Annotated in this window: 79 protein-coding genes (1 of these 79 cut by a window edge); 37 read left to right on the top strand and 42 right to left on the bottom strand. The window is 61.5% G+C overall.

Annotated elements, in window-relative coordinates; all coding sequences use genetic code 11:
* Positions 1-679 precede the first annotated feature (679 nt).
* From ACE3SE_RS08255 to ACE3SE_RS08210, 10 genes are all read left to right on the top strand, one after another.
* Positions 680-1,138, top strand: a complete 459-nt coding sequence (locus ACE3SE_RS08255; protein ID WP_062790105.1) for a helix-turn-helix domain-containing protein — start codon at positions 680-682, stop codon at positions 1,136-1,138.
* Between the two features lies 1 nt (position 1,139).
* Positions 1,140-1,709 (top strand): PIN domain-containing protein, encoded by a 570-nt coding sequence (locus tag ACE3SE_RS08250; protein ID WP_374554580.1) that lies wholly within the window; start codon positions 1,140-1,142, stop codon positions 1,707-1,709.
* Positions 1,710-1,974: 265 nt separating this feature from the next.
* The gene (locus ACE3SE_RS08245) at positions 1,975-2,379 is read left to right on the top strand and encodes a hypothetical protein (protein WP_374554578.1); all 405 of its coding nucleotides are present in this window, start codon (positions 1,975-1,977) and stop codon (positions 2,377-2,379) included.
* Between the two features lie 195 nt (positions 2,380-2,574).
* Entirely contained in the window at positions 2,575-4,164 is a 1,590-nt protein-coding gene (locus ACE3SE_RS08240) for a sensor domain-containing phosphodiesterase (protein ID WP_374554576.1), read from the top strand.
* Between the two features lie 412 nt (positions 4,165-4,576).
* On the top strand, positions 4,577-5,398 hold the full coding sequence (locus tag ACE3SE_RS08235) for a hypothetical protein (RefSeq protein WP_131358942.1): 822 nt from the start codon (positions 4,577-4,579) through the stop codon (positions 5,396-5,398).
* A 264-nt stretch (positions 5,399-5,662) separates the two neighbouring features.
* Positions 5,663-7,351, top strand: coding sequence for a sensor histidine kinase (locus ACE3SE_RS08230; protein WP_374554574.1), 1,689 nt, complete (start codon positions 5,663-5,665; stop codon positions 7,349-7,351).
* Positions 7,348-7,716, top strand: a complete 369-nt coding sequence (locus tag ACE3SE_RS08225; RefSeq protein WP_062790120.1) for a response regulator — start codon at positions 7,348-7,350, stop codon at positions 7,714-7,716. The genes ACE3SE_RS08230 and ACE3SE_RS08225 overlap by 4 nt, the downstream gene beginning before the upstream one ends.
* 75 nt (positions 7,717-7,791) lie before the next feature.
* A complete protein-coding gene (locus ACE3SE_RS08220) occupies positions 7,792-10,566 on the top strand; it encodes an ATP-binding protein (protein WP_374554571.1) in 2,775 nt (924 codons plus the stop codon).
* Positions 10,566-11,651 (top strand): HD domain-containing phosphohydrolase, encoded by a 1,086-nt coding sequence (locus tag ACE3SE_RS08215; RefSeq protein ID WP_374554569.1) that lies wholly within the window; start codon positions 10,566-10,568, stop codon positions 11,649-11,651. The genes ACE3SE_RS08220 and ACE3SE_RS08215 overlap by 1 nt, the downstream gene beginning before the upstream one ends.
* Positions 11,644-13,545 (top strand): diguanylate cyclase, encoded by a 1,902-nt coding sequence (locus ACE3SE_RS08210; protein ID WP_374554567.1) that lies wholly within the window; start codon positions 11,644-11,646, stop codon positions 13,543-13,545. Before ACE3SE_RS08215 ends, ACE3SE_RS08210 begins: the two co-directional genes overlap by 8 nt.
* Positions 13,546-13,627: 82 nt before the next feature.
* Here the strand turns inward: ACE3SE_RS08210 and phhA are convergent, their stop codons facing one another.
* Entirely contained in the window at positions 13,628-14,521 is an 894-nt protein-coding gene (gene phhA, locus ACE3SE_RS08205; RefSeq protein WP_045846267.1) for a phenylalanine 4-monooxygenase, read from the bottom strand.
* Positions 14,522-14,659: 138 nt separating this feature from the next.
* Here phhA and ACE3SE_RS08200 point away from each other — a divergent pair, with 138 nt between their 5' ends.
* Positions 14,660-15,133, top strand: coding sequence for an Lrp/AsnC family transcriptional regulator (locus ACE3SE_RS08200; RefSeq protein WP_045846266.1), 474 nt, complete (start codon positions 14,660-14,662; stop codon positions 15,131-15,133).
* 1 nt (position 15,134) lies between these two features.
* Here ACE3SE_RS08200 and ACE3SE_RS08195 read toward each other — a convergent pair whose 3' ends face one another.
* Both ACE3SE_RS08195 and ACE3SE_RS08190 read right to left on the bottom strand, forming a co-directional pair.
* On the bottom strand, positions 15,135-16,058 hold the full coding sequence (locus ACE3SE_RS08195; protein WP_374554565.1) for a DUF808 domain-containing protein: 924 nt from the start codon (positions 16,056-16,058) through the stop codon (positions 15,135-15,137).
* A 126-nt stretch (positions 16,059-16,184) separates the two neighbouring features.
* On the bottom strand, positions 16,185-17,093 hold the full coding sequence (locus tag ACE3SE_RS08190; RefSeq protein WP_374554563.1) for an ion channel: 909 nt from the start codon (positions 17,091-17,093) through the stop codon (positions 16,185-16,187).
* A 99-nt stretch (positions 17,094-17,192) separates the two neighbouring features.
* Here ACE3SE_RS08190 and cls point away from each other — a divergent pair, with 99 nt between their 5' ends.
* Positions 17,193-18,653: a cardiolipin synthase gene (gene cls, locus ACE3SE_RS08185; RefSeq protein WP_374554561.1), complete on the top strand. Its 1,461-nt coding sequence runs from the start codon at positions 17,193-17,195 to the stop codon at positions 18,651-18,653.
* 9 nt (positions 18,654-18,662) lie between these two features.
* Here cls and ACE3SE_RS08180 read toward each other — a convergent pair whose 3' ends face one another.
* The 7 genes from ACE3SE_RS08180 to ACE3SE_RS08150 all read right to left on the bottom strand — a co-directional run bounded on the left by ACE3SE_RS08180 (position 18,663) and on the right by ACE3SE_RS08150 (position 28,580).
* Positions 18,663-19,364 (bottom strand): methylated-DNA--[protein]-cysteine S-methyltransferase, encoded by a 702-nt coding sequence (locus tag ACE3SE_RS08180; RefSeq protein ID WP_374554559.1) that lies wholly within the window; start codon positions 19,362-19,364, stop codon positions 18,663-18,665.
* Positions 19,361-20,269, bottom strand: a complete 909-nt coding sequence (locus tag ACE3SE_RS08175) for a DNA-3-methyladenine glycosylase family protein (RefSeq protein WP_374554557.1) — start codon at positions 20,267-20,269, stop codon at positions 19,361-19,363. The genes ACE3SE_RS08180 and ACE3SE_RS08175 overlap by 4 nt, the downstream gene beginning before the upstream one ends.
* Before the next feature lie 109 nt (positions 20,270-20,378).
* Positions 20,379-21,443 (bottom strand): GGDEF domain-containing protein, encoded by a 1,065-nt coding sequence (locus ACE3SE_RS08170; RefSeq protein ID WP_374554555.1) that lies wholly within the window; start codon positions 21,441-21,443, stop codon positions 20,379-20,381.
* 505 nt (positions 21,444-21,948) lie between these two features.
* Complete coding sequence (narI, locus tag ACE3SE_RS08165; RefSeq protein WP_045846262.1) at positions 21,949-22,635, bottom strand: respiratory nitrate reductase subunit gamma; 687 nt, start codon at positions 22,633-22,635, stop codon at positions 21,949-21,951.
* 57 nt (positions 22,636-22,692) lie between these two features.
* Complete coding sequence (gene narJ / locus ACE3SE_RS08160) at positions 22,693-23,340, bottom strand: nitrate reductase molybdenum cofactor assembly chaperone (protein WP_045846261.1); 648 nt, start codon at positions 23,338-23,340, stop codon at positions 22,693-22,695.
* Between the two features lie 3 nt (positions 23,341-23,343).
* Positions 23,344-24,894 carry a nitrate reductase subunit beta gene (gene narH, locus ACE3SE_RS08155; RefSeq protein WP_374554552.1) on the bottom strand — a complete coding sequence of 517 codons (1,551 nt, stop codon included), beginning with the start codon at positions 24,892-24,894 and terminating at the stop codon, positions 23,344-23,346.
* Positions 24,891-28,580 (bottom strand): nitrate reductase subunit alpha, encoded by a 3,690-nt coding sequence (locus ACE3SE_RS08150; RefSeq protein WP_374554550.1) that lies wholly within the window; start codon positions 28,578-28,580, stop codon positions 24,891-24,893. Before ACE3SE_RS08150 ends, narH begins: the two co-directional genes overlap by 4 nt.
* Positions 28,581-29,015: 435 nt before the next feature.
* Between ACE3SE_RS08150 and ACE3SE_RS08145 the strand changes: the two genes are divergently transcribed.
* Complete coding sequence (locus tag ACE3SE_RS08145; RefSeq protein ID WP_374554548.1) at positions 29,016-29,504, top strand: fimbrial protein; 489 nt, start codon at positions 29,016-29,018, stop codon at positions 29,502-29,504.
* A gap of 93 nt (positions 29,505-29,597) precedes the next feature.
* Here the strand turns inward: ACE3SE_RS08145 and ACE3SE_RS08140 are convergent, their stop codons facing one another.
* From ACE3SE_RS08140 to ACE3SE_RS08130, 3 genes are all read right to left on the bottom strand, one after another.
* Complete coding sequence (locus ACE3SE_RS08140) at positions 29,598-31,574, bottom strand: methyl-accepting chemotaxis protein (protein WP_374554546.1); 1,977 nt, start codon at positions 31,572-31,574, stop codon at positions 29,598-29,600.
* Between the two features lie 159 nt (positions 31,575-31,733).
* Positions 31,734-33,113 carry a NarK family nitrate/nitrite MFS transporter gene (locus ACE3SE_RS08135; RefSeq protein ID WP_374554544.1) on the bottom strand — a complete coding sequence of 460 codons (1,380 nt, stop codon included), beginning with the start codon at positions 33,111-33,113 and terminating at the stop codon, positions 31,734-31,736.
* A 53-nt stretch (positions 33,114-33,166) separates the two neighbouring features.
* On the bottom strand, positions 33,167-34,417 hold the full coding sequence (locus ACE3SE_RS08130; protein ID WP_374554542.1) for an MFS transporter: 1,251 nt from the start codon (positions 34,415-34,417) through the stop codon (positions 33,167-33,169).
* Positions 34,418-34,731: 314 nt separating this feature from the next.
* Between ACE3SE_RS08130 and ACE3SE_RS08125 the strand changes: the two genes are divergently transcribed.
* The 4 genes from ACE3SE_RS08125 to moaA all read left to right on the top strand — a co-directional run bounded on the left by ACE3SE_RS08125 (position 34,732) and on the right by moaA (position 39,699).
* Positions 34,732-36,639, top strand: a complete 1,908-nt coding sequence (locus ACE3SE_RS08125) for a type IV pili methyl-accepting chemotaxis transducer N-terminal domain-containing protein (protein ID WP_374554540.1) — start codon at positions 34,732-34,734, stop codon at positions 36,637-36,639.
* Positions 36,636-37,292, top strand: a complete 657-nt coding sequence (locus ACE3SE_RS08120) for a response regulator (protein WP_045846256.1) — start codon at positions 36,636-36,638, stop codon at positions 37,290-37,292. The genes ACE3SE_RS08125 and ACE3SE_RS08120 overlap by 4 nt, the downstream gene beginning before the upstream one ends.
* 98 nt (positions 37,293-37,390) lie before the next feature.
* Positions 37,391-38,617, top strand: coding sequence for a GGDEF domain-containing protein (locus tag ACE3SE_RS08115; protein WP_374554538.1), 1,227 nt, complete (start codon positions 37,391-37,393; stop codon positions 38,615-38,617).
* 107 nt (positions 38,618-38,724) lie between these two features.
* Complete coding sequence (moaA, locus tag ACE3SE_RS08110; protein ID WP_374554536.1) at positions 38,725-39,699, top strand: GTP 3',8-cyclase MoaA; 975 nt, start codon at positions 38,725-38,727, stop codon at positions 39,697-39,699.
* Here the strand turns inward: moaA and ACE3SE_RS08105 are convergent.
* The 8 genes from ACE3SE_RS08105 to ACE3SE_RS08070 form a co-directional block, all read right to left on the bottom strand.
* Positions 39,677-40,627: an iron-siderophore ABC transporter substrate-binding protein gene (locus ACE3SE_RS08105; protein ID WP_374554534.1), complete on the bottom strand. Its 951-nt coding sequence runs from the start codon at positions 40,625-40,627 to the stop codon at positions 39,677-39,679. The two genes, moaA and ACE3SE_RS08105, sit on opposite strands and share 23 nt — an antisense overlap.
* Positions 40,624-42,624, bottom strand: coding sequence for a Fe(3+)-hydroxamate ABC transporter permease FhuB (gene fhuB / locus ACE3SE_RS08100; protein ID WP_374554532.1), 2,001 nt, complete (start codon positions 42,622-42,624; stop codon positions 40,624-40,626). Before fhuB ends, ACE3SE_RS08105 begins: the two co-directional genes overlap by 4 nt.
* Position 42,625: 1 nt before the next feature.
* Positions 42,626-43,393, bottom strand: coding sequence for an ABC transporter ATP-binding protein (locus ACE3SE_RS08095; RefSeq protein ID WP_374554530.1), 768 nt, complete (start codon positions 43,391-43,393; stop codon positions 42,626-42,628).
* Complete coding sequence (locus tag ACE3SE_RS08090; RefSeq protein WP_374554528.1) at positions 43,377-44,162, bottom strand: siderophore ferric iron reductase; 786 nt, start codon at positions 44,160-44,162, stop codon at positions 43,377-43,379. The genes ACE3SE_RS08095 and ACE3SE_RS08090 overlap by 17 nt, the downstream gene beginning before the upstream one ends.
* Positions 44,149-45,960, bottom strand: a complete 1,812-nt coding sequence (locus ACE3SE_RS08085; protein ID WP_374554526.1) for an IucA/IucC family protein — start codon at positions 45,958-45,960, stop codon at positions 44,149-44,151. The genes ACE3SE_RS08090 and ACE3SE_RS08085 overlap by 14 nt, the downstream gene beginning before the upstream one ends.
* Positions 45,961-46,021: 61 nt before the next feature.
* Positions 46,022-46,618, bottom strand: coding sequence for a GNAT family N-acetyltransferase (locus ACE3SE_RS08080; protein ID WP_374554524.1), 597 nt, complete (start codon positions 46,616-46,618; stop codon positions 46,022-46,024).
* Positions 46,615-47,778, bottom strand: a complete 1,164-nt coding sequence (locus ACE3SE_RS08075; protein WP_374554522.1) for an MFS transporter — start codon at positions 47,776-47,778, stop codon at positions 46,615-46,617. Before ACE3SE_RS08075 ends, ACE3SE_RS08080 begins: the two co-directional genes overlap by 4 nt.
* An 8-nt stretch (positions 47,779-47,786) precedes the next feature.
* Positions 47,787-49,106 carry a lysine N(6)-hydroxylase/L-ornithine N(5)-oxygenase family protein gene (locus tag ACE3SE_RS08070; protein ID WP_374554520.1) on the bottom strand — a complete coding sequence of 440 codons (1,320 nt, stop codon included), beginning with the start codon at positions 49,104-49,106 and terminating at the stop codon, positions 47,787-47,789.
* A 417-nt stretch (positions 49,107-49,523) separates the two neighbouring features.
* Here ACE3SE_RS08070 and ACE3SE_RS08065 point away from each other — a divergent pair, with 417 nt between their 5' ends.
* The gene (locus ACE3SE_RS08065) at positions 49,524-51,680 is read left to right on the top strand and encodes a TonB-dependent siderophore receptor (RefSeq protein ID WP_374554518.1); all 2,157 of its coding nucleotides are present in this window, start codon (positions 49,524-49,526) and stop codon (positions 51,678-51,680) included.
* A gap of 69 nt (positions 51,681-51,749) precedes the next feature.
* Here ACE3SE_RS08065 and ACE3SE_RS08060 read toward each other — a convergent pair whose 3' ends face one another.
* The 16 genes from ACE3SE_RS08060 to ACE3SE_RS07985 all read right to left on the bottom strand — a co-directional run bounded on the left by ACE3SE_RS08060 (position 51,750) and on the right by ACE3SE_RS07985 (position 67,135).
* On the bottom strand, positions 51,750-52,427 hold the full coding sequence (locus ACE3SE_RS08060) for a Crp/Fnr family transcriptional regulator (protein WP_374554516.1): 678 nt from the start codon (positions 52,425-52,427) through the stop codon (positions 51,750-51,752).
* Positions 52,428-52,594: 167 nt separating this feature from the next.
* Entirely contained in the window at positions 52,595-54,157 is a 1,563-nt protein-coding gene (locus ACE3SE_RS08055; protein ID WP_374554514.1) for a cytochrome D1 domain-containing protein, read from the bottom strand.
* The gene (gene nirJ / locus ACE3SE_RS08050; protein WP_374554512.1) at positions 54,154-55,350 is read right to left on the bottom strand and encodes a heme d1 biosynthesis radical SAM protein NirJ; all 1,197 of its coding nucleotides are present in this window, start codon (positions 55,348-55,350) and stop codon (positions 54,154-54,156) included. Before nirJ ends, ACE3SE_RS08055 begins: the two co-directional genes overlap by 4 nt.
* A gap of 88 nt (positions 55,351-55,438) precedes the next feature.
* Entirely contained in the window at positions 55,439-56,446 is a 1,008-nt protein-coding gene (ahbB, locus tag ACE3SE_RS08045; protein ID WP_374554511.1) for a siroheme decarboxylase subunit beta, read from the bottom strand.
* Positions 56,430-57,434 carry a siroheme decarboxylase subunit beta gene (gene ahbB, locus ACE3SE_RS08040; protein WP_374554509.1) on the bottom strand — a complete coding sequence of 335 codons (1,005 nt, stop codon included), beginning with the start codon at positions 57,432-57,434 and terminating at the stop codon, positions 56,430-56,432. The genes ahbB (ACE3SE_RS08045) and ahbB (ACE3SE_RS08040) overlap by 17 nt, the downstream gene beginning before the upstream one ends.
* Positions 57,434-58,642 carry a cytochrome D1 domain-containing protein gene (locus tag ACE3SE_RS08035; protein WP_374554507.1) on the bottom strand — a complete coding sequence of 403 codons (1,209 nt, stop codon included), beginning with the start codon at positions 58,640-58,642 and terminating at the stop codon, positions 57,434-57,436. Before ACE3SE_RS08035 ends, ahbB (ACE3SE_RS08040) begins: the two co-directional genes overlap by 1 nt.
* Positions 58,603-58,941, bottom strand: a complete 339-nt coding sequence (locus ACE3SE_RS08030; protein WP_131358849.1) for a c-type cytochrome — start codon at positions 58,939-58,941, stop codon at positions 58,603-58,605. Before ACE3SE_RS08030 ends, ACE3SE_RS08035 begins: the two co-directional genes overlap by 40 nt.
* A complete protein-coding gene (locus ACE3SE_RS08025) occupies positions 58,923-59,231 on the bottom strand; it encodes a c-type cytochrome (protein ID WP_045846240.1) in 309 nt (102 codons plus the stop codon). The genes ACE3SE_RS08030 and ACE3SE_RS08025 overlap by 19 nt, the downstream gene beginning before the upstream one ends.
* 79 nt (positions 59,232-59,310) lie before the next feature.
* Entirely contained in the window at positions 59,311-61,038 is a 1,728-nt protein-coding gene (locus tag ACE3SE_RS08020) for a cytochrome D1 domain-containing protein (protein ID WP_374554504.1), read from the bottom strand.
* Between the two features lie 188 nt (positions 61,039-61,226).
* The gene (locus ACE3SE_RS08015; protein ID WP_045846238.1) at positions 61,227-61,442 is read right to left on the bottom strand and encodes a DUF3079 domain-containing protein; all 216 of its coding nucleotides are present in this window, start codon (positions 61,440-61,442) and stop codon (positions 61,227-61,229) included.
* A 167-nt stretch (positions 61,443-61,609) separates the two neighbouring features.
* A complete protein-coding gene (locus tag ACE3SE_RS08010) occupies positions 61,610-63,442 on the bottom strand; it encodes a nitric oxide reductase activation protein NorD (RefSeq protein WP_374554502.1) in 1,833 nt (610 codons plus the stop codon).
* Between the two features lie 12 nt (positions 63,443-63,454).
* A complete protein-coding gene (locus ACE3SE_RS08005) occupies positions 63,455-64,258 on the bottom strand; it encodes a CbbQ/NirQ/NorQ/GpvN family protein (RefSeq protein ID WP_374554500.1) in 804 nt (267 codons plus the stop codon).
* A 9-nt stretch (positions 64,259-64,267) separates the two neighbouring features.
* Entirely contained in the window at positions 64,268-64,528 is a 261-nt protein-coding gene (locus ACE3SE_RS08000; RefSeq protein ID WP_062791532.1) for a cytochrome C oxidase subunit IV family protein, read from the bottom strand.
* Positions 64,529-64,600: 72 nt separating this feature from the next.
* A complete protein-coding gene (locus ACE3SE_RS07995; protein ID WP_045846235.1) occupies positions 64,601-65,194 on the bottom strand; it encodes a cytochrome c oxidase subunit 3 in 594 nt (197 codons plus the stop codon).
* A gap of 55 nt (positions 65,195-65,249) precedes the next feature.
* Positions 65,250-66,677: a cbb3-type cytochrome c oxidase subunit I gene (locus ACE3SE_RS07990; protein ID WP_045846234.1), complete on the bottom strand. Its 1,428-nt coding sequence runs from the start codon at positions 66,675-66,677 to the stop codon at positions 65,250-65,252.
* Positions 66,678-66,709: 32 nt separating this feature from the next.
* Positions 66,710-67,135: a c-type cytochrome gene (locus ACE3SE_RS07985; protein WP_045846233.1), complete on the bottom strand. Its 426-nt coding sequence runs from the start codon at positions 67,133-67,135 to the stop codon at positions 66,710-66,712.
* Between the two features lie 162 nt (positions 67,136-67,297).
* On the opposite strand from ACE3SE_RS07985, the gene cobA reads away from it, so the two are divergent.
* The 10 genes from cobA to ACE3SE_RS07935 all read left to right on the top strand — a co-directional run bounded on the left by cobA (position 67,298) and on the right by ACE3SE_RS07935 (position 74,780).
* A complete protein-coding gene (gene cobA / locus ACE3SE_RS07980; RefSeq protein ID WP_374554497.1) occupies positions 67,298-68,134 on the top strand; it encodes a uroporphyrinogen-III C-methyltransferase in 837 nt (278 codons plus the stop codon).
* A gap of 72 nt (positions 68,135-68,206) precedes the next feature.
* Positions 68,207-68,635 carry a hemerythrin domain-containing protein gene (locus ACE3SE_RS07975; protein WP_374554495.1) on the top strand — a complete coding sequence of 143 codons (429 nt, stop codon included), beginning with the start codon at positions 68,207-68,209 and terminating at the stop codon, positions 68,633-68,635.
* Complete coding sequence (locus ACE3SE_RS07970) at positions 68,632-68,844, top strand: DUF2249 domain-containing protein (RefSeq protein ID WP_045846230.1); 213 nt, start codon at positions 68,632-68,634, stop codon at positions 68,842-68,844. Before ACE3SE_RS07975 ends, ACE3SE_RS07970 begins: the two co-directional genes overlap by 4 nt.
* Entirely contained in the window at positions 68,841-70,139 is a 1,299-nt protein-coding gene (locus ACE3SE_RS07965) for a hypothetical protein (RefSeq protein WP_374554493.1), read from the top strand. The genes ACE3SE_RS07970 and ACE3SE_RS07965 overlap by 4 nt, the downstream gene beginning before the upstream one ends.
* Before the next feature lie 161 nt (positions 70,140-70,300).
* A complete protein-coding gene (locus ACE3SE_RS07960; protein ID WP_045846228.1) occupies positions 70,301-70,864 on the top strand; it encodes a YIP1 family protein in 564 nt (187 codons plus the stop codon).
* A 15-nt stretch (positions 70,865-70,879) separates the two neighbouring features.
* Positions 70,880-71,293 carry a DUF488 family protein, N3 subclade gene (locus ACE3SE_RS07955; RefSeq protein ID WP_374554491.1) on the top strand — a complete coding sequence of 138 codons (414 nt, stop codon included), beginning with the start codon at positions 70,880-70,882 and terminating at the stop codon, positions 71,291-71,293.
* A gap of 42 nt (positions 71,294-71,335) precedes the next feature.
* Entirely contained in the window at positions 71,336-71,773 is a 438-nt protein-coding gene (locus tag ACE3SE_RS07950; protein WP_045846226.1) for a MarR family winged helix-turn-helix transcriptional regulator, read from the top strand.
* A gap of 84 nt (positions 71,774-71,857) precedes the next feature.
* Positions 71,858-72,976, top strand: a complete 1,119-nt coding sequence (locus ACE3SE_RS07945) for an HPP family protein (RefSeq protein ID WP_045846225.1) — start codon at positions 71,858-71,860, stop codon at positions 72,974-72,976.
* 190 nt (positions 72,977-73,166) lie between these two features.
* On the top strand, positions 73,167-74,363 hold the full coding sequence (locus ACE3SE_RS07940; protein WP_374554488.1) for an NnrS family protein: 1,197 nt from the start codon (positions 73,167-73,169) through the stop codon (positions 74,361-74,363).
* A gap of 75 nt (positions 74,364-74,438) precedes the next feature.
* Positions 74,439-74,780: an FKBP-type peptidyl-prolyl cis-trans isomerase gene (locus ACE3SE_RS07935; protein WP_045846224.1), complete on the top strand. Its 342-nt coding sequence runs from the start codon at positions 74,439-74,441 to the stop codon at positions 74,778-74,780.
* A gap of 6 nt (positions 74,781-74,786) precedes the next feature.
* On the opposite strand, the gene ACE3SE_RS07930 is transcribed toward ACE3SE_RS07935, so the two are convergent.
* The 4 genes from ACE3SE_RS07930 to ACE3SE_RS07915 form a co-directional block, all read right to left on the bottom strand.
* A complete protein-coding gene (locus tag ACE3SE_RS07930) occupies positions 74,787-76,262 on the bottom strand; it encodes a tetratricopeptide repeat protein (RefSeq protein ID WP_374554486.1) in 1,476 nt (491 codons plus the stop codon).
* An 89-nt stretch (positions 76,263-76,351) separates the two neighbouring features.
* A complete protein-coding gene (locus ACE3SE_RS07925) occupies positions 76,352-78,214 on the bottom strand; it encodes a DUF1302 domain-containing protein (RefSeq protein WP_374554484.1) in 1,863 nt (620 codons plus the stop codon).
* 200 nt (positions 78,215-78,414) lie between these two features.
* Positions 78,415-79,647, bottom strand: a complete 1,233-nt coding sequence (locus ACE3SE_RS07920; RefSeq protein WP_374554482.1) for an MFS transporter — start codon at positions 79,645-79,647, stop codon at positions 78,415-78,417.
* Between the two features lie 388 nt (positions 79,648-80,035).
* Positions 80,036-81,262: an EAL domain-containing response regulator gene (locus ACE3SE_RS07915; protein ID WP_374554480.1), complete on the bottom strand. Its 1,227-nt coding sequence runs from the start codon at positions 81,260-81,262 to the stop codon at positions 80,036-80,038.
* A gap of 193 nt (positions 81,263-81,455) precedes the next feature.
* On the opposite strand from ACE3SE_RS07915, the gene ACE3SE_RS07910 reads away from it, so the two are divergent.
* The 9 genes from ACE3SE_RS07910 to ACE3SE_RS07870 all read left to right on the top strand — a co-directional run bounded on the left by ACE3SE_RS07910 (position 81,456) and on the right by ACE3SE_RS07870 (position 90,277).
* Positions 81,456-82,082, top strand: a complete 627-nt coding sequence (locus ACE3SE_RS07910) for a response regulator transcription factor (RefSeq protein WP_045846221.1) — start codon at positions 81,456-81,458, stop codon at positions 82,080-82,082.
* A 358-nt stretch (positions 82,083-82,440) separates the two neighbouring features.
* Positions 82,441-83,202, top strand: coding sequence for an SDR family NAD(P)-dependent oxidoreductase (locus tag ACE3SE_RS07905; RefSeq protein WP_374554478.1), 762 nt, complete (start codon positions 82,441-82,443; stop codon positions 83,200-83,202).
* A 3-nt stretch (positions 83,203-83,205) separates the two neighbouring features.
* Positions 83,206-84,444, top strand: coding sequence for an enolase C-terminal domain-like protein (locus ACE3SE_RS07900; protein WP_374554476.1), 1,239 nt, complete (start codon positions 83,206-83,208; stop codon positions 84,442-84,444).
* Positions 84,437-85,567 (top strand): ABC transporter ATP-binding protein, encoded by a 1,131-nt coding sequence (locus ACE3SE_RS07895; protein WP_374554474.1) that lies wholly within the window; start codon positions 84,437-84,439, stop codon positions 85,565-85,567. The genes ACE3SE_RS07900 and ACE3SE_RS07895 overlap by 8 nt, the downstream gene beginning before the upstream one ends.
* A complete protein-coding gene (locus ACE3SE_RS07890) occupies positions 85,564-86,799 on the top strand; it encodes an ABC transporter substrate-binding protein (protein ID WP_131358789.1) in 1,236 nt (411 codons plus the stop codon). Before ACE3SE_RS07895 ends, ACE3SE_RS07890 begins: the two co-directional genes overlap by 4 nt.
* 49 nt (positions 86,800-86,848) lie before the next feature.
* A complete protein-coding gene (locus ACE3SE_RS07885; protein WP_374554472.1) occupies positions 86,849-87,802 on the top strand; it encodes a carbohydrate ABC transporter permease in 954 nt (317 codons plus the stop codon).
* Positions 87,802-88,668, top strand: coding sequence for a carbohydrate ABC transporter permease (locus ACE3SE_RS07880; protein WP_374554470.1), 867 nt, complete (start codon positions 87,802-87,804; stop codon positions 88,666-88,668). Before ACE3SE_RS07885 ends, ACE3SE_RS07880 begins: the two co-directional genes overlap by 1 nt.
* A complete protein-coding gene (locus tag ACE3SE_RS07875) occupies positions 88,668-89,387 on the top strand; it encodes a GntR family transcriptional regulator (RefSeq protein WP_374554468.1) in 720 nt (239 codons plus the stop codon). The genes ACE3SE_RS07880 and ACE3SE_RS07875 overlap by 1 nt, the downstream gene beginning before the upstream one ends.
* A complete protein-coding gene (locus tag ACE3SE_RS07870; protein WP_374554466.1) occupies positions 89,384-90,277 on the top strand; it encodes an SMP-30/gluconolactonase/LRE family protein in 894 nt (297 codons plus the stop codon). Before ACE3SE_RS07875 ends, ACE3SE_RS07870 begins: the two co-directional genes overlap by 4 nt.
* A 57-nt stretch (positions 90,278-90,334) precedes the next feature.
* Here ACE3SE_RS07870 and ACE3SE_RS07865 read toward each other — a convergent pair whose 3' ends face one another.
* Positions 90,335-91,194 carry the 3' end of an adenosylcobalamin-dependent ribonucleoside-diphosphate reductase gene (locus tag ACE3SE_RS07865; protein ID WP_374554464.1) on the bottom strand. 2,008 nt of this gene lie beyond the right edge of the window, so the window shows 860 of its 2,868 coding nt (coding positions 2,009-2,868); its start codon lies beyond the right edge, outside the window; it ends in the stop codon at positions 90,335-90,337.

Here is a 91,194-nt window from a genome sequence, read left to right as displayed (position 1 = left end):
TTTTTGTCTTTGCTTTTCGATGGTTTTCTTGATGCACAAAGGACAAGCATCCGCTCACACGGATGATGTTTTGCATTGCCGCTTCCGCGCGGCAGACGGGAAAGGGATCTTTGCTTGGCCAAAGATCCCCACTACGGGAAAAGCTAGCGACATCGTATGGCCTGCGGCTGCCCTCCGGGGCCTGACACTGCTGCGGCACGGCTGGAACTCGCGATTGGCTAACGTCCAATCGCTCAGACAGCCAGCCGCTTAAAACCGCAGCAGCGCCACCCGTCGGCATGCTTGACGGGGCCCAAGGGTGGCATCGGTGCGGTGACTTTCCTGTTAGGAAAATGGGTTTATCCGGGAGCGTTGCGCGGTGGATCGCCCCTTTGGGGCATCCACCCTATGCGCTTGCCGTTCCGACCGAGAATCAAGGCGGCGTCATTTCTTGATGAGTGTCTGGCGACCTGAGGATTGTCTTGATGACTTGCGGTGTTTCGTTTGTTTCGCTTGTTTCGTTTATTTCGTTTGCGTATAGTAAGTTTGTGGCTTGGCAGTGCCAGCTGCGCAAGACGCTGGCAAGTCCAAAGCTGCATAGAGATGGTACTGCCATCTGTCATAATCTGACACACTGGCAACACACTTAAACTCGCGAACCCGTAAACCCGTAAACCTGTAAATCCGAAGAGTCGAGATCATGAATACGACGGTAGTAACTGGCCTTCCAAGCGAGGCCGAAGCAACGCTGGCCAAGGAAAGTGGTCGCCAGCTATCTCTGTACCTCAGCAGCAAGGAAGAGGCCCAGTCGATTCGGGTCATTGACCAGGCAGGTGAGCATGAAGCAGTACAGATTCCCACTGCTGCCTATCGCCTGTTGATCGATATCCTAGCGCAGATGGCACAGGGTAATTCGGTGAGTCTGATTCCAGTCCATGCGGAGCTAACCACTCAAGAGGCGGCCGATATGCTCAATGTATCCCGCCCGTACCTGGTCAAGCTGCTGGATGCCGGGGATATTCCCTTCCATAAGGTGGGTACCCACAGGCGTGTACGCTACCAGGATCTGGTGCAGTACAAAAACCGGAACCATACGGATCGTTTGAAGGCATTGGAGGAACTGTCGGCCCAGGCGCAAGAACTCAACATGGGTTATTGAAATGACGAGTTTTTCTGCGGTTTACGACGCATGTGTGCTGTACCCGGCACCATTGCGTGATCTGTTACTGCAACTTGCACAAGCTGATCTGTTTCGGGCCAAGTGGTCTGATCAGATTCATGATGAATGGACAAGAAACCCGCTGACGAGGCGCCCCGACCTGCAGCCTGCTCAGTTACAGCGTACGCGTGCGCTCATGAATCAGGCTGTTCTGGATTGTCTGGTCACTGGGCATGAGTATCTGATTGATGGCTTGACCCTACCCGATGAAGAGGATCGCCATGTGCTGGCTGCGGCGTTACGCAGTCGTAGTAGTGTCATCGTGACATTCAACCTTAAAGACTTTCCTGTCGATGTGTTGCTTGGTCATCAGATGGAAGCCCAGCACCCGGATGAGTTCATCATGCACCTTATCGATTTGAATCCGGCTTCGGTGCTGGAGGCTGTCAGGGCCTGTCGGGCCAGCCTGAAAAATCCGCCCAAAACACCGGAAGAATATCTTGCAACCTTGCTTCAGCAGGGCTTGCCGGAGACAGTAGCGTGGTTGTCTCAGTATAAGCTCGCCATCTAGTCGATATGACCGGCTTCAGATTTGAGGCCGGTTTGTTTTTGCCGCGGGTGGTGCTGTCTGGTTGGTCTGCCCTGAACGCAGTCACCGTGATCCGTAAGATATGGCTGCTTTTTGAAGAAAACTGTCACCTGCCATGACGGCAGAACTGGTCGCTCTGGCCGACTTGCGACCTTAGCGCTAGCCACTCTGACAGGAGGTCTGCCAAGACAGTGATCCGCCAAGATTTCCAGTAGACTTGGGCAACACCTTCCACACAAAGCGACTGATGATGACTTCACTGGCAGAATCCATGGTGCTGACGGTGGACAGAGATAGTGTCTGTGCAGGAGATGACTGTACATCGCATGCCCGCTCATTTTCCGTGCCATGTGCGGCGTCTCTGTCTGAGTTGATCCACCAGGCGAAAAAAGCGTGCGAGCTCGCAGGCATATCAGGTGGCAAGGCCACCTGGATTGTCGAAGCGGGAGGCTACGATGGAATGCCCATTGCCGTGGTGGCGCAGCAATGGGATGAAGCGCGCGCACTGATTACAAGCTCAACCACTATTGACCACCTGTTTGCCGATCTGGAGAAGCAGCTGTTCTTCAAGTATTGGTGCCAGGCCAACCCGGAAACAGTGTTCGACGCCCTTGTATCAAACAGCCCGCTGCCAAGTCGGTATGCTTCATAGCCCACGTGTTGCAGCAGCTTAAAGAGTAGCCAGAGAAGTCGGGGGGATTCAACCACCGCCCGATGCATGATTCAAATACGCCACCGTCCCACCGCTCAATCAAGCTCACGTAAAGTAGTCAATTACCATAGAATACTTTGATGATGCTGTGGTTTCTCACGTCCTCACGCTGCGGAGGAAGAACGGGGAGATAATGTGACCGACAATGTATCCGAAGCCGCCTTGCGGCATGGTCTGGCGGCTGGTGAATTCTGGCCAGCCTTCCAGCCGCAGTTGAATCTGGTCAGTGGACACATTTCTGGCTTCGAGGTGCTGGCGCGCTGGGACTCCCCGCAATATGGACGTGTCTCCCCTGCCATTTTCATTCCGCTGGCCGAGCGCAGCGGCATGTTGCATGCCCTGCTGCTGCAACTGATGGGCGAGGCCTGCCGCGTGGCGGCAAGCTGGCCGGGTCAATTCTCGCTGGCATTTAACCTGGCACCCAGCCAGTTTTTGTTACCGACACTGGTGCGCGACCTGCTGGACACCGTGGGTAGCAGTGGTTTTCCCTTGTCACGGGTGGTGATTGAAATCACCGAAAGCGAGCTGTTCCACGATAACGCCTCGGTGCAGCAGGTGCTGGATGACCTCAAACGACACGGCATGGCGCTGTCGCTGGACGATTTTGGCACCGGCTATTCCAGTCTGACCCGGCTGAATTCACTACCGTTTGATGAACTGAAGATCGATGCCAGTTTCGTGGCAGCCTTAAGCAGCGATACGCAATCGCTGCGGATCGTGACTGCCGTGCTGGGGCTTGGCCAAAGCCTGGGGCTCACCGTGGTGGCCGAAGGCGTGGAAAGCACGGAACAGGCTGCGGTACTACGCAAACTGGGTTGCGATGCCGGACAGGGCTTTCTGTGGTCCCCTGCGGTGCCGGCGGCACAAGCCTTGCAGTTGTTGCAGCAATGGGGCGTGGAGCCAACCCAGACCACGCTGGACCTGTCGCCCTTCCAGCGCCTGCACCAGCTGGAAGCGCTGTACCAGGATTCCCCGGTTGGTTTGTGCTTCATCGATTGCCAGATGCGCATTGTCAGTGCCAACCAGCTGCTGGCCCGCTATCTGGGTGTGGAGCTGGACTATATTCTGCGCAAGCCGGCCAGCCAGATATTCGGCCATGAAATGACCCCCAACCTGATGGCGGTGCTGGTGCGGGTGATGGCGGGTGAAGTCTGTGAAACCACCGAGTACCGCCATCAACCCAGCGGTACGACTTTCCTGATTGCCCATCAGCGCATTGTCGATGCCCAGCAACTTCCGCTGGGTGTGTCCTTGGTATTGGTGGACATTACCAGCCGTGTAGAGGCAGAGAGCCAGTTGCGGCAAAGCGAAACCCACTTCCGGACAGTGCTGGAGCTGGGCCCCAATGTCACCTGGCGGGCCAATTGCGACGGGCTGGTTGACTATATGGGTGAATTCGTCGATTGCCCGGCAGATGCCAGTTATCAGGAACGTCACGCTTGCTGGCTGGCGCGCATGGATCCGGATGACCGGGTGCGTGTACGCGAAACCTGGCTGCAGCACCTGCCCAGCAAGCAGCCGTTTCTGATTGAATTCCGCATTCTGTGGCCGGATGGCAGCTGGCGCTGGATGCGCAGCCGTGCCTTTCCATCACTGAACAAACAAGGCGAGGTGCTGGCCTGGTACGGCATCATTTCCGATGTCACGACCGAGCATGAATTGACGCTGCGCGTGGTGGCGCTGGAGCAGCAGCTGCACAAACTTCAGTCCAGCGCCTCTTGCTAGCGCAGCGGGGTAAGGCTTTTTCCACCTGAAAGACAAGCAAGGCGATTGCCGGAGCAACACCTGCCCAAGAACCTTGAGGCCTGCCTGATGGCGCTTGGCAGCCAGCAACACGACGGAGAACTGTCGGAGCATTGCAGCCATATGCAGACAAAAAAAGGGCCTGGGCAAATTGCCCAGGCCTGGCTTGATGCACGATTAAAGCCGCAGATTGCAACGGGACAGACTCACTCGCAAACCCGGCGCCACCGGGTATGCCCCTACCACTATGCAAACGCCGTGCCAGCTTTTTTCGGGATAAATCGTCAGTAAAATCAGACAAATTATGCTGCGCCGCACCAATAGCACGCCCTTCATGCACCGATTTCAGGATTTCCTGCACAACGCTGTTGCATGAGTACGCTATGATTAGCGCATGAACACGCCTGCCAATACCAGTAAACCGGCCCCGCCGCCCGAGCCCGAGCTGCGCGCCCCGGAAAGCGAGAATACCCTCGCCACCCTGGCCATGCCGCTGGGGGAATCCGTGCTTACCCTGACCGCAGGCTCGGCACCGGTCTATGGCATCCTGCATCGCAGCCGTGCCATGACAAGTCAATCAGATTTCTTCCGACTGCAATTTCGTGGTTTTGCCAGGATAGAAGGCAGCCAGTGGCAGCATTATGCCAATGACGATGCCCGCTTCCACGTTGCCTACAACTGCGCCTGGGTGCGGGTGGACCACCCCAGCCGTTCGGTTACCTTCGGCCCCAAGAACGGCATCAACTGCACCGAGGCTTTTCAAAACCTCGGGCTGGATACCTTTTTGTTTGCCCAGACCATCACCTGGGTCAAGGGCGCCTACCCGGACTACGCCATCAGCCCTGGCCTGATTGCCATTACCGGTAATGCCAGCGAAGAAGAAAAGCTGCGGCGCAACGCCTTTTACGCCAGCCAGGGTTTCCAGTTTGACTGGCAGGATGCAGCGCAACGCACCGGCCTGTTTTTCAAGGACAAGATCAACCGTTTGCTGGGCGTGTGGGACAAGGACCATATCCAGGAGGTGGGCGGCGAAGCCATGCTGCAATCGCTGGCCATGCAGGACGAGTCGCGCGTGGCGCTGGAGGACAAGGTCAATCGGCTGGAGGCTGCGCACAGCAGTATGAAGTCGGCCCTGCAGAAGGAACGCAATACCTCGCAAATCCTGATGGGCGTGCTGATCATCGGGGTGATGCTGGCCTTGTGGGCGGTGATTTAAATAGTCATTGCTTGAAATTCCTGTCGGTTTTTAAAGATGAATCCTATAAAAGACAGGAGCATGCCTTATGTCAAAGTACGCCATACAGCAGGCGAGGTAGCATGCCGCAAAGCTGAAAAACATACCGTGGTGCAAACCGGATCACACAGCGCATGACAGCAAGGCATCAGGACAGGGTGACGTTTACCTGTCGGTTCTTGCAGTACCTGCCAGATGGATAAAACAAGATTCTGGTTGCCTGCGGATACTGCGGGCGGGAGAGAGATGAAACAAGAGAAACGGGGAGTTGCCCGGCTGTTTGAGCACGGGCTTGGCGTGCTGAACCTGGAATGGATGATTCCATTGTTCAGCCTGTTCCTGATTGCCATGATCTGGAGCGCGGTGTTGTGGCAGGTGAATACCGACAAGGTACGCAGCCAGCTGGAAATGCAGCGCCAGAGCGAAAACCTGGTCCGGGTGTTCGAGGAACACATTTCGCGCACCATCCGCGCGGTGGACCAGTCGGTACTTTTCCTGAAGTACGAGTACGAGTCCGAAGGCAACAAGATGGACCTGCCGCACTACATCAAGCAGGGCATCATCCAGAGCCAGTTGTTTGTGCAGATTGCCATCATCGGCCCGGACGGCATGCTGGAAATGTCCAGCGTGCCCAACTTCAAGCGGGTTGACCTGAGTGACCGGGAACACTTCAAGGTGCATATCGGCCAGGACAATGGCCAGCTGTTCATCAGCAAGCCGGTCAAGGGCCGTGCTTCCAACAAATGGTCCTTGCAATTCACCCGCCGCATCAACAAGCCGGATGGCAGCTTTGGCGGCGTGGTGGTGGTATCGGTCGACCCGTTTTACTTCACCAGCTTCTACAAGGACCTCCACCTGGGCAAAACCGGGGTGGTTACCCTGGTAGGCCAGGACGGCATTGTCCGGGCCCGTACCAGCGCAGGCAGCTCCGGCATCGGCATGGACATCCACACCAGCGGGCTGTTCAAGCAATGGCCGGGCAAGGACCACGGCCAGTACCAGCAGTTGAGCAGCATCGACCAGATTCAGCGCACCGTAAGCTTCCGTGCGGTGGAAGGCTATCCGCTTGCCGTATTGATGGGAGTGGGCGAAAGCGAAGCCATGGCCGACTACTACGAACACCGCAATGCTTACTTCCTGGTGGCCAGTGTAGTCAGCCTGCTGATTTGTGCCGCCGGTTTCGTGATGTACCAGATGGCGGTACGGCTGAAAAACAGCAAGGCGCAAGCCGAATCGGCCAACCGCATGAAATCGGAATTCCTGGCGCACATGTCGCACGAGTTGCGCACCCCGCTCAACGGCATTCTGGGCTGCTCGGAATTCCTGCAAGCCACCCTGAGTGACCCGGGGGATCTGGAAACCGCCAGCATGATCCACAAGAGTGGCCAGCATTTGCTGACGCTGGTGAATTCCATTCTGGACATGGCGCGCATCGAGGCCGGCCGCATGCCGATGGAAATGGTGGAGGTGGATCTGGCGCGGATGTTGCGTGACACGGTGGAGTTGTTCCGGCCCAAGGCGGAAGGCAAGGGTTTGCAGCTGGAATTTGACTACCAGCAGGCCGCTGGCTGCCCGGAACACTTCCGGCTGGATCAGACCAAACTGACGCAGGTAGTGAACAATCTGATGCACAATGCAGTGAAGTTTACCGAACAAGGCAGCATACAGGTAACGGCCAAGGTGAGCGCCCACCAGTTGCAGTTGGCTATCCGCGATACCGGCTGCGGTATTCCGGCAGACCAGCAACAACTGGTATTCGAGCAATTCCGTCAGGCAGAAGCCTTCCTCACCCGGGCGCAAAGCGGCTCCGGCCTGGGGCTGGCACTGGTGAAGGAGCTGGTGCGGCTGATGGAAGGCAAGGTCAGTTTCGAATCACAAGTCGGCGTGGGAACGGTGTTCCACGTCAGCATTCCGCTGGAAGGAAAACAAGCATGAGCAAGCTGGACACCATTCTTGTCGTTGATGATGACGAAATCAATCGCAAGGTGGCAGGCCTGTTTCTGCAACGCATGGGCTGGAAGACCGATCAGGCCGCCAGCGCCTTCGAAGCACTGGAACATCTGCAGCAGCACGATTACCACTGCGTGATGCTGGACATCAGCATGCCGGGCATGAGCGGCATCGAACTGTGCCGCCAGCTGCGTCAGGAGCCGCGCTGGCAAAACCTGCACCTGATTGCCTACACCGCACACGCCATGAGCGACGAGCAACAAACCATTCTGCAAGCGGGCTTCAACGCCATTGTCACCAAGCCGCTGACCCGCGACAGCCTGGTGGCGGCGCTGGACAGCATCAAGTGATGTTGTGCTGGCAAACACCCGCAGAATAACCATGACAACCCTTGCCTGATAAACCCAGGTGGAGCACCGCTGGCCGTGCAAGAACAAAACAGACAGCCCGATACCACAACACGCGCCGAAACCGGCCCGGCACCTGCTCCGGCGGCAGGTTTCGACTTTCAGCACGCCGCCTTGCAACAGCTGGAGCAACTGGGCGACCTGATACTCGCCTGCCGGCAGGACGGACAACTGCTGCACGCCAATCAAGTCTGGCTGGAAAGCCTGGGCTATTGCGCGTCGGAACTGGGCACGCTCAACATCTACCCTTTGCTGGCCGTGGATAGCCGCACGGCATTCCGCACCCAGTGCCAGCGCTTGCAAACAGGCCAGGCACCACAAGCCATTGCGCTGGTGATGCACGACCGCATGGGCCAGGCACTGTCGATGCAGGCCTGCTTTTTTCCCTTGCCCGGTCATGGTGTGCAGGTGGTGTTGCGCGATCTGACCGCACAAAAGAAACAGGCACTGTGGCTGTCCACCCTGCTGGACAATATGGACGATGGCATCATCGCCATGGACACGGACGGGCTGCTGACCTATATGAACCAGCAGGCCGAACGCATCTTGCACTGGAAGCTGGAAGAGCTGCACGGCAAGAACGTGCACAAGCACATTCACCACCACCGTGCTGACGGTGCGCCGCTGTCAGTGGAAGACTGCCCGATCTACGACGCGGTACGGCAAAAAAGTACCTATCACTCCAGCGATGAAGTGTTCTTCCGCAAGGATGGCAGCATGGTGGCCGTGCGGGTAAGCAACACCCCCTTGCTGCTGGAAGGCCAGCTGGTGGGCAGTGTCACCACCTTTGCCGATGTCAGCGCCATGCGGCTGCGCGAACAGGAAATGCGGCAGGCCAAACAGGCAGCAGAGGCGGCGGCGCGCGCCAAGAGCGAATTCCTGGCCACCATGAGCCATGAAATCCGCACGCCGCTCAACGGGGTGATCGGCATGATAGACCTGCTGATGGACACCCCGCTGGATGCCGAGCAATCCGACTTTGCCCGCACCATCAAGATGTCCGCCGACACCCTGCTGTCCATCATCAACGACATCCTGGACTTCTCCAAGATTGAAGCCGACGGGCTGGAAATCGAAACCATCGATTTCTCCCTGCGCCAGCTGCTGGAAGGCACGGTGGACATTCTGGCCAACAAGGCAGATGGCAAGGGCCTGACCCTGGCCAGCTTTGCCACGCCGGAAGTGCCGGACAGCCTGCAAGGCGACCCTACCCGTTTGCGCCAGATACTGCTGAACCTGCTGTCCAATGCCATCAAGTTCACCGAACAGGGCATGGTGCTGGTTTCCGCCACCGTCGAAGGCAGCGACGACGACAAGCAGCTGCGGCTGTGCGTCAAGGACACCGGCATCGGCCTGTCCGAACAGGCCAGAAGCCGCTTGTTCCTGCCCTTCTCCCAGGCCGACAGCTCCACCACGCGCAAATACGGCGGCACCGGCCTTGGACTGGCCATCTGCAAACGGCTGGCCGAGGCCATGGGTGGCAGCATCGGGGTGGAAAGCACGCTGGGCCAAGGCTCGGAATTCTGGATCAGCATCCCGCTGCATGCCATCAAGGGTGACAGCTGCCTCTCGGCAGGCCCGCAGCTGGACCAGCATCTGGTGCTGCTGGCTGGCGACAATGCCTGTCAGCAATCCCTGTGGCATCACTATCTGGACAGCTGGGCCATACCGCACCACTGCGCCGACAGCCTGGCAAGCCTGCTGGAAACCCTGCGCCGACTGGATGCAGCCGGTAGCAAGCCCGATGTGCTGCTGCTGGTGGAACCCTTGCCGGATGCCACGCTGGAGCAGGCAGCACAAACCCTGGCGGTGGAAGGCATCCCGCTGGTGGTCTGCCTGCAAGGACAAGACAACCAGCGCAAGACCAGCCTGGCCCAGCAAGGCATTGCCGTGCTGCACAAGCCGATGAAGCAATCTGCGCTGCTGGATGCACTGACCATTCAATGGGCACCTGGCACCATCCGCCTGCACACCCCGGAAGTGAGCAACAGCCAGGCCACGCAGACTGCCAGCGCGCAGCGCCATCACCATTTGCTGCTGGCCGAAGACAACCCGGTGAACCAGCGCGTGGCCGCCAGCATGCTGCACAAGCTGGGCTATGGCGTGGATGTGGTGAGCGACGGAAACGAAGCGCTGGCCGCAATAGCACAGCGGCATTATGATGCCATCCTGATGGACTGCCAGATGCCGGGCATGGATGGCTACGCCGCCACGCGGCAACTGCGCCGTCAGGAAAGCGAGTCGGCACAAGGTGGGCACCTGCCGGTGATCGCCATGACCGCCAATGCCATGGAAGGCGATCGGGAACTGTGTCTGGCCGCCGGCATGGACGACTATCTGGCCAAGCCGATTGAATACGCCAGACTCAAGGCCCTGCTGGAACTCTGGCTGCCCCAACAGCCTGCCGCAGACAGCGCAACCGCCAGCGCAGCCAATACTCCGCGCGGCCAGGTGCAAGGCAGCCTGACCGTGCAGCGCCTGACCGAGTTTCTGGGCGACGACCCGGCAGGCATTGCCGAAATGCTGGATATCTTCCGTGACTCGCTGCAACGCTGGCGCGAACGCCTGCGGCTGGACATGCGTCATGGCGGACAGGGGCTGCGGCAACTGGCGCACGAGCTCAAGGGCAGTGCCGCCAATGTCGGGGCCGATGCCCTGGCCTCGCTGGCCGGTCAACTGCATGCCGCCGCGCTGGATGGCAAGCCGGATGCGATCCGGCACATTGCCGCACAGATTGAAACCGAAATGGAAGACCTGCTGGCCTTTATTGCCGCGTACGGAAAGGATGATTGATGTCCCACGTCATCGTGGTGGACGACAACGACACCAACCTCTTGCTGCTACGCCATATCCTGCAACGGCTGGAAGGCGTCACGGTGGACACCTTTGCCGACCCGCAACTGGCACTGGCCTGGTGTGCCGAGCAGGAACCGGACCTGGTCTTGCTGGACTACATGATGCCGGAGATGGACGGTCTGGAATTCATGCGCCGCTTCTTTGCCCTGTCGCAACGGCAGGATGTGCCGGTGGTCATGGTTACCGCCGATACCGAACGCGATGTACGTCACCTGGCCTTGCAACAGGGCGCGCGGGATTTCCTCACCAAACCGGTGGACAAGGTGGAGCTGACGGTACGGGTGCGCAACCTGCTGGCACTGCGCAAAAGCAGCCAGCAACTGGCCAACCGTGCCGCGTGGCTGATGGAAGAAGTCAAACTGGCCACGGCGGAAATCCGTGCCCGGGAGAAAGAAGCCATCCTGCGCCTGTCGCGCGCAGCGGAATACCGCGACCCGGAAACCGGCGCCCACCTGCTACGCATGTCGGCCTATACCCGGCTGATTGCCCGCCAGCTGGGCCTGCCCCAGTCCGAACAGGAAATGCTGCAGGAAGCCGCCCCCATGCACGATATCGGCAAGGTGGGCATTCCGGATGCCATCCTGCTAAAACCCGGCAGGCTGACCGAACCTGAAATGGCCATCATGCGCCAGCATCCGCTGTTCGGGCATGAAATTCTCAATGGCTCCGTCTCCCCCTTGCTACAATGCGCCGCCGTAGTGGCACTGAGCCATCACGAAAAATACGATGGCAGCGGCTATCCGCATGGCCTGCGCGGCGAGGACATTCCCTTATGGGGCCGTATCGTGGCGGTGGCGGATGTGTTTGACGCCCTCACCTCCTCACGCCCCTACAAACCAGCCTGGCCACTGGAAAAAGCCAGGCACTACCTTGAAAGCAACAAGGGCAGTCACTTCGACCCGGCCTGTGTCGAAGCGCTGTTTGCCCTGTGGCCCGAAGTCATGAACATCCGCCAGCAATACGCCGACGAACAAGAGCTGTTCAGCATGCCGCAAACGCCACCCGGAGCGCCGTATGCTTGAGGCCAGCAAGTTCAACGAACTGAAAATCAGCGGTAATCTGCCCTCGCCCAAGGGCACGGTATTGAAAATCATGGAGTTGAGCGAGCACAACAATGTGCCGCTGCCCGAGCTGATTGCCGTGCTGAATACCGATCCGGTCATGATTGGCCGCCTGCTCAAGCTGGCCAACTCCGCCTCCTTCGTGCGCAGCCGCCCGGCGGTGGCGCTGACGCCGGATGTGCTGATGTCCATCGGCCTGAATGCGGTACGCCAGATTGCCCTCACCTTTGCCCTGGTGGCGGAACACCACCGTGGCGAATGCCAGCAATTCGACTACAACCTGCACTGGTCGCGAGCGCTGGCCTGTGGTGCCGCCATGCAGCTGTTGGGTCAGCAGTTGCGCATTGCGCCGCCAGGCGAGCTGTTTACCATCGGCATCCTGTCCTCCATTGGCCAGCTGGCCATGGCCACCTTGCATCCGGTCGAGTATGGCGCGCTGATCCAGGCACAGGGCAGCCCTTACGCACGGGGCATGACTCGCCAGGAAGAAAGCCGCTTCGGCTACCACCATCTGGACATTGCCGGCGCCCTGCTGCGCGACTGGGGCCTGCCGGCCATGTTCTGCGATGCCGTACGCCAGCATGAAGACCTGCCGCCGGTGGATGTGGCGGAACACTCACGTGCCGGCAGGCTGGCACTGTGCCTGCATCTGGCCAGCCGTCTGGCCGATGTCTGCCTGCTGGAAGGCCAGGCACGGGCACATGGCTATGAAGAACTGAAAAAGCAGGCCTGCAGGCTGGAAGTGGACCCGACACATTTTCCACGGCTGTGCGACGAGGTGGTGCAGGAGTGGCGCGACTGGAGCGCCCAGCTGTCCATCAGCACACCAAGGCAGGAGTCCTTCTCGCTGCTGGAACGCCGCCAGCCTGCACCAGCTGAACCCGCGGGTGCGGAAGAAGAACTGCCAGCACTGCATATCCTGGTGGTGGAGGATGAAGCCAGCCAGCGCATGATGCTGCAGCGGCTGCTGCAGATCCTCGGCCATCAGGTGGATGTTGCCGCCAACGGTCAGGAAGCATTCGAGCTGGTGCAAAAACAGCCGCCGCAACTGGTGATTACCGACCTCGCCATGCCGGAAATGGATGGCATGGAGCTGATCCGCCGCCTGCGCGCCCTGCCAGACGGACGGCAGCTGTACATCATCGTGCTGACCATTCTGGATGACGAGGACAATCTGGCAGCCGTGTTCAGCAGCGGCGCGGACGACTTCATCAGCAAGCCGATACCGCCGCGCATCCTGCAAGCGCGGCTCAAGGCCGGGCAGCGCATCATTCTGGAGCAGCAAAACCTGCGCCAGGAACAGGCCCGCCTGCGCCGTCATCTGGAAGAGCTGTCCATCGATAACCGGCTGGCGCAGGAAGCCGCCCAGACCGATGGCCTCACCGGCCTGTACAACCGTCACTATGCCATGCGCTATCTGCCGCAAATCTGGGAAGAAGCGCGGCTGGCGCAACAGCCCTTGTCGGCACTGATGCTGGACATCGACCACTTCAAGGTGGTGAACGATGAGCACGGCCACGATGTGGGCGATAACATCCTGCAGCAATTTGCCGGCATCCTGCGGCTGTTCTGCCGTCGTACCGACATCATCTGCCGCTTTGGCGGTGAGGAATTCCTCATCATCCTGCCAGACACCCGGCTGGATACCGCCATCCAGGTGGCCGAGCGCATCCGAGCCACGCTGGCCAGCCGCAATCTGGTGACGGCCGGGCTGTCGCTGTCGCTGACGGTGAGCATCGGCGTGGCGGAAAACCAGGCACAGCACAAGTCGGTGGAAGCGCTGATCAAGAGTGCAGACCAGGCGCTGTACCGCGCCAAGCGCACCGGCCGCAACCGAGTGGAAGCGGCTCCCTGACCCCACGCGGTACATGACAAGGGCCAGCTGCCGTCACGGCGCTGGCCCTTGTCCTTTTGTGGCTGGCAAAACCGGCAGCGGATTACAGGTCGTCGGTGTCCGCCCAGCCTTCGCGATTGCCACGCTGGAACACCTTGTCGTCCGGGGCGATGTCCCCGGCACCCAGTACCGGCTGTTGCAACAACTGCTGGTAGATGGGGGTGAAGTCCACCGCCGTGGCATCAAACAGCTGCTGGAAGCTGTCGATGACGAAATAGGTTTTCTGGAAGGTGTCGATGCGATAGCGGGTACGCATCAGCCGTTGCAGGTCGAAGCCGACCCGGTTGGGGCTGGCACTATCCAGGCAGTATTGCGACTCGGACTTGCTGGACACGATGCCGGCACCGTAAATGCGCATGCCCTGCGGCGTGTTGATCAGGCCGAACTCCACCGTGTACCAGTACAAGCGTGCCAGCACCGGCAGGAAGCCCAGATGCTTGGCCTTCATGCCACCCTGGCCATAGGCTTGCAGGTAATCGGCAAATACCGGGTTCATCAGCAGCGGGACATGGCCGAACAGGTCATGGAACACGTCCGGCTCTTGCAGGTAGTCCAGCTGGTGCGGTTCGCGCAGCCACCAGGTCACCGGAAAGCGGCGGTTGGCCAGGTGCTCGAAAAACACATCATCCGGAATCAGCCCCGGCACCGCCACAATGCGCCAGCCGGTGGCTGCCAGCAGCTTCTGGTTGAGCACGGCGAAGTCCGGCACGCGGTCGGCGTCCACTTCCAGTTGCTGCAAGCCCTGCATGAACTCGTCACAGGCCCGGCCCGGCAGCATCGCGCATTGGCGCTGGTATAGCGTGGCCCAGGTGGCGTGGTCGGCCGCGCTGTAGCGCTCCAGCGGCTGCGGCAGAGTGTAATCGGCCGCATCGTGGGTCAGGCCCAGGTTTTTGCGGGTGGTGATGTCGGGAACGACAAAATCGCTGCGCTCGTTCATGGCGGCACATCCGGTAGGTGGGGATGTCTTCAGTGTAGAAGCCAGCGCCTGCGGCAGGTCCGCAAGTTTTGCCAATAATGCATTTTTTTTGCATACTTCCCGCACCAAACCGTCAATTTACGCAGGAAATCAGCAAAAATGGAACTGGACCGCTTTGACTGGCAGATTCTGCAAGCCTTGCAACAGGATGCACGCAGCACGCACCAGAAGCTGGCACAAGAGATTCCGCTGTCGGCATCGCAGATAGGACGCCGCCTGCAACGCATGGAAGAAAACGGGGTGGTACAGGGCTATCAGGTGAATATCCTGCCAGACCGGATAGGCCTGTCGGTGATGGCCTTTGCCCACGTCAGCCTGGAGCGGCACAACGAAAGCGCCTTGCGCGAATTTGCCCAGGCCATCCACGCGCTGCCGGAAGTGCTGGAGTGCTATGCCACCGCGGGTGAGGCGGATTACCTGCTGCGCATCGTGGTGGAGGACCTGCCCTCGCTGTCGCGCTTTGTGATGAACCGGCTGATGCAGCTGTCGCTGGTGCGCAGCGTGAAGTCCACCATCATCCTGGACGCCATCAAGCACACCAGCAAACTGCCACTGCCACACACGCGCAGCTGAATCAGCGGCGCAGGCGCTGCCAGGACAGCAGCAGGCCCAGCGCCAGCGTACCGGCCAGCATGCCCACCAGCACATCCAGAATGGCGGGCAACAGCAGGCGGGCCAAAGCGCCGACACCCGGCAGGTGCGACAGCGGGTGCACAAGGCCTTCGATGGCGTGGTGCAACCAGGGCCAGCCATGGCTGATGATGCCGCCACCCACCATGAACATGGCCACGGTGCCAATCACCGCCAGTGCCTTCATCAGCCAGGGCATGCCCTGGATCAGCCCGCGTCCGATCAGGCTGTTGATGGCACCGCCACGGCGCAGCAGGAACAGGCCGATATCGTCCAGCTTCACCAGCAGGCCGACAAAACCATATACGCCCACGGTCATGATCAAGGCCACGCCCACCAGCACCACCAGTTGCGAGCTAAAGGCCGCCGATGCCACCGTGCCCAGCGTGATGGCGATGATTTCCGCCGACAGGACAAAATCGGTCCGGATGGCACCTTTTACTTTTTCCGCTTCGAGCTGCAGCAGGTCGATGGCCGGGTCGGCCAGCATGGCGTCCAGTTCGGCATCATGGGCGGCTTCTTCCTCCTTGCCGTGCAGCAGCGGATGCGCCAGCTTTTCCATGCCCTCCAGGCAAAGATAAACCCCGCCCAGCATCAGCAAGGGCATCACTGCCCACGGCGCAAAGGCGCTGAGCGCCAGTGCCAGCGGCACCAGGATGGCCTTGTTGCGCAAGGACCCGCGCGCCACCGCCCATACCACCGGTAATTCGCGTTCGGCGCGCACGCCGGCCACTTGCTCGGCATTCAGCGCCAGGTCATCCCCCAGCACCCCGGCGGTCTTGCGCGCGGCCACTTTGGTCATGGCCGCCACATCGTCCAGCACGGTGGCAATATCATCAATCAAGGTTAACAGACTGGCTCCCGCCATGAATTTTCCTTCACTTCCTGATGCGGCTGGCCCGGTGGACCGCCGCTGTTATTGGCAGTCGGCATCGAGGCCGACCGTCCTGAGCGACAGGCCGTGTCATTGTAGCGGAAGCAAGGCTGAGGGGAATCACATGCCGGGAGCATCCTGCGGTGACGGGCTGGCAGGCATGGGGGAGATGGCGTGCAGCAGACCGAAATCGACGTGGTCTTCGCCCTGTTCATCGGTGTACAGCAAGTCCTGGTACTGGTGGTTCCAGCGGATGTCGTCGTGACGGAACACATGGCGTGAGGCCATGCTCTGGCGGGTGATTTCATCGCTGCCGCTGATAGACAGGATGAAACCGGCATGCAAGCCGGTCAGCGCATCCGCATCCAGCCCGTACAGCGGGCTGTGCTCGTCGATCACATGCATCAGCGTCCAGCTGAGCACGAACATGGGATGGTGCTGGCGTTGCAGCTTGAGGTCGTGCAGGCGGCGCAGGCGGGTGCCCTCGCGACTGACGGTATCAAACAGCACATGCAGCTGGGCGGTGGCATCCACGATGACATTCTGCCGGGCATTGGCGGCCCGCAGCATCAGTACCGGCACGCCATCCATCTGGCGGATCACCGGATTCCTGGCAAACACAATGCGCGAGCGCGGCAGGGAAAAACGGGCAAAGGTCACGCCGGTCACCAGTGCCAGGCTCATCATGCCGATGAAGATTTCCAGCATGCTGATGATGTGGGCGTAAACCGTTTGCGGGTGCATGTCGCCGTAACCCACGGTAGCCAGGGTTTCCACGCTGAAGAAAAACGCACCCCGGAAATCGCGCGGAAACTGGTTGGCAATGCTGGCCTCGCCCAACTGGTACAAGCTGGCAAACAGCATGTTGAGCACAAAAAACAGTGCGGCAATGGCCACGTAAAACTGCGGCCAGCTCATGGTCATGGCCACGTGGTAGATGTCGTGCCCCAGTTTCAGCGGCAAGCGATGCACATGAATGATACGCCCGCCCACCTCCAGCTGCCGACCCTTGCCCCCTGCTCTACCCATATTCCGCCCTCCTGCTGTGAGCCGCCATTGTGTGCAGCGCCCATGGCGACGTCAATGCAGGCCGCCATGCGCTTTGGACGCTGCCGGCCAGGCTCTGGCATGATGGAACGCATGCCTGCCTCCGCCACCCTCATCGTCCTGCTGCATGTCAGCCTGCAACTGCTGCTGATCATGCGCGTGCTGCTGCGCCCCAACCGCGACCCGGCCGCACGGGTAGCCTGGACCGTCGTCGTCGCCACCATGCCGGTGATAGGCATGCTGGCCTATCTGCTGCTGGGTGAAGTAAGCATAGGCCGCCGCCGCATGGCCAGGCTGGCGCGCATCCAGCAGCGGCTGCCTGCCCTGCCCGCCTTGCCGCAGACTGTCCCCTTAAGCGCGCTATCCCCCACTGCGGCGCAGCTGTTTCGCGTGGGCCAGTCCATCAGCGGCTTTGCCCCCAGCGCGGGTAACCGGGCCGCATTGCAGGCTGACAGCAACAGCACCATAGACCGCCTGGTGGCGGACATTGATGCCGCGCAGCAGCATGTGCATCTTCTTTTTTATATCTGGCTGCCGGATAACAACGGCAGCCGGGTGGCCCAGGCCCTCATGCGCGCGGCGCAACGTGGCCTCAGCTGTCGGGTATTGGTGGATGATGTGGGTTCGCGCCTGCTGTTGCGCTCCGCCCTGTGGCAACAGATGAAAGACGCCGGCGTGAAAGCGGCGGCGGCCCTGCCGGTGGGTAACCCCTTGCTGCGCCCGTTCAGCGGGCGGATAGACCTGCGCAATCACCGCAAGATCGTGGTGATAGACCACTACACCGGCTACTGCGGCAGCCAGAACTGTGCCGACCCGGAATTCCGCATCAAGCCGCGCTTTGCCCCCTGGGTGGATGCGGTGATCAGGATGGAAGGCACGGTGGTACAGCAGATGCAGCGGTTGTTTGCCACTGACTGGATGCTGGCCACCCACGAAGACCTGCTACCGCTCTTGAGCGCCACGCCACTGCCGCCACAGGACAGTTCAGGTCCTGGCGTGCTGGCCCAGGTGATAGGCACCGGCCCCACCGCACGCCATTCAGCCATGCCGGAACTGTTTGTCGCGCTGATGTACAGCGCACAGCGCAGCCTGACCATCACCACCCCCTACTATGTGCCGGACGAGGCCTTGCAATCGGCACTGTGCGCTGCGGCCCAGCGCGGGGTGGCCACCACCTTGCAACTGCCGGCCCGCAACGATTCGCTGGTGGTAAGCGCCGCCAGCCGCAGCTATTACGCCGAGCTGCTGGCCGCCGGTGTGGTGATTGCCGAATATCACGGCGGCTTGCTGCACAGCAAGCTGCTGACGGTGGACGAGGACCTTTGCCTGATCGGCTCGGCCAATCTGGACCGGCGCAGTTTCGAGCTGAACTACGAAAACAATCTGCTGTGCCACGACCGGGCGCTTACCACGGCCTTGCGCCAGCGGCAGCAGCAATACCTGCAGCATTGCAGCCTGGTAAGCCCGGAACAGGTAAGCGCCTGGCCGCTGTGGCGACGGTTGTGGAACAATGCGGTCGCCATGCTGGGGCCCTTGCTGTAAGGCGGTGCCTCAGCCAGCAAACAGGCCGGGTACGGTGTTTTCCTGCTCAAAGCGCAGCAAATCCGCTTTCAGCGCCAATCCGCCAGCGTAACCAGTCAGGCTGCCATCCGCCCCCAGCACCCGGTGGCAGGGCACGATCAGCGCAATCGGGTTTGTCGCATTGGCCCGCCCCACCGCGCGGGCAGCACCGGGCTTGCCCAGCGCCAGTGCCAGTTCGCCATAGCTCATGGTCTGGCCGTAGGGAATCCGGCACAGCGCCGCCCACACTTCCTGCTGGAAGTCCGTGCCATGCGCGGCCAGCGGAATATCAAAACTGCGCCGCTCACCGCGCTGGTATTCATGCAGCTGGCGCGCCACTTCGGCCACCGCGGCATCGTCGCGCCGGCTGCCGGACAACACCGCCCGCTGCATTTCCTGTTCCAGATGAAAATCCAGCCGCAGCAGGCGGCCTTGCAAGTCCAGCCACACCATGGCGGGGCCGAAGCGGGTATCCACCACGCCGTGGCAGGCTGCATTGGGCGGCACGCTCATGGCCGTCATGCTGTCCTCTTCTGCTTGCGGACTGGCGGACGCTGGGTGTGTCGTACCACCTTGGCCATCCCACAAGCTGCCCTGGGCAAACAATGGCGCGGCTGCGCGTGCAGCGGGCACGGACAGGCCGGACACGTCAGGCGCATCCTGGCTGAACAGATCGGGTATCTCGGGTTTCATGCATGCTCCGTCAGGCTGGCCCACAAATGCAGGGTGGCCAAGCTGCGACAAGGGGAAAAGACTTGCATCAGCTGCTCGGTCTGGCGCGCATCGGGCCGGGCCGGCAGCGCATGAAAGCGCTGCAAGGCGGTAGCAAGGCCACTGTCGCCAATGGGCGCACAATCGGCCAGCCCGAGGCCGCGCAGCATCACATAACGCGCCGTCCACGGCCCCACGCCATGCAGGGCCAGCAAACAGCGCTCCGCTTCGGCCGCAGCAAGGCCGGACAGCGCATCCAGCGGCAGGCTGCCATCCAGCACGGCGCGGGCGGCACCCAGCAGATAACTGGCCTTGGAACGGGAAAAACGCTGCGCCGTCAGCTGTTCGGCAGACAGCGCGGCCACCTGGACCGGGCCGGGGTGGGCCAGCAAGTCACTGCCGGCAATCGGCACACCCGCCAGCTGAATCAGGCTGCGCCTGAGCGCTGTGGCAAAGGACAGGTTGATCTGCTGGCCAATGATGGCCCAGCACAAGGCTTCAAACGGTTCGGCTGTCAGTGGCAGCCACAATGCGGGTTTGCCTGCCAGCAGGCGGGCGGCATCCGGCTGCTGGCGGGCCAATGTCATCCAGGCATCGCGCTGGCCATCCAGCCCGGCCATGCGGCGCACCGCCTGCTGAACCTGCGGCAACAAGGCAGGCCAGTCATGACTGGCCGCGCCACACACCCTGACATGCAAGCGGTCCGGGGTGAACCGCAGCTGCAATTCCACGGCAGCGCCGTGCAGCAGCACGCCTTTGCGCAGGTGCTGCTCTTGCAGCCGTTCGGCCGGGCCTGCCGGGTCGCGGCCATGATAGGCCAGCACACTGGCGGCGTGATAATCCGCCGGCAAGGCAATCCCGAATGCGTGTTCCACCACCTGCTGCATGTTTGCTCCGGCCATGCGGCCAACGGTGCCGCGCTGGCGCGATTATCGCGCAGATGCCTGGCCCTGGCACCTTGCATCTTGCGCTTGAATCAAGGGATGCAGGCTGCGCTCAGACTGTCAGGGCGGTTTCCGCCAGATCACCAGCAAACACCACCCGACGCTTGCCCATGCGCTTGGCTGCATACATGGCCTGGTCCGCCGCGCGTAATACCTCGTTGGTGGCCATGCTCTCGGCAAACACCGCCACGCCCGCGCTGAAGCTGAACGCCACGCCATCGGGCCTGGCATCGGCGACGGCGGCTTGCAATTGTTCCAGCAGCTGACTGACCTCCGTGGCCGACGAGCGGCACAGCAGCAAGCCGAACTCCTCGCCACCGATACGCCCTGGGCAGGCCGGCTTGCTCATGCGCTCCAGCAAGTCGGCAAAGCACACCAGAACCTGGTCCCCCACGGCATGGCCGTGGCTGTCGTTGATCTGCTTGAAGTCATCCAGGTCAATCAGCACCCAGAACCAGTGCTGGCCCTTGCCGGCCGGTGCGCGTTCATCCAGCCGGGCAAACAGCGAACGCCGGTTGGGAATGCGGGTCAGCGGATCGATTTCGGCCAGACGGCGGAATTCGTCCTGCATGAAGAACATGGAGTACATATTGTTCTGCATGGTCTGGTTCAGCGTGATGGCCACCACGAACACACCGAATACCAGCAAGGCAAACAGGGCGGGTGACATGCTGGCTGCCGGCCCCAGGCCGCAAATATAAAAGGCCGAGGCACCGGTCAGGCTGAGAATGGCCAGGCAGTCGTGCCTGGAGGGGGTGACAAAGGAGTTGTAAAACCAGATGGTAATGATGATTGGAACGATGAAAGGGTCGCCCGGACCGGCCATGCTTTTTACTTCCAGCGCAAAAATCAGGGTCAGCAATACCGAATAGGCAATGGTTCCGGCACGCCATACCAGCACGCTGGGCGACAGGGCCTTGACCAGTCCCACCAGGATGATGGCAGCCAGCAGCATGGCTTCGGTATTGCCCAGTCCGGCAGCCAGATAGGGGTTCATGACAAAGCTGGCAATGATGAAGACGATGCCGGCGCTCTCCAGAAACACCACCGGCCTGAACAACCTGCCGCGCATGTAATGGTAGTAGTCCGCCTCGGTGGCTTTGTAATTGCTGTTCATGGTGATGGCTCTGCTGGACAACAAGCCGTCAGTCTGTCGACTGGCGACACAACATGGCGGGTCAGGCAAAGCGTGCATGCGGCAGGAAACAAGCTGGCAAGGACAATTGACAGTAGCGTGGTAGCACTGGCAATGCCCCAGCCATACAGCGCGTTCAATGCCGGATTGGTACAGCAAGCCGCAGACCTTCCCCGATATTTTCAAATCAAAATAACAGCTGTATTCATTGATTCGATCAAATACTAACAGTATTCATGCCATCGACCTAGCCAGCAGTGCTGACCGACGGCAAGTCCTGATCATTTCATCCGGCTGCTGCAGCAGGCCTGTTTTAACAGGCCAGTCTGACAGCACGGTGAACGTGGACTGAGAGACAACACCAGCAGGCAAGCAGCTGCTGCTACAGATGAATTTCCGGTATAGCAGCCCACCTCATTGCAGAACAGGAAGTCCATGAAAAAAGGCCCCGCAGGGCCTTGGTCAAGCAAAAATCCGGATACAGACATCAGGCGCGCGGGCGCACCAGCTGCCAGGCGCGGCCCAGATAGGCCAGCGCGCCAAAGCCGCTCCATACATGCACCAGACGGGTAAAGGGGAAGATGACGAACACGCTCATCCCCATGAACAGGTGCAGTTTGAAGATGGGGGACGCAGCCACGATGTACTGTGCGGCATCGCCACGGAAGGTGACGACATGCTGCGCCCAGGTCATCAGCAGCACCATTTCGTGACCGTCCAGATGCTGGGCGGACACGGCGATGGTGCACAGGCCCAGTACCAGCGTGGCCAGCAACCACAGCAGCACCAGCTTGTCGCGCCAGGTGGTGTTGGCAGCCAGACGCTGGTTGCTCAGGCGGCGATGCAGCAGGATCAGCAGGCCGATCAGGCCCAGCGAACCCATGATGCCGCCGGCCGTCATGGCAAATACCTGTTTGAAGCTGTGGGTGACGCCCAGTGCTTCCCATACCGACAACGGAGTCAGCAGGCCCACCAGATGGCCGAAGAACAGGCCCAGCACACCGATGTGGAACAGGATGTTGCCCAGGCGCAGATTACCGCGATATACCAGCTGGGAGGATTCGCTCTTCCAGCTGTACTGCTCGCGCTCAAAGCGCATCAGGCTGCCCAGCAAAAAGATGCTGAGCGCGATGTAGGGATAAATCCCGAAAACGAATTGATGCAGATAGTCCATATCTCTCTCCTTGCTGTTCCGGCCTGCCCGTCACAGGGCGGCCGGAAACGGGCAGATTCAGGCGCCGGGTCGCGACGGGTAGAAATTGACCGGAGCAATGGCCGGCATGGCGGGTTTGAGCAGCGGCTCGCTGCCATCCGCCCCGGGGCCAAAGGTTTCCAGCAGCTCGTCCATGTCGCGGATGGGCGGCACGCTCAAGGGCTCCGGTGCGACCGGCGACAGCCACACCAGCAGGTCGAGCACCCCGGCATAGGGCGAGGACGACTCGCGCAGCTTGCCGGCGATATGGCCCAGCACATGCACCGCGTCGCCCAGCAGGCGGCTGCCCTCTTCTGCCTCGCACTGCGACAGGAATTCCAGGAACAGCGGCACGTAGTCGGGCAGCTCGGCACAGACCGGCTCGAAACCGTGGGCCTTGTACTCTTCCATCAGGTCCACCATGGCCTGACCGCGGGCGCGGTCCTCGCCATGAACATGCTCGAACAGGTGCAGCGAGTGCGACGGGCTGCGGTCGAAGGTTTGTACATAGCCTTCCTGCAACGCGATCAGATCGCTGCCCTCCAGCTGGGCCAGCAGCGGTTCCAGCATGCTGGCTGCCGTTGGCGTAGCCTGCAGTGCGCTGCGGATGTCATCCAGCGCCGCCAGCAACTCGGGCTCCGGATAGCACAGCAGTGCCGAGGCAATCTTGAACAGTGACTGGTTCATGGCTTAGCTCCCGGCGTTGGCCTTGCGGTCGCGCCGCATGTCGTGGAACACGATGGGGGTGGCCTTCTTCTTGCCAAACAGGCTGGATTCGGACGTGCCGCCGGAGCAGCCATTGCCGAAGGTAAAGCCACAGCTGGCCTTGTCGTCGAAGGTGTTTTCCACCATTTCCTTGTGGCTGGACGGAATCACGAAGCGGTCTTCGTAATTGGCAATCGCCATCACCTGGTACATTTCTTCCACCTGGGCCGGTTTCAGATGCGTACCGCGCAAGGTGGCCGGGTCGCTCACTTTCTCCACGCTCTTCTTGCGCATGTAACGGCGCATGGCCACCATGGTTTCCAGCGCGCTCACCACCGGTTCTTCCTTGCCTGCGGTCAGCAGGTTGGCCAGATAGCGGATGGGGATGCGCAGGTCTTTTACGTCCGGAATGATGCCGTTTTCACCGATCAGGCCGTTTTCCAGCGCGCTCTGGATGGGAGAGAGCGGCGGGATGTACCACACCATGGGCAGGGTGCGGTATTCCGGATGCAGCGGGAAGGCTACTTTCCATTCCATGGCCATCTTGTACACCGGCGAATTCTGCGCGGCGCTGATCCAGGCTTCCGGAATGCCCTGCTTGCGGGCCTCGGCCTGGATTTCCGGCGAGTTCGGGTCGAGGAACACACCCAGCTGCGCTTCGTACAGACTCTTCGGGTCTTCCACGCTGGCAGCGGCTTCGATGCGGTCGGCGTCGTACAGCAGTACGCCCAGGTAGCGGATGCGGCCTACGCAGGTTTCCGAGCACACGGTCGGCTGGCCGGCCTCGATACGCGGGTAGCAGAAGATGCACTTCTCGGCCTTGCCGCTGGTCCAGTTGTAGTAAATCTTCTTGTACGGGCAGCCGGACACACACATGCGCCAGCCACGGCACTTGTCCTGGTCGATCAGCACGATGCCGTCGTCTTCGCGCTTGTAGATGGAGCCGGACGGGCAGGAGGCGACACAGGCCGGGTTCAGGCAGTGTTCGCACAGGCGCGGCAGATACATCAGGAAGGTGTTCTCGAAGGCCGAGTACATTTCCTTCTGGATGCCTTCAAACAGGGCATCCTTGCTGCGCTTGGAGAACTCGCCACCCAGGTCGTCTTCCCAGTTGGGGCCCCATTCGATCTTGTCCATCTTCTTGCCGGTCAGCACCGATACCGGGCGGGCAGTCGGCGGGGTCTGCATTTCCGGCGCGTTCTGCAGGTGCTCGTAATCGAAGGTGAAGGGCTCGTAGTAGTCGTCAATCGACGGCAGGTTGGGGTTGGCAAAGATATTGGCCAGAATGCGCATCTTGCCGCCCTGCCTGGGCACCAGCTTGCCATTGGGCTTGCGTTCCCAGCCGCCCTGCCATTTTTCCTGGTTTTCCCAGTCCTTGGGGTAGCCGACGCCGGGCTTGCTTTCCACGTTGTTGAACCAGGCGTATTCCACGCCGTCGCGGCTGGTCCAGACGTTCTTGCAGGTGACTGAACAGGTATGGCAGCCAATGCACTTGTCCAGGTTCAGTACCATGCCGATTTGTGCACGGATTTTCATTTGTCTTCTCCTGCAGGCTGATCCAGCCAATCCACTTTTTTCATCTTGCGCACGATGACGAATTCGTCACGGTTGGCACCCACCGTCCCGTAGTAGTTGAAACCCCAGGACAGCTGGGCGTAACCGCCAATCATGTGCGTCGGCTTGGTCACCGCACGGGTCACCGAGTTGTGGATGCCGCCGCGCTTGCCGCTGGTTTCCGCCCCCGGCACGTTCACGATTTTTTCCTGGGCGTGGTACATCAGCGTCATGCCTTCCGGTACGCGTTGCGATACCACCGCACGGGCGGTCAGCGTGCCGTTGACGTTGAATACTTCGATCCAGTCGTTGTCGACGATGCCGGCCTTTTTGGCGTCCACTTCCGATACCCATACATGCGGGCCGCCACGCGACAGCGTCAGCATGCGCAGGTTGTCCGAATAGGTACTGTGGATGCCCCATTTCTGGTGCGGGGTGATGAAGTTGAGCACCAGCTCGTGGTTGCCGTTGGACTTCTTGCCCAGGATGGCCTGGGTGGTTTTCAGGTCCACATGCGGCTTGAACACGCACAGGCCCTCACCGAAGGCACGCATCCACTGGTGATCCTGATAGAACTGCTGGCGGCCGGTGATGGTGCGCCATGGAATCAGCTCGTGCACATTGGTGTAACCGGCGTTGTAGCTGACTTCTTCGCTTTCCAGCCCAGACCATGTCGGCGAGGAAATGATCTTGCGCGGCTGCGCCTGCACGTCACGGAAGCGGATGCTGTCATGCTCGCGCGGCAGTGCCAGATGGGTGTGGTCGATACCGGTTACCTTGGACAAGGCTTCCCAGGCTTTCACTGCCACATGGCCATTGGTTTCCGGCGCCAGGGTCAGAATCATCTCGGCCGCGTCGATGGCGGTATTGAGCCGTGGCTGGCCCTTGCCCGCGCCCTCGGCCACGGTATGGTTCAGGCCGCGCAGCACGTCCACTTCGTGGCCGGTTTTCCAGCTGATGCCCTTGCCGCCATTGCCCACTTTTTCCAGCAAGGGGCCGATGGAGGTGAACTTGTCGTAGATGGCACCGTAGTCGCGCTCTACTACGGTCATGGCCGGCATGGTCTTGCCCGGCACCGGCTCGCACTCGCCCTTCTTCCAGTCACGCGGGTCAAACGGCTGGCCCAGTTCTTGCGGGGTGTCGTGCATCAGCGGGGTGAGTACCAGGTCCTGCTGCACACCCAGGTAGTCCTTGCCGATTTCGGAAATCTTCTTGGCAAAGCCCTTGTAGATTTCCCAGTCCGACTTGGCCTGCCACAGCGGCTGTACGGCTTCGGACAGCGGGTGGATGAAGGGGTGCATGTCGGAGGTGTTGAGGTCGTCCTTCTCGTACCAGGTAGCGGTCGGCAGCACGATGTCGCCATACAGGCAGGTGGTGGACATGCGGAAGTCCAGCACCACCAGCAGGTCCAGCTTGCCTTCCACCGCCGGACGCACGGTGATTTCGGTCGGCTTGATGCAGTCTTCCTCATTGCCCATCACCGCGTTCTGCGTGCCCAGCAGGTATTTGAGGAAGTATTCGTGGCCCTTGCCGGAGCTGCCCAGGATATTGGAACGCCACACAAACATATTGCGCGGGAAGTTCTTCGGGTTGTCCGGGTCGTTGCAGGACATGTCCAGCGTGCCGTTTTTCAGGCTGTCCACGGCAAACGGAATGGCGTCCTTGCCAGCCGCCTTGGCGGCGCGGGTGATGTCCAGCGGGTTGGTGGTCAGCTGCGGGGTGGACGGCAGCCAGCCCATGCGTTCGGCCTTGGCGTTGTAGTCGATCAGGCTCATGTTGGCCATCTTGCCGTCGGCCGTCGGGCACAGGATTTCGTTGATGCCCAGTTTTTCATGCCGCCACTGGCTGGTATGGGCGTAGAAGAAGCTGGTGCCGTTCATCTGGCGCGACGGACGCACCCAGTCACCGGCAAAGGCCAGCGGTGCCCAGCCGGTTTGCGGACGCAGCTTTTCCTGGCCCACATAGTGGCACCAGCCGCCGCCGCTCTGGCCGATACAGCCACACAGCATCAGCATGTTGATGATGCCGCGGTAGCTCATGTCCATGTGATACCAGTGGTTGAGCGCAGCACCGACAATCACCATGGATTTGCCGTGGGTCTGGTCAGCGTTCTGGGCGAATTCGCGCGCGACTTGGATCACCATTTCCGGCTTCACGCCGGTGTGCTTTTGCTGCCAGGCCGGGGTGTACGGCACGTCGGCCATGTAGTCGCGGGTGACATTGCCGCCGCCCAGGCCACGGTCGATACCGTAGTTGGCTGCCATCAGGTCGAATACCGTGGCCACCAGTGCAGTGCTGCCATCAGCCAGCACCACCTTGCGCGCCGGTACATTGCGGGTGAGTAGTTCTTCGTGTTCGGCACCAAAGTAAGGGAAGCCGACGCCAACTACTTCGTCACGGTTTTCAATCAGCGACAGACGGGCCGATACCTCGCGGCCAGTGCTGCCGTCATGCTGTTGCAGGTTCCACTTGCCGCTTTGCCCCCAGCGGAAGCCGATGGAACCGGTGGGAGCCACGATGTCGCCACTGGTTTCGTCGAATACCAGGGTCTTCCATTCCGGGTTGTTGTCTTCGTTGAGGTTGTTTGCCAGATGGCTGGCACGCAGGAAGTAGTCCGGCACATAGCGTTCGCCATCCTTGCGCAGCGTCACCAGCATCGGCATGTCGGTGTAGCGGCGGATGTAGTCGGTGAAGTAGGCCGACGGCTTGTCCAGGTGGAATTCCTTGAAGATGACATGGCCCATGGCCATGGCCAGTGCGGCATCGGTACCCTGCTTCGGGGCCAGCCAGATGTCGCCAAACTTGGCCATTTCGCCAAAGTCACTGGAAACGGCCACGGTCTTGGTGCCCTTGTAGCGCACTTCGGTATAGAAGTGGGCGTCCGGGGTACGGGTCATCGGAATGTTGGAGCCCCACACCATCAGGTAGGTGGAGTTGTACCAGTCGGCCGATTCGGCCACGTCGGTCTGTTCGCCCCAGATTTGCGGGCTGGCCGGCGGCAAGTCGCAATACCAGTCGTAGAAGGACAGCGGCACGCCGCCGATCAGGCTGAGGTAACGGCTGCCCGCAGCGTAGGACACCATGGACATGGCCGGAATCGGCGAGAAGCCCACCACGCGGTCCGGGCCGTAATTCTTGATGGTGTAGGCATTGGAAGCCGCGATGATTTCGTTGGCCTCGTCCCAGTTGGCGCGCACGAAACCGCCCTGGCCGCGCTTGCTCTTGTACTGCTTGGCCAGTTCCGGGTTCTGGCTGATGTGCTCCCAGGCTTCAACCGGGCCCATGCTCTTGCGCGCTTCGCGCCACAGCTTGGCCAGACGGCCACGGATCATCGGGTATTTCACGCGCTGGGCGGAGTACACATACCAGCTGTACGAAGCGCCACGCGGGCAGCCGCGCGGTTCGTGATTGGGCAGGTCCGGCCGGGTGCGCGGATAGTCGGTCTGCTGGGTTTCCCAGGTAATCAGCCCGTTTTTGACATACACCTTCCAGCTACAGGAGCCGGTGCAGTTCACCCCGTGGGTGGAACGCACGATCTTGTCGTGCTGCCAGCGTTGGCGATAGGCGTTTTCCCACTGGCGGTCTTCATTCACCACCGCGCCATGGCCATCGGCAAAGGTGGATTTCACCTTGCCAAGGAAATTCAGTCTGTCCAGAAAGTGGCTCATCTTGCCTCCGAGTTTTTACCGCCAGTTGCGGTGCCGCGGCCGCGCCGCGCAGACATTGCTTACGCTGGACAGATTAAGTCCGGGCAACAAGGACGCCCATTCGCCGCAGGTGGCAAGCGGGCAAAGCAGAGTGAGGAGGCTGGCTAAGCCATTGGGAGTAGACAGGACTAGACGGGCAGCCAAATGGTGCAGATGAGAACCAGCAGAATCATCCATCAATGATGACTGGTCTGATTGAACCTGTACTAAATGCCAGATTAATTTCAAATCCGGAAAATCTTGCTATAGATAAAATACTTGCAAAACAATATGTTATTAACAACAACTGCTAAAAAATGTGTGAATTAAGTTTTGCGAGATATCGGGAAACCCACCTAAAGGTACAGTACCATGCAGCGCACATCCATTGCCCTTCTACTTGCTTGCACAGGATTCATGACTCAAGCACACGCTTCTGACGGCACAATTTCATTCACGGGCCAGGTATCTACTTCCACTTGCATCATTAGTGTCGCGGGGAGCGGAAACAATGGTTCCATTAGTTTGCCGCCCATCTCGACCAAAGCACTGGCTGCCAGCTTGGCTACCGCAGGTGCAACCCCGTTTTCCATTTCTCTTAGCGGCTGCACCGGTTCAGCGACACAGGCTGCCATCTGGTTTGAAAATGACGCCAATGTCACCGCTGCCGGTCGCTTGCTCAATTCGGGAACAGCCAGCAATGTGGATGTTGCCATCTACAACGTAGGCTCAAGCACGCACATTCCCATCGGGCAGACCAGCACTACATTCGGCAGTAGCGGAACAGCATTTTCCATCAGTAGCGGCAGTGCGACCCTGTATTACTTGGCACGCTACTACGCCAATGGCCAGGCAACAGCGGGTACCGTCAGCGCAAACGTGAATTACACCGTGCAGTACCAGTAATACAGCTGATTGCCAGGCAGCAGCACATCAGCAGGCTGCGACACCTTGTCAGGTCGGCAATCAATCCGCCCTGCAACGGAAATTGGAGTGCTGTTAATGGCTGGTGTGCTGGAAACGGTCGACCAGTTCCACCATCTTGCTGGCGGTACGGTTAAGCTGGCCGGACAGCGCAGCCGCCTCCTGCACGATTTGGGCATTATTTTCCGACAGCGCAGCAATCTTGCTGACATTGGTGGCCACATCATTGCTGGCGGCGGTCTGTTCCTGCATGGCCAGCGTGGTGTTGCGGCTCTTGTCGGCGGTATCGCTGGCTTTGCCGTGAATCATGGCCAGGTCGGCCACGGTCAGGTCCACCTCGGCCATGCCGTCTTGCATGTGTTGCCGGGCCTGTGACATTTGATCGGCCACTTCACGGGTTTCACGGCGGATGTCTTCAATCAGTCCGGCAATGTCCAGCGTTTCCTTGCTGGTACGTTCAGCCAGCTTGCGCACTTCGTCCGCCACCACGGCAAAGCCGCGCCCCATTTCGCCTGCCCTCGCTGCCTCGATGGCGGCATTGAGCGCCAGCAGATTGGTCTGGTCGGCAATTTCGCGAATGGCGGTAACGATGCTGTGTATTCCTTCGGACTTGTCGCGCAGCATGTCAACGCGTTCGCCGGTATTGGTCAGGCCATCTGCGGTTTCACCCAGTGCACTGGCGGTGCTGCGCATGCGCTGCCGGCCATCATCAACACAGCCCTGCATGTCTTGCGCCACTTGCATGGCTTGCTCGGCATTGTCGGTCACCGCGGCAATGCCAGCCGACATTTGTTCGATAGCCGCCGCAATATCAATGGAAGAGCGGCTTTGCACCTCGGCGGTAGATGCCGCCCGCGCAGATACATCATTCAGCGCCTGAGCTGCCGACATCATCTGGTGTGCTTCGGACTTGACCTGTCGCAGGGTATCGGCAAAAGCGTCGGCCAGGTGGTCGAAAGCCTGGCCCATGCGGGCGACTTCATCATTGCCGGACAGCGCGGCACGACGCGACAGATCGAAGTCCCGGCTCATGCCACTCATCAGTTGCTCCAGCCGGGAAATCGGTCGTTCCACACTGTGGTAGATGGCCCACCCCAGCAAGGACAGTACCAGAATGGTGGTTGCAGACCCCAGCAGGGTGAACCACAGCTGGAAGCTGGCCTGACGCAGCAGTTGCTGCACATTTTCATCCTGTTGCTGCAAGAGTGTGTCCTGCAGCTTTTTCAGATTGGCCATTTGTGCACTGGCCGTACCGAACCATTGTGCCGGACTCAGCGCTGTTGGCTGACCGGCCGGGGTTTCCATGATTTGCTTGCGCATGGCAGCCACGGCAACGGCTTCGGGGGACTGATCCACCTGCTGCGCCTGCTGTTTCAACTGCCCGGATGCCACCAGTTGCAACTGGCTGGCGCAGGCCTGCTGTTTTGCCTGCAAGCCGGCAGCCTGCAACAAGGCCGCCTGGTCCAGGCTGCCACGGCTGAGCATGCCATTGATGAAACCGCGCTCACGCCCGGCATACTCCTTCTGGCATTGCAGATTGACCAGCGCCACTGCATCCCGCAGCAAGGATGTGTCACTGCTGCTTCCGGTCAGCCCGGCAATCAGCCCGATCAACTGTCCGATATTGTCCGAATAGGCGGTAAACATCTGCGCGGCGGGCTGCCCGTGACTGTCAATGCTGCCACGCCCCTGCAACAAGGCATGCACCTGATTGTCCACGGCGTTTGCCTGAGCAGCATCCGGCAGTTGCGCCAGACTGGCGTGAAAGTCTGCCAGCACGCTGTCGGTCTGCTGCCGGGCGGCTTGCAACTCCGGCGGCACACTGCCACCGGGCTTGCTCAGATAGCCATTGCTCAGGCCGCGCTCGGCCTGCAACTGGTGAATCAGACTGCTGGCCTTGCCAGCCACGTTCAGCAGGCGGGCGGAGGTTTGCAAGCGTGACAGGCTGTCCCATTTTTCCAGCGACAACACAGCAGCCAAACCGGCAATCACCAGCACAAAAGGGATGATCAGCAGGCCAAGCCTGCTGGCTATCGAAAGTCGGGACAGCATGTGGGCCTCACAATCGTGGGGTTAATTGCTTGTTGCAACGCCTTACAGCATAGGCAAGTTCTTGTTAGCAATAAATATGCCTTCAAAATAAAAAAAGGGGGAAACATCCAAGCTTCCCCCGATTTCCCCATACTCGGGGCTTTCCTGCCCGGCACTATGTCAGCAAGAAATCTCCGCATTCTTGCGCGCGTAGAACCACCAGTTGATCAGCACGCAGCTGGCGTAAAACAGGATGAAGGCATACAGCGCAGCCTCCACGCCACCGGTCATGGAAATGGAGGTGCCATAGCTCTTGGGAATGAAGAAACCGCCATAAGCACCAATGGCACCGGAGAAGCCCAGCACCGCCGCTGCTTCACGCGTGGCATCGGCCTGTGCCTGCTTTTGTGCCGCCTCGCCCTTGCCGGCCAGGCGCTGATGCAGGGTGAGGAAAATCACCGGCACCTGCATGAAGGTGGAACCGTTACCCACACCGGTCAGCGCAAACAGGCAGAGGAACATGGCAAAAAAGCCCTGGAAACTGCCGCCCTGGCCTGCATGCGGCAAGAATACCAGCACACCGCCCACCGCCAGCATCATCAGCAGGAATACCGCCTGGGTCACCTTGGCACCGCCAATCTTGTCCGCCAGCCAGCCGCCTACCGGACGGGCCAGCGCGCCCACCAGCGGGCCGTAGAACACGTATTTGGTGGGGTCCACATCCGGGAACTGGCCTTTCATCAGCAGCGGGAAACCGGCAGAGAAACCGATGAAGGAACCAAAGGTGCCGATGTACAGCCAGCACATCAGCCAATTGTGCTTGCGCTTGAAAATGACCACCTGGTCGGCAAAGGAAGCGCGCGCCGAGGCGATGTCGTTCATGCCCAGCCAGGCGGCAATGGTGGACAGCACAATAAAGGGTACCCAGACAAAACCGGCATTCTGCAGCCACATTTTCTTGTGCACCGCCGCCTTCACCCACACTTGCGGCTCGCCGCCAAAGGCACCGAACAGGCCCATGGTAATCACCAGCGGCACCACAAACTGCACCAGCGACACCCCCAGATTACCCAGGCCGGCATTCAGACCCAGCGCCGTGCCTTTTTCCGCCTTGGGAAAAAAGAAGCTGATATTGGACATGGACGAGCTGAAATTGCCGCCACCAAAGCCGCACAGCAAGGCCAGCACCACCATGGTGATGTAGCTGGTGTTCGGGTCCTGCACCGCGTAACCGATGCCGACAGCCGGAATCAGCAGGCTGGCGGTGGAAATGGCGGTCCACTTGCGGCCACCGAAAATCGGCACCATGAAGCTGTAGAAAATGCGCAGCGTGGCACCGGACAGTGCCGGCAGCGCAGCCAGCCAGAACAGCTGGTTTTGCGAATAGCTGAAGCCGATATTGGGCATGTTCAGCACCGCCACGCTCCATACCTGCCAGATGACAAAAGCCAGCATCAGCGCGGGGATGGATATCCACAGATTGCGCCGGGCAACAGCCTTGCCCTCCTGCTGCCAGAACTCCTTGTTTTCCGGTTCCCACCGGTTAAGTACATGTGACATCACGTCCTCCCTGACGGCCACTCGGCCATCAATCAAAAATGGGGTAGCCGGGCCTAGCCGGCCTTGCTGGCTGCCACTGCAGCCTTGCCCTGTGCGGGCTTGAAGGAAAAATGCATCCACACCAGCGACACGCACACCGTGCCGTACAGCAGCATGAAGGCGCTGCTGCGCACGCCGGTGACATCCAGCAGCACGCCAAACAGGATGGGCAGCAGGAAACCACCCATGCCGCCAGCCAGGCCCACCACGCCGGATACCGCGCCGATATTGTCGGGAAACTCGTTGGCAATGAACTTGAACACCGAGGCCTTGCCGATGGCCATGGCAATGCCCACGCCAAACAGCATCAGGGTGAAGGGAACAACGCTCAGGCCGATATGAAAGCTTTGCACGCCGTGCGTGGTGGTGATGCTGAAGTCGGTTTGCGGATAGGACAGGATGAAAAACGCCACCCAGCAGGTCCACATCACGCCCCAGGTCACCTTGTAGGGGCCAAAGCGGTCGGACAGCCAGCCGCCCATCGCCCGCAGCACGCCGCCAGGCAGGGAGAAACAGGCCGCCAGAAAGGCCGCATGCTTGATGTCAAAGCCGTACTCGCCCACGTAGTACTTGGTCATCCACAGCGCCAGCGCCACATAGCCGCCAAACACCACCGAGTAGTACTGGCAGTAGCGCAGCACGGCCGGGTTCTTCATCAAGGCCAGTTGTGCACCCAGGCTGGCCTTGCTGCGTACCAGATGCGCCGTGTCCTGATAGGAAAACAGCCAGAACAGAATGGCCGTCACCAGCATGATGCCGGCGTAGACCGAGGGCACCAGCTGCCAGCCACCGATGGCGATGATGCCGGGGGCGACCAGCTTGGTGAGCGAGGAACCGGCATTACCGGCCCCGAACACCCCCATGGCCATGCCCTGCTGTTCCGGCTTGAACCAGCGCGCCACATAGGGCGTGCCCACCGAAAACGCACCGCCAGCCAGCCCCACCAAGAGGCCGATGGCCAGGAACTGCCAGTAAGCCGTGGCGTACTGCATGATGAAAATGAAGGGCACGCAGGTCAGCATCAGCACAAACAGCACGATGCGGCCGCCAAAACGGTCGGTCCAGATGCCCAGCGGCACCCGTACCAGCGAGCCGGACAGCACTGGCGTGGCGGCGAGGATGCCGAATTCGGTTTCGTTCAGGCCCAGATGCTGCTTGATGGGAATACCCAGCACGGCAAACATCATCCAGATCATGAAACAGATGGTGAAGGCAATGGTGCTGGAAGCCAGTACCGCATACTGCTTGAAGCGTAATGAAGCCATGATGCCAAGCTCCGCTATTGGGATAGCTGGCATTTAACCCTTTTCCACACGCGGGAAATATTCACCGATAGCAGCACACCAGGCGGCATGAGGAGCTAGGCCACAGCGGCAGATGGAGAAGCCGGACTAATCACAATGGGGGATGGTCAGCCGCCAAACCCTGCCACAGCAGGCTGTCTGACTGCGCTCGGCACGGCGGCTTTCTCCACCTAATGGAGAATTGCTGTCACATGGGACAGGCATTATTGTTAAGCTGGAATACAGTCAGACGGCCCTGCCCTCTGAAGCCCCCAGCCCCACCGGACCCGCCCTGAATGATGCTTTACCAGACCCCGCAATGGCGCAGCCTGTCCACCAAACTGCTGATGCTGACCATCGCCTGGCTGCTGCTGGCCATGACTTCCATCGGCTACACCCTGGTGTTGTCGTGGAAGCTGGAAGGCGGCGCCGCCGCCATCAACGATGCCGGCAGCCTGCGCATGCGCAGCTATCACATTGCCCTGCAAGTGAGCGAAGGCGCGCCGCTGACCGCCATACACGATGAAGAACAGCAATTTGCCACCATTCTGGCGCGCCTGAAAAAGGGCGACCCGGCCCGGCCGCTGTTCTTGCCGGACAATGCCGCCGTGCACCAGCAGGTGGCGCTCATCGAGCAAGCCTGGCGACAGGACATGCAGCCCCTGCTGGAAAACGCCGCCCGGCAGGCCGGCCAGCCACGCAAGATGGAGCGGCCTGACATTGCCAGCTTCGTCAACCGCATCGACCGGCTGGTGAAACTGGTGGAAGAAGACAATGCGCGCAACACCACCTTGCTGCGCTTTTTCCAGATGGCGCTGATTGCCATGGCCATTGTCGGCTCGTTCAGCATGATGTTCTTGCTGTTCCTGCTGGTGATCCGCCCGCTCAATGCCCTGGGCGAAGGCATGCTGCGGCTGCGCGACGGCCAGCTGGATGCGCGGGTGGGCGTGGACAGCAGCGAGGAATTTGCCTCCATTGCCACCGGTTTCAACCAGATGGCCGACCGCCTGCAGGACCTGTACACCACGCTGGAACAGAAAGTGGCCGACAAAACCCGCTCGGTGGAAGAAAAAAACCGCCAGTTGGCCGCCCTCTACAATGTCACGGCCTTTTTGCACGGCTCGCACACGCTGGACAATATGTGCAGCGGCTTCATCACCCGGCTGATCGAACTGACCGGCGCCGATGCCGGCAGCGTGCGGCTTGTGGATTTCAAGCGTGGCCGGCTGGAACTGATTGCCCAGCAAGGCCTGCCGCTGGACATGCTGGAACACGACGAGTGCGCCCCCATCGACGGCTGCCTGTGCGGTGATGCCGTGCAACAGCCGGTGTCGGTAATACACCGTTTCGACCAGCTGCCGCAGGTAGAAGAAAAACACTGCCAGCGCGCCGGTTTTGCCAGCATTTCGGTATTTCACATCCGCCATAACCAGAATAACGTCGGCATTTTCACGCTGTACTTCTACCAGCAGCCACAACTGACCGCGCAAGACCAGTTCTTGCTGGAAACCCTGGGCAGCCATCTGGGCGTAGCGGTGGAAAACCAGCGCCTGGCCGCCCGCGACCGCCAGTTTGCCGTGGCCGAGGAACGCAACCTGATGGCGCAGGGCCTGCACGACAGCATTGCCCAGTCACTGTCCTTCCTCAATCTGCAAGTCCAGATGCTGGAAGCCGCGCTGGCCGACAAGCAAACCGAACAGGCAGAGGAAAACCTGGCCTGCATCCGCGCCGGCGTGCAGGAGTGTTACGAGGACGTGCGCGAACTGCTGCTCAACTTCCGCACCCGCATCAACAAGGAAGACTTTGCCGATGCGGTACGCACCTTGCTGGACCGTTTTGAAAAGCAGGCCCGCGTGCCCACCCAGCTCAGCCTCAGCGGCAACGGCCTGGCGCTGGACCCGCAACAGCAATTGCAGGTGATTTTCATCCTGCAAGAAGCGCTGTCCAATGTACGCAAACACGCACACGCCCGCCGCGTGATGGTGGAAATCCGCAATGATGCCGATTTTTGCATGCTGATACGCGACGATGGCTGCGGTTTTGACGAAGACCTGGTCGCCAGCCGTCGGGCCAGCCATGTCGGCCTGTCCATCATGCAGGAACGCGCAGCCCGCATTCATGGCCAGATCAGCGTGCAAGCCCATAGCGATGGCGGCACCGAAGTCAGCCTGTTGTTACCCCATACCGAAAGACAAGCCGCATGAGCACCATCCGCATCCTGCTGGTCGATGACCACACCCTGTTTCGCAGCGGCCTGAAAGCCCTGCTGCAACGACAAAGCGACTTTGACATCGTCGGCGAAGCCGCCGACGGCCTGGAAGGCGTCAAACTGTGCGAACAACTGAAGCCCGACGTGGTGCTGCTGGACATCGACATGCCGCAGATGAACGGCCGCGAAGCGCTGGCGCAAATCCTGGTCACCCAGCCGCAGCTGGCGGTGCTGATGCTCACCGTATCCGAGGATGGTGAGGACCTGGCCGAGTGCCTGAAAACCGGCGCACGCGGCTATCTCTTGAAAAACATCAACGCCGACTTCCTGCTGGACAGCATCCGCCGCGCGGTGGATGGCGACAGCGTGCTGTCACCGGAAATGACATCCAAACTGCTGTCGCAATTGCGCGGCGGCGAAAGCAGCAAGGGCAAGCGCAGCGGCGTGGAGCAGCTGACCCAGCGTGAGCGGGAAATCCTGGCCTGGCTCAGCCGTGGCGTCAGCAACAAGGAAATCGCCCGCTCGCTGGACCTGGCCGAGAGCACCATCAAGGTGCATGTGCAGAATATCCTGCGCAAACTCAGCCTCAACGGCCGGGTACAAGCCGCGCTGTTTGCCGTCGAACACGGGCTGGACAAGCTGCCCTGACCCATGCCCTTGCCGTGAATAGTGTTGAAGCTGGCAAAAAGGACAACTACCATGTCATACATGGACACGCCCAACCCTGACGCTGCCTGCCTGACACCATGACTTCCTTTGCGCTGCTGGATGCACTGCACACCCCGGTCTGGATCATCCTGCCAGACAGCGGAAAACTGTTGTTTGCCAACCGGCAGGCCAGACAGCTGTCCGGCGATCAGGACATCGCCTGCCTGCGGGGTGGTCATCTGTCCGCCTGCGCGCTGGAACAGCTGAGCGACTACAGCCCGGACATGCTGCAATACCAGCAGGTGGTGGAAGTATGGACCCTGCCCGGCGAAAACGGCCCGCATGTGCTGTGCTGCCATCTGGGCCATCTGCTACTGGGTGATGGCCGCCCGGCCATCATTGCCGAAGGCATGCTGGAAGCCGCCCTGCCGGATGATGCCGCCAGCACCCTGTCTGCCGACCCCGGACGCGACGGCAGCTTCCACGAAATGCTGATGCAAACCAATAGCGCGCCCATGCTGCTGATCGACCCGGCCGATGATGGCCGCATCGTCAATGTCAATCAGGCGGCCGCCCGTTTTTATGGTTATCCGCGTGACGTGTTCATCCACAAGCACACCTGGGAAATCAACGCCATGGGGCGGGACATCCTGCCGGTGATGCACCATATCTCCCAGTTGCCGGGCGGGCACAAGCCCTTGAGTTTTGTCCACCGGCTGGCCGATGGCAGCCTGCGCGACGTACAGACCTATGCCGGGCCGGTGGTAATAAACGGCAAGCGCCTGATGTTGTGCGTGGTGCACGACATCACCGAGCAAAAACGGCTGAAGGCCGAACTGGAACAGGCCGCGCTGAAAGACCCGCTCACCGGCCTGTGGAACCGGCGGCACCTGCTGCTGCAACTGGAACGCGCCATCCAGGACAAGCGGCGCTTTGGCAACGATTTCAGCCTGATCCTGATCGACGCGGACAACTTCAAGCAGATCAACGACCAGCACGGCCACTTTACCGGTGACGAAGTGCTGGTCTGGCTGGCCCGCACCCTGGAGTCACGCGTGCGGGCACAGGATACCGTGTGCCGCTGGGGCGGCGAGGAGTTCGTCATCCTGCTGCCGCAAACCAGTCACGACAATGCCATGCGTCTGGCCGAGGCGCTGCGCCACACCGTGGCAGCAAACCTTCATGAAAAACTGCCGGCCATCACGATAAGCCTGGGCGTGGCCATTCACCAGGACAATGAAACGGTGGAAAGCCTGATCATGCGGGTGGACAACGCGCTGTATCAGGCCAAGCACCTGGGCCGCAACCGCGTGATGGCGGCCTGAGCCGCCCCCTACTCCCTACGGCGTAGCCCGGCCTCCACCACTGGCCAACTGGCAAGCCGCCACGCTCAGCCTACACTGGCAGCCATTCTCCCCTTCTGGTGCCAGCCATGCTGTCCGACCGTTTTGGCAGAACCATCGACTATCTGCGGGTGTCCGTCACCGACCGCTGCGACCTGCGTTGCAGCTACTGCATTCCCAAAGGCTTCAAGGGCTTCGAGGAACCGGCCAACTGGCTGCGCTTTGACGAAATTGAGCGCGTGGTGGCCGCCTTTGCCCGGCTGGGCACGCGCCGCTTCCGCCTGACCGGCGGCGAACCGCTGCTGCGGCGTGACTTGCCGCAACTGGTAGGCACGCTGGCAGCACTGCCGGGGGTTGAAGACCTGTCGCTCACCAGCAATGGCACCCAGCTGGCCAGCCTGGCCGCACCACTTAAATCCGCCGGCCTGCACCGGCTCAACATCAGCCTGGATTCGCTGCGCCGCGACTGTGTGGCCAGCATCAGTGGCAGCGACAGCCTGGACAAGGTGCTGTCAGGGCTGGCGGCGGCCAAAGCGGCAGGGTTTGCCAATATCAAGATCAATATGGTGCCGCTGGCCGGGGTAAATGACGGCGATATCGAATCCATGCTGGCCTACTGCATGGAGCAGGGTTTTGTGCTGCGCCTGATCGAAGCCATGCCGATGGGCAGTACCGGCCAGGCCGCACAAGGGCTGGACCTGAGCCAGTTGCTGGACAAACTCACCCGCCAGCACGGCCTGGTTGCCAGCAGCCGCAGCCTGGGCGGCGGCCCGGCCTCTTACTGGCAAAACGCCGATGCCAGCTTCACCCTGGGCCTGATCACGCCGCTGTCGCAGCACTTCTGCGCCACCTGCAACCGGGTGCGGCTATCGGTGGATGGCACGCTGTACATGTGCCTGGGTCAGGAAGAACAACTGGAACTGCGCCCGCTACTGCGCGCCGGCTGCAGCGACGCCGAGCTGGAAGTCGCCATTCGTGCCGCCATCGAACTGAAACCGGAAAAACACGAATTCATCCAGCAGCCACAACAGGTGGTCCGTTTCATGTCGATGACCGGCGGCTAGGCATGTTTGCCGCCACCGGCCTGTCAGCCAGCAAGGGCAACTGCAACAAGGCGGCCGTCATGCGCTGGGCCAGGTAATACAGTGAGCCCACCCCGCCATAACTCCAGGCTGGCGCCACCGCCGCCAGCCGCTGCTGCCGGACAAAGGGCATGCCCTGCCACAGCGGGCTGATAAACAGCCGCCCCGCTTCGGCAAACGGTTGCTGATACAGCACCACCTCGTCTCCCCAGGCTGCCAGATCCACCACCCGCTGCTGGCTGATCCCCCATACCGAAGCCGCCGGCGTGCTGGTGGTGTTCAGCCCCAGCCGGCGCAAGGCCAGCACCGGCATGGCATTGCTGCCATATACATACACGCTGGAGGCATTGGCAAAACGGATGACCTGCACCCGTGGCAGACGCCGTGCACCATGTGCCTGCAATTGCTGACGCAATTGCGCAAAGCCCTGTGCCAGCTGGCCCAGCCTGGTTCTAGCCTGCGGCTGGCGGCCCAGCACCCGGCCCAGTTGCAGGAAAATGGCTTCGGCTGCCTGGGCATGGTCCTCGTTCGGGCGGAAAGCATCGATGGTCAGCACCGGCGCAATGGCTTGCAGCCGCGGGCGCAAGGCACCCAGCACCGGACTGCTCAGGATCAGATCAGGCTTCAGACTGGCCAGCAATTCCAGGTTCGGCTCCAGCCGGCTGCCCGCCGACAGCGCTCCGGCGGGTAACAATGGCTGCGCCACCCAGCGCCGGTAGTCGTCGGCATCCGCTACCGCCAGCGGAGTGATTCCCAGCTCCAGCAGGTTTTCCGCCGCCTCCCAGCTGAGCGCCACAATACGCTTGGCTGCCGGCATGGCCGGTGCCGCCTTCAGTTCATCCACCCCACCAGCCATGGCCGGGCAGGCCAGCAGCCACCACAACAGGACAAAAAACCAGCCACGCCTCATTGCCCACCTCCACGCCGCAGGCGCTGCCACCCCAGCAACAACAGGAAATAACAACCGCACAAAACCGATGCCAGCATGCCCAGCGGCAATTGCCGCGGGTAAATCACCACCCGCCCCAGCCAGTCGGCCAGCAGCAGCAAACCGGCCCCCAGCAAGGCGGCCACCAGCAGCTGTGTTGCCGCCTGCCGCGCACCCAGCATGCTGGCAATATGCGGTGCCAGCAGGCCCAGAAACGCCACCGGCCCCAGTACCGCAGTCACCGCAGCAGTCAGCAAGGCCACCAGCAGCAGCAGGCCCAGACGGGCGGCAGCCAGATGCAGGCCACGGCCTTGTGCCAGGCCATCACCCAGACCAAGCAGGGTCAGCACGCGCTGGCAGGCCAGGGCCAGCGCGGCCAACAGCAGCACGGCCAGGCTGAGCCACACTGCCTGCGACGGTGTCACCCGGTAACTGGAACCGGACAACCATGCCAATACCGCCAGGCTGTCCGGCGTGCCCCTGGCCAGCACCGTTTGCAACATGGCATCCAGCATGGCGGCCAGGGCAATGCCGCTGAGCGCCATCATGCCCGGCGCATACTGGTGGCGACGGCCCAGCCATAGCAAAACAGCCAGCACCAGCAAGGCCCCCAGCAAGGCAAACATGATGCCGTCCTCCAGCAAGGACCGCCCCAGGCAAGCGGCCACCAGCAGCATGCACAAGGTGGAGCCAGCCGACAGGCCGAGTAGATCGGGACTGGCCAGCGGGTTACGCAGCAGCCGCTGCAATAGCACGCCAGCCAGCGCCAGGCCCGCCCCGGCACTCAGGGCCACCAGACTGCGCGGCCAGCGCAGCGACCATAACAAGGCATCCGGCCACTGCCATTGCCAGCCGTCGGGGCCGGGGGCCAGTGCGATACTCAGCCAGCACAGACCCAACAAGGCCCCCAGTAGCAGCAGGTAGTTACGCTTGCGCCACTGACGCTGACTGCCCGGCATCTGCAACATCGCAGTGTGCTGTGCCGCGTTCATGCTGCGCCGTACCAGCCACAGCAGCAGCGGCCCGCCCAGCAAGGCAGTCACCGCGCCGCTGGGCAGGCTGCTGCCCGCCCAGTGGCCGATGGCCAGTGCCAGACAATCGCTGCCCAGCAAGCAAGCCGCCCCCAGCAGCGCACTGCAGGCCAGTTGCGCCAGCGGACGGCGCGCGCCCAGCAACTGGGCCAGATTGGGGGCCAGCAGGCCGATGAAACCGATCAGCCCCACCGCCGTCACCGTCACCGCACTCAGCCACAGTGCCGCCAGCAGCAACAGCAGAATGGTGCCCAGTGCCAGCCCTCGGCCGCGCGCGGCAGCCACACCCAGCGACAGCATGGCCAGTGGCCGGGGTGCCAGCCACAGCAACAACACGGCAGGCAGCAGGCGCGGCCACAGCCACTGCGCCCATTGCCAGTCTATTTGCGCCAGATCGCCGGCCCCCCAGACAAACAGATTGCTGGCGTACTGGTCGTGCAATAACACCAGCATGGTGGCCATGCCGCCCAGCAGCAGATTCACCGCCATGCCGGCCAGCACCAGCGGCAAGCCGTTCAGCCCGCGCGGTCCGGCCAGCAGCAAGACCAGCCCCAGCGCCAGCATGGCACCCAGCAAGGCTGGCCAGCCGCTGCTCAAGGAGGGATTGTCGGGCAGTACCACGGCAGCCAGCACCACACCCAGCCAGGCACCCGATGAAATGCCCAGCGTCATGGGAGACACCAGTCGATTGCCGCTGAGTTGTTGCAGCACGCTGCCGGACAAGCCCAGTGCCGCCCCGGCCAGCAGCGCCATCACCATGCGTGGCAGGCTGGCGTAATAAAACTGCAGGCTGGCAATGTCCTGCTGCTGCCACCACGGCCCGGCAGGCGGCATGCCTCCGTTAAGCCACAGGTGCAAGCCAGCCAGCAGACAGAGCACCGGCAATATCCAGCGCAGATGACCATGCGCCCCGGCCCTCTGGCCGGGCTTGGCAATCACATGCTCCATATCAGGCCACCACCGCCACCGGACAGGCCTGCCCGGCCTGCTCCAGCAAGCGGATTTCAATGCCGTACAGGCCGGACAGCCGCGGCGAATGCAATAACTCCAGCGGGCTGCCGTCAAAATAGAGGGCACCACGCTGCAAGGCGATGATGCGGTCGGCAAAGCGGGCGGCCAGGTTCAGATCATGCAGCACCACCACCACGCCACGTCCGGTTTGCTGGTTGAGGCGGCGCAGCAGGCCCATCATTTCGTATTGATGGGCCAGATCCAGCGCCGAGGTGGGCTCATCCAGCAGCAGCAACGGCGATTGCTGGGCCAGCAGCATGGCTATCCAGGCCCGCTGGCGCTCGCCACCGGACAGGCTGTCCGCCGCCCGCGCGGCATACTGGCTGACATCGGCATCGGCCATCGCCTGTGCCACCACGGCGCTATCCTGTTCCCGCCAGCGGCCAAACACCCCGCACCAGGGGTAACGCCCCAAGGCCACCAGTTCGGCCACCGTCAGTCCGGCTGCGTCCGGCAGCCGCTGCGGCAAGTACGCCACCTGGCGGGCAAACTGGCGGGCGGACAGGCGGGCGCTGGGTGCGCCATTGAGCAGCACCTGCCCCCGGTCCGGCTGCAACTGGCGCGCCAATACATTCATCAGGGTGGATTTACCGGAGCCGTTATGCCCCAGAATGACGGTGAATGCCGTCCCGTCCAGCTGCAAGGCTGGTAACTGCAACAGGCAGCGCCCCTGACGCCGCACCTGGATATCATGCAAGCTCAACATCTTGTTGTGCCCACTCCTGTCTGAGCAGCGCAATGCGCGCTGCCGGTTTCAATTTCGGACACGTACTGCACAGTGTCCCCTCACAGCGGCGAAAATGCTGGCAGCAGGCACGCCGCTCCAGTGCCAGCCGCTCGCCGCCCTGCTCCAGCGCCACCGGCCACAGCCCGCTGGCCTGCGGCAGTTGCATTGCATCCAGCCACTGCCCACACCAGTCGGTCACGGTGGCGTTATCCAGCACCGGGCGCTGCTGCTGCACCCGCAACAAGGCGGCGGCCACACAATCGGCCAACAAGCGGCCTGCCAGCTTGGGGTGCAATGGCTGCTGGGCGTGTAGCTGGGCATGCAGGCAGTCGGCCATCTCCGTCAGTTGCCGCGCGGCCTGCTGACGCAGGCTGGCTATAGCGGCAGGCTGCAGCATTTGCTCCGGCAGGCTGAAACCGGCCACCATGCCGGGCAGCAAACGCTGCTGCATGGCGCTGAAATCCGGCAGCACTGCCGCCAGCTCCACCGCCAGCACCGTGGCATAGGCGGGCTGCCATAGCAGCAGGCTCCAGCTGCGGCAGCCCCAGTAATGCGGGCCGGCTTCCGGATGCTGCTGACGCAGGTGCAGCAGCAGTTGGCCGATGGCCGCACTGGCGCTGCCAATGGCAAACTCATCCGGCGCGGGCAGCCCTACCCGGCCCTCCAGCCCGGGCAGCGCCCGGGCCAGCAGCGGCAGCAAACGGCCCAGCGGCAGTGTGCTGCCTGCGGCCCGCTCAGTCGGACACATGATCAGCCAGCGGATTGCGCAAGGTGCCGGCAAACTTGAGGTTGCCGGCCGGGTTGGCCAGGTCCAGCATTTGCTGGTTATTGCCCAGTTGCAGCCGGTTGAGGCATGAGCGGTCAAACTCCGGCATGAACAGGTCGTAGCGGGCAAAGCGCTCGGCCAGCTGCGGGAATTGCGCCTGGTAAGTGCGCACGCACTGGGCCACCTCCTGCCAGAATGCTTGCTCCGGCAGGCCGCAATGCTCATCCAGAATGGCAGACAGGTAGCGGAAGAAACCGTCGAACACATCGGTGAACAAGGCCAGCAGCTTCATGTGTTCCGGCACCTTCACCGCCAGCCGTGCTACCGCAGGCGGCAAGGCGGCGTCCGGGTTCAGGATGGCGGCTTCCTCGGCGATGTCCTTCATGATGGCGCGCTGCGGGATATTGTTTTCCAGCTGCAGGATGAGGTTTTCCCCGTGTGGCATGAACACCAGCTCGTGGGCATAGAAGCAATGCAGCAGCGGTGCCAGATAGGCTTGCAGATAACGCGCCACCCAGTTGCGCGCGTCCAGGCCGGAACTCCTGATCAGCGCCGCCAGCAAGGACTCCCCGGCGGCATCGATATGCAGCAGCGCAGCCATGGTCATCAGCCGTTTGCCAGGCCCCAGCAAGGCAGCGGGGCTTTCACGCCACAGCGCCGACAACATCTTCTTGTACGGCGAGTCCTTGCTGATGCCGTTGTCGAAATAGGGATTGCGAAAACCGATGGACGCCACTTCGCGCAAAATGGCAAAGCCTTGCTGGCGCAGGTAGGCATCGCTATCCACCAGTTGGCGGATCCAGTCGTTGATGGCCGGGGTGGCCAGCATGTAATACGGCGACAGCCCGCGCATGAAGCCCATATTGAGAATGGACAGCGCAGTTTTCACATAGCGGCGCTGCGGCTGGCTGATGTTGTAGAAGGTGCGGATGGACTGCTGCGCCAGATAGGCATCCTCGCCATACCCCAGGCAGACGATATGGCGCTGTGCCACCTCCGGCGCAAAGGAAATGGCCAGCTTGTTGAACCACTGCCAGGGGTGGGCCGGCATCAGCAGGTAGTCGTCCATGTCCAGTTGCTGCGCAGCCAGCTGGCGGGCAAAACCGGCCAGCACCTCGCTGCCCAGTTCTTCTTGCAGCAGGCGCTGGTAGTCCAGATCGGCCGCGCACGAGAAGGTGGCGCGCGCCTTGTGCACCGCCAGCCAGATCAGGCGCTGCGGCGCCGCGGCTTCCGGCGCATGGCGCAGGTAATCCACCGCATCGAAGCCGATACGGCCGTTATTGGCGACAAAGCCCGGGTGCCCTTCCATCATCGAGGTTTCCACCGACTGGAAATCCGCCCGGGTCAGTTCCTCGGCACTCAGCCCGCCACGGGCATGCTTGTAGGCACTGCCATACAGGGTGCTGCTGATTTCCTCCAGGTACACCGGCATCATGTCGTCGCCAATGCCCAGCACCGCCTTGAATTCGATGATGAAAGCCAGCGCGTCCAGCTCGGCAGCGGCACCCCGCACGATGCGCTGGATGGATGCCGGGTCGATCAGCCAGTGCTCCAGCGCCAGCACACGGGCGCGGAAAGTGTATGCGCCGCTGCCATCCGGAATGGGCAGGCGGTATTCGCCCCAGCCGTCCTCTTGTTGCTGCAGTTCGGGTGTCAGCAACAGTTCGTGGGAAAACTCGGCAATGGCCTTGCGCAGCAGCAGGCGGTTGACCTTGGCCCAGATGGCCGGCTGCAGATGGGAAACCAGTTGTTGCGGATGTTGATGATTGACGTTTTGCATGGTGTTCCTTGCACCAGGGCGTGGCCGCCTGACAGCGGCTGCCCCGGCAGGGTAAATGTTGTCAGAGTGCACACGCGGCCTGGTCGGCGATGGCTTGCAGATGGGCGTCAAACTGCGCCCGCGTGCAGAAAGCCAGCGCGGCGCGCTTGTGCGGCAACGCGATTTCGCCGTGATAGACAAAGCCGGCATAGCGGTTGAGCTGGTGGATCTTGTCGTTACGCACATCCGGCTCCACCACGACGCGGCGGACGGACGGTTCGGCAAACAGGGCCGCCAGCACCGTATCCATCGCCACCCGGCTAAAACCGCTGCGCGGCTGCTCTGGCGGGGCCAGCAGCAGATGCATGCCGATATCGCCGGGCTGCACCGGGTAATGGCGGCCCAGTTCGTCATGGGCCGGGTCGTAGCGCTCCATCAGGAAAGCCGGTGCATCGTCCAGCCAGGCCAGCCAGGCCTGGGCATGGCCACTGGCCTGCAAGCTGGCATAGGCGGCAGTGACCGCTGCCAGCGCATGCCCCTGCATGCCCCAGTAGCGGGCGTAATCACGCTGCACCCAGTCATGCAGCAAGGGGATGTCCTCGGGAATGCGCAAGGCATGCAGGCGAAAGCAGCCAAAACCCTCCACCTGACGGGTGAACAAAGGTAAACGCGCCGTCATGGGCAAACTCCTTGGGAAAGCGCCGGGGCAGGTTCCCGCAGCAATACAGGGGATAACAGCCAGCACAGCAGCAGCCCCAGCGCCGCAGCCACAAACGGGGCCAGCAAGCCATGGCCTGCCACCAGCACACCGGCGGCGGAAGAGGACAGCAACACGCCCAGGTTCTGGCACAGGCTGATGCGGCTGTAGTCACGGGCATAGCGTGCCGGGCTGCTGTGGCGGAACAATTGCAGGTCCAGCCACACCGTCAGCTGGAACAGCGCCCAGCCAAACAGGCAGCGCCCCAGCAACAGCAGTGGCAGCCAGGGCTGGGCCTGCAACAGCAGACCGGCCGCTCCCAGCCACCACAGGTGGCGCAGGCCAGCAGTTGCCGTCAGGCCACGCTGCGAACGCCGCCGCGCATGCCACAAACCCAGCAAGGCCATGGCAGCAGGCAGGGCAAACACCGCTGCGGCCAGCAGGCTGTTGTCGATACCGCTTTGCTGCTGCCAGTACAGGGCAAAGAAGCCGCGCACCAGATAGGCACTGCAGTAGAACAACAGCATCAGCAGTCCCAGCCGCCACAGCGCAGCACCTGCCGCCTGCGGGCTGGCTGCCTGTTCCTGCTCTGTCTCCGCAACCGCAGATGAGGCATGCGGATGCCAGCGCAGCCACAGGCACAGGGCCATCTGCAGCAGGTCTGCCAGCGCCATCAGCAAGAAGATATCGCCCGGTGGCAACAGGCCCAGCAAGGCACCGCCCAGCAAGGCGCCGCCAATGCCACCAAAGTGGACAATCACCGACAGCAGGCCGATCAGGCTGCCATGCTGTTGCCGTGGGGTCTGGCTCATCAGCAGCGGGTAGATCAGCAGATAGCTGGCCTTGCACGCCACCATGCTCAGCGAGGCCAGCCAGAAGGCCGCCATGCCGTTGCTGTAGGCGCTGCACAGGCATAGCAAGGCGGCGGCCAGTTGGGTGACAGGCAATAGCCGCAGCAAGGCCACCCGCCGTGCCAGCGCCGCCCAGACGGGCAGCGCCAGCATCACCACCAGGCACATGGCAGCCAGGTAATTGCCCACCAGGCTGGCATCGTTCACCCCGAAGCGGCTGGCAAAGTACTGGGGATAAAACGGCAGCAATACCGCATCGCCCACCACCGCCAGGCTGGTCAGGGTCAGCAATACCCGCCTCATGCGCTCATGCGCTCCGGCGCGGGTTGCGAATGCGGCACGGTGAATTGCTGGAAGGCAATGCGCTGCTCCACCGGATAGTGGGCAACACCGGTCATGCTGCGTATCAGCCGGGCATTGCGATAGCACGCCATGCCAAGGTCCGGCGACGACAAGCCATGCGTGTGCAGTTCGGCGTTTTGCACAAACAGGCGGTGGTCGGCATCGATGCTGTAATCGCGCGCTACGGCAAAGCGGCCGCGGGCATCACGCTGGATGCGCCCGGCAACCGGTGCCAGGAAGTCTGGCTGGCGGTAGCCATAACCGGTGGCCAGCACCAGAGCGGCGGTTTCCAGCTGGAAGTCCTGCTGTTGTTCCTGCTGCTGCAGGCTGAGCACGAAGCGCCCGCTGGCCTTGTCATGCCGGCAATCGGTGAGCGCGGTATTGGCCAGCAGCAGGGTGTCTGGCGTGCCGTTCAGGTGCTTGCGGTACAACAGTTCGTGAATGTCGTTGATCAGGCTGGCATTGATGCCCTTGAACAAGCCTTTTTGCTGCTGCAACAACTGGTCGCGCTGCGGCAGCGGCAACTGGTGGAAGTAATCCACATATTCCGGCGAAGTCAGCTCCAGCGTCAGCTTGGTGTATTCCAGCGGGAAGAAACGCGGCGAGCGGGTGAGCCAGTTCAGCTGGTAGCCATAGCGGTCGATGTCCTGCAGCAGGTCGTAATAAATCTCCGCCGCGCTTTGCCCGCTGCCGACGATGGTGATGGAAGGCTGGCGCTGCAAGGCGGCCTTGTCCGCCAGATAGCTGGCGGAGTGGCTGGCCTGCTGCTGCACCGACTGGCAGCACTCAGGCCACAGCGGCACGGTGCCGGTACCCAGTACCAGATGGCGGCCACGGTATAGCTCGGCCTCACCGGTGGCCAGGTTGTGGCAATGCACCTGATAGAGGTGATTGATTTCGTCGTATTCCACCCGCTCTACCCGGCGCTGCCAGCGCAGGCTCTCCAGCTGGGCGCACACCCACTGGCAGTACTGGTTGTACTCCTGACGCAGCATGAAAAAGTCTTCGCGGATGTAAAACGCGTAAATCCGCCCGCTTTGCTTGAGGTAGTTCAAAAAACTGAAGCGACTGGTGGGGTCGGCCAGCGTCACCAGGTCGGCCAGGAACGGCGTTTGCAGCGTGGCATTTTCCAGCAGCATGCCGGGGTGCCAGTCAAAGCCGCTGGCCTGATCGAGAAACACACCATCCAGCCCGTCCAGCGGTTGGCTCAGGCAGGCCAGGCCCAGGTTGAAGGGGCCGATGCCAATGGCAACAAAGTCGTGGATCTTGCTGTTCATTACAGCGCCCTCCTGACAGACAACACAGGAATGACTGCTTGCGGGACAAAAATCTGCTTCATGTTTTCATCGCTCCGGGTACTGGCTGGGCCAGTGGGTGGGAGGCCCGGTACCGGCGGGCCACTGTCTGGGCAAACCGGACGGACAAGGCTGTCCCGGCGGGTGCTTAGCAACCCGCCAGGGGCTTACAGGAAGCCTGCCTGCCAGCGCGCTGCATGCTGCTAGTTGTCATGAATGCCACTCCTGCAATCAGAATTTTCACAATATTATTGCGAATGATAATAATTATCAATAGCATTATTGCATCAACTCTGCTGCGGCCACACGCCGCAGGCATGGTCGAATGCTTCCCGTTCAGCACGCCGGCAGGGGGCCGGACGCGGGAGGTGGTATCCGTCACCCATCAAGGAAACAGTGATGAACAACAGCAAGAAGAACCCGTCTGCCAGCCTGGCACTGGGTCACGCAGTGTGCATGGCCAGCCTGGCGCTGGCGGTGCAACAGGCTTATGCCGCCACGGACAGCGCTACGCTGGAAACGGTGAAAGTGAACGCAGAGCAGCGCAATGATGCGCTGGCACCGACACAGGGTTATCAGGTGGGCAGCAGCAAGAGCGCCAGCAAAACCGATACGCCGCTGCAGGACATTCCGCAGGCGGTATCGGTGGTCACTCGCCAGCAAATCGAGGACCAGCAAGCCCGCACCATCAGCGAAGCACTCAATTACACCCCGGGGGTATTTACCGGCGCAGTAGGCTCCACCACCCGCTACGACTACATCGTGTTGCGTGGTTTCAGCGATCACCCCACTGCCAATGAATTTCTGGATGGACTGCGCCTGTTTGGCGACCCGGATGGCTACAACACCCTGCAGATTGACCCCTACGTGGTGGAAAGGCTGGACGTGGTACGCGGGCCGGCATCCGCCAGCTATGGCCAGGCCGCGCCCGGCGGCGTGGTGGCCATCACCAGCAAGCGCCCGCTGCAATCGGACTACCACGAGTTGTCATTAACAGTGGGCAACCACCAGCAACGCTCACTGGGGCTGGATTTTGGCGGTGCCGTGGCCGGGCGCGACGACTTGTCCTACCGCCTGGTTGCCAAGGACAGCGCCGCCGACCAGCAGCAAAACGGTGCCAGCACCGAGCGCTATGTACTGGCGCCCTCGCTCAACTGGAAAATCAGCGACAGTACCAATCTGCTGCTGCAAGCCTATTTGCAGAAAGACCCCAGCACCGGCTACCACGGCACCCTGCCCTACTACGGCACCGTGGTACCGCATAACGGCAAGACCATCTCCACCAGCTTCAACGAAGGCTCCAGTGGCGACGGCATGAGCCGCGATCAGCAATACTTTGGTTATCAGCTGGAACACCGCATCAACGACGCGCTGACCTTCCGCCAGCAATACCGCCTGCAACTGAGCAAGACCGACCTGAGCCAGTACTCCGACGTGGGCTGGGTGTCGGATAGCTCCGACCTGCTCAACCGCACCTATGCCCGCTCCAGCGAGCGCTCCACCGCCCACATCATCGACAACAACCTGGAAGCCCGCTTCAGTGCGCTGGGACTCAGGCACACCGTGCTGGCCGGGCTGGACTACCAGACCAGCCGCAACAAGGGCGACAACTCCTATACCTACACCGGCACCACCATCAACCCCTTCAACACCGTCTATGACGACAGCAGCCACCCGCTGTCCTACAAATACTTCGACCGCAAGCGCGACCAGACCGGCGTCTACCTGCAGGACCAGATGGCGCTGGATAACTGGAAGCTGACCGCCGGCCTGCGCCACGATCAGGCCAAAGTATCGGAAACCAATACCGGCACCGGCGTGAGCAACAGCTGGGATGGCGGCAAGACTACCGGTCGGCTGGGTCTGGTCTACCAGGCGGCCAATGGCCTGAGCCCCTACCTGAGCTATAGCGAAGGCTTCGACCCGAGCCAGGCCTATGCCACCGATACCCATGGCAATGTGCTCAAGCCGATGCAAAGCAAGCAAAGCGAAGTCGGCATCCGTTACCAGCCAGGCAGCGACATCCAGCTGTCGGCGGCCATTTACGACTTGCGCCAAAGCAATGTCGCCCAGTACAACGCCACCACCTTCAAATACGACCCCATCGGCAAGGTACGCTCACGCGGCGTGGAACTGGAAGCCAATGCCAGGCTGAGCCAGCGCCTGTCGCTGCTGGCGGGCTACACCTATACCGACATGGAAGTGACCGAAGGCAGCAACCAGGGCAAGACGCCGTATCTGGCACCGGCACACAAGGCCACCGCCTGGCTGGACTATGCCTTTGACAGCGGCATCAATCTGGGCGGCGGCATTCGCCATACCGGCTGGATGTGGGCCGACAGCGCCAACACCCTGACCATTCCGGGTGTCACGCTGTACGACCTGCGCCTGCGGCTGCAACTGGGCCGGTTCAGCCCGTCGCTCAAGGGCAGCACGCTGCAGATCAACGCCAACAACCTGGCCAACAAGACCTACGTGGCATCGTGCTACAGCAGCTATGCCTGCTACTACGGCGAAAAGCGCAATATCAGCGCCACCCTTAGCTACAAGTGGTAAGCCTGCCCGGCAAAGAAAAACGCCTGACACAGTCAGGCGTTTTTTGCTTGTCACCGCAGGCAGGGCCGCCTAGTCGGCGCTCTGGCGCAGGCCGTCCACATTCAGCAGGCTGATTTCCCGGCCGTTCACCTCGATCAGTTGCGCTTCACTCAGCTGGTGCAACATGCGCGACAGGGTTTCCGGTGTCAGGTTCAGCCGCGAGGCAATCAGGTTCTTGTTGACCGGCAGCGTCACCAGCGGCATCGGCACGGTGAGGTCGGCGTTCTGCAACAGATAACCCACCATCCGTTGCAGCGATGTTTCAATGGTGTAGCGCTCCACATCGCGCACCAGGCCGTGCAGCCGCATCGACAGGCCGGCCAGCAGGCGGCGGGCAAAGGCCGGGTCTTTTTCGATGGCCTGATTGATGCCTTGCGCCTCCACTTTCAGCAAAAAGCCATCCTCCAGTAGCTGCGCCATCACCGGGCAGGGCTTGCCCAGAAACATCACCGCCTCGCCAAAGCTCTGGCCCGGATGGATGATTTCCATCACCTTTTCACTGCCCTGAGACGAGGAAATGGCCAGTTTCACCCGGCCATACACCACCAGGAACATGCCATCACACGGGTCGCCCTTCTGGAAGATCACCTGCCCCTTGCTGCCACGCACTTCGTGGGTAAAGGGCACCAGCGCCTCGATCTGCGCCGGAGACAGTTGCTGGAACAAAGGCTGATGCCGCAAGAAAGCGGGAATATCGACTGTTTGCATGATTTTTCCAAAGGCGGGCCGGGTGCACGCACCCGTCATGCCGCCGACTATAGGCCGCCAGCACCGACATCGCCATGCACACAAAGCATCAGGCAACTACGCCAAACGGCGTAGAACCAGCATGGCGCATGCGCGCTGGCATTCGGTGGTTTCAAAGACTGCCGGCTTCAGTGACTGGTCCCTTCCGAACGGTTGACCTTGTTGAACACATTGTATTTGCCAATCGGCTTGGCCATGGGCAGCGCCGCCACTTCGCGCAGGGTCTGCGCATCCACCACAATCAGCTCGCCGGGGTTTTCCATCACCGACACCAGCGCATGACGGCCATCGCGGGTGAACTCGACATGGGCGGTGGTCTTGCCCGGCCGCAACACCAGCTGGCGCACCACGCTGAGGCTGCGCTTGTCGATGATGGACAGCATGTCCTTGTGCGCGCTCATCATGGAATCGGCCCAGGCATAGGGCGTGTTTTCATGGCTGCGCAGGAAAAAGCCCGGCCCCGGCAGCTGCACCTGCCTGATCAACTGCCAGCTGTCCATGTCGACGAAACTGAGCTGGCCGCCCTTGAGATTGGGCGTGGCCATGATACGGTGGCCATCACGCTCGAAGCTGATGCCGGAACCCAGGTGCGGCATGCCATCCAGCGGCAGGTCCGCCACCTTGCTGCGCGCATCCAGGCTGATGACCTGCGCCTGACCGCTGCGCGAGGCACCCAGCACATGCTGATAAGACGGGTCGAAGTAAAAATCGTCCAGCACCATGGACAGCGGCGTCACGCGCGGGGTGAGGAAACCCGGCTGCGCCAGCGCCTCGCCCATCTGGTAGTCATGCACCAGTCCGGGGTAAACCGGCGCGGCGTGTCGGTCGTAGCTGATTTCCCACAGTTCCGGCACATCTTTTAACGCCACCACAAAGCTGTGGCGCGGTGCGGCTTCGTACACGGCGGACACCCGCGACGGATGACCGGCCGCATCACGCACCGCAATGGTTTTCACCGGGGCCAGGCCGTGCGCGTCCAGCAGCACCAGCGTTTGCGGCAGGGTGTTGCCGGCCAGAATCCAGTTGCCGTCATCCGATACCGCGATATTGCGCGTGTTCAGGCCCACGCGGATGTCCGCCACCACTTGCAGGCTGTACAGGTCGTACTGGGTCACCCAGCCATCACGGCTGGAAAAATAGACAAAGCGGCCATCGGGCGAAAACTTGGGCCCGCCATGCACCGCATAGTGGCTGGCAAAACGGGTAATGGGCCGGAAGCGGTCGCCATCCAGCACCGTGACATGGTGGTCGCCTGCCTCCACCACCACAAACAGGTTGAGCGGATTGGCTGTGTATTGCGGCTTGGCCGGCAGGCTGGACAGTGCCACCGGCTGGCGGTGCGAGGCGCGCATGTCGGCATCGCTCCAGCGTGGCGGCGTGGCCGGAGCACTTTGTACATAGGCGGTGAGCTGTTTGATTTGCTCCTCGCTCAGCTGGCCGGCAAAACCGGCCATCTGGGTGGCGCTGCGCCCCTGACGGATGGTGTTGCTGATTTCGGCGGGTTTCAGCCGCTCCAGGCTTTCCGGCAGCAAGGCCGGGCCCATGCCGCCCAAGCGGTCGGCCCCGTGACAGCTTTGGCAATGCTGGCCGTATAACTGCGCGGCGGCGGATGGATCCATGTCCGCTGCGGGAGCAGCATGCAGCGGCAGGCTGAGGGTCAGGGCAAACAAAACAAGCCAGCGTTTCATCATGCTGTTTCCTTTTGCCATGGCGTCAGCGGTGCCAGCGCATGCACGCCGCTGGCCACCCCTACTTCTTCATCGCTCAGATAACAGGCCGGGTCCGCCGCCCAGAAATTGCCGGTCAGCTCCCAGGCGCGCACCCGGGTATTGCCATTGCAGATGGCCAGATGCTGACAGGCGGCGCAGCGCCCTTCCACCGGCCGTGGCGACTGGCGCAGCCCGGCGAGCAGCGGGTGGGACAGATCCTGCCAGATGGCGGAAAACGGCCGCTGGCGCACATTGCCCAGCGTCACCTTCCACCACATGGTGTCCGGGTGCACATTGCCCAGATTGTCGATATTGGCCACGTTCACCCCGCTGGCGTTGCCACCCCAGGCCAGCAGGCGCTGGCGCAGCTGCGCCGCCTGTGCCGGGTAATGACGCGCAGCCCAGTGCAGCAGGTACACCGCATCGGCATCGTTGTTGCCGGTAACGAAATCACGCGGCTTGCCCGCGCGGATGTGCTGCAGGCAGGACTCGATCAGCAAGTCCATCGCCCAGCGGGTACGCGGCTGGCGGGCGTCGTCGGCCCGGTGCTTGTTGCCGCGCCCGGCATAGTTGAGATGGGAAAAATAAAACTTGTCGATTTCTTCCACTGCCAGTAGCTGCAATAGCGCAGGCAAGTCGTCGGCATTGTCTTCGGTCATGGTGTAGCGCAGGCCCACTTTCAGCCCGGCATCGCGTGCCAGCCGCATGCCGCGCAAGGCCAGCTCGTAGCCACCGGCCAGGCGACGGAAGCGGTCGTGGGTGGCTCCAATGCCATCCAGACTGACACCGACATAGTCAAAGCCCACCGCCGCCAGCGCGGCAATATTGCGCTCGTCAATCAGCGTGCCATTGCTGGACAGGCCGACATAAAAACCCATGGCCTTGGCACGGGCGGCCAGCTCGAAGATATCCGGCCGCAGCAGCGGTTCGCCGCCGGACAGAATCAGCACCCGCACGCCAAAGGCATGCAGATCGTCCATCACCGCACAGGCTTCTGCCGTACTCAGCTCGCCCTGGAAATCCTTGTTGGCCGAGGTGGAGTAACAATGCTGACAGGTGAGGTTGCAGCGGCGGATCAGGTTCCAGATCACCACCGGGCCGCCGGGTTTGCCGCTACGGGCGGGGGCAGCTGCCGGGTCCAGCAGGCTTTGCAGATAGGGTGTCAGGCGCAGCATGGCTGGCTCCGGCAATGGTGATGGCCATCAGTGTGCAGGCCGCCCCCTGCCCGTCTCCTTGACCCGTATCAACGGGATCAATCCCGGCTTACACCCGCAGGCCGGACTTTTTCAGGATGCGGGTGGAAAACAGCAGTGCATGGCGGCGGCAGGCCGTGCCCAGCAATTGCAATAGCGCGGCCTGCTGTTCGCGTACCGCGCGGCGATTGTCGCCATGCACCATGGCAAACAGGTTGTAAGGCCAGTGCGGCAAGTGACGCGGACGGCGATAGCAGTGGCTCACGCAGTCCAACTGCCCCAGTTGCTGGCCCAGCTCATCCACCAGCTCATCCGCCACATCAAACACCGCCATGCCGTTGGCGCGGTAGCCGATGGCGTAGTGGTTGGGCACCGCGCCGATGCGACGTATCACGCCCTGCTCCAGCATGCGGCCCAGCCGGCTCAACACCTCCTGCTCTGGCAATTGCAGGGCGTCGGCCAGCTGGCGGTAGGGCTGCTCCACCAAGGGCAGCCCGGCCTGGCTGGCGCGGATCAGCCGCCAGTCGTCCTCGTCCAGTTCCGGCACCATGGGCTGTTCATCCAGACTGCCACGTCCGGCACTGGCCTGCCCCACCGCCGCCTGGCCGCCCACGGTAAAACGCATGCCGACAAAGTATTCGCGCTGCTTGGGAAAGGCATGCACGGTGAGGCCGGTCAGCAGTTCGATGGCGCTACAGGCGGCGGAAATCCCGGCCTGGCTGGCGGCGGCCAGTACAAACCACATATTGAGCTTGTGGCTGCGCTGGTAGTTGTGCGCTACCGCCGGCAGGCTGTTGACTGCCGCCGCCACTTCGTCAAAGCGTGCCGGTGGCACTGCCAGCGCCGCCAGCACAAAGCAGCCGCCCATGCGTTCTATCTGGTACAGCGGGCCAAAACGGGTCAGCACCTGCCGCTGCAGCAGGCCATCCAGCCCTTGCCGCAAGGCCAGCTCGCTGCAACCCAGGGTGGCAGCGGCATGGGCAAAGGGCTGGCTGGTAAGCGGAAAGCCACCTTGCAGCTGGTTGACGATGCTGGTTTCCAGCGGGTTGAGCGCAGCCCGGCTATGCGTGATGGCCATAACAGGCTCCGCGTTGGGTGTAGCGTTTTATCGAGGGCAATACCGCGTGCGGAAAATCCTGCAGAGCGTGGCGGCGGACCAGATCATCCAGCATGGCGTGCAGGCTGGCGGCATCACTGGCGTGAATCATGCAGAACAGCTGGTAAGGCCAGTGCGGTGGCCGCGCCGGGCGTTCGTAACACAGCGTCACCGCCGGTTCTGTCGCCAACTGGCAGGCGATGGCTGCGCGACGGGCGGCATCGTCGATCTGCCACACGCACATGGCGTTGTGGCGATAGCCCAGCTCGGCATGGCGCAGTACCGCGCCAAAGCGCCGCAGCACGCCTTGCTGCTGCCAGGCTTGCAATTGCTGCAGCACCTCCGGCTCGGTCAGGCCGCAGTCGCGGGCCAACAGCTGGAACGGCCGCAATTGCAGCGGCAGGCCGTCTCGCAAGGCGGCCAGCAGGCGCTGCTGCCGCCAGTCCGGGCGTATTGGTTTCGGCTGCGGTTGTGGCTGGCGCGCAGCCACGCTGCCATCCAGTGCAAAGCCCAGGTCGATATGGTATTCGCGCAGCAAGGGCAGGTTGAGCGGTGCCAGTCCGGTGGCCAGATGAATGCGCGACAGCACCTCGGCCACGGCGGCGGCATCGCTGGCGGTCACCACAAACCACAGGTTGAAGTGGTGGTCGCGCTGGTAGTTGTGGTTGACCTCGGCATGGCTGCTTACAAAGGCGGCCACTGCATCCAGCCGCTCCGGCGGCACAGCCAGTGCGGCCAGTGTGCTGCTGCCCACGGTATTGGGGGCAAACACCGCCCCCAGCCGGGAGAGCAAACCGGCCTGCCGGGCCGTAAACAACAACTGCATGAGCTCACTGGCCGTCCAGCCATCGCCCAGCAGGGCGGCCATGTCGGCAAAGGGCGTGGCACTAAGCGGAAACTGCTTCTGGCAACGGTCCAGTGCCTGCAGGCTGCGCGGCGGCAGTACGCCAGGGTTTGAAGGGTCTGGCATCACATCCCCATCCTGCTGGCACGGCTGCTGAAGAAAATGCCGGATGGCTCCAGCGCCGGCATTGTGCGGCGCACGGTGAGCGTGGCGGTGTCGATCACCACCAGCTTGTTGTCGTCACGGCTGGACAGCCACACCGCATCGCCACGGGGGGTGAATTCCATGTGCAGGATGGCGCGGCCCGGTTGCAGGGTCTTGATTAGCTGCCGGGTCGGCACATCAATCACCTGCACCTTGTCGTTATCGGGGAAGGCAAAGTTGACCCACACCCGCCGCCCGCCCGGTTCGGCCATCACGAATACCGGCTGGCCCAGCACCGGCACTGTCGCCACCTGCGCCCAGCTGCGGTTGTCGGCCACCAATATTTCATGCTGGCCGATGGCAGGCAGGAAGGCGTAATCCCCGGCGATGGACCAGCCGCGCAAATGCGGCATCTTGTACACCGGCATGCTCTGACGGCCTCGACCATAGCCGGCCAGAATGCGCCGCACACCGGCGTCGGCATGCCAGCTATCCAGCAAGGCGAGGCCATCCTCGCCGTATAGCCCGGCAATGAAATAGCGGCCATCGCCACTGGCCAGCCCGTCGTAAGGCTGCTTGCCGATATGCTGGAAGCGCTGGATTTTGGGTGCCGTGGGCGTGCTGGCGTCCAGCACATCGATTTCATCGGCATCAAACAGCGCATAGGCAAAACGCTTGCCCGGCAAGTCGGCAAGACCCACTACGCGCGAGGGCTGACCATTGGGTCCGGCAGCAGCGGGAACACTGGCCAGCAAGGCCAGGCTGTCGGCATCAAACAGCTTCACCCCGCCGGGGCTGTAATTCTGTGCGGCAATCACCCGGCCATCGCTGGAAATGGCACCGCCTATGCTGTTGCTGGCCTGCTCCACCCGCGTCTCCAGCCGGGCGGTCAGCAAATCCACCTTGCTGATGGCGCCATCGCGGCCAAACACATAGGCATGGCGGGCATCCGGAGAAAACACCACCGAGGCATGGGACAGATCACCCAGGCCCTGTACCCGTGCCAGCGCCTGTTCATGGGTGTTGTCGACGATCTGCACGCTGCCGCTGGCGCGTTCGATCACCACGCCCAGATTGCCCGTACCACGCAAGGGTGGCGTAGTGGCGCAGGCTGCCAGAGTCAGGCACAGCAGCGGTGCCAGCAGTCGGGCTAGCGTGCGCCGCCCTGTTGCAAGAGTTGAACCAGCCATTGCGCTTCTTCTTCGGAAAGGAAAGGCCGCCACGGCGGCATCGGGGTGCCGGGGCGGCCATTGAGAATGGTGGCCACCAGGCTGTCGGCCGGTTTGCCGGCCAGCGCCTGGGGGGTGAGCGGGCTGCCCAGCCCGCCTTTCAGACTGAGCCCGTGGCAGGCACCGCAATCGTTATGCAGCAGTTGCAGCAGCTCACCCGCACGGGGCTCTGCCGGTGGCGCTGCTGTGGCCTGCTGGCACAGGCTGGCAGCCAGCAAGGCCGCCAGACAGATGCCACGCCTTACTGGGCCAGAATCCATGTCACCAGCTGCTTGAGGTCGGCATCCGGCACTTGCGGATTAGGCGACATCGGAATGGCACCAAAACTGCCGGAACCACCCGCCTTCACCTTCTGCATCAGCTTGGCGGTGACATCCTGCCCCTTGTATTTGGCCGCCACCTGCTTGTAGGACGGGCCAACCAGCTTGGCATCCACGCTGTGGCAGGCCAGGCAGTTGTATTGCTTGGCCAGTTCCGGCCCGCTGGCCGCCTGGGCCAGCCCGGCCGACATCAGCCCACCCAGGGCCAGCGCGATCAGTACATGTTTCATGCTGCTCTCCTTGTTCCGGCAGACCGCGGACGATCTGCCGGATTTCAACAGTGAAAGGACGGCGACGACTTATTTCAAATCAATAAATATCGTGCTGGGTGTTGAACACATTGAACTTGCCGGTGGGGGTGATCAGGCGCGGGTCCTTGATCACGGCCTTGAGCTTGCGGGTCTTGTCGTCCACCACCACGATGGCCGATTGCTTGTCCTTGCCGCTCCACACCGAGAACCACACCTCGCTGCCATCCTTGTTGTACTCCGGCTGCAGCACGCGCTTGGCACCATCGCCCAGGCCAGACCACTCGCCAATCGGCAGGGTGACAAAGCCCTTGTCCAGATGATTGATGTCAAACACGGCAGCGCTCTGGCTCACCGCGGCATCCGGGTTCAGCGCGGTATCCACCCACAGATTGTGGGATTTCGGGTGAGTCTTGATGAACAGCGAACCACCGCCCTGCCCCTTGAGCACCCGCACCACCTTCCAGGCCTGGGCCTTGTGCTTGTCCGGGTCGGTGCCGATCAGGCTGATGCTGTCGTCGCCCAGGTGGCCGGTGGCCCATACCGGGCCGTATTGCGGGTCGACAAAGTTGGCACCACGGCCCGGGTGCGGGGTCTTGCCCACATCCACCAGCGCGGCCAGCTTGTCCAGCTTGGTATCCACTACCGCCACCTTGTTGGAGGCATTGGCAGCCACCATGAAGTAACGGCCGGTGGTATCGAAACCGCCGTCATGCAGGAACTTGGCCGCATCGATGGTGGTGGTTTTCAGGTTGGACAGGTCAGAATAATTCACCATCATGATCTTGCCGGTTTCCTTGGCATTGATGACGAATTCCGGCTTGTAGTGGCTGGCCACAATCGAGGCCACGCGCGGTTCCGGGTGGTATTCGTTATCCACCGTCATGCCACGGGTGCCGACAATCTTCAGCGGCTTGAGGCTGTTGCCGTCCATGATCACGTACTGTGGCGGCCAGTAGGCCCCGGCCACCGCCAGCTTGTCTTCAAAGCCCTTGAACTTGGAAGTTTCCACCGAACGGGCTTCCAGGCCGATGCGGATTTCCGCCACCGTGTCCGGCTTGGCCATCCACAGGTCGATCAGATTGATCTTGCCGTCGCGGCCAATCACGTACAGGTAGCGGCCGGACTGCGACAGGCGCGAAATATGCACGGCGTAGCCGGTTTTCAGCACGCTGACGATCTGCTTGCTATTGCCGTCGATCAGCGCGATCTGGCCAGCGTCCCGCAGGGTGACCGAGAACAGGTTGGCCACATCCAGATTGTTCTCTTTATGCGTTGGCCGCTTTTCCGGCGGAATCAGCACCTTCCAGGTGCCCAGCATGTCCTTCATGCCGAATTCCGGCGGAGTCGGCGGTTCCTGCTGCACATAACGCGCCATCAGATCCACCTGGGCATCGGTCAGCTCACCGGAAGTCCCCCAGTTGGGCATGCCGGCTGGCGAACCGTACTTGATGAAAGTCTTCAGGTATTCGGTACCCCGCGTCAGGGTGATGTCCGGTGTCAGCGGCTTGCCGGTGGCCCCCTTGCGCAACACCCCGTGACAGCCGGCGCAGCGTTCGAAGTAAATCTGCTTGGCGTGGGTGAACTCCGCCTCGGTCATCGGCGGGGCCTTGGGGTTGATGTTCTGGTGCATGGGCTCGGAAACCAGCGGCGAGGCGGCTCCCTGATATTTCGCCTCCGGGGCGGAAGTCGAGGTAGTGGCGGTATCCGCCCAGGCCTGCAACACGGAAAAAGGCAGGGCCGCCAGCAACACACTTCTTGGCAGCCAGGACAAGCGCGGGGTCTTCATGGTTAGGGCTCCAGCGTGACAGTAATGCTTGGTTGCCGGCATCTTCATCCCGCGGGCATATCCCCCTCCTTGATTCGAATCAACGGTTTAACCATGGAATGAAAAGGGTCGAAAACAAGCAGCAAGTCGTGCTGTCAGATGCCTGCGGCTGCAGCCTGGCCGGCAGCCGGAACACCCGAAAACAGGGTTCAGCCCTTCTCCGGCAGCGTCAGCGATTTTTGTTCCGGCTCCACCTCCAGCCCCCAGTCGCCGTATTCATACCAGTCCTCGCCCAGTACTTCCGCCGGGTGCTGGGTGCGGCCGGAGCCATTGCCGCATTGCAGGGAGTCGGCCGGGCAGTATTTGTCGCAGCCCCAGCAAATGCGCTCCGGGTGCGCCGGGTGCAGGGGAAATTTCCGGGCCATCTGGTCTTCCTTTCCAGTGTATGAATCTGCCGAGCAGCAGCCTGCCATTGTCCGGGCACGGGCTGGCTGGCGACTTGCCGCATATCAAAAAAAACCCGGCACAAGGCCGGGTGAAGAAGGTGATTACACCTTGGAGTCGGGTTGCGCCCGGGCCGCGGCCGTGCTGCTCAGGCCGTCAAATGGGCATACAAGCGGGTGAGCACGCTGGGCAGCATCTGTGCCTGTTGCACCACCACATAGCCACGGTGGCCAAACAGATGGGGCAGATAATCCCCTGCTTCACGGTCCACCGTCAGGCAGAACGGCAGCAGGCCGTCGCGGCGGGCTTCCAGAATGGCCTGGCGGGTGTCCTCTATGCCGTGGCGGCCTTCGTAGTGGTCCAGGTCGTTGGGCTTGCCATCGGAGATGATCAGCAGCAGGCGGCGTGCGGCCGGCTGCTGTAGCAGGATGCGGCTGCTCTGGCGGATGGCCGCGCCCATGCGGGTGTAATAGCCGGGACGGATGGCCAGAATGCGGCCGCGGGTGCTGTCGTCGTAGCGTTCGGCAAAGTCTTTCAGTACCTGAAAGCGGACTTCCTGGCGGCGGATGGAGGAAAAGCCGTACAGGCCAAAACTGTCGCCTGCCGCGGACAGCGCTTCGGCAAACAAGAGCAGGCTGTCGCGGATGACGTCGATCACCCGGCCAGCCTCGTCCCCTACCCAGCTTTCGGTGGACAGCGACAGGTCGGCCAGGGTGAGGCAGGCCAGGCTGCGCTCGCCCGGTGGCCAGGCCTGGTACAGGCCGGGTTCGGACTGGGCCACGCCGCTGTGGCGTTCGGCCATGAAGCGGATGACGCGGTCGATGTCGATGTCCGGCCCGCACTCCTGTCCGCTCTTGAGCGTACGTTCCGGTGCCAGCGCCTGAAACTGGCGGCGCAGGCGGCGGGCCAGCGGCAGCAGACGCGCAGGCAAGGCGGCGGGGACGGCATCGCGCGGCAGCATGGGTTGCAGGCGGCAGTGGTCGTCCACCAGCCTTTGCTGTTTCCAGTTCCATTCCGGCAGCAGCAGGCCGGGGCCGAGCGGGGTGTCGTCCCAGGCGGCGGCGGGCAGGTCCAGGTCGAACTTCAGCTTGCCGCCCTTGGTGTGGGCATCCTGCGCCAGCGACAGGCGGTTCATGTCCTCGGCCGCGGCGGCGGCGTTGTCGTCGTCATCCTCGTCGGTATGGCGGTTGACCTTGACGTATTCGTCCCAGGTAAACAGGCTTTCGGCGCGGAAAATCATCAGCATGCCGTTCTTGCGCTCGTCCTGCACCACGCGCTGAGCGCGGTAGCGACGGCGCTGGCGCTGTTGCGGTTTGCTGCGCGGGCCGCTTTGCTGCGGGTCCTGCGCGGTGGACGGGGCGGTATGCTCCAGCGTGGGCGGAGCGGGGTGCAGCCACAAGGGCATGGGATAAGGCGCTCGGGCTGGCGGCGGCGTGTCCAGTGTTTGTTGTGGCTGCAGCAGGGCCTGACGGATGGCACGCTCCCAGGCCGCTTCGGCCGGTGGCAGGCGGGCCGGGTCTGGCCGCTGTGGCAGGTGGGCAGCCACCAGCCGCTGATAGCTGGCAGCCAGGCCAGGCATGGCGGACAGGCATGCGGCAGTGGCCTGTCGGTTGGCATTTAGCCAGTCGCCGGCAGGCTGCGCAGTGGCAGCCAGTGCCATCAACCAGAAATACAGTTCGCGATTGAGCGCGGCATCGGCAAACAGCTCGATTTTTTCCGGCAGATAAAAGGCCTGCTGGTCGGACCAGGCCAGCTCCACCCGCTCGCCGGTGCCGGAGAGGCGCTCCAGCCAGCGGCGGCGGGCGCCGTGTTCGGTCCCCACGGTGGAGCGCAGCGCCAGTGCCGGGTCGCCGCCCATGGCGCGAAAGAATACCGGCGCAAGCGGTGCCACCTGTTCCAGCCGCACCGCAGCGGCGGCATGGCCGCGATAGGCTGCGCGCTTGACCAGCTTGTCCCACCAGCCGCCGACGATATCTTCCATGACAGGCCCCGCTCAGGCAGGAAACTGGGTGTGAATGATGGCCAGCAAGGCGGCCACGGTGTCCGGCTCGTCGCTCAGCGGTTCGGCCAGCGCGGTGCGGCAGGCCAGCGCCGGGCGCATGCCCGATGCCATCAGCTTGGCGGCATACACCAGCAAGCGGGTGCTGACTGATTCGTCCAGGTCGTAACCGGACAGGCGGCGCAACTGGCCGGCCAGTGTCACCAGCTGCTGCGCCTGTGCCGCGGCAAGCCCGGATTCCTGCATCACCACCTGCTGTTCCACTTCGGCAGACGGAAAATCGAAGCTCATGGCGACAAAACGCTGGCGCGTACTGGGCTTGAGGGTTTTCAGCACATGCTGGTAACCGGGGTTGTAGGACACCACCAGCATGAAGCCGGGCGGGGCCACCAGTACTTCGCCAGTGCGTTCGATGGGAAGGATGCGGCGGTCGTCGGTGAGCGGGTGCAGCACCACGGTGGTGTCCTTGCGTGCTTCCACCACTTCATCCAGATAACAGATGCCGCCCAGGCGCACCGCACGGGTGAGCGGGCCGTCGCACCATACCGTCTGGCCATCGCCAATCAGGTGGCGACCCACCAGGTCGGCAGCGGACAGGTCGTCATGGCAGGACACGGTAATCAGCGGCAGGCCCAGCCGGGCTGCCATATGGGCGACAAAGCGGGTTTTGCCACAGCCGGTGGGGCCTTTGATCAACACCGGCAGCTGCTGCTGCCAGGCGGCTTCAAACAGCTGGCATTCATCGCCCTGCGCTTGATAGAAGGGGACGGACAATTCGGGACGCAGCGGTGCGTTCATGGCTTTTCCTTAGCGAAAACTCAACAGCAGCACACCAGTCACCAGCAACAGCCAGCCATGCACGCTGGCGCGCAGCCAGTGCGGGGCATGGCGCAGCCCCATGTACCGCTCGATGACCACCCAGCCCTTGAGCCAGGCAAAACCCAGCACCAGCGGTGCCAGCCAGTGTTGTGACAGCTGGCCGGTTTCAGCCAGCACGGCCGCCAGCAGGGTCAGGCCACTGAGCCAGGCCCACAACAGCCATTGGGTAAGGGGGGCGGGTGTGTTCATGGGGTCAACGATACCGGCCATGCAGGGCCATGGCCTTGATTCCAGATAAGCCCTGCCAACAAACTGCGGTGCTTAACGCGCCACGTAAATCAGCGCAAACAGCACAATCCACACCAGGTCCACCATATGCCAGTAGGCGGCTGCGGTTTCCACGCCATCAATGGCCGCACCGGCATAGCGCCCGTCGCGGGCCTGCCACCACACGGCGGCGACAATCACCATGCCCAGCACCACATGCAGAAAGTGGAACACGGTGAGCGAGAGGTAGAACATCCAGAAATCGCCGCTGGACAGGGTGATGCCAGCAGCAAACTTGCCACCCAGCTCGATGGCCTTGAGCACCAGAAAACCGCCACCGGCCAGCATGGTGGACATCAGCCAGCGCCGCCCGCTGCGCTGACGGTTCAGCGCAAAGGCGCGCACGGCGGCCACGATGGCAGCACTGCCCGCCAGCAACAGCAAGGTATTGAGTGTGGGCAGCAGCAGGTGCAGCTGCTGCTGGCCGTGGGAAAATAGTACCGGATCACGCCAGCGGTGATAGCCGTACACCAGGAAGAACACGCCGAACACCGCCAGCTCGGCCAGGATGAAACACCACATGGCCAGGTCTCCCGGCACATGACGGTCGTGCGGTATGTCTTCCAGCAGCAGGCTGTCGGCAGGCATGGTTTGTCTCCAATGAAAAAACGGCCCTTTACGGGCCGCTTGTTGCTCGGTTCACTCAGGCTTCGCGCTTGCCGGTGACAAAGAAGCTGATCAGGTACAGCATCAGGCCGCTGAAGAAGCCCAGGCCGCACACCAGACGTGCCCAGTACAGCGGCATGATGTGGTCCTGCGTTTCCATGAAGGACAGCGGTGCGCTGGACATGCGTTGCAGCCACACCTGTGTCGCACCGGCAGCTGTCAGGCACAGCGTGATGCCGACGATGGACAGGGTCATCACCCAGAACGCCAGTTTTTCCACATTCTGCGCCTGCGGGCTGTTGGCTTCACGGCCACGCAGCAGCGGCATGGTGTAGGAAATCATGGTCAGCACCACCATGGCGTAAGCACCGTAGAAGGCCATGTGACCGTGCGAAGCAGTCAGCTGCGTGCCGTGGGTGTAGTAGTTCACCACCGACAGCGTGCCCAGAAAGCCCCAGACGCCCGCGCCCAGGAAGGACATCACACCGGTGCCCAGCGCCCACAGCGTGGCGGCCTGGTTGGGGTGCTGACGGCGGCGACGCTTGACCATATTGAAGGCAAACATGGTCATCATGAAGAAGGGCACCGGCTCCAGTGCGGAGAAGATGGAACCCCATACCTGCCAGTAAGCCGGTGTGCCGATCCAGAAATAATGGTGACCGGTACCGATGATGCCGGTGATCAGCGTCATGGCAATGATCAGGTACAGCCATTTTTCGATGATTTCACGGTCCACCCCGGTCACCTTCACCAGCACGAAGGCCAGCATGGCACCCATGATCAGCTCCCACACGCCTTCCACCCACAGGTGTACCACCCACCACCAGAAATACTTGTCCAGTACCAGGTTGCTGGGGTTGACGAAGGAGAACAGGAAAAAGATGGCCAGTCCCCACAGCCCCAGCAGCATCACGATACTGATGCTGGTCTTGCGGCCGGACAGCAGCGTCATCGACAGGTTGAACAAAAAGGACAGCGCCACCAGCACGATGCCCACCTTGGTGATGAGCGGCTGCTCCAGGTAACCGCGCCCCATGGTGGGCAGCAGGTCGTTACCGGTGAGGTGGGCCAGCACGTTATAGGGCAGGCCCAGATAGCCGACAATGGTCAGCGCACCGGCTACCAGGAACACCCAGAAGGTGATGATGGCCAGTTTCGGGCTGTACAGCTCGCGCTCGCATTCTTCCGGAATCAGGAAGTAACCCGCCCCCATGAAGCCGAACAGCAGCCAGACAATCAACAGGTTGGTGTGCACCATGCGGGCGGTGCTGAAATTGATGGCCGGGAACAGGAAGTCCCCCTTCACATACTGCAGGCCGATGATCAGGCCAAACAGGATCTGGCCGATGAACAGGCCGATGGCCGCCATGAAATAAGGCTTGGCCACCGCCTGCGAGCGGTATTTGATCTGGGCTGGCGCACGGGCTTGTTCAGCCGCCAGCGTTGCCGCACTTGCATTGCTCATGTGTATCTCCGTCAGCGATTGGTCTGGTGCGATCAGCCCTGGATATTGGGCGGCCAGTTATTGGTATTGATCTCGGAGGTGTATTTCAGGAAGGCCACCACGTCGTCCAGCTCGCCCTCGTTCAGATGAAACTGCGGCATCTGGCGACGACCGGGTACGTTGGTGGGCATGGCCTTCATCCAGCCCTTGATGAAATCCGGGCCACGGCGCACATACACATTGCCCAGCTCCGGTCCGAAATAAGCCCCCTCGCCCAGCAAGGTATGGCAGCCGCCACAATTGCGCGTCTCCCAGATCTTCTTGCCGCGCACCGCCGCATCAGTCAGCTTGGCCTTGGCGTTATGGCTGGGCAGGGCCATGGTGGTATCCAGCGTCAGCCCCAGGAACAACAGGAAAAAGAACACCGACCCACCGTAAAAGATGTTGCGGGCCGTCGATTTGGTGAAGCTCGCGCTCATCACGTCCTCCTCAAAGTGCTTGCACCGGCACGTCCGGTACCTGGGGCGAAATGTACGGATTCGGGCATCCCGATAGCATTGATTCGTATCAACGATTCCCGGCCACCCTCCTTCCTACACTGGCGGCATCGTCATTTGGCAAGCCTTTGCCCGGGAGTCTGCATGCACCGCCCAGCCCTGCCCCCGCTGCCGCCCACGCCGGCCGGCAGCCCCCACTCCACCCCAAGAGACAGCAAGGTATTTGCCCCCGGCAGCGTTTGCCTGGTAGGGGCCGGCCCGGGTGACCCGGACTTGCTCACCCTGCGCGCAGTGCAGCGACTGGGAGAGGCGGATGTGCTGCTTTACGACCACCTGCTGGACCCGCAGATACTGCGGCTGGCACCGCCGCAGGCCAGCCGCATCTGTGTGGGCAAGCGCGCCAGCCGCCATACCCTGCCGCAAGCAGACATCAACCAGTTGCTGATCGACTTTGCCCGCAACGGCCAGCGTGTGGTGCGGCTCAAGGGCGGCGACCCCTTGCTGTTTGGCCGGGGTGGCGAGGAAATGCTGGCGCTGGCGGCTGCGGGCATCCCCTGCGAAGTGGTACCGGGCATCAGCGCCGCGCTGGGTGCCGCCGCCGCGCTGGGACTGCCGCTTACCCATCGCGACCATGCCCAGGGTTGCAGCCTAGTCACCGGCCACCGCCGTCAGGGGGAAAGCGCACTGGACTGGACACAGCACAGCACGCCGGAGCAGACCCTGGTGGTGTATATGGGGCTGGGCGAGGCGGCCCATATCGCCAGCCAGCTGCTGGCCCATGGCCGCGACCCGGCCACGCCGGTGGCCATCGTGGAAAGGGCCTGCAGCACAGCCCAGCGTTGCGTGTGCGGCCAGCTGGCTACGCTGGCGCAGCTGATTGCCGATCAGCAGATTGCCAGCCCGGCGCTGCTCATCATCGGTAGCGTGGTCACCCTGCATCAACAGTTGCAGGCCTTGCGCCAGCAAGCAGTGATTTCTTGATACGGGTCATTCAGGCCGCAGCCGCAAACAGGCAATACTGCTCACCATCAACCTCAGCCAAGGCAAAGCACCATGAATGCCATCCAGCAACTGACCGAACAACATCGCCTGTGCGATGCCGACTTCGCCATCGCCGAAACAGCGGTGCGCCAGGGCGACTGGCCCAAGGCCCGGGCCGTGTTTCAAGCCTTCCACAACGGCATGCTGCAACATTTTGCGCTGGAAGAAGACAGCCTGTTTCCGGCCTTTGAAGCTGCCACCTGCAGCCAGATGGGCCCCACGATGGTGATGCGCAACGAACACAGCCAGATGCGCGCACTGATGCAGGACATGGCGCAGCTGCTGTCATCCGAGCATGCCGGCGACTATCTGGGCTGTGCCGACACGCTGCTTATCCTGATGCAGCAGCACAACATGAAAGAAGAAAACATTCTTTACCCCATGTGCAGCCAGCACATTACCGGCTTTGCCAACCTGGTTGCCGCCGGAGCCGCCGCATGAGCCCGCGCGACCTGCGCCAGCTGCCGCCGCCACAGCCGATGGAAATCATTCTGGACGAAGCGGACGGGCTGGCACCCGGTCAACAAGCGGCCTACATCCTGCCGCACCATCCCAGCCCGCTGCTGCCGCTGCTACAGCAACAGGGGCTGGACTTCCGTTTCGAACTGTCCGGTGACGGCGGCGTCATCCTGATCCTGAGCCGGCCATGAGCCAGGCCTGGCTGTCTTACGAAGCTGCCCCGCCGCCCTGGTTGCCGGGCAGCTTTTTTACTGCCAGCCTCGCCTGGCTGCTGATCACCGGGCTCACCCTGCTGCTGGGCGACACTGTCCTTGCCAACCGCTTCGATCCGCTGATTGTCACCCTCACCCACTTGCTGGCGCTGGGCGTACTGGGCAACACCATGTTCGGTGCCGTATTACAGCTGCTGGCCGTGGCCGCCGGGGTGGGTACGCCTAGCCCGCGAGCCTTGTGGTGGCGTATCTTCCCCGCGTGGCAGGTTGGTGTCGCCTGCCTGTGCTGGGGCTTCAGTCATGGCTTTGCCGCGACATGGCTGACTGCCGGCGCGCTACTGGCTTACAGCGCCGGGCTGGCACTGCTGCTGCATGCGCTACCCGGCCTGTGGCGCAGTCCGGCACGTGATGCCACCAGCCAGGGGCTGCGTCTGGCCCTGGGCGGGCTGGGCGTGGCGCTGAGCCTGGGCCTGTTGCTGGTACTGACACTGGGTGGCCAACTCCAGCTGCCCTTCCTGCCTTTGCTGCACAGCCATGTGCTGTGGGCAAGCCTGGGCTGGTTGCTGGCCTTGTTGCTGGCCGTCAGCCAGACCGTAATCCCCATGTTTCTGGTGTCTCCGCCCTATCCTGCCGCCAGCCGCTGGCTGCTTCCCGGCCAGTCGGTGCTGCTGCTGGCACTCAGCCTGTTGCTGCTGTGGCAGCAGGACAAAATAAACAACTGGCTGACACTGGCCGGTCTTCCCGCCGCCGCATTTGCCAGCCTCACCCTGCAGCAGCTGCGCCGCTGTCGCCGCCAGCAAGACCCCCTGTGGCTGAGCTGGCTGCTGGCCATGCTGGCTTTGCTGTCAGGACTATCATGTGCCCTCGCCGCCCCTTGCTGGCCTGCCAACACCAGCCTGCCGCTGTACTGTGGCGTGCTGTGGCTGGGTGGCCTGGGGCTGGCTTGCGTGCTGGGCATGCTGGGCAAGATCGCCCCGTTTCTGGCCTGGCTGCATCTGCAACGCTTGCAGCCCCCGCGCGGCGTACTGCCCGCCACGCATGGTTTCCTCTCCGAACAGGCCGTGCGGTGGCTGACCGGCCTGCATGCGCTGTGGCTGCTGACAGCATTGGCCTGGTGTACTTGGCCAGCCCATTGGCAAGCCGCACTGGCCATGCTCAGCCTGCTGCTGGCTGTCATGGCAGCCTGGCATGCACTCAGGCTGTGGCTGCGCTACCGGCAAGTGCTGGCCATCTGCCTGCGACCAGGACAGCCGCCGGCACAGCCCGCCGCCTGAGCAGGGCGAGCCGCACGGCCCACTCCCCACTCCCCACTCCCCACTCCCCACTCCCCACTCCCCACTCCAGCATGCTCCGCCATGTGTGCATTTTGCTGTGGATTTATATCGTATTACGATATATATTTGGATGGCAGCCTGTCGCTGCCAAGGAGATCGCCATGAACCTGCAACACCCGCTCCAGATGATTTACTCATCACGCCATGGCTGGGACCAGCTAGGCCAGCGTCATCCATCCGTGCTGAACAGCTTTGTGAAGATCGTGCTGCCTGCATCCCTGTTTGCCGGTGGCATGGTGCTGTACACCGCCACTTATCATGCCGACAGCTATGCTCCCGGCGTGCCGCTGCAAAACTGGCAGCAAGCCAGCCTGATCCTGCTGCTGACCAGCTGGCTGGCCGTCAGCCTGATGGCCTGGGTCATCCGCCAGTCGGTACATGCCAGCAGCCGCCCGGCCTTTGCCGACTGCTACCGGCTGGCAGCGCTGGTGCCGCTGCCCATCTGGCTGTCTGCCGTGTCCTTGCTGCTGCCCTACCCGGCGCTGAATGTGCTGTGTGCACTGCTGGGGCTGGCGGCATCGGCAGGCCTGCTATACCACGGCCTGGATGCCTGGTTCGAGCACGATGACTCGGTGCATACCCTGTCGCTGGCCTATACCATCTTCGCCATCGGTGCGCTGGTATGGCTGTTTGTAGTGGCACTCTTGCTGCTGCCCTTGTTGTAAACGGAGCCAGTCATCATGCATATCACCCTGCAATCCCTGCAAAGCTACCAGCCTGACTCCACACCGGCCTTCCTGATCGGCAGCGAACCGCCTGCCGGCCTGCCAGCCGATGTTGTGCGCCGCTTGCGTCATGTGCCGGCATTGTCGCCCGCACCGGGCCTGAGCGACTGGATGCACTGGCGCGAGGAACGCTGGAGTCAGTTTTGCGAAATCTACTGGGCCGTGCTGCGCAATAATCCGCAGCGCTGGGAATGGCTGGCACACATGGCCAGACGGCAACACATCATCCTGCTGCATGCCGAAGCCGATGCCACGCTCAGCGCCGCCCGTGCCTTGCAATTGTTCCTGCAGCAGCAAGAGGAGATGCCGCTTGCCTATGCGTCCCCGGTTTGCTTTGCCGCGCAATTCGGCAGTGGCGGGCTGTTGTGATATGGTGAGCAGACTTGTGTTTTCTCCCCGCTGTTGCCCACCATGACCGCTCCGCTACTCAGCAAACAGGATTTCGAACGTCTGGCCGACTTCCGTTACCGGCTGCGCCAGTTTTTGCGTTTCAGTGAAGAGCTGGCGCAAGAGCACGGCATCACGCCCTTGCAATACCTGCTGTTATTGCAGGTGCAGGGCTACCCGGGGCGCGACTGGGCCACGGTGGCGGAACTGGCCGAGCGGCTGCAATCGCATCATCACAGCGTGGTGGGGCTGATCAAGCGCTGCGAGGAGCAGGACCTGGTAAAGAAAACCCCGGGCCGCCAGGATGGCCGCCAGGTGGAGATCAGCCTGTTGCCCAAGGGGCAGGAGCTGGTGGCCAAGCTGGCCGCCCTGCACCGCGAGGAGCTGTTGCTGCTGAAAGACCTGGGCGGTGCCCAGTCGCTGGACTTGCTGCTGAACGTACAGCAAAAGCTGCAAGCCTGAGCAAGACAGCCCGCACCAGCGGTTCTGCGCATGAAAATATCGCTACGCGATATAATATCCCACCACCCCACCTCTGTATCTGTCATGACTTCTTCACCCCAAACCCCACGCACGCGGCACTGGCTGCGTGGCTTTCTGCCCGCCCAGTTACTGGCGGGCCGCCGTGAACGGCTTTATGGCTGTGTCGGTGCCGGTATTGGCCTGCTGCTGACCGAGTTGATCAGCCGTGCCGCGCTGGGTGGCTCCAGCCCCTGGTTCATCGCTCCGATGGGCGCTTCCGCCGTGCTGTTGTTTGCAGTTCCTTCCAGTCCGCTGGCCCAGCCCTGGTCCATGTTGCTGGGCAATCTGGTTTCCGCCGTCATCGGCGTAGCCTGCGCCCACACCATTGCCGACCCCGGACTTGCAGCCAGCATGGCCGGTGCCCTGGCCATTGCCGCCATGTTCCAGCTGCGCTGCCTGCACCCGCCCGGCGGTGCCGTCGCCATTACCGCCGTACTGGGCGGCCCGGCCATCCAGGCCATGGGCTTCCAGTTTGTGCTGTGGCCGGTATTGGCCAATTCCCTGCTGCTGCTGGGCGTGGCCTTGCTGTTCAACAATGCCGTGCAGCGCCGTTATCCGCATCTGCCGGCAGACAACGCCAATCCGCACCACACGCAGGACCCGCTGCCCAGCGAACGCCGTGCCTTCAACCAGCAGGACCTGCACCAGGCTCTGGCCGATTTTGGCGAAGTGCTGGACGTCAGCGAGGACGACCTGGCCGCCATTTTCACCGCAGCAGAACAACAGGCACAAAAGCGCCGCTTTGGTGCCATCCGCTGTGCCGACATCATGTCGCGTGATGTGGTGTCCATCCGGCCGGATGCCAGCTTGCAGCAAGCCTGGGACAAACTGGCCCATCACAAGGTAAAAGCCCTGCCAGTGACCGATGCCGCCGGGCAGCTGCAAGGCATGGTGTCACTGCATGACTTCTTCCTGCCCCACCATCAAGCCAGTGCCATCCCGCAGGCAGCGCGGCTGGATGGCAAGGTAGCCGACATCATGAGCCAGCCGGTGCGCAGCCTGCAGGCCACCCAGCCCATCAGCGAACTGGCATTGGCCTTTTCCGATGGTGGCATGCACCACATGCCGGTGATCGATGCCGCCGGCCAGTTGTGCGGCATGATTACCCAGTCAGACCTGATCGCCGTGCTGTTCAAGCAATAAGGGCTGACAACAGGAAACGGCTGCGTTGCGCCTGCTTGCCCCGGGGGTGCAAGGCAGCGGTTGGCCACCACCGGCCAGTCCACCGTGCCTGTCTGCCTGACAGGCACGGCTGATTGTCTTGACGCGAATCATTCCCATCCTGCCCGCCTGCTGGCGATACTCGGCCATCACCACCTGCATTGAGCTCGCCATGAACACCCAGCCACTCCCCCACCCTTTGCTGCGCGCACCGCACCGCATCGCCTTTCTGTTTGGCATGTTGCTGGCGCTGTTGCTGTTTGCGGCCTGGTTTGCCGAACTGGCCTCGCGCCTGGGCAGCCACCCCATCCTGCCTGCTGTCCCGGCGGTGATGGCCCATGCCTTCCTGATGCTGTACGGCATCTTTCCGCTATTCATGACCGGCTTCATTTTTACCGCAGGGCCGCGTTGGCTGGGCGTGCCTGCGCCATCCCGCCCCCGTTACCTGGGCGTACCGGCCTTGCTGGCCGGCGGATTGCTGTTGTGGCTGGTCGGCCTTGGTCTGGGCCGTGCTTGCTTGCTGGCCGGGCAGCTGCTGTATAGCGCCGGTTTTGCCGGGCTGACACTGACGTTTGGGCAATTGATATGGCGTAGCCAGCAGGCAAACCGCCTGCACGCATGGATGGTGTTGTGCGGCTTTGTACTGGGTTTTGCCGGTTTGCTGGCTGGCTTGTACTGGCTGTACAGCGGCAATGCCAGCGGCTGGCTGCTGATGCGTGACCTGGCCTTGTGGGGCTTTCTGCTGCCGGTGTTCCTTACCGTCTGCCACCGCATGCTGCCGTTTTTCACCGTCAGCGCCATGCCAAACATTCCGGCCTGGAAGCCGGACTGGCTGCTGTGGGCCATGCTGAGCGGCAGCTGGCTGCACGGCCTGCTGTCTATTGCAGGACTGACGACAGTGCCGGCTGACCTGCCCTTCTGCCTGTTGCTGGTTTATATCTGTCGGCGCTGGCAGGGCTGGCGTACCGGGCAGAATCGTCTGCTGTGCATGCTGCACCTGTCTTTTGCCTGGCTGCCGCTGGCTTTCTTGCTGTACAGCCTGGCCGCGCTGCTGCCGGTGTCGCTGGGGCTGGCACCGCTGCATGCCATCACCACAGGATTTTTCATCAGCATGGTGATTGCCTTTGTGTCCCGCGTGTCGCTGGGCCATGCCGGTCAGCCGCTGCAAGCACCTGCCTGGCTGTGGCGGCTGTATCTGGCGGTGCACGGCATGGCCTTGCTGCGCGTGGCCACCGACTGCCTGCCCGCCACGTGGTCAGCCCGCCTGTATGTATTGAGCGCCTGCGCCTGCCTGCTGTTGCTGCTGGGCTGGAGCCTGCGTTTTGTCCGGCTGTATCTGCAAGCGCGTAGCGATGGCCAGCCCGGCTAGTGCATCTTGCTTCTCCCGCTGCCACAGGGCGGCTAAAATGCCGCCTGACATGCAACTGAAGCGGTAACGGAACAGATGGACCAGCAACTGAAAATCGAAGACTTGCACATTGGTGACGGCAAGGAAGTGGTGCGCGGCGCACTGATTACCACCCACTACACCGGCTGGCTGGAAGATGGCAGCAAGTTTGACTCCTCGCATGACAAGGGACGCCCCTTCCAGTGCGTGATCGGCACCGGCCGGGTGATCAAGGGCTGGGATATCGGCCTGATGGGCATGAAAGTGGGCGGCAAGCGCAAGCTGTGGGTTCCGGCGGCGCTGGCTTATGGCGAGCGGCAGATAGGCACGCGCATTCCGCCGCACTCCAATTTGCTGTTTGAAATCGAAGTACTGGAAGTGCTCACCCGCGACGACTGACAGACTTCAGTCAGCCACCTGCTGTGCCAACAGGCCGGCAACTTCATCCAGCACACTGGCCCAGTCACCGGGCTGTGGCTGGCGGAACAAGCGCATGCTGGCATACCAGGGGCTATCGCTACGGCCCAAGCCCCAGCGGAAATCCGGATTGAATGGCAGCAGCAGCCAGCACGGCTTGCCCAAAGCACCGGCCAGGTGCGCCACCGAGGTATCCACGCAGATCACCAGATCCAGCTGGCTGATCAGCCCGGCGGTGTCCTGCATGGTGAGCAGTTGCGCCGCATGGTCGATGATGCCGGAGGCAGCCCGCTCGCCTGTATCTTCACGGTATTCGCGTTGCAGGCTGTGCCACTCGACAGCCTGTTGCAGCAGATCGGGCTGCAGCAGGCCGGACAGCGCAGCCAGCGTCAGGCTGCGCTTGCGGTCATTCAGATGCTTGGCCGAACCGGACCATGCCAGCCCGACACGCAAGCGTTTCTTCTCTCCCAGCAAGCCCGCCCAATGCTGCTGGCAAGCTTCATCCACCGCCAGATAGCCCTGCGCCGCCGGAATGTTGTCCAGCGTGGTGGCCATACGCAAGGGCAGCGACATCACCGGGCAGTGCAAGTCAAAGTGCGGCAGTGCCTCACCTTGGGTAAACACCTGACCGGACGGCAACAACTGGCTGGCCAGCGGTACCAGCGCCGCATTAAGCAGGATCAGCACCCGAGCGCCTTGCGCCTGCAACTGCGGCAGGTAACGCAGCATCTGGATGGCATCGCCCAGGCCCTGTTCCTGATGCAAAAGCAGCGTCTTGCCCGAGAGGTCCTCACCTTGCCATTCCGGCTGGGAAAAGCGCTGCAAGCCGGCACGCAGGCTTAGCTGCTTGTCCAGCTTGCGCGCTTCGTAGTCCTGCCAGCCACGGGCATAGTCGCCTTGCAGCAATGACAGCCAGCCACGGTTATGCCGTGCCAGAGCATCATTGGGCCGCAGCGCAAGCACACGTTCCAGCAGCACCTTCGATTCTGCATACTCCCCGCCATCCGCCTTGAGCGCTGCCATATTCACCAGCGCATCGGCATTGTGCGGGTCCAGCCGTATCGCCATGGCAAAGTCCGCGCGAGCCTGCTCGGGCTGATCCAGCAATACCCGCACATTGCCACGGTTGCTGTAGGCCTCCGCCATGCCAGGACGCAAAGCAACGGCACGGTCCAGATCCTGCAAGGCCTTGGTCAACTGCTGCTGGTTTTTCAACAGGATGCCGCGGTTGACATAGGCTTCGGCCAGGTCCGGTGCCAACGCGATGGCACTGTTGAAATGCGCAAGCGCCCCCTTGGGCTGCACCAGTTGCACCAAGGCAAGCCCCAGCAGGAAATGCACTTCCGGGCTGTCGGGGAAGGCCTTCAGGACGCGACTCAAACTGTCACGCGCCATGGCAGCCTTTCCCTGTTGCAGATGCTGCATGGCCTGATTGATCTTGTTCAGCGCGAGTTGTTGGTTCATGTCGACTGGGGTATTGGCATGGGTGGGCGGGGAAAACTGCGCCGCCAGTGTAAGGGGCAGCCCCGGTACTGGCAAACAGGACGTGCGGCTTACAAGCGCATGCCCAGCCCCAGGGAAACCAGACTGCGGTCACGCAGCACATTGTAATCACCACCGCCGGTTTTCAGATAGCTCAGGTCCAGCTGGTAGTCTCGCCGCACATTCAGCGCCAGGCTGAACATGGTGGTAAACCGCCCCTGAGAATATTGGCCATCATAGGAATAGCCACGCACATCCTGCCCCAGGGTCAGTGCGGGGGTGAGCGTGATATCCGGCCAGCCGGTGGCATAGCGGGCCTCCAGCCGCAGCCGGGCGGCCCAGGCATTGCTGGTGATGAAACCGTCCAGCCGGCAGGTAGCGGCATCGCCACTGCAAGTGGCATACGCCTGACTGGCCGCCATGCCCCAGCCAGCACGGCCATAGCGCATCACGGCCGGGTCCGGCAGGGAGAATACATGTTTGAAACCAAGTTCAGCCGCCAACTTGAAATCGCCACCAGCCCATTTGCCCAGCGGACGCTCCGCGCCGAGGCTGAGGTTCATCACCTGATAGCGGTCATAGCCGTCCGCGCTGGCACCTGCCGGCAGTTTGTACAAGCGCGCCAGCGGGCCACGCCCCAGCAACAGACCGTTGAGAAAATCAGCGCCGTTCCAGGCCAGTGGCTGGTCCGGTATATAGCCCAGCTCGGCATACAGCCCGGTCTTGTCCGGCAGACGGCTGGCAAAGTTCAGCACAAACAAATGCAGATTTGCCGGATAGCTGCGGTAATACTGGCTGCTCAGTCCGGTAGCCTGAGCCTGGCCAGTATTGGCCAGCAAGGGGGTCAGCACGCCCGCAGTATTGTGCTGCACACCGGTATAACCCACCTTGCTGTCGATATTGGCCGCATAAAAACCAAACCTGCCCACACCATTGAGCAGATATTGCAGGCCGGCACCATATTGTCCACCGGATGGCAGGCGGTCTGGGGCGCGGCTGACATAGTCCAGCGCATTCGTCAGGGACTGCGCATCGCTGGTGCTGATGCTGCGGTGGGCAATGGCAGACAACAAGGCACCGTTCAGGGTGAGCTGATTGCACCCTGGCTGCACATAATCGCCAGTGGAATAAAAAGTACCGCAACCGGGATAGACATTGGGAGCAAAAGCAAACTGGTAAAAGGCATCCAGAGTCAGCCGCTCGCTGAGGTTCAGCTTGCCGTAGACGGCCCAGTCCGGAATACCCGTCTCGGCCGCCACCGAACTGGCGCGACTGAGTGCTGCGTAATCGGTGGCATTGACCTGGGACAGCATGCCCCCGGCAGTGGGACTCCCCCAGGGAATGGTTTGCCGCCCGGCACGCAACTGCAGGGGATAGCCGGCAAGCGCCGTGGTGCCATATACATAAGCATCATCCAGCACCACATTGCCAAATCGGCCCAAAGGCACGAAGCCTTCATCACTCAGCGGCGCGCCAGACTGGTAATGGTTGCTTACATTGCCATGCAGCACCGATTGCTGTGCCTGGGTGTAGTCATACCAGGCCTTGCCGGCCAGCCGCAGCCCCAGGCCTTGGTATTGCAGGTCGGCCTGCACATAGCTTTCAATCGCGCTGGAAACGGCATCCCCTGCACGATAGTTCTGATCACCATCGTTCAGGGTATTCATGGACGCCCCCTTGACCAGTACCGGGTCCGGGTTGGCCGCGCGGATTACCGTACCAAGGCCCAGCCAGCCGCGCACGGACAGGCTGGCAGCGCCGACATCCAGCGACGTGGCCTCCCCCAGCTGCGGTTTGATGGTGGTAATGCCATTGCTGACTTCCGCTGCCCACAGTGGCAAGCACAACGCACCCAGCCCTGCCCCAAGCAGCAAGTTGCTGCTGCCGCTTAACCATGGTCGTGCCAATGGTGCCCTGCCATTCTTGTTTTGCATGCTTGTTATGATTATGCCCCGAATTCAAACCATCACATCCGCAACGCCTTGTATGCCACGCCGTTTCCTCAATCGGCTGATGGCTGCGTATCAGATCAGGTCGTCATTCTAACGTCGGCAGCAAAACTTCAACCAGCACAACACCATTACATTTTCTCATCCACCAGCCATATCGCATTACCTGGCCACGCCCCTTGCCTTCAGGAGTGCGCCTTCGCCAGCTCGGGCGTCACTTGCCCCTGGACGCGCCCCACCCACCACAAGGCCACGCCTACCAGTGCCACCGCACACCAGCCATTCAGGCCATAACCCAGAATCTGGCCACTGGCGGTATTACTCAGCAACAAACCACCCAACCAGGCTCCACAACCGTTCCCCAGGGATTGAATGGCACTGTTGACACTGAGAAATGCCCCACGGTTTTGTGGCTGTGGCACGGTGGTCAGCAATGCCTGCAGTGGAATCATGCGACCGGACAAGGCCACCATGAAGACCGGGAAAAAAGCCACGATGGCAATGAAGGGCAAATCCGGCAAATGGGTGACAAACAGCACCGGCAGCATGGAAAACAAGGCCATGATGCGAAACAGCTGGTGCTTGCCATAGCGGTCAGCCAGTTTGCCGATACGGCGGGAGGTAAAAAAGGTCGCTGCCCCGCCTGCCATGTAAATCCAGGCAATCTGCTGCGGGGCAATACCATGGTTGGCTACCAGCACTGGCGAAATAAAGGGAATCACCATCATGTGCGACACCAGCATGAGAAAGGTCAGCCCGAACGCGCGCAGATGCAGCGGATTACTCAGCAAACGCCACAAATCCGGCAACACCTGACGCAATGGCGGTGGTGCCACCTGCAAATGCAGCCGCAAGGAAGGCACCAGCGCCAGCGCGGCCAGCCAGATCAGCACCGACAATACCGCGAGCAGGTAAAACGGCGAAGACCAACCCAGATGAGCACCCAGCACGATGCCGGCCGGCACCCCGGCAATCGCGGCCAGCGAAAAGGCCGTCATGATGGTACCGGTGGCTGCGCCACGGCGGGAAACCGGAATGATGTCACTGACAATGGCCATGATGATGGATCCGAGCACACCACCACTCAAACCGGCAAACGCACGGGCCACCAGCAGCATGTGGAAATTACCGGCCATCGCACACACCAGGTTGGAAACGGCAAACAGGCCGTATATCACCAACAGCAGGCGGCGGCGGTCAAAGCGGTCGATATAGGTGGCGGCAAACAGGCCGGACAGGCCGGAACACCATGAGTAAGCCGAGACCGCAGTGGCAAATGCCGCCGGGCTGATGGCAAAGGCGTGCATGATCTGCGGCCCCAGCGGCATCATCACCATGAAGTCCATGATGATGGTGAACTGGGTTAGCGCCAGCAACCACAACAGGCCGCGTTCGCGTGATGGGCTTGATTCAGCCAAGGGCAACTCCTTGCAGGCATGTCTTGTCCGGACAAACAAGCGCATGATTATTTGATTGACAATATCAACAATATAATTGGTTGTTGATATTGTCAATATTATTTCTGCCTGATGGTTTTCTGGGTGGTGCGATGATGTGCATTGGCGGATCGCTGTCGTATGCCGGACTGCCCACCATTGCCAGGCAAAAACCGGACATCAGTTCTTTTACCTTTGCCTGGTGGCCATGTGCAGTAGGAGTGATAGTCACCGACTGGTGGCCACTGCTGTATGAATTACCGGCAACAGGCCAGCAGCTTGGCTAGCAGGTGTACCACCATGCACTGGACAACTGACAGCGCTGCAGTATCAGCCTGATCGGACTGGCGCAGTGGTCGCTACGCCGCGTCTAGTTGGCCGTGCCAGCCGGTGTCATCATGAAGGAGTCCAAGCGACTTCGCGACATCGGCTCCGCCAGCAGGAAGCCCTGTACCAGATCCACTTGCAGTTGTTTCACCAGCTCGAAATCCTGAGGTCGGCTGACGCCCTCCACCACCACCGAGACATTCTGGCTTTGCAACATGCGCACGGCAAAACCCAGCAGCTTTTCTGCTGCCGGGTCTCCTGCTGCCTGATGCACCAGCAAGCGGTCAATCTTGACCGAATTGGCCGGAATTTCACGCAAATGATGAAAGCCGGAATATCCGGCGCCAAAATCATCCAGTGCCAGATTAAAACCCATCACCCGCAAGCGAATGGCATTTTCCAATGACAAACTCAAGTTATTCAGCGGCTGGGTTTCTGTCAATTCAAGGGTAATGCGACCTGGTGACAAATGCATGGATTGAATGATGGAATTCAATTTTTCAGGCATATCGGGTTTATCAAATTCGCGGACATTGATATTGACTGCCACACCCAGCCTTTTCTGCGGAAACTTGATATCCCAGGCACAGCAATCCCGTGCAGCCTGGCGCAAAATGGTACAAAGCAGTTTCTCGCTCAGATTCAACACATCCACCTGCGGCAGGAACACATCGGGCGTCAGCACGCCATGTACCGGATGCTCCCAGCGGGCAAGGGCTTCAACCGAAAGCACCTCAAGCGTTTGCGGGTCGATCTTGGGCTGATACCAGGGTTTGATCTGGCCAGCCTGCATCGCTTCTTCCAGCTCCTGACGGGAAAACACCATGCTTTCGATAGCCTTCGAAGCCGTGTCATCCGACAGTTGCCGTACACATTGCTGTAACAGGGTGGACAGTTCGCTCGCCGAAAACGGCTTTTCCAGACAAGCCAGTACTGGAAGATGGTAGTGAACGCCAAACCGCTGCACGCTCTGCAGGATGTCCTCGGTATGAGAACTGCAAAAAATCAACTGCGGCAGATCATCCAGCTGGCTGAGGTGACGCATCAACTGAATGCCATCCAGTTCAGGCATGCCAAGGTCGCAGATCATCAGATCGTACTTATTGGCTTTCAGCAATGAAAGTGCCTGCAAGCCATCCCCCACCTCATCCACCAAGCATCCACCATGCTTATCCAGCATGGAAACGATGACCTGACGCTGCGCCGGATGGTCTTCGGCGACAAGAATCTGCAGCGGACGATGACGTCCGGCATTGAATAACCCTGACATGAAATTCACCTGAAATGTGCTACATTGCTTTTATAAGTTTTATATTATCTTTGCCTCAGCACTGATTGATGATGGGAAATTTCTGATTGAATACTAGATTTATCTTATGAAATTTTTCAACAAACCCATTTACTCTCCAACAGTCCCATAACGAATAAAAACTTCCAATCCTGATCATTTCCGGAGATTAATCATGAAAAGCGTCATCATTGTCGATGATCATCCGGCCATTTGCCTGGCTGTCCGTTCCGTTCTGGAAAAATCCGGCCGGTATGCGGTCATCGGGGAAACCGACAATGGCCAGTCTGTCATCGAATTGGTCAGAGAACATAAAGCCGATCTCATCATCATCGACTTGAACATTCCCCGCATCAGTGGACTGGAACTGATCAAGCGCATCAAGAATCAACATCCCGCCATCAAGTTGCTGGTCTTGTCGGCGCAGGATGAAATGGTATATGCCTCAAGGTCCATGCAGGCCGGTGCAGACGGTTTTGTCAGCAAAAGCAAAGACCTCAACGCCATCCTGTCGGCATCGGATGCCATCATGGCCGGTTACAGTTTCTTTCCCCGCGACGTGGTATCCGGTGCCAAGCTTAATGACGAAAACCAGATCGACAGTCGTATCGAAAAACTGTCTGACCGTGAACTTGCCGTCCTGCAACACCTTGCCCAGGGCTTGTCGAACAAGGACATTGCCGACCGGCTGTTCATCAGCAACAAGACAGTTAGCACTTACAAGGTGAATATTTTCGAAAAACTGGGTATTTCGAACGTGGTGGACCTGACTGACTTTGCCCGTAACAACAAACTGGTTTGAGCCCGGAGGCGACTGATGCTCGCCTCTGTCTTAAAGCTATCGGACTTTTCCATCGCCCCTTTCACCCCTTTCTTTGATTCGACTCGTCCGCAGATCGCTGTGGAACGGTAGACGCTCGTTGGGAAGTGCCTCCCTGACCCAAGTGTCAGACCATGCCTGGTACAGGGTATGGCTCGCCATGGCTGCATCCCTTCCGTCCTAGCGCCAATGGGACATCAGTAAACAATCATGCACCCTGGCTGGTTTGTCATTTCTGGCCAAGACCACCAAGAACCCAAGCCACTGCTGACCCTTTGACCGGTTACCCAGCTTTTCGGCCACTAGTATGGTAGCGCTCAAATCCAAGCTGGAGATGGTAATGAGCATAGTGGTCAGTGGGGCTGCCAACGGCATTGGGCAAGCGGTCGCGATGCGACTGGCGGCAGATGGTCAGCCACTGGTATTGGTGGATATCGACGCCAAAGGGCTGGCGCGCATGGCCGAGGCCTTGCCGCGCAACCTTCCCCATCGACTGGTCATCGGTTCGGTTGCCGACCGAGCGACAGCCAATGCCGCGGCAGCAGCGGCGCAAGAACTGGGCGGTGCCCATGGCTTATCCCATAACGCGGGTATCCAACGTTATGGCTCGGCGCTGGACACCTCGCAGCAATGCTGGGATGAAGTCATGGCGACCAATCTGGGCGCAGCCTTCCTGCTGGCCCAGGCCTTGTTGCCCCAGCTGATCGCCAGCCGTGGTGCCCTGGTGTTCATGGCATCGGTGCAAGGCCTGGCCTCTCAGCGCAATGTGGCTGCCTATACGGCATCCAAGCATGGGCTGATCGGCCTGAGCAAATCCATTGCCGTGGATTTTGCCAGCCAGGGCGTGCGCTCCAATGCCATCGCCCCAGGTTCCATCGACACCCCCATGTTGCGCGATGCCATCGCCAGCTCCCCGTCCCCTGCCGCTCTGCGTACAGAAATCGACAGCATGCACCCCCTGGGCCGCGCAGGCCATGCCAGCGAAGTTGCCGAGCTGGTGGCCTTTTTGCTGTCTGAGCGTGCCGCCTTCATTACCGGAGAAGTCATCCGCATTGATGGTGGTCTGCTTGCCCGTATTGGCGGCTCACCCTTACAGGACTGAAATATGGCCATTGTAGATATCAAGGCAACCACGGTTGCCGTTCCTCTGGAAGCTCCGCTCAGACATTCCGCCGGCGTGCACTGGCAGCGCTTTGTCCGCACCGTGGTGGAGGTGGTCGACGATAACGGTTTATCCGGCTGGGGCGAACTGGGCGGTGGCGGCGAAAGTGCCGAAGCGGCCGTCAAGGCCTTGCTGCCCTACCTGAAGGGTCATGATCCGCTGCAGTTTGAACAACTGCGCTGGAAAATCATGAATCCCACGGCCAGCCTGTACAACAACCGTTTGCAATTGCATGCCGCCATCGAAATGGCCTGTATGGATCTGGCTGGAAAGCAACTTGGCATGCGTGCCTGTGATTTCCTTGGCGGTGCGCTGCGCGAGCAGGTGGATTTTGCCGCTTACCTGTTCTACCGCTACGAACATGATGGCCACGGTGGTGAAACCATGCCCGAGGACATGGTTCGCCATGCACTGGAACTGAAGCAGCGCCATGGCTTCCGGGTTCACAAGCTCAAGGGCGGACACTTTGCCCCCGACCACGATATCGCCGTCATGGAAGCGCTGGCCGCCGCCCTGCCTGGCGACCGGCTGCGACTGGACCCGAACGCTACCTGGTCGGTGGAAGAAAGCCTGCGTGTCGGTCGCGCCATCGCCCATCTGCCGAATGATTATCTGGAAGACCCTACCTGGGGGCTGGAAGGCATGCGCCGTGTGCGCGAACGCCAGCCCATTCCCACCGCCACCAATATGGTGGTGGTCAATTTTGAACAGCTGGCGCAATGCATGCGCCACAGCCTGGTGGATGTCATCCTGCTGGATACCACCTTCTGGGGCGGGCTGCGGCAGGCGTACAAGGCAGGCACCGTGCTGGAAACCTTCCAGCACTCCGCCGCCATTCACTCTTCCGGCGAACTGGGCATCCAGCTGGCTTCCATGCTGCATCTGGGCGCTGCCTTGCCCAATCTCAATTTTGCGGCCGATGCCCATTACCATCACCTGAGCGACGATATTCTGGTGGGCGGCAAATTCAGCTATCAGAACGGAGCCATTACCTTGCCGTCCGGGCCGGGTCTGGGGGTCGAAGTGTGCCGTGACAAGCTGGCGCAGTATGCCGAGCACTACCGCAGCGTGGGTGGCTATGCCTATGACCGCGACCCCGGCCGACCCGGCTGGTATGGCATTTTGCCGGAGCGGCGCTGGGCCGACCCGCACCAAAAGCAGGTGGGGGTGCACCATGGCTGAAGTCTGCCTGCGCGACCTGGTCAAGGTATACGAACAGCAGGTGGTGGTGCGCGGCATCAATCTCGATATACCCGATGGAGCCTTCGTGGTGCTGGTCGGCCCTTCCGGTTGCGGCAAGTCCACCACCCTTCGCATGATTGCCGGACTGGAAAGCATCAGCCATGGCCAGTTGCTGATTGACGGCAAACTGGCTAATGAGCTGCCGCCCCAGGAACGTAGCGTGGCCATGGTGTTCCAGTCCTATGCGCTTTATCCGCACATGACGGTGCAGGAAAACCTGGCCTTTTCGCTGAAGCTGGCGGGCATCTCTGCCGCCGAGCGGCAAGACCGGATTGATGCTGCGGTAAAAACACTGGAGCTGGCACCTTACCTGAACCGCAAGCCGGCCGAACTATCCGGTGGCCAGCGCCAGCGGGTGGCCATGGGACGGGCCATCGTACGCGAGCCCAAGGTGTTTCTGTTTGATGAACCGCTATCCAATCTGGATGCCAAGCTGCGCAACCAGATGCGGGTGGAAATCAAGCGTCTGCAACACCGGCTCAAGGTCACCACCGTTTATGTGACCCACGATCAGGTAGAAGCCATGACCCTGGCCGACATCATGGTGGTGATGAAAGACGGAGCCATCGTGCAGCAAGGCAGCCCGCTGGATGTATTCCGGAATCCGGCCAATCACTTTGTTGCCAGCTTCATCGGTACACCGCAAATGAACTTCTTCCACGGCACACTGCAGCAGGAGGGGGAACACTTCTTCTTTGCCTCGCCCGCGCTGCGCATACCACTGGACCGGACACGCTTTGGCACGGCATTGACGCATGGACAGCGTGTCTGCGCCGGCTTGCGCCCGGAAGACATCCTGCCACATTGGCCGGATGAAACACCACCAGCGGCAGAAACCTTTGCCGCCACCATCACGCTGTCGGAAATGCTGGGCAATGAAACCCTGCTGTTTGCCGAATCTGCCAGCGGGCCGCTGATTGCCCGCCAACTGCCCCCACGTCCGGTTGCCGATGGCCAGACCCTGCGCTTTACCGTCCGTACTGAAAACCTGCACCTGTTCGATGCCGATAGCGGCATATCGCTACGTGCTGATCAGCAGCCTCAGGAGACCAATACACCATGACACGCCCAGCCCTGCTCCGTTTTGCTCTGCTAGCTGGCTGCCTGTTCAGCACTGCTGTCTCGGCCAAAGAAGTACAACTGTTCAATGACAAGGGCTTCTGGAGTGGACCATTGCAGGCCGTGGCCAATGCCGCGCGCACCGATGGCATCAGCCTGAAAATTTCACCTTATGCCAGTGCGGAGCAATACAAGACCTTCATTCAGGCCTCGGTCGCCTCTGGCCGCACACCGGAGCTGTTTACCTGGTGGACCGGCGCATCGCTGAATACGCTGGCAGCCACCGGTCAGCTGGCACCACTGGACGCACTGTGGAAAGAGATGGAAGCCGATGGCCGCTTTCAGCCTGGCGTCAAGGAGCTGTTCAGCGTGGGTGGTCAGCCCTATGCCGTTCCTTTGCAGCTGTCGCGCTGGGTGGTGTTGTACGACAAGCGCGTATTTGCCCGTCTGGGCTTGAAACCGCCCAGCAACTGGGCCGAGCTGCAAACCGTTGCTGCTCGTATCAAAGCTGCCGGCCAAACGCCGTTTCTGGCCACCACCCAGGATGGCTGGCGCGGCTTCATCTGGTTTCAGGAACTGCTGCTGCGCACCGACCCCAAGGCCTATGTCGGCCTGAACAATGGCAGCGTGGCCTATGACAGCCCGGCGGTGCGCAAGGTATTCAGCATATGGGCCGACATGTATGCCAAAGGCTGGTTTTCCGACCCGCGTTCCAATGAAGAAATCAACGACTTTGTCCGGGGCAAGGGGGTGATGTATTTGTTCGGCGATTGGGCAGTCGGCCTGCTGGGCAAGGCGGGCTTCCCACTTCAGGAGCTGGGCGTATTCATCCTGCCCAATGCGCCTGGTGTGCAGCAGCCGGCCATTATTGTGGAAGGCGCACCGATTGTGGTTTCCCGCAAGGGAGCAGCCAATCCCGATGTAATGAAGACGCTGCGCTTCTGGGTTTCCAACCAGGGTGCGCAAACCTGGGGCAAGGCATCGGGCAACTATATCGGCAACAACAAGATTGCCGCCCCCAATGCCATTGTCAGCCAGGTGAATGCCCAACTGGCCCAAACGCGGCATGCCATGTTTCTGCGCTGGTGGGAAGGCGTGCCCACCGCATTGCAAGGAGAGATGGTGGCGGAATTCAACCGTTTCATGCTCAAACCGGACATGAACACCGCCCAGAACGTCATGCAGCGCATGCAAAGCCTGAATGCGGCTTATTGGAGCAAGCGCAAGAAGTCCTGATCCATCGCCTGGCCACCGGCCAGCCACCCGCACTTGAACGGAGACCGGCATGAACCCGCTCTTGCAGCACGATCAACAACTGCTGGCCCGCATCGGACTGGCACAAATCAAGGCACGCGAACGCGCCCGACAAGGGCGTCAGTTCCGCCTGGCACTGCGCTTCATGGCACCTGCCCTGCTGTTGGTGACAGCCCTGCTGTTACTGCCGGTGCTGTACAACATCTGGCTCAGCTTTACCCAATGGCAATTGTTTGAGGGCCGGGACGAGTTCGCCGGCTGGGAAAACTATCACCAGTTGTGGTCCAGCCCCTACTTTGACGATGCGTTGGGCAATACCGCGCTGTGGGTGCTGGCCTCGGTACTGTTTCCCCTCACGGCAGGATTGGGACTGGCGCTGCTGTTCCGCCAGATGCCTGGCCAGGAATGGTTCAAATCCATTATTTTTCTGCCGCGCATTCTGGCCCCGACGGCGGTGGGTGTGATGTGGTACTACGTGTACGCACCACAAGGCATGCTCAACCAGATGCTGGGACAGTTCACCAGCATGCCGGTGGAAACCGGCTGGCTGTTTGAAGAACAGCTGGTCACGCCAGCCATCATCCTGACCTTTGTCTGGCAAAGCTGCGGGTTGGTGATGGTCTTGCTGTTGCTGGGGCTGGCTGCGCTACCGCGCGACCCGCTGGATGCTGCCCGCATGGATGGTGCCCTGCCCTGGCAGGTGTTCCGCCACATCACCCTGCCCTTGCTCGCCCCCACCTTGCTGATGGTGGTGATTCTGTCAGTACTGGCCGGCTTTACCGTGTTTGATCTGCTGTGGGTGATGGGAGCGAACTATCCGCAGCAGCGCACCCTGTCGCTGGCGGTGTTCATGTACTTCGAAGCCTTCCAGAAAAACAGCTGGGCCTTTGCTGCCGCCACCGCCGTGGTGATTGGTAGCGTGGTGCTGGCCGTCACCTGGCTCCAGACCTTATTGCAAGCCCGTGTAGACAGGATGGTCCGCTGATGCAAAACCTGACATCGCAACAAGCCAAATGGCTGGCCCTGCCGCCGCCGGCATCTCCGCCACGCTGGGGCAAGGCCCTGTGCGGATTAGCCATCGCCTTGCTGTGGCTGCTGCCCTTCAGCTATGTCTTGCTGGCCATCTTCAAATCCACCGCCGAGTATGCCGCCTCGCCTCCACTGTCCCTGCCCGAGAGTGTGTCCCCCTTGCTGGAGAATATCCGCATGGCCTGGGAACAGGGCGATATGGCGCAGGCCATGCTCAACTCCAGCTTGTATGCCGCGGTGGGTGCCTCGCTGGCGGTGCTGCTGGCCGCCATGGCCGCTTATCCACTGGCACGCATGCAATTCAGGCATCGCAATCTGTGGTTCCTGCTGCTGTTTGCCGGCACGGTGTTTCCCTTCCAGATGTACCTGATTCCACTGTTCTTCGGCTTCCAGTGGGCTGAGCTGCTGGATACGCATCTGGGCATGTGCCTGCTGTATACCGCCATCTGCATTCCTTTCCCGGTGCTGGTATTACGCAATTACATGCAGAACCTCAGCCTGGAAATCGACCAGGCGGCACGGCTGGATGGCGCGTCGGAATTCACGCTGTTCTGGCGCATCATCCTGCCCAATCTGCGCGGCCCGATGTCGGCGGTGTTCCTGCTGCAATTCACCTGGATCTGGAACGACATGCTGTTTTCCTCGGTGCTGGGCAATAGCCCGGACACCCGTTCCATCATGAATGCCTTGCTGGTATTCCAGGGCAGTTATGCGCAAAGCGGGCCCAATATCATGCTGACCGCCGCCGTGCTGGCCTCGCTACCCACCTTATTGCTGTTTGTGCTGCTGCGCCGTCAGTTCATGCAAGGTCTGCGAGTGTAATGAGCAAGCCTGCAGCCTTGGCTACGCCCAAACCCTTTGTGCCGGATCCGCGCCAGCCGCTGGCGCGCCAGCTATACCAGTTGCTGCTGGAGCGGATTTGTCGCTTTGAACTGGAACCGGGTCAGCTGATTTCCGAAGCCTCGCTTTCCGCCACCCTGGGCGTCAGCCGTACCCCGGTGCGCGAGGCGATGGCCAGGCTGGCGGAACAGGGTCTGCTGGAAGTCATGCCGCAGCGGGGCAGCCGTGTACTAACGCTGCGCCGCAGCGATCTGGAAAAGTCGCAATTCATGCGCGAAGCATTGGAAACCGCCATGTTGCGCAAAGTCATGGCCATTGCGGATCGCCAGCTCCTGCTGATGCAGCTGGACAAGGAAATCACTCTGCAACGTACTTATCTGCAAGTGGGCGATCTGGAACGCTTTTATCAGTCGGACGAGGATTTTCACCGCCATATCGCCCTGTTTGCCGGCTGCGGACCGGTGATCGAGGAGATTGCCCGCGTCAAGGTGCATATGGACCGTTTCCGGCAATTGACGGTGGCCTCGGTGGAGGATCTGGCCATGGTGATTGCCCAGCACCAGGCCATACGCGACAGCATTGCCGGCAGCGATGGCATGGAAGCGGAAGCCTGCCTGCAGTTGCATCTGCGGCGGATATTCTCTTTTCTGGAGCAGGCGCAAGCCCTGTTTCCGCACTATTTTTCCGAATCAGAATCATGAAAATAGCCATCTGGGGCAGACAACGCGACCACGTAGGCGAAAGCCCGTTCTGGGATGCGGTACACGGCTGCTTGTGGTCGGTGGACATGACGGCACAGGCCATCAGCCGCCGCTGGCCGGATGGCCGCACCGACAGCTTTCCCACTGCCGAACTGCCTGCCGCACTGGCGCTGAACCGGCAGGGCGACATGGCGGTGGTGGCCTTCGCCAGCGGCACCGCGCTGTGGACGCCCACACAAGGGCTGTTGCACTGGCTCACCCGGCCGGAAACCGACCCGCTGCTGCGGCTGAATGAAGGCAAGTGTGATCCGGCCGGACGCTTCTGGGTGGCCAGCATGGAAAACAATCTGGACGACAATGGCCAGCCACGCGCCACCTCCCGCTTTGCCGGTCGCCTGTGGCGCACCAGCGGGGAGCAAGCCATCGCCTTGAGCGCAGCCGAATTCGGCTGTCCCAATACCATGGCCTGGTCGCCCGACCAGCGCTGCTTTTATGCTGGCGACAGCCAGCGCAATGCCATCTGGGTGTGGGACTACGACGCGGCATCCGGCGACATCAGCCAGCGCCGGGTGTTGCAACAAGGCGGGCCGGGCATTCCCGATGGTTCGGCCATGGATGAGGATGGCTGTCTGTGGACGGCCCGCTTTGGCGGAGGCTGCATCGTGCGAACCACACCAACAGGTAAAACCGACCGCATCATCCCGCTGCCGGCGCGTAACCCGACCAGTTGTACCTTCGGCAATGCCGATGGTGGTAGCAGACTGGATACCCTGCTGATTACTTCCGCCCGCTTCGGCCTGAGTCAGCCTGGCCCGCAAGATGGTGCGGTACTGGCCATTCGCACTGGCCACTGCGGCCTGCCAGAAAACCGCTATCAGGACGATGGCTGAGGCTCAAGCCTGCAGGCAGGTCAGCTTACAGACCGCCCCACCCGCAAGCACTACACCTTAACCACAAGCCCCAACATGGCCGCAGGCGGTGCAGAATTCACAACCATCCTTCTTGATCAGCGCATGATTGCCGCATTCCGGGCAGGGCTTGCCGGACAAGGGTTTGAGTGCCGGCTGGGCGGCAGTTTCCGGGCTGAACAGATCGCTCTGCTCCGGCACCATCACCCCCATTTCTTCCAGCGGCACCCCATCCTGGGTCAGCACACCCAGCATGGCGTAGCGATGAATCATCAGCTGCGCCATATAGGCCACGGTGGACGGCCAGCTTTGCGATTTTTCCTGACCCGGAATGCGGGCAAAGAAATCGCCTTGTGGCTCGGCATAGCTCAACAGCTTACGCAGCTTCATGCCGATCCAGGCCGGATCGATCACCCGCATGTCCAGCGACAGCATCTTGCACAGGCCATCCAGTTCACGCGGGTAATTACCGGCCAGCCACACCGAGTACGGGCGGCGCTGGCCATTGGGCAATACCAGTTCTTTCAGGAAGAGCACGAAATCGTCACCGGTTTGCGGGTTGGCCACATCCACCGACCAGCTCATGGTGCCATCGGTGCCGGATTTCGGTTCCTTGCGGGCAAACAGCGCATCCATCACCGGGGTGGGTTCGTGCTGGTCAGCAGTCAGTGCGCCCAGCTGTTCCACGCGATGACGTACCACCTGCCCCAGTGCGGCGGCAGCGGAAGTGGCATAGACGGTGCGTTCGCCCAGCTCGAACACATAGCGCTTGTCGCCATTGGTATGCGACAAGGCTTCCAGCTTGGCCGACAGCCAGGCGTGGTCGCGGCAGCGCATGTCCATCGAAAGGGTCTTGGCAATCGCGCCCAGGCCACGCTGTTCTTCGGTGGCATTCACCC

It is taken from the genome of Aquitalea pelogenes, assembly GCF_041914625.1.
Taxonomy (GTDB): domain Bacteria; phylum Pseudomonadota; class Gammaproteobacteria; order Burkholderiales; family Chromobacteriaceae; genus Aquitalea; species Aquitalea pelogenes.
Note: the sequence above shows the minus strand (reverse complement) of the source record. Positions and strands in the feature narration are given on the sequence as shown.

Bases quoted from the DNA above. Each gene is read 5' to 3' on its own strand.
- narI (WP_045846262.1), bottom strand. From the start codon at position 22,635: ATGGACTATCTGCATCAATTCGTTTTCGGGATTTATCCCTACATCGCG.
- ACE3SE_RS07870 (WP_374554466.1), top strand. From the start codon at position 89,384: ATGAAAATAGCCATCTGGGGCAGACAACGCGACCACGTAGGCGAAAGC.
- ACE3SE_RS07925 (WP_374554484.1), bottom strand. From the start codon at position 78,214: ATGCAAAACAAGAATGGCAGGGCACCATTGGCACGACCATGGTTAAGC.
- ACE3SE_RS08195 (WP_374554565.1), bottom strand. From the start codon at position 16,058: ATGGCGGGAGCCAGTCTGTTAACCTTGATTGATGATATTGCCACCGTG.
- ACE3SE_RS07895 (WP_374554474.1), top strand. From the start codon at position 84,437: ATGGCTGAAGTCTGCCTGCGCGACCTGGTCAAGGTATACGAACAGCAG.
- ACE3SE_RS07995 (WP_045846235.1), bottom strand. From the start codon at position 65,194: ATGCCTGCCGACAGCCTGCTGCTGGAAGACATACCGCACGACCGTCAT.
- ACE3SE_RS08135 (WP_374554544.1), bottom strand. From the start codon at position 33,113: ATGTCACATGTACTTAACCGGTGGGAACCGGAAAACAAGGAGTTCTGG.
- ACE3SE_RS07935 (WP_045846224.1), top strand. From the start codon at position 74,439: ATGGACCAGCAACTGAAAATCGAAGACTTGCACATTGGTGACGGCAAG.
- cls (WP_374554561.1), top strand. From the start codon at position 17,193: ATGATGGAACGCATGCCTGCCTCCGCCACCCTCATCGTCCTGCTGCAT.
- ACE3SE_RS07885 (WP_374554472.1), top strand. From the start codon at position 86,849: ATGAACCCGCTCTTGCAGCACGATCAACAACTGCTGGCCCGCATCGGA.
- ACE3SE_RS08215 (WP_374554569.1), top strand. From the start codon at position 10,566: ATGTCCCACGTCATCGTGGTGGACGACAACGACACCAACCTCTTGCTG.
- ACE3SE_RS08060 (WP_374554516.1), bottom strand. From the start codon at position 52,427: ATGCAAACAGTCGATATTCCCGCTTTCTTGCGGCATCAGCCTTTGTTC.
- ahbB (WP_374554509.1), bottom strand. From the start codon at position 57,434: ATGCCAGACCCTTCAAACCCTGGCGTACTGCCGCCGCGCAGCCTGCAG.
- ACE3SE_RS07975 (WP_374554495.1), top strand. From the start codon at position 68,207: ATGAATGCCATCCAGCAACTGACCGAACAACATCGCCTGTGCGATGCC.
- ACE3SE_RS08125 (WP_374554540.1), top strand. From the start codon at position 34,732: ATGATGCTTTACCAGACCCCGCAATGGCGCAGCCTGTCCACCAAACTG.
- ACE3SE_RS08130 (WP_374554542.1), bottom strand. From the start codon at position 34,417: ATGGCTTCATTACGCTTCAAGCAGTATGCGGTACTGGCTTCCAGCACC.
- ACE3SE_RS08115 (WP_374554538.1), top strand. From the start codon at position 37,391: ATGACTTCCTTTGCGCTGCTGGATGCACTGCACACCCCGGTCTGGATC.
- ACE3SE_RS08025 (WP_045846240.1), bottom strand. From the start codon at position 59,231: ATGAAACATGTACTGATCGCGCTGGCCCTGGGTGGGCTGATGTCGGCC.
- ACE3SE_RS08230 (WP_374554574.1), top strand. From the start codon at position 5,663: ATGAAACAAGAGAAACGGGGAGTTGCCCGGCTGTTTGAGCACGGGCTT.
- ACE3SE_RS08210 (WP_374554567.1), top strand. From the start codon at position 11,644: ATGCTTGAGGCCAGCAAGTTCAACGAACTGAAAATCAGCGGTAATCTG.
- ACE3SE_RS08235 (WP_131358942.1), top strand. From the start codon at position 4,577: ATGAACACGCCTGCCAATACCAGTAAACCGGCCCCGCCGCCCGAGCCC.
- ACE3SE_RS07875 (WP_374554468.1), top strand. From the start codon at position 88,668: ATGAGCAAGCCTGCAGCCTTGGCTACGCCCAAACCCTTTGTGCCGGAT.
- ACE3SE_RS08140 (WP_374554546.1), bottom strand. From the start codon at position 31,574: ATGCTGTCCCGACTTTCGATAGCCAGCAGGCTTGGCCTGCTGATCATC.
- ACE3SE_RS07930 (WP_374554486.1), bottom strand. From the start codon at position 76,262: ATGAACCAACAACTCGCGCTGAACAAGATCAATCAGGCCATGCAGCAT.
- ACE3SE_RS07890 (WP_131358789.1), top strand. From the start codon at position 85,564: ATGACACGCCCAGCCCTGCTCCGTTTTGCTCTGCTAGCTGGCTGCCTG.
- ACE3SE_RS08200 (WP_045846266.1), top strand. From the start codon at position 14,660: ATGGAACTGGACCGCTTTGACTGGCAGATTCTGCAAGCCTTGCAACAG.
- ACE3SE_RS07905 (WP_374554478.1), top strand. From the start codon at position 82,441: ATGAGCATAGTGGTCAGTGGGGCTGCCAACGGCATTGGGCAAGCGGTC.
- ACE3SE_RS07910 (WP_045846221.1), top strand. From the start codon at position 81,456: ATGAAAAGCGTCATCATTGTCGATGATCATCCGGCCATTTGCCTGGCT.
- ACE3SE_RS08065 (WP_374554518.1), top strand. From the start codon at position 49,524: ATGAACAACAGCAAGAAGAACCCGTCTGCCAGCCTGGCACTGGGTCAC.
- ACE3SE_RS07965 (WP_374554493.1), top strand. From the start codon at position 68,841: ATGAGCCAGGCCTGGCTGTCTTACGAAGCTGCCCCGCCGCCCTGGTTG.
- ACE3SE_RS08120 (WP_045846256.1), top strand. From the start codon at position 36,636: ATGAGCACCATCCGCATCCTGCTGGTCGATGACCACACCCTGTTTCGC.
- ACE3SE_RS08070 (WP_374554520.1), bottom strand. From the start codon at position 49,106: ATGAACAGCAAGATCCACGACTTTGTTGCCATTGGCATCGGCCCCTTC.
- ACE3SE_RS08245 (WP_374554578.1), top strand. From the start codon at position 1,975: ATGATGACTTCACTGGCAGAATCCATGGTGCTGACGGTGGACAGAGAT.
- ACE3SE_RS08020 (WP_374554504.1), bottom strand. From the start codon at position 61,038: ATGAAGACCCCGCGCTTGTCCTGGCTGCCAAGAAGTGTGTTGCTGGCG.
- ACE3SE_RS08175 (WP_374554557.1), bottom strand. From the start codon at position 20,269: ATGCAGCAGGTGGTGGAACACGCATTCGGGATTGCCTTGCCGGCGGAT.
- ACE3SE_RS08150 (WP_374554550.1), bottom strand. From the start codon at position 28,580: ATGAGCCACTTTCTGGACAGACTGAATTTCCTTGGCAAGGTGAAATCC.
- ACE3SE_RS07915 (WP_374554480.1), bottom strand. From the start codon at position 81,262: ATGTCAGGGTTATTCAATGCCGGACGTCATCGTCCGCTGCAGATTCTT.
- ACE3SE_RS07900 (WP_374554476.1), top strand. From the start codon at position 83,206: ATGGCCATTGTAGATATCAAGGCAACCACGGTTGCCGTTCCTCTGGAA.
- moaA (WP_374554536.1), top strand. From the start codon at position 38,725: ATGCTGTCCGACCGTTTTGGCAGAACCATCGACTATCTGCGGGTGTCC.
- ACE3SE_RS08030 (WP_131358849.1), bottom strand. From the start codon at position 58,941: ATGGATTCTGGCCCAGTAAGGCGTGGCATCTGTCTGGCGGCCTTGCTG.
- narH (WP_374554552.1), bottom strand. From the start codon at position 24,894: ATGAAAATCCGTGCACAAATCGGCATGGTACTGAACCTGGACAAGTGC.
- phhA (WP_045846267.1), bottom strand. From the start codon at position 14,521: ATGAACGAGCGCAGCGATTTTGTCGTTCCCGACATCACCACCCGCAAA.
- ACE3SE_RS08080 (WP_374554524.1), bottom strand. From the start codon at position 46,618: ATGACGGCGCGTTTACCTTTGTTCACCCGTCAGGTGGAGGGTTTTGGC.
- ACE3SE_RS08010 (WP_374554502.1), bottom strand. From the start codon at position 63,442: ATGGAAGATATCGTCGGCGGCTGGTGGGACAAGCTGGTCAAGCGCGCA.
- ACE3SE_RS07970 (WP_045846230.1), top strand. From the start codon at position 68,632: ATGAGCCCGCGCGACCTGCGCCAGCTGCCGCCGCCACAGCCGATGGAA.
- ACE3SE_RS07990 (WP_045846234.1), bottom strand. From the start codon at position 66,677: ATGAGCAATGCAAGTGCGGCAACGCTGGCGGCTGAACAAGCCCGTGCG.
- ACE3SE_RS08225 (WP_062790120.1), top strand. From the start codon at position 7,348: ATGAGCAAGCTGGACACCATTCTTGTCGTTGATGATGACGAAATCAAT.
- ACE3SE_RS08170 (WP_374554555.1), bottom strand. From the start codon at position 21,443: ATGAACAGCAATTACAAAGCCACCGAGGCGGACTACTACCATTACATG.
- ACE3SE_RS08005 (WP_374554500.1), bottom strand. From the start codon at position 64,258: ATGAACGCACCGCTGCGTCCCGAATTGTCCGTCCCCTTCTATCAAGCG.
- ACE3SE_RS07955 (WP_374554491.1), top strand. From the start codon at position 70,880: ATGCATATCACCCTGCAATCCCTGCAAAGCTACCAGCCTGACTCCACA.
- ACE3SE_RS07985 (WP_045846233.1), bottom strand. From the start codon at position 67,135: ATGAGCGCGAGCTTCACCAAATCGACGGCCCGCAACATCTTTTACGGT.
- ACE3SE_RS08190 (WP_374554563.1), bottom strand. From the start codon at position 17,093: ATGGGTAGAGCAGGGGGCAAGGGTCGGCAGCTGGAGGTGGGCGGGCGT.
- ACE3SE_RS07945 (WP_045846225.1), top strand. From the start codon at position 71,858: ATGACTTCTTCACCCCAAACCCCACGCACGCGGCACTGGCTGCGTGGC.
- ACE3SE_RS08055 (WP_374554514.1), bottom strand. From the start codon at position 54,157: ATGATGAAACGCTGGCTTGTTTTGTTTGCCCTGACCCTCAGCCTGCCG.
- ACE3SE_RS08090 (WP_374554528.1), bottom strand. From the start codon at position 44,162: ATGTGTCCGACTGAGCGGGCCGCAGGCAGCACACTGCCGCTGGGCCGT.
- narJ (WP_045846261.1), bottom strand. From the start codon at position 23,340: ATGAACCAGTCACTGTTCAAGATTGCCTCGGCACTGCTGTGCTATCCG.
- ACE3SE_RS08085 (WP_374554526.1), bottom strand. From the start codon at position 45,960: ATGCAAAACGTCAATCATCAACATCCGCAACAACTGGTTTCCCATCTG.
- ACE3SE_RS08145 (WP_374554548.1), top strand. From the start codon at position 29,016: ATGACTCAAGCACACGCTTCTGACGGCACAATTTCATTCACGGGCCAG.
- ACE3SE_RS08250 (WP_374554580.1), top strand. From the start codon at position 1,140: ATGACGAGTTTTTCTGCGGTTTACGACGCATGTGTGCTGTACCCGGCA.
- ACE3SE_RS08035 (WP_374554507.1), bottom strand. From the start codon at position 58,642: ATGGCTGGTTCAACTCTTGCAACAGGGCGGCGCACGCTAGCCCGACTG.
- ACE3SE_RS08180 (WP_374554559.1), bottom strand. From the start codon at position 19,364: ATGAAACCCGAGATACCCGATCTGTTCAGCCAGGATGCGCCTGACGTG.
- ahbB (WP_374554511.1), bottom strand. From the start codon at position 56,446: ATGGCCATCACGCATAGCCGGGCTGCGCTCAACCCGCTGGAAACCAGC.
- ACE3SE_RS08000 (WP_062791532.1), bottom strand. From the start codon at position 64,528: ATGAACACACCCGCCCCCCTTACCCAATGGCTGTTGTGGGCCTGGCTC.
- nirJ (WP_374554512.1), bottom strand. From the start codon at position 55,350: ATGCTGCGCCTGACACCCTATCTGCAAAGCCTGCTGGACCCGGCAGCT.
- ACE3SE_RS07960 (WP_045846228.1), top strand. From the start codon at position 70,301: ATGAACCTGCAACACCCGCTCCAGATGATTTACTCATCACGCCATGGC.
- ACE3SE_RS08105 (WP_374554534.1), bottom strand. From the start codon at position 40,627: ATGAGGCGTGGCTGGTTTTTTGTCCTGTTGTGGTGGCTGCTGGCCTGC.
- fhuB (WP_374554532.1), bottom strand. From the start codon at position 42,624: ATGGAGCATGTGATTGCCAAGCCCGGCCAGAGGGCCGGGGCGCATGGT.
- ACE3SE_RS07940 (WP_374554488.1), top strand. From the start codon at position 73,167: ATGAACACCCAGCCACTCCCCCACCCTTTGCTGCGCGCACCGCACCGC.
- cobA (WP_374554497.1), top strand. From the start codon at position 67,298: ATGCACCGCCCAGCCCTGCCCCCGCTGCCGCCCACGCCGGCCGGCAGC.
- ACE3SE_RS08095 (WP_374554530.1), bottom strand. From the start codon at position 43,393: ATGTTGAGCTTGCATGATATCCAGGTGCGGCGTCAGGGGCGCTGCCTG.
- ACE3SE_RS07950 (WP_045846226.1), top strand. From the start codon at position 71,336: ATGACCGCTCCGCTACTCAGCAAACAGGATTTCGAACGTCTGGCCGAC.
- ACE3SE_RS07880 (WP_374554470.1), top strand. From the start codon at position 87,802: ATGCAAAACCTGACATCGCAACAAGCCAAATGGCTGGCCCTGCCGCCG.
- ACE3SE_RS08255 (WP_062790105.1), top strand. From the start codon at position 680: ATGAATACGACGGTAGTAACTGGCCTTCCAAGCGAGGCCGAAGCAACG.
- ACE3SE_RS08015 (WP_045846238.1), bottom strand. From the start codon at position 61,442: ATGGCCCGGAAATTTCCCCTGCACCCGGCGCACCCGGAGCGCATTTGC.